This window comes from Nitrobacter sp. Nb-311A, from assembly GCF_000152905.1.
Lineage (GTDB): Bacteria > Pseudomonadota > Alphaproteobacteria > Rhizobiales > Xanthobacteraceae > Nitrobacter.
In genome coordinates this window covers 56,807-138,366 of record NZ_AAMY01000007.1, presented here as the reverse complement: position 1 = coordinate 138,366, position 81,560 = coordinate 56,807, and the positions used below count along the sequence as shown (strand labels likewise).

The 81,560-nt window shown below is 60.1% G+C and carries 84 protein-coding genes, 1 tRNA gene, 1 pseudogene and 1 riboswitch (1 of these 87 cut by a window edge); of the genes and pseudogenes, 64 read left to right on the top strand and 22 right to left on the bottom strand.

Annotation, left to right across the window (positions count from 1 at the left end; genetic code table 11):
- Positions 1 to 886 (top strand): P63C domain-containing protein (locus NB311A_RS04185; protein ID WP_040673924.1); only part of this gene is annotated, 886 nt, incomplete at its 5' end.
- Positions 887 to 1,044: 158 nt separating this feature from the next.
- Here NB311A_RS04185 and NB311A_RS04180 read toward each other — a convergent pair.
- The 3 genes from NB311A_RS04180 to NB311A_RS21215 form a co-directional block, all read right to left on the bottom strand.
- Positions 1,045 to 1,491 carry a hypothetical protein gene (locus NB311A_RS04180; protein WP_009797209.1) on the bottom strand — a complete coding sequence of 149 codons (447 nt, stop codon included), beginning with the start codon at positions 1,489 to 1,491 and terminating at the stop codon, positions 1,045 to 1,047.
- On the bottom strand, positions 1,460 to 1,933 hold the full coding sequence (locus NB311A_RS04175; protein ID WP_040673922.1) for a Panacea domain-containing protein: 474 nt from the start codon (positions 1,931 to 1,933) through the stop codon (positions 1,460 to 1,462). Before NB311A_RS04175 ends, NB311A_RS04180 begins: the two co-directional genes overlap by 32 nt.
- A 74-nt stretch (positions 1,934 to 2,007) precedes the next feature.
- Positions 2,008 to 2,919 (bottom strand): hypothetical protein, encoded by a 912-nt coding sequence (locus tag NB311A_RS21215; protein WP_009797207.1) that lies wholly within the window; start codon positions 2,917 to 2,919, stop codon positions 2,008 to 2,010.
- A gap of 700 nt (positions 2,920 to 3,619) precedes the next feature.
- On the opposite strand from NB311A_RS21215, the gene NB311A_RS04160 reads away from it, so the two are divergent.
- The 3 genes from NB311A_RS04160 (at position 3,620) to recA (ending at position 6,059) form a co-directional block, all read left to right on the top strand.
- A complete protein-coding gene (locus tag NB311A_RS04160; RefSeq protein WP_083780371.1) occupies positions 3,620 to 4,138 on the top strand; it encodes a helix-turn-helix transcriptional regulator in 519 nt (172 codons plus the stop codon).
- Positions 4,135 to 4,776 carry a hypothetical protein gene (locus NB311A_RS04155; protein WP_009797204.1) on the top strand — a complete coding sequence of 214 codons (642 nt, stop codon included), beginning with the start codon at positions 4,135 to 4,137 and terminating at the stop codon, positions 4,774 to 4,776. Before NB311A_RS04160 ends, NB311A_RS04155 begins: the two co-directional genes overlap by 4 nt.
- Positions 4,777 to 4,970: 194 nt before the next feature.
- Positions 4,971 to 6,059 carry a recombinase RecA gene (recA, locus tag NB311A_RS04150; protein WP_009797203.1) on the top strand — a complete coding sequence of 363 codons (1,089 nt, stop codon included), beginning with the start codon at positions 4,971 to 4,973 and terminating at the stop codon, positions 6,057 to 6,059.
- A 352-nt stretch (positions 6,060 to 6,411) separates the two neighbouring features.
- Here the strand turns inward: recA and gcvP are convergent, their stop codons facing one another.
- From gcvP to gcvT, 3 genes are all read right to left on the bottom strand, one after another.
- Positions 6,412 to 9,276 (bottom strand): aminomethyl-transferring glycine dehydrogenase, encoded by a 2,865-nt coding sequence (gene gcvP, locus NB311A_RS04145; RefSeq protein WP_009797202.1) that lies wholly within the window; start codon positions 9,274 to 9,276, stop codon positions 6,412 to 6,414.
- A gap of 72 nt (positions 9,277 to 9,348) precedes the next feature.
- The gene (gcvH, locus tag NB311A_RS04140; RefSeq protein ID WP_009797201.1) at positions 9,349 to 9,714 is read right to left on the bottom strand and encodes a glycine cleavage system protein GcvH; all 366 of its coding nucleotides are present in this window, start codon (positions 9,712 to 9,714) and stop codon (positions 9,349 to 9,351) included.
- Between the two features lie 9 nt (positions 9,715 to 9,723).
- Positions 9,724 to 10,887, bottom strand: coding sequence for a glycine cleavage system aminomethyltransferase GcvT (gcvT, locus tag NB311A_RS04135; protein ID WP_009797200.1), 1,164 nt, complete (start codon positions 10,885 to 10,887; stop codon positions 9,724 to 9,726).
- 138 nt (positions 10,888 to 11,025) lie between these two features.
- Positions 11,026 to 11,130: riboswitch (glycine riboswitch) on the bottom strand.
- 254 nt (positions 11,131 to 11,384) lie between these two features.
- Here gcvT and alaS point away from each other — a divergent pair.
- Entirely contained in the window at positions 11,385 to 14,063 is a 2,679-nt protein-coding gene (gene alaS, locus NB311A_RS04130) for an alanine--tRNA ligase (protein WP_009797199.1), read from the top strand.
- 70 nt (positions 14,064 to 14,133) lie between these two features.
- On the opposite strand, the gene NB311A_RS04125 is transcribed toward alaS, so the two are convergent.
- Entirely contained in the window at positions 14,134 to 15,351 is a 1,218-nt protein-coding gene (locus NB311A_RS04125) for an NADP-dependent isocitrate dehydrogenase (RefSeq protein WP_009797198.1), read from the bottom strand.
- 304 nt (positions 15,352 to 15,655) lie between these two features.
- Here NB311A_RS04125 and NB311A_RS04115 point away from each other — a divergent pair, with 304 nt between their 5' ends.
- Complete coding sequence (locus NB311A_RS04115; protein WP_009797195.1) at positions 15,656 to 16,879, top strand: TrmJ/YjtD family RNA methyltransferase; 1,224 nt, start codon at positions 15,656 to 15,658, stop codon at positions 16,877 to 16,879.
- A gap of 236 nt (positions 16,880 to 17,115) precedes the next feature.
- The gene (gene cynS / locus NB311A_RS04110) at positions 17,116 to 17,616 is read left to right on the top strand and encodes a cyanase (RefSeq protein ID WP_083780375.1); all 501 of its coding nucleotides are present in this window, start codon (positions 17,116 to 17,118) and stop codon (positions 17,614 to 17,616) included.
- A gap of 142 nt (positions 17,617 to 17,758) precedes the next feature.
- Here cynS and NB311A_RS04105 read toward each other — a convergent pair whose 3' ends face one another.
- A complete protein-coding gene (locus NB311A_RS04105; RefSeq protein ID WP_009797193.1) occupies positions 17,759 to 18,082 on the bottom strand; it encodes a DUF1476 domain-containing protein in 324 nt (107 codons plus the stop codon).
- A gap of 333 nt (positions 18,083 to 18,415) precedes the next feature.
- On the opposite strand from NB311A_RS04105, the gene purC reads away from it, so the two are divergent.
- The 6 genes from purC (at position 18,416) to NB311A_RS04075 (ending at position 23,379) form a co-directional block, all read left to right on the top strand.
- Positions 18,416 to 19,183, top strand: coding sequence for a phosphoribosylaminoimidazolesuccinocarboxamide synthase (gene purC / locus NB311A_RS04100; RefSeq protein WP_009797192.1), 768 nt, complete (start codon positions 18,416 to 18,418; stop codon positions 19,181 to 19,183).
- A gap of 40 nt (positions 19,184 to 19,223) precedes the next feature.
- Positions 19,224 to 19,463 (top strand): phosphoribosylformylglycinamidine synthase subunit PurS, encoded by a 240-nt coding sequence (gene purS / locus NB311A_RS04095; RefSeq protein ID WP_009797191.1) that lies wholly within the window; start codon positions 19,224 to 19,226, stop codon positions 19,461 to 19,463.
- A gap of 12 nt (positions 19,464 to 19,475) precedes the next feature.
- The gene (purQ, locus tag NB311A_RS04090; RefSeq protein ID WP_009797190.1) at positions 19,476 to 20,177 is read left to right on the top strand and encodes a phosphoribosylformylglycinamidine synthase subunit PurQ; all 702 of its coding nucleotides are present in this window, start codon (positions 19,476 to 19,478) and stop codon (positions 20,175 to 20,177) included.
- Positions 20,174 to 20,641 carry a hypothetical protein gene (locus NB311A_RS04085; RefSeq protein ID WP_009797189.1) on the top strand — a complete coding sequence of 156 codons (468 nt, stop codon included), beginning with the start codon at positions 20,174 to 20,176 and terminating at the stop codon, positions 20,639 to 20,641. Before purQ ends, NB311A_RS04085 begins: the two co-directional genes overlap by 4 nt.
- On the top strand, positions 20,638 to 22,848 hold the full coding sequence (gene purL, locus NB311A_RS04080) for a phosphoribosylformylglycinamidine synthase subunit PurL (RefSeq protein ID WP_009797188.1): 2,211 nt from the start codon (positions 20,638 to 20,640) through the stop codon (positions 22,846 to 22,848). Before NB311A_RS04085 ends, purL begins: the two co-directional genes overlap by 4 nt.
- 297 nt (positions 22,849 to 23,145) lie before the next feature.
- A complete protein-coding gene (locus NB311A_RS04075; protein WP_009797187.1) occupies positions 23,146 to 23,379 on the top strand; it encodes a BolA family protein in 234 nt (77 codons plus the stop codon).
- Positions 23,380 to 23,385: 6 nt separating this feature from the next.
- Here NB311A_RS04075 and egtD read toward each other — a convergent pair whose 3' ends face one another.
- Positions 23,386 to 24,351 carry an L-histidine N(alpha)-methyltransferase gene (gene egtD, locus NB311A_RS04070; RefSeq protein ID WP_009797186.1) on the bottom strand — a complete coding sequence of 322 codons (966 nt, stop codon included), beginning with the start codon at positions 24,349 to 24,351 and terminating at the stop codon, positions 23,386 to 23,388.
- Between the two features lie 43 nt (positions 24,352 to 24,394).
- Complete coding sequence (gene egtB / locus NB311A_RS04065; protein ID WP_009797185.1) at positions 24,395 to 25,642, bottom strand: ergothioneine biosynthesis protein EgtB; 1,248 nt, start codon at positions 25,640 to 25,642, stop codon at positions 24,395 to 24,397.
- A gap of 240 nt (positions 25,643 to 25,882) precedes the next feature.
- Here egtB and grxD point away from each other — a divergent pair, with 240 nt between their 5' ends.
- Both grxD and NB311A_RS04055 read left to right on the top strand, forming a co-directional pair.
- Positions 25,883 to 26,221 carry a Grx4 family monothiol glutaredoxin gene (gene grxD, locus NB311A_RS04060; RefSeq protein ID WP_009797184.1) on the top strand — a complete coding sequence of 113 codons (339 nt, stop codon included), beginning with the start codon at positions 25,883 to 25,885 and terminating at the stop codon, positions 26,219 to 26,221.
- Positions 26,222 to 26,418: 197 nt separating this feature from the next.
- Entirely contained in the window at positions 26,419 to 26,781 is a 363-nt protein-coding gene (locus NB311A_RS04055; RefSeq protein ID WP_245256920.1) for a PepSY domain-containing protein, read from the top strand.
- A gap of 70 nt (positions 26,782 to 26,851) precedes the next feature.
- Here NB311A_RS04055 and rpsD read toward each other — a convergent pair whose 3' ends face one another.
- From rpsD to NB311A_RS04030, 4 genes are all read right to left on the bottom strand, one after another.
- Positions 26,852 to 27,469 (bottom strand): 30S ribosomal protein S4, encoded by a 618-nt coding sequence (rpsD, locus tag NB311A_RS04050; RefSeq protein ID WP_009797182.1) that lies wholly within the window; start codon positions 27,467 to 27,469, stop codon positions 26,852 to 26,854.
- A 353-nt stretch (positions 27,470 to 27,822) separates the two neighbouring features.
- Entirely contained in the window at positions 27,823 to 28,665 is an 843-nt protein-coding gene (gene murI, locus NB311A_RS04040) for a glutamate racemase (protein WP_009797180.1), read from the bottom strand.
- 201 nt (positions 28,666 to 28,866) lie between these two features.
- Positions 28,867 to 29,424, bottom strand: a complete 558-nt coding sequence (locus tag NB311A_RS04035; protein WP_009797179.1) for a PAS domain-containing protein — start codon at positions 29,422 to 29,424, stop codon at positions 28,867 to 28,869.
- 391 nt (positions 29,425 to 29,815) lie between these two features.
- A complete protein-coding gene (locus NB311A_RS04030; protein ID WP_245256919.1) occupies positions 29,816 to 30,439 on the bottom strand; it encodes a GGDEF domain-containing protein in 624 nt (207 codons plus the stop codon).
- Between the two features lie 627 nt (positions 30,440 to 31,066).
- On the opposite strand from NB311A_RS04030, the gene NB311A_RS04025 reads away from it, so the two are divergent.
- The 3 genes from NB311A_RS04025 (at position 31,067) to NB311A_RS04015 (ending at position 33,200) form a co-directional block, all read left to right on the top strand.
- The gene (locus tag NB311A_RS04025) at positions 31,067 to 31,621 is read left to right on the top strand and encodes a hypothetical protein (protein ID WP_009797177.1); all 555 of its coding nucleotides are present in this window, start codon (positions 31,067 to 31,069) and stop codon (positions 31,619 to 31,621) included.
- A gap of 219 nt (positions 31,622 to 31,840) precedes the next feature.
- Entirely contained in the window at positions 31,841 to 32,635 is a 795-nt protein-coding gene (locus NB311A_RS04020; RefSeq protein ID WP_040673894.1) for a rhomboid family intramembrane serine protease, read from the top strand.
- A 136-nt stretch (positions 32,636 to 32,771) separates the two neighbouring features.
- Positions 32,772 to 33,200, top strand: coding sequence for a CBS domain-containing protein (locus NB311A_RS04015; protein ID WP_009797175.1), 429 nt, complete (start codon positions 32,772 to 32,774; stop codon positions 33,198 to 33,200).
- Positions 33,201 to 33,212: 12 nt separating this feature from the next.
- Here the strand turns inward: NB311A_RS04015 and NB311A_RS04010 are convergent, their stop codons facing one another.
- Positions 33,213 to 34,265, bottom strand: coding sequence for a patatin-like phospholipase family protein (locus tag NB311A_RS04010; protein ID WP_040673915.1), 1,053 nt, complete (start codon positions 34,263 to 34,265; stop codon positions 33,213 to 33,215).
- A 223-nt stretch (positions 34,266 to 34,488) separates the two neighbouring features.
- Between NB311A_RS04010 and NB311A_RS04005 the strand changes: the two genes are divergently transcribed.
- On the top strand, positions 34,489 to 35,535 hold the full coding sequence (locus tag NB311A_RS04005; protein ID WP_009797173.1) for a hypothetical protein: 1,047 nt from the start codon (positions 34,489 to 34,491) through the stop codon (positions 35,533 to 35,535).
- Between the two features lie 75 nt (positions 35,536 to 35,610).
- Here the strand turns inward: NB311A_RS04005 and yidD are convergent, their stop codons facing one another.
- The gene (gene yidD, locus NB311A_RS20000; RefSeq protein ID WP_083780370.1) at positions 35,611 to 35,955 is read right to left on the bottom strand and encodes a membrane protein insertion efficiency factor YidD; all 345 of its coding nucleotides are present in this window, start codon (positions 35,953 to 35,955) and stop codon (positions 35,611 to 35,613) included.
- A 245-nt stretch (positions 35,956 to 36,200) separates the two neighbouring features.
- On the opposite strand from yidD, the gene NB311A_RS04000 reads away from it, so the two are divergent.
- Positions 36,201 to 37,118, top strand: coding sequence for a hypothetical protein (locus NB311A_RS04000; RefSeq protein ID WP_040673893.1), 918 nt, complete (start codon positions 36,201 to 36,203; stop codon positions 37,116 to 37,118).
- Between the two features lie 63 nt (positions 37,119 to 37,181).
- Here the strand turns inward: NB311A_RS04000 and NB311A_RS03995 are convergent, their stop codons facing one another.
- Complete coding sequence (locus NB311A_RS03995; protein WP_040673892.1) at positions 37,182 to 37,637, bottom strand: iron-sulfur cluster assembly scaffold protein; 456 nt, start codon at positions 37,635 to 37,637, stop codon at positions 37,182 to 37,184.
- 247 nt (positions 37,638 to 37,884) lie between these two features.
- Between NB311A_RS03995 and folE the strand changes: the two genes are divergently transcribed.
- From folE to NB311A_RS03975, 4 genes and pseudogenes are all read left to right on the top strand, one after another.
- Positions 37,885 to 38,583 carry a GTP cyclohydrolase I FolE gene (folE, locus tag NB311A_RS03990; protein ID WP_009797169.1) on the top strand — a complete coding sequence of 233 codons (699 nt, stop codon included), beginning with the start codon at positions 37,885 to 37,887 and terminating at the stop codon, positions 38,581 to 38,583.
- A gap of 38 nt (positions 38,584 to 38,621) precedes the next feature.
- Positions 38,622 to 39,059, top strand: a complete 438-nt coding sequence (gene hisI, locus NB311A_RS03985; protein WP_040673891.1) for a phosphoribosyl-AMP cyclohydrolase — start codon at positions 38,622 to 38,624, stop codon at positions 39,057 to 39,059.
- A gap of 153 nt (positions 39,060 to 39,212) precedes the next feature.
- Complete coding sequence (locus tag NB311A_RS03980) at positions 39,213 to 40,145, top strand: transglycosylase SLT domain-containing protein (protein WP_009797167.1); 933 nt, start codon at positions 39,213 to 39,215, stop codon at positions 40,143 to 40,145.
- Positions 40,146 to 40,416: 271 nt separating this feature from the next.
- Positions 40,417 to 41,580 (top strand): annotated as a pseudogene (locus NB311A_RS03975) (DUF2336 domain-containing protein); the annotation flags it as partial.
- A 707-nt stretch (positions 41,581 to 42,287) separates the two neighbouring features.
- Here NB311A_RS03975 and NB311A_RS03970 read toward each other — a convergent pair.
- The 3 genes from NB311A_RS03970 to NB311A_RS03960 form a co-directional block, all read right to left on the bottom strand.
- A complete protein-coding gene (locus NB311A_RS03970; protein WP_009797165.1) occupies positions 42,288 to 42,866 on the bottom strand; it encodes an Hpt domain-containing protein in 579 nt (192 codons plus the stop codon).
- Positions 42,867 to 42,877: 11 nt separating this feature from the next.
- The gene (locus tag NB311A_RS03965) at positions 42,878 to 43,423 is read right to left on the bottom strand and encodes a response regulator (protein ID WP_009797164.1); all 546 of its coding nucleotides are present in this window, start codon (positions 43,421 to 43,423) and stop codon (positions 42,878 to 42,880) included.
- A 195-nt stretch (positions 43,424 to 43,618) separates the two neighbouring features.
- Positions 43,619 to 44,398: an NAD kinase gene (locus NB311A_RS03960; protein WP_009797162.1), complete on the bottom strand. Its 780-nt coding sequence runs from the start codon at positions 44,396 to 44,398 to the stop codon at positions 43,619 to 43,621.
- A 300-nt stretch (positions 44,399 to 44,698) separates the two neighbouring features.
- On the opposite strand from NB311A_RS03960, the gene NB311A_RS03955 reads away from it, so the two are divergent.
- The 3 genes from NB311A_RS03955 (at position 44,699) to NB311A_RS03945 (ending at position 46,478) form a co-directional block, all read left to right on the top strand.
- Complete coding sequence (locus NB311A_RS03955; RefSeq protein ID WP_009797161.1) at positions 44,699 to 44,905, top strand: His-rich protein BRANT; 207 nt, start codon at positions 44,699 to 44,701, stop codon at positions 44,903 to 44,905.
- Positions 44,906 to 45,071: 166 nt separating this feature from the next.
- Positions 45,072 to 45,512 (top strand): hypothetical protein, encoded by a 441-nt coding sequence (locus tag NB311A_RS03950; RefSeq protein ID WP_009797160.1) that lies wholly within the window; start codon positions 45,072 to 45,074, stop codon positions 45,510 to 45,512.
- A 255-nt stretch (positions 45,513 to 45,767) separates the two neighbouring features.
- Complete coding sequence (locus NB311A_RS03945) at positions 45,768 to 46,478, top strand: outer membrane protein (RefSeq protein WP_009797159.1); 711 nt, start codon at positions 45,768 to 45,770, stop codon at positions 46,476 to 46,478.
- A gap of 506 nt (positions 46,479 to 46,984) precedes the next feature.
- On the opposite strand, the gene NB311A_RS03940 is transcribed toward NB311A_RS03945, so the two are convergent.
- Positions 46,985 to 47,266, bottom strand: coding sequence for a hypothetical protein (locus NB311A_RS03940; RefSeq protein WP_131522876.1), 282 nt, complete (start codon positions 47,264 to 47,266; stop codon positions 46,985 to 46,987).
- 100 nt (positions 47,267 to 47,366) lie between these two features.
- Here NB311A_RS03940 and istA point away from each other — a divergent pair, with 100 nt between their 5' ends.
- The 12 genes from istA to NB311A_RS03875 all read left to right on the top strand — a co-directional run bounded on the left by istA (position 47,367) and on the right by NB311A_RS03875 (position 63,960).
- The gene (istA, locus tag NB311A_RS03935; RefSeq protein WP_009796680.1) at positions 47,367 to 48,866 is read left to right on the top strand and encodes an IS21 family transposase; all 1,500 of its coding nucleotides are present in this window, start codon (positions 47,367 to 47,369) and stop codon (positions 48,864 to 48,866) included.
- Positions 48,866 to 49,729 (top strand): IS21-like element helper ATPase IstB, encoded by an 864-nt coding sequence (istB, locus tag NB311A_RS03930; RefSeq protein WP_009796681.1) that lies wholly within the window; start codon positions 48,866 to 48,868, stop codon positions 49,727 to 49,729. The genes istA and istB overlap by 1 nt, the downstream gene beginning before the upstream one ends.
- A 355-nt stretch (positions 49,730 to 50,084) precedes the next feature.
- Positions 50,085 to 50,160 (top strand) — tRNA-Trp (locus tag NB311A_RS03920).
- Positions 50,161 to 50,419: 259 nt separating this feature from the next.
- Positions 50,420 to 50,611, top strand: coding sequence for a preprotein translocase subunit SecE (secE, locus tag NB311A_RS03915; protein WP_009797156.1), 192 nt, complete (start codon positions 50,420 to 50,422; stop codon positions 50,609 to 50,611).
- Between the two features lie 30 nt (positions 50,612 to 50,641).
- Positions 50,642 to 51,172: a transcription termination/antitermination protein NusG gene (gene nusG / locus NB311A_RS03910; RefSeq protein ID WP_009797155.1), complete on the top strand. Its 531-nt coding sequence runs from the start codon at positions 50,642 to 50,644 to the stop codon at positions 51,170 to 51,172.
- 176 nt (positions 51,173 to 51,348) lie between these two features.
- Positions 51,349 to 51,777, top strand: coding sequence for a 50S ribosomal protein L11 (rplK, locus tag NB311A_RS03905; RefSeq protein WP_009797154.1), 429 nt, complete (start codon positions 51,349 to 51,351; stop codon positions 51,775 to 51,777).
- A 6-nt stretch (positions 51,778 to 51,783) separates the two neighbouring features.
- Positions 51,784 to 52,476: a 50S ribosomal protein L1 gene (gene rplA / locus NB311A_RS03900; RefSeq protein ID WP_009797153.1), complete on the top strand. Its 693-nt coding sequence runs from the start codon at positions 51,784 to 51,786 to the stop codon at positions 52,474 to 52,476.
- Positions 52,477 to 53,249: 773 nt separating this feature from the next.
- Positions 53,250 to 53,768: a 50S ribosomal protein L10 gene (gene rplJ / locus NB311A_RS03895; protein ID WP_040673912.1), complete on the top strand. Its 519-nt coding sequence runs from the start codon at positions 53,250 to 53,252 to the stop codon at positions 53,766 to 53,768.
- A 54-nt stretch (positions 53,769 to 53,822) separates the two neighbouring features.
- Positions 53,823 to 54,203 carry a 50S ribosomal protein L7/L12 gene (rplL, locus tag NB311A_RS03890; RefSeq protein WP_009797151.1) on the top strand — a complete coding sequence of 127 codons (381 nt, stop codon included), beginning with the start codon at positions 53,823 to 53,825 and terminating at the stop codon, positions 54,201 to 54,203.
- Positions 54,204 to 54,873: 670 nt separating this feature from the next.
- Positions 54,874 to 59,016, top strand: coding sequence for a DNA-directed RNA polymerase subunit beta (gene rpoB, locus NB311A_RS03885; RefSeq protein ID WP_009797150.1), 4,143 nt, complete (start codon positions 54,874 to 54,876; stop codon positions 59,014 to 59,016).
- Positions 59,017 to 59,175: 159 nt separating this feature from the next.
- On the top strand, positions 59,176 to 63,375 hold the full coding sequence (gene rpoC, locus NB311A_RS03880) for a DNA-directed RNA polymerase subunit beta' (RefSeq protein WP_009797149.1): 4,200 nt from the start codon (positions 59,176 to 59,178) through the stop codon (positions 63,373 to 63,375).
- Between the two features lie 330 nt (positions 63,376 to 63,705).
- The gene (locus NB311A_RS03875) at positions 63,706 to 63,960 is read left to right on the top strand and encodes a PilZ domain-containing protein (protein WP_040673889.1); all 255 of its coding nucleotides are present in this window, start codon (positions 63,706 to 63,708) and stop codon (positions 63,958 to 63,960) included.
- A gap of 175 nt (positions 63,961 to 64,135) precedes the next feature.
- Here the strand turns inward: NB311A_RS03875 and NB311A_RS03870 are convergent, their stop codons facing one another.
- Complete coding sequence (locus tag NB311A_RS03870; RefSeq protein ID WP_009797147.1) at positions 64,136 to 65,332, bottom strand: NAD(P)/FAD-dependent oxidoreductase; 1,197 nt, start codon at positions 65,330 to 65,332, stop codon at positions 64,136 to 64,138.
- Positions 65,333 to 65,589: 257 nt separating this feature from the next.
- Between NB311A_RS03870 and NB311A_RS03865 the strand changes: the two genes are divergently transcribed.
- The 25 genes from NB311A_RS03865 to rplR all read left to right on the top strand — a co-directional run.
- Positions 65,590 to 66,621, top strand: coding sequence for a GNAT family N-acetyltransferase (locus tag NB311A_RS03865; RefSeq protein ID WP_371256455.1), 1,032 nt, complete (start codon positions 65,590 to 65,592; stop codon positions 66,619 to 66,621).
- A 154-nt stretch (positions 66,622 to 66,775) separates the two neighbouring features.
- Complete coding sequence (locus tag NB311A_RS03860; RefSeq protein ID WP_009797145.1) at positions 66,776 to 67,486, top strand: Crp/Fnr family transcriptional regulator; 711 nt, start codon at positions 66,776 to 66,778, stop codon at positions 67,484 to 67,486.
- A gap of 83 nt (positions 67,487 to 67,569) precedes the next feature.
- A complete protein-coding gene (locus tag NB311A_RS03855; RefSeq protein WP_040673911.1) occupies positions 67,570 to 67,815 on the top strand; it encodes a hypothetical protein in 246 nt (81 codons plus the stop codon).
- Between the two features lie 1,336 nt (positions 67,816 to 69,151).
- The gene (gene rpsL / locus NB311A_RS03850; protein ID WP_009797142.1) at positions 69,152 to 69,523 is read left to right on the top strand and encodes a 30S ribosomal protein S12; all 372 of its coding nucleotides are present in this window, start codon (positions 69,152 to 69,154) and stop codon (positions 69,521 to 69,523) included.
- 15 nt (positions 69,524 to 69,538) lie between these two features.
- Positions 69,539 to 70,009, top strand: coding sequence for a 30S ribosomal protein S7 (gene rpsG / locus NB311A_RS03845; protein ID WP_009797141.1), 471 nt, complete (start codon positions 69,539 to 69,541; stop codon positions 70,007 to 70,009).
- Between the two features lie 32 nt (positions 70,010 to 70,041).
- Positions 70,042 to 72,114 carry an elongation factor G gene (gene fusA, locus NB311A_RS03840; RefSeq protein ID WP_009797140.1) on the top strand — a complete coding sequence of 691 codons (2,073 nt, stop codon included), beginning with the start codon at positions 70,042 to 70,044 and terminating at the stop codon, positions 72,112 to 72,114.
- Between the two features lie 39 nt (positions 72,115 to 72,153).
- Positions 72,154 to 73,344 carry an elongation factor Tu gene (gene tuf / locus NB311A_RS03835; RefSeq protein ID WP_009797139.1) on the top strand — a complete coding sequence of 397 codons (1,191 nt, stop codon included), beginning with the start codon at positions 72,154 to 72,156 and terminating at the stop codon, positions 73,342 to 73,344.
- A gap of 101 nt (positions 73,345 to 73,445) precedes the next feature.
- A complete protein-coding gene (gene rpsJ / locus NB311A_RS03830) occupies positions 73,446 to 73,754 on the top strand; it encodes a 30S ribosomal protein S10 (RefSeq protein WP_002712302.1) in 309 nt (102 codons plus the stop codon).
- Between the two features lie 103 nt (positions 73,755 to 73,857).
- Positions 73,858 to 74,601: a 50S ribosomal protein L3 gene (rplC, locus tag NB311A_RS03825; RefSeq protein WP_009797138.1), complete on the top strand. Its 744-nt coding sequence runs from the start codon at positions 73,858 to 73,860 to the stop codon at positions 74,599 to 74,601.
- Position 74,602: 1 nt separating this feature from the next.
- The gene (rplD, locus tag NB311A_RS03820; RefSeq protein WP_009797137.1) at positions 74,603 to 75,223 is read left to right on the top strand and encodes a 50S ribosomal protein L4; all 621 of its coding nucleotides are present in this window, start codon (positions 74,603 to 74,605) and stop codon (positions 75,221 to 75,223) included.
- Positions 75,220 to 75,516, top strand: a complete 297-nt coding sequence (locus NB311A_RS03815; RefSeq protein WP_009797136.1) for a 50S ribosomal protein L23 — start codon at positions 75,220 to 75,222, stop codon at positions 75,514 to 75,516. Before rplD ends, NB311A_RS03815 begins: the two co-directional genes overlap by 4 nt.
- A gap of 28 nt (positions 75,517 to 75,544) precedes the next feature.
- Positions 75,545 to 76,378 carry a 50S ribosomal protein L2 gene (gene rplB, locus NB311A_RS03810; RefSeq protein WP_040673883.1) on the top strand — a complete coding sequence of 278 codons (834 nt, stop codon included), beginning with the start codon at positions 75,545 to 75,547 and terminating at the stop codon, positions 76,376 to 76,378.
- Positions 76,379 to 76,393: 15 nt separating this feature from the next.
- Entirely contained in the window at positions 76,394 to 76,672 is a 279-nt protein-coding gene (gene rpsS, locus NB311A_RS03805; protein ID WP_009797134.1) for a 30S ribosomal protein S19, read from the top strand.
- 10 nt (positions 76,673 to 76,682) lie between these two features.
- On the top strand, positions 76,683 to 77,069 hold the full coding sequence (gene rplV / locus NB311A_RS03800) for a 50S ribosomal protein L22 (RefSeq protein WP_009797133.1): 387 nt from the start codon (positions 76,683 to 76,685) through the stop codon (positions 77,067 to 77,069).
- A gap of 19 nt (positions 77,070 to 77,088) precedes the next feature.
- Complete coding sequence (rpsC, locus tag NB311A_RS03795) at positions 77,089 to 77,784, top strand: 30S ribosomal protein S3 (protein ID WP_009797132.1); 696 nt, start codon at positions 77,089 to 77,091, stop codon at positions 77,782 to 77,784.
- A gap of 79 nt (positions 77,785 to 77,863) precedes the next feature.
- On the top strand, positions 77,864 to 78,277 hold the full coding sequence (rplP, locus tag NB311A_RS03790; RefSeq protein ID WP_009797131.1) for a 50S ribosomal protein L16: 414 nt from the start codon (positions 77,864 to 77,866) through the stop codon (positions 78,275 to 78,277).
- Between the two features lie 5 nt (positions 78,278 to 78,282).
- A complete protein-coding gene (gene rpmC, locus NB311A_RS03785; RefSeq protein WP_009797130.1) occupies positions 78,283 to 78,489 on the top strand; it encodes a 50S ribosomal protein L29 in 207 nt (68 codons plus the stop codon).
- Positions 78,490 to 78,500: 11 nt separating this feature from the next.
- The gene (gene rpsQ / locus NB311A_RS03780; RefSeq protein ID WP_009797129.1) at positions 78,501 to 78,749 is read left to right on the top strand and encodes a 30S ribosomal protein S17; all 249 of its coding nucleotides are present in this window, start codon (positions 78,501 to 78,503) and stop codon (positions 78,747 to 78,749) included.
- Between the two features lie 39 nt (positions 78,750 to 78,788).
- Entirely contained in the window at positions 78,789 to 79,157 is a 369-nt protein-coding gene (gene rplN / locus NB311A_RS03775) for a 50S ribosomal protein L14 (RefSeq protein WP_009797128.1), read from the top strand.
- Complete coding sequence (rplX, locus tag NB311A_RS03770; RefSeq protein ID WP_009797127.1) at positions 79,157 to 79,471, top strand: 50S ribosomal protein L24; 315 nt, start codon at positions 79,157 to 79,159, stop codon at positions 79,469 to 79,471. The genes rplN and rplX overlap by 1 nt, the downstream gene beginning before the upstream one ends.
- Positions 79,464 to 80,021: a 50S ribosomal protein L5 gene (gene rplE, locus NB311A_RS03765; protein ID WP_009797126.1), complete on the top strand. Its 558-nt coding sequence runs from the start codon at positions 79,464 to 79,466 to the stop codon at positions 80,019 to 80,021. The genes rplX and rplE overlap by 8 nt, the downstream gene beginning before the upstream one ends.
- 43 nt (positions 80,022 to 80,064) lie before the next feature.
- Positions 80,065 to 80,370: a 30S ribosomal protein S14 gene (rpsN, locus tag NB311A_RS03760; protein WP_009797125.1), complete on the top strand. Its 306-nt coding sequence runs from the start codon at positions 80,065 to 80,067 to the stop codon at positions 80,368 to 80,370.
- A 13-nt stretch (positions 80,371 to 80,383) separates the two neighbouring features.
- Positions 80,384 to 80,782: a 30S ribosomal protein S8 gene (rpsH, locus tag NB311A_RS03755; RefSeq protein WP_009797124.1), complete on the top strand. Its 399-nt coding sequence runs from the start codon at positions 80,384 to 80,386 to the stop codon at positions 80,780 to 80,782.
- A gap of 70 nt (positions 80,783 to 80,852) precedes the next feature.
- Positions 80,853 to 81,386, top strand: coding sequence for a 50S ribosomal protein L6 (rplF, locus tag NB311A_RS03750; protein WP_009797123.1), 534 nt, complete (start codon positions 80,853 to 80,855; stop codon positions 81,384 to 81,386).
- Between the two features lie 11 nt (positions 81,387 to 81,397).
- Positions 81,398 to 81,560, top strand: the 5' portion of a protein-coding gene (gene rplR / locus NB311A_RS03745) for a 50S ribosomal protein L18 (RefSeq protein ID WP_009797122.1). Its footprint extends 200 nt past the window's final position; 163 of the gene's 363 nt are visible here — the first part of the coding sequence; the start codon lies at positions 81,398 to 81,400; the stop codon falls past the right edge of the window.

Genomic DNA, 81,560 nt, shown 5'->3' with positions numbered 1-81,560 from the left:
CGGGGGCACACAAATCTCCTGCGCAGTTTTGCCAAACGGAACCAGGATCATCACGCAGGCAGCATTTTTGCGGGCACTTGGACGATCACGATCGCCAAAAGCAGGAACAGGCGTCCTTTCAACGGTCGACGAACTGCCCTTCTTTTTGCAAGCCGAAGCGCTAAAACCCTTTATTTCCGAAGAGTTAGCGATGTCGACGAACCCCATATTTTACCGCACAAAATCCGGGACAAAGGGGGTCGGATATGATGCGCGACTGCTTCCGCAAGTCGCGGAAGTTTACCTGAAATTCCGCGACGACACTTTGAGACAAAAGAAGGATGTACCAGCGCGATATGAAAAAATGATCGCTGCTGCTGATTTGCTGATGCGCGCGCTCGCGAACGTGGGGATCATAGCACTTGTCGACGAAGCGACAGGCTTTCAGCATAGCCGAGCGAAAGACGCGCTAGCGCGAATCCTTGAGGAGTTCATCGCTAAGGAACTGCGCCCATGGGTGAGAACGTTCCCAGATGAATTTTATTCCGAACTATTTCGACTTCGCGGATTGAAATATCCGCGCGATACTGTGAAACGTCCGCGTTATTTCGGGCATCTTACGAACGATATCATCTACGCGCGTCTCGCGCCCGGCGTGATGGAAGAATTGAAAGCGGCAACGCCCCGCGCGCCGGATGGGCGTCACAAGCACCAACTGCATCGCAGACTGACGGATGATATCGGCCATCCAAAATTACGTGAACATTTGGCAGCAGTCGTGACCACCATGCAACTTAGCGATGACTACGACGATTTCATCCATAAGCTGGACAGGGTAAAGCCGCGATTTGGAGACACGTTGCCCCTACCGCTTGAAGGGCCTAAGGAAAAGAAAGAACCGCTGTGAAAGAGGCCGCCCCACTGAGGCGGCTTCTTTCGTTCCAACTCCTCACTCAAACTAGGACACTTCCTGATTCGAATTAGGACACAAGGGCTTAAATACGGACAGTACCCCCCAGCACGGTACTGGCCGAAATAGGCCACTCGCTGAGGCAAAGTAGGCCACTACTCTTCAAAGCATTCGTGGTTACGGTCGAGCCAAACCAGAAAGAATACGCCCTCGACGAAGAAGCCGTGCGCTCTGGCCTTATTGCTTGGATCGATTTTTATTTCGTGAAAGACAATGTCGTCGCTGATAGTCTCTGGCCGACGAAAACGAGCGTATTTTGGCTCGCCCTTGTGAATGCCGCATAACGATTGTGTTCGTTGAAGCTGGTCGGCGTCATAGCCCCTGATCTTATCAATCGCTGAGCTGAATTTTTTAAGATCGCCCTTTTGCCATTCAGAAAAACACTCGCAGGACCTCAAATAATATTTGAGGCTTATCGATACACTTTGTTTTACGAAATGCTTTGCGAGGTCGCTTTCAGAAATCAACGGCTCGGCGGGCAATGGTTCCTCAATAGAAACCGCAGCTTGATCAATCCCAGTTTTTTCCAATTCGCTCGGCATAAAAATCACGCATCAAATTCTTGCTGATAGTATCCGTGCACTTCGCCTCAGGAGGCAAATCGCCGCGAGTTTCTCTCCAAGGCGCGTGCTCGTGCGTTAGGCGCTCAAGAGCCTTTCCGCTCAATTCGCCGTACCGGGCGTAAATCTTGTCAAGGTAACCTGCTACGTTTGCGTCCACGTCGAAGTCATCAGTTATCGGTGGGATTGAACCCCATCTATACTCTTTGTACTGATGCCAAACAGAAGGCACAACTGGTCCGTGCGCCCAAGCTTCGATGTCCTCTTGGAAAAGAGGTTTATTAAAATTGGCAAGGTGCCAAGCCTGCGAGAAATAGATGAGCTTTTGGAGCTTGAGATGAGTCATATCGTCGCCGGCCTCACGGTCTGCGCGATTGATGAACCACTTAGCAATGTCTGTTGGGCGGCCTAAGTCCTTGGGCATGTTGATAAGATAATCCAAATACAGGCCAAAACAATTGCACATCTATATCAGCAAGATATTGATTCTGCAATAGTTTAGTGCTTCCCGCCCTGAATTACCGTGAACTTCCGCCGCCGATCCGGGGGTGTCTCAGTCGGCAAGGCTGGCGCTACAGCGAGTACCGCGTCCACAAGCTGACCAATGCTCCAAGCCCGATCCGCAACGCCAATGGCCTTTGCTGGCGTCGTGCGCAATGCTTCATGGACGCGGCAGAGATTGTAGTGCGCGACATACAGCGCTACCGCCGCAACGTGATTGTCCAGCTTCTTTGAAAAGCCATTGGTTAGGCGAGTGAAACGACGGCTGCTCATGCGCAGCGAAAGGTTCTGCCGTTCAACGTAGCTCGTTGAAACGTACTGCTCAGGATCGCCCGATACTACGTCACGGCTTACAGCTACTACGGCGGCGGGCGAGTACCGGCCCTGCGCTTCCTTTACGAGGTGCGTTACCGAGTAGGTCTTTACGATGACGCCATGGGAAGCGTTCGCCCCGAAGGCATCGCGGATCGCCATGCGGTAGGGGTGGAAGCCGTCCGTTGAAATCTCCGGCTGGCCAATGACACGGCTGCGCAGGTCATGCAGGAAGTCCATCGTGCTTTCGGTGTTCCGCTTACCAACGCCCCAGCTAATGATCGCCTTTTGCGTTCCAGCCATGCCGATGAAGATGTACTGATCGCCCTTCGCCGCTATCTCATGCTTTTTGACGTTCTTCTGCTTCTTGCCGACGAACGACCACGCCTCATCAAGCTCTAGACGTTCGGTACGGACACCGACCATCATGCGGTCGTGAAGCTCCATGCAGCCCATGCCGACGCGATAGGCGAGGCTGCCAACGGTGCCACGGTTGACGCCGGTCAGGCGCGCAGCGGTACGGATGCCGACGCCTTCGCAAAGGGCGGCAATGACTTCAATCTGCTTTTCGCGGGGAAGTACGTTCACGAAGCTCATCCTTCGGATTGAAGGGGATGGCTTTCAGCGAAACTCTAGCAAAAACGCCTTGCAGAGCGTATATTTGCTAGGTGGTCATTCGCTTCGGGCTCATCCCCGGTGCGGTTGATCGGGGCCGCTGCGGTTGCAGCCAAAGCGGTCCCACTTCTGGTGGAGGTAGTCGGAATTGAACCGACCGGACGTGCTTGGTAAGGGCTGACCCGGCGACCTGCTACCCCCATCGCCCTTAAAAACCCGCCTTACCAATAGGTTAGGTGGGTTTTTTAGCGACTCGTTCACTATATCGCAAATTTGCGATATGTCGTCAATAGAGTCTTGCGGGTGAATCACAAAAATGCGATATTGCTGATGCCGGTGCTTTGGACGATTAGATCGTACGTCTCGGAGCGCGGTGTCGATGAGATTCGAAGCTGGTACGACGAGCAATCGGTTCGCTGCCGCGCCAAGTTTCTTCTGCGAATTCGATTTCTCGCTCAGACGCCAAGAGCGGGCTGGAGGCGGGAACCGTTCGATCTGTTGCGCGGATACGAATTAGGCGAAGTTCGGTTCAACGTTGATGGTGTTCAACATCGACCTCTCGGGTTTTTTAGTCCGGGAATGATTTTCACGATCGTGATCTGCGCTGAAGAAAAAGACGACAAGTTTGTTCCGAGGCGTGCAGCCGAAATAGCCGAGAGCAGAAAGAGGGAAATCGAACGTGATGCTTTCAGATGCTGCCCATTCTGGCTCCCACTTCAGTGAAGAACTTGTCCGGGAATTGACGGACAAGGAATTCCGTCAAGAGTACATGATGGATCAGGTGCGCTCGTATATCGCCTTTCAAATACGCGCGCTCAGAGAACAACGAGGGTGGAATCAGGCTGATCTAGCTAGAGAGGCTGAGAAAACCCAGAGCGTGATTTCTAGGCTCGAAGACCCAGACTACGGGAAACTTAGCCTACAAACATGCTTGGAAATTGCGATCGCGTATGACCTCCCTTTGCTCGTCCAGTTTGTGGAATGGGATGACTGGTTGTCGCGGATGTCCAATATGTCCCCCAGCGCCATGAGAAAAAGAGGATTTGATGCGAACCGGCTGTTGAACAAACGTGCAGTTCGAAGCCAGACCGCAGAAGCTTTCACTCGAATGATGTTGGAAGATCAGCAGAAGGCAGGTGCGGCACGGGCTGCCAACCAGAATGCTGCTCAAGAGAAACTCTTGGCTGTAGGCGCGCGATGAAGATACAGACTATAGATTCTCAAGCATGGTGGATATCACTTGCTGACGAGTTGCGGCCTACGGAAGGATGGGACGGTCCTTCTTTTATTACGACAATAGCTAAGGCATTTGAATTCAGTGACCTTCCGAAACAGGTGGCGGATGGCGGTGGCTTCGATTTTATAAATGGATTCTATCGTGATGGAGGGCAGGTAAACTCCATCCCTAAGCTCGTCCTCTACAACGATGGAATCAACGTGAATGTTCAAGGACGAACGTCCGTCGCAGAAGCGGTCCTGCAAAGAACGCTAGAGATTGCATTCTCTTTCGGAATCCGACCGCCGACAACGACACCGTTGCATCACTACCTCAGCACGATCGTGGTGGATTTAGATAAGTCCTTGGACAACATCGTGCCTAAATCATTCTTGGACATGATTTCAGCTTCGAGCGCGAAGGGAAATGCTCAGTTTCTGAGTATCGCCTTCAACCCGGACAAGACTAAAGGTCTCGGTCCTATGCCAGGCGTAACTCCAAATTCATTTAGCATTGGCCGTCGAGTTGACGTGCCCTACGACCAGAATCGCTATTTTAGTCAGGCAAGCATGACGACTGAAAAGCACATAGAAATAATCGAACACCTTCAAGCCCTAATATGAACCGGCACTAATTTATCAAATCAGGCCACCCCCAAAATCAAACTAGGCCACTAGGGGTCGAAACAGGCCAGTACCCCCAGCACCAAAAGAACATATTGCGAACTTAGAACAAATAGGGTACATACTTCCATCGGATCAATCACGGCGCCATTCGTTGTCCCGCCCGCGAATCCCGTTCATAAGGAGCCCGGCCTATGTCTCAAGCTGCCCTGCGTATCGTCGAAGGATCCTCCATGGATAAGTCCAAGGCCCTGTCCGCCGCGCTGTCACAGATCGAACGCCAGTTCGGCAAGGGCTCGGTGATGAAGTTGGGCAAGAACGACAAGTCCATGGATGTGGAGGTGGTCTCCTCGGGCTCGCTCGGCCTCGACATTGCGCTGGGCGTCGGCGGCCTGCCCAAAGGACGCATCGTGGAAGTCTACGGGCCGGAGTCCTCGGGCAAGACCACGCTGGCGCTGCATGCCGTCGCCGAGGCGCAGAAAAAGGGCGGCATCTGCGCCTTCATCGACGCCGAGCATGCGCTTGATCCGGTCTATGCCCGCAAGCTCGGTGTGAATGTCGACGACCTCCTGATATCGCAGCCTGATCATGGCGAGCAGGCGCTGGAAATCGCCGATACGCTGGTGCGCTCGGGCGCTGTGGATGTACTGATTATCGACTCGGTCGCGGCACTGGTGCCGCGCGCCGAACTCGAGGGCGAGATGGGCGATGCGCTGCCCGGATTGCAGGCGCGGCTGATGAGCCAGGCGCTGCGTAAACTCACCGCCTCGATCAACAAGTCCAATACGATGGTAATCTTCATCAACCAGATCCGTATGAAGATCGGGGTGATGTATGGTTCGCCGGAGACCACAACCGGTGGCAATGCGCTGAAGTTTTATGCCTCCGTACGCCTCGACATCCGCCGCATCGGAGCGATCAAGGAGCGCGACGAGGTCGTCGGTAATCAGACCCGCGTCAAGGTCGTGAAGAACAAGCTGGCGCCGCCTTTCAAGCAGGTCGAGTTCGACATCATGTACGGCGAGGGCATCTCCAAGATGGGAGAAATCCTCGATCTCGGCGTCAAGGCAGGCATCGTCGAAAAATCCGGCGCCTGGTTCTCCTATGACAGTCAGCGTATGGGGCAGGGCCGCGAAAACGCGAAAGCGTTCTTGCGGGCCAATCCCGACATCACCGCCAAGGTCGAGATGGCTATCCGGCAGAATTCAGGACTGATCGCCGAGCAGATTCTGGCCGGTAGCCCTGAGCGTGAGACCGACGATGACGAGACGGCGGGGGATTGAGTCTTCGTTTCTCGGGGAAGCGCGAGCGCGCTGTATGATTTTGATTGCCCGTGTTTTCCTCCGAATCTGGACGTGACCGGAACAGGCCGAGCCCGAATAATATTTCGGTTGAGAACGCTCCGGTCGATCGGTTGAAGTGAGTTTCCAGGACTCGGGCTCGTGTGAGTCGAGGTCGGTGCGATCCGCGAAGACGGGAATCCTTCGTGGAGATCTGTCGCGCCTCTTGGAAGAGACGGGCGCTGTGGATGTTGAATTGCCGACATCCCCAGCGTCCGGCTTTGCGATCATCCATTTCGCCTTCTCCCAAAGGGAGAAGGGAGAGGGCGCGAAATTAGAAGGCAGTTGCGACCTTCTACTCCGCGGCTTGCGCGTAGTCTTCCGTGGGCGGACAGGAGCAGACGAGATTGCGGTCGCCATAGGCATTGTCGACCCGCCCGACCGGAGACCAGTATTTATCCGAACGCGAGGTCGCGGACGGGAAGCAGCCTTGGGTGCGGCTATAGGGTCGCGACCAGGTGTCGTCGGCGATGTCGTGGACCGTATGAGGCGCATGGCGCAGCGGCGATGCCTCGACTTTCCAGCGTCCGGTCTCGATCTCGGCAATCTCGTGCCGGATCGCGATCATGGCGTCGCAAAAACGGTCCAGCTCCGCTTTTGATTCGGATTCGGTAGGTTCAATCATCAGCGTACCGGGTACCGGAAAACTCATGGTCGGGGCATGGAATCCGTAGTCGATCAGCCGTTTGGCAATGTCATCCACGGTGACGCCGGTTTTGGTTTTCAGCGCACGAGGGTCGATGATGCATTCATGCGCGACCCGTCCCTTGACGTTGCGATATAGCACCGGGAAATGCGGATCGAGGCGCTGCGCGATATAATTGGCGTTGAGGATCGCGACTTCGGTCGCCCGCTTCAAACCTTCGCCGCCCATCATCAGCATGTAAATGTAGGAGATGGTGAGAATTGAGGCCGAGCCGAACGGTGCCGCCGCGACCGGTCCGACCGCGGATGGCGTTGCGCCGTCGGTCACGGGGTGACCGGGCAGGAAAGGCGCGAGATGCGCCTTCACGCCGATCGGGCCCATGCCCGGTCCGCCGCCGCCGTGAGGAATGCAGAAGGTCTTGTGCAGGTTGAGATGGCTGACATCGGCGCCGTAGTCGCCGGGCCGCGACAGGCCGACTTGCGCGTTCATGTTGGCGCCATCGAGATAGACCTGCCCGCCATGGCTATGCACGATGTCGCAAATCTCGCGGATGCGCTCTTCGAACACGCCGTGCGTCGATGGATATGTGATCATGATCGCGGCGAGACGATCGGCGTGCTGCGCCGCCCTGGCCTTCAAATCGTCGACGTCAACGTCACCGCGCGCATCGCAAGCCACCACCACGACGTCCATCCCGGCCATGTTGGCGGAGGCCGGGTTGGTGCCGTGCGCGGAAGAGGGGATCAGGCACACCGTGCGATGACCCTCGCCGCGCGCCGCGTGATAGCTGCGGATCGCCAGAAGTCCGGCATATTCACCCTGCGCGCCGGAGTTCGGCTGTAGCGAGATCGCATCGTAGCCGGTGATGTCGAGCAGCCATCGTTCGAAGTTCTCAAACAGTATGTGATAGCCTTCCGCCTGCTCGGGCGGCGCAAAGGGGTGAAGGCTCGCGAAAGTCGCCCAGGTCAGCGGAATCATTTCGGTGGTGGCGTTGAGCTTCATGGTGCAGGAGCCGAGCGGAATCATGGCGCGGTCAAGCGCGAGATCGCGGTCGCTGAGCTTTCGCATGTAGCGCAGCAGCTCCGTTTCGGAGCGGTGTTCATGAAAGACCGGATGGGTCAAATAAGCCGTCTTGCGCTCAAGGTCCGGCGGCAGCAAATCGGGCGCGCGCGCCTCGACGTCCGCATAAGAAAATGCGGCGCCAAAAGCGCGCCACACCGCTTCGACAGTCTCCGGTGTGGTGAGTTCGTCAAGAGCGATGCCGAGTGTGCCGTCTGCGTTGATCCGGAAGTTGATGCCCTGGCTGCATGCGCGGTAGGCGATCTCGCTTTGCCGATCGCCGGCGCTCACGGTCAGCGTGTCGAAAGCCGTACTGTTGAGCGGCGCGAAACCGAGCCTCGTCAACCCAGCCGCCAAAATCGCGGTATGACGATGTACGGTACGCGCGATCTGCGCCAGCCCTTCCGGCCCATGATAGACCGCGTACATTGAGGAGATCACCGCCAGCAGCACCTGCGCGGTGCAGATGTTCGAGGTGGCTTTCTCGCGGCGAATGTGTTGTTCGCGGGTCTGCAAAGCAAGGCGATAGGCCGGCGCCCCGCGTGAATCCACCGACAGTCCGACGATGCGGCCGGGCAGCAGCCGCTTCAGCGCGTCGCGCACCGCCATGTAAGCCGCGTGCGGGCCGCCATATCCCATCGGCACGCCGAAGCGTTGCGCGGTGCCGACGGCGATGTCGGCGCCGAGCTCGCCGGGCGAGGCCAGTAGCGCGAGCGCCAGCAGGTCCGCTGCGATCACCGCAAGGCCGCCTTTCGCCTTGACCGCGGCGATGGCGGGGCGCAGGTCGCGTACAACGCCGGATGTGCCGGGATATTGCAGCACCGCTCCAAACACGTCGGCTTTGTCGAGATCGCGCAACGGATCTCCGGTAACGAGTGTCCAGCCTAGCGGTTCTGCGCGGGTGCGCAGCACCGCCAGTGTTTGCGGATGCACGTCGTGATCGACGAAAAACGCTTTCGTTTTCACCGATGATGCGCGTTCAGCCAGCGCCATCGCCTCTGCCGCCGCCGTTGCTTCATCCAGCAGCGACGCATTGGCGACATCAAGGCCTGTGAGATCGCAGATCATGGTCTGGAAATTGAACAGCGCTTCCAGCCGGCCCTGGCTGATTTCCGGCTGATAGGGTGTGTAGGCCGTGTACCACGCCGGATTTTCCAGGATGTTGCGCTGAATCACCGTCGGCAGGATCGTGCCGGAATAGCCTTGCCCGATCAGCGATGTGAACAGCTGGTTCTGCGCGGCGAGGCTTTGCATATGCGCCAGCGCTTCGGCTTCGCTCAAGCCCTCACTGAGATCGAGCGGCGCCGTCTGGCGGATCGACGGGGGCAACGCCTCGTTCATCAGCGCCTCGAGGCTCTTCGCGCCAACGGTTTCCAGCATTGCGGCGATATCGCGTGACGATGGACCGATATGGCGGCGCGCGAAGGTCGTGGCGGGATCTTCACGGGCGATCATTGAATGACTCCTTGATACATAGATAGGTTATGAATGCGCCATGCCGGGCTTTGTGCCAGGCACGTAAAATGTTTACGCCGTGTGCGTCTTGTAGGCCGTCCCGTCCATTAGACCCTCGAGCTCGCTCCTGTTGGCGATCCTGAGCTTGAAAATCCAGGCCTTGCCTTCGGCATCGGAATTGATCAGCCCAGGCTCCGCGCCGAGTGCGTCGTTGACCTCCAGAACCTCGCCCGCAATCGGCGCATAGACGTCGGAGGCTGCCTTGACCGACTCCACCACCGCGGCCGCTTCGGCCTTCTTGAGCTGGCTTCCGATTTTCGGAAGTTCGACGAAGACAACGTCGCCGAGTTGCGACTGCGCGTAGCCGGTAATGCCGATCGTTGCAGTCTCGCCCTCAATGCGGAGCCATTCATGATCGGTGGTATACAAAACGGTCATGACAAATCCTCAACGCTTGTAATTGTGTGGAACGAAAGGCATCGTGCACACCCGCAGCGGCAGCCGCTGTCCGCGTACGTCTGCAAAGACGAGACCGCCCGTGGCGGCATGTGAGACCGGCAGATAGCCCATCGAGATCGGCGCGTTCAGGCTCGGCCCGAAGCCGCCCGACGTCACGGTGCCGATCGGATCGACGGAGCCTGCATCGGCGAACAGCAATGCGCCCTCGCGCACGGGCGCGCGGCCTTCCGGCTTCATCCCGACGCGGCGGCGCGCCGCGCCTTGCTCGAATTGGGACAGAATGACATCCGCACCGGGAAAGCCACCCGCGCGCGCGCCCCCGCTACGCCGGCTTTTCTGCACGGACCATTCCAGCGCGGCCTCGATCGGGGTTGTCGTCGCGTCGATGTCGTGACCGTAAAGGCAGAGACCGGCCTCGAGCCGCAGGCTGTCGCGCGCGCCAAGTCCGACCGGCATCACGTCGGGATCGTCGAGCAATGCCGACACCACGTTCTCGGCGTGAGCCCCGGGAATCGAAATTTCGTAACCGTCCTCGCCGGTGTAGCCCGAACGCGACACCAAGCAATCGACTGCGTCTCCAGCGACTCGCATAATCCGCGCCGAGGCGTCCATGAAGCGCATCGCCGGCGCTTCAGGACATATCTTCGCCAGCACGGACGCCGCCTTCGGGCCTTGCAGCGCCACCAGCGCGCGATCCGCCAGAACCTCGATGGTGCAGGCATCGGAAAGGTGCTCGCGAAGATGGGCCTCGTCAGCGGCTTTGCAGGCGCCGTTGACGACCAGAAACAGATGATCGCCGAGATTGACCACCATCAGGTCGTCGAGTATGCCGCCGGCCGCATTGGTGAACTGGGCATAGCGCTGCCGGCCCGGCGCGACCGCTACGATATCCTGCGGCACCAGCCGCTCTAGGGCCAGCGCGGCGTCCCTGACGTTGCCGGATTTCGGCCGCAGCGCGATCTGGCCCATATGCGAGACATCGAACAGGCCGGCGCTGGCGCGGGTGTGGAGATGTTCCTTCAGCACGCCGGAAGGGTACTGGACCGGCATGTCATAGCCCGCAAACGCAACCATCTTGCCACCCCGCGCCAGGAGCAGCGCGTGGAGAGGCGTTTCTTGCAGGATCGGCGCTTCTGAAACGTGCGTCGCCATCAGGGGGCCTCGCGGTTAAAGGGACGATTCCCTGCAAACCCGTTAGAGACCCCATCTGTCGCTGTGCCTGAGAGTATTATCCCGTCGGCGGACCCGGCACGGACCGCCGGTCCGCAAGGGTCTCTTTCCAGATGTAAACCAGTCGCGCGGTCCGTTTGCCTGAGAGTTTCCGGGGCGGTTGCTCCTTCGGCGCCGGCCTGCTTCCCCATTCAGAAAGCGGCCGATCTCTCCCGGCGCGACTAAACATAGCAGATATGAGGAAAATACGGTTTCAGCAAGGCTGTCAACGCACCGCAGCATCTTTCAACGGATGTTATTCGGATCGGCCAAGCCCCTGATCCTCCTGCACAGTTTCTGGACAGCCCGGCTGCCCCCGTCTAAAAGGCGGTCGCTGGACGAAATGCGGCTGCTGACTTGCGCGTATTATGATCGCAACCGGTTGCACTTTTGTGGAAGTGTTCGGGGCCGCGAGTCCCTAATTTGCGCGATGGAACACAATGAGCGGCGTTAACGACATCAGGTCGGCGTTTCTGAACTTCTTCGCGGCCAACGACCACCAGATCGTGCCGTCGTCGCCGCTGGTTCCGCGCAACGATCCGACGTTGATGTTCACCAACGCGGGCATGGTGCAGTTCAAGAACGTTTTCACGGGCGTCGAAAAGCGATCCTATCAGCGCGCCACCACCTCGCAGAAATGCGTGCGCGCCGGCGGCAAGCACAACGATCTCGACAATGTCGGCTATACCGCGCGGCATCACACTTTCTTCGAGATGCTCGGGAATTTCTCGTTCGGCGATTACTTCAAGGACCGCGCGATCGAACTGGCATGGAAACTGGTCACCCAGGAGTTCGGCCTGCCGAAGGACAGGCTCACCGCCACCGTCTACATCGACGACGACGAGGCGTTCGATCTCTGGAAGAAGATCGCGGGCCTGCCGGAATCCCGCATCATCCGCATCGCTGGCGCGGATAATTTCTGGCAGATGGGTGACACCGGACCGTGCGGACCGTGCTCGGAGATATTTTACGATCACGGTGACAGGATTCCCGGCGGACCTCCGGGGTCTCCGGACGAGGATGGCGACCGGTTCGTCGAGATCTGGAATCTCGTATTCATGCAATACGAGAAGCTGTCCGACGGCAGCCGTCCGAACCTGCCGAAGCCCTCGATCGACACCGGCGCGGGGCTCGAGCGCGTGGCCGCTGTGCTTCAGGGCAAGCACGACAACTACGACATCGACCTGTTCGTAGCGTTGATCCGGGCCGCGGCGGATCTGACCGGCGCGGACCCGCAAGGTCCGATGAAGGCGTCGCTGCGGGTGATCGCCGATCACCTTCGCGCATCCTCGTTCCTGATTGCCGACGGGGTGCTGCCGTCGAACGAAGGCCGGGGCTATGTGCTGCGCCGGATCATGCGCCGCGCCATGCGCCATGCCCAGTTGCTCGGCGCGAGGGAGCCGCTGATGTGGCGGCTGGTGGGTGTGCTGGTGCGCGAGATGGGCGAGGCCTATCCCGAATTGCAGCGCGCGCGGTCGCTGATCGAAGAAACGTTGCGGCTTGAGGAAACGCGTTTCCGCAAGACGCTGGATCGCGGGCTCTCCATTCTGGATGAGAAGAGTGCGTCGCTGAAGAAGGGCGACATGTTCGACGGCGAGACCGCGTTCACGCTGTACGATACCTACGGCTTTCCGCTCGATCTTACCCAGGACGCGCTGCGCGCGCGCGGCATCGGCGTGGATCTGGCGTCGTTCACCGACGCGATGGAGCAGCAGAAGGCCAAGGCGCGGGCGTCCTGGTCGGGTTCGGGCGAGGCTGCGGCCGAGTCGATCTGGTTTCCATTACGCGAGAAACTCGGCGCCACCGAGTTTCTCGGTTATGAGACCGAGAGTGCCGAAGGCGTCGTCGTTGCGCTCGTGCAGGATGGCAAGGAAACCGACATTCTCAAAGCCGGCGAGAGCGGGGCCATCGTTCTGAACCAGACGCCGTTCTATGGGGAATCCGGTGGCCAGGTCGGCGACACCGGCGCTCTCACTGCTGATGGCGTGTGCTTTCGTGTCACCGACACGCAGAAGAAAGCGGGCGATCTGTTCGTGCATCTCGGCATCGTTGAGCAGGGCGTTCTTGCGCCCGGTATGGCGCTGGCGCTGGAGGTCGATCACGACCGCCGCGCGGCAATCCGCGCCAACCATTCCGCGACCCATCTGCTGCACGAGGCGCTGCGGCAGGTGCTCGGCGATCACATCGCGCAGCGCGGCTCGCTGGTCGCGCCCGAGCGACTACGCTTCGATTTCGCCCACAACAAGCCGATCAGCGGCGACGAACTGCGCCGGATCGAGGACATCGCCAATGATGTCGTGCTGGAGAACGGCGAGGTGACGACGCGGCTGATGGCGGTTGACGACGCGCGCGAGGCGGGCGCGCGGGCGCTGTTCGGCGAGAAGTACGGCGACGAGGTGCGCGTGGTGTCCATGGGCGGCGCGGGACGGCAGGGCGCGCCGAGCAATGCGCTCGGCTGGTCGGTTGAACTCTGCGGCGGCACTCATGTGAAGCGCACCGGCGATATCGGCCTGATCTCGGTGATCAGCGAAAGCGCGGTGGCGTCCGGCGTGCGCCGGATCGAGGCGCTCACCGGGCATCGAGCGCGCCATCACGCCAACGACGCCATCCAGCTGGCGAAGACAGCGGCTGGCGAGCTACGTACCTCGCTCGACGACATGCCGGCGCGGATCGCGGCGCTGGTGGAGGAGCGCAAGAAGCTCGAGCGCGAATTATCAGAGGCCCGCAAGAAGCTCGCCATGGGAGGAGGGGCCGCGAGCGCATCCTCCGGTGCGGCGACGGGCGTGCGCGATGTCGGCGGCATCAAGCTGATGGCGCGTTCGGTCGAAGGCATCGAGATCAAGGATCTCAAGAGCCTCGCGGATCAGGGCAAGAAGCAACTCGGCTCGGGCGTCGTCGCGCTGGTCGCGACCAGCGGCGACGGCAAGGCCAGCGTCGTCGTCGGCGTGACCCCCGATCTGGTAACCCGCTTCTCGGCGGTCGATCTTGTGCGCAAGGCATCCGAGGTGCTTGGCGGCAAGGGCGGCGGCGGCAAGCCGGACATGGCGCAGGCCGGCGGTCCCGATGGGGCAAAGGCGAGCGCGGCGCTCGACGCTATCGCCGCGGCGATGGGCGCGTAACCGGTCTGCGAATACAAGTCAGAACAACAATCTCAAGCTCCGCTCCTGATTCAATCGGAAGCGAAATGCTTTAAGCCACCGCCATCGCCTTGGTCAGGTTGTCGGCCACCTTGTCGAGGAAGCCGGTGGTCGAGAGCCAGCGCTGGTCGGGGCCGACCAGAAGCGCGAGGTCCTTGGTCATAAAGCCGGCCTCGACGGTGTCGACGCAGACCTTCTCCAGCGTGGTCGCGAAATTCGCCAGCGCCTCATTGTCGTCGAGCTTGGCGCGATGCGACAGGCCGCGGGTCCAGGCGAAGATAGAGGCGATCGAATTCGTTGACGTTTCCTTGCCCTTCTGATGCTCGCGATAGTGCCGCGTCACGGTGCCATGGGCGGCTTCCGCCTCGACGGTCTGGCCGTCCGGCGTCAGCAGCACCGAGGTCATCAGGCCGAGCGAGCCGTAGCCTTGCGCCACCGTGTCCGACTGCACGTCGCCGTCGTAGTTCTTGCAGGCCCAGACATAGCCGCCGGACCATTTCAGCGCCGAGGCCACCATATCGTCGATCAGACGATGCTCATAGGTCAGCTTGCGGGCCTCGAACTGTGTCTTGAACTCCCGGTCGTAGATATCCTGGAAGATATCCTTGAAGCGGCCGTCATAGACCTTGAGGATAGTGTTCTTGGTGGAGAGGTAGACCGGGTAGCCGCGCAGCAGGCCGTAATTGAACGAGGCGCGCGCGAAATCGACGATGGAATCGTCGAGATTATACATTTCCATCGCGACTCCGGGGCCGGGCGTCTTGAATACCTCGCGCTCGATTACCGTCCCGTCCTCGCCGACGAACTTCATGCTCAGCGTTCCCTTGCCCGGGAACCTGATGTCGGTGGCGCGGTACTGGTCGCCGTAGGCGTGGCGGCCGATGATGATCGGCTTGGTCCAGCCCGGGACGAGGCGGGGCACGTTCTTGCAAATGATCGGCTCGCGGAAGATCACGCCGCCAAGGATATTGCGGATGGTGCCGTTCGGCGACTTCCACATATGCTTGAGGCCGAATTCCTTCACCCGGGCCTCGTCCGGGGTGATGGTGGCGCACTTCACGCCGACGCCGACCTTCTTGATGGCGTTGGCGGCCTCGACCGTGATCCGATCGTCGGTCTCGTCGCGAAACTCCATCCCCAGGTCGAAATACATCAGCTCGATATCCAGGAACGGATGAATGAGCTTGTCCTTGATGTATTTCCAGATGATCCGGGTCATCTCGTCGCCGTCGAGATCGACGACGGGATTGGTCACCTTGATTTTTGCCATGGGGGATCGGGCCTTTTCGGAAATAGCTGCGCTTCGGAAGGAGATGGCCCGGGCTATAACATCGCGACGGCGCAGGCGGAAGCCGAGCCGGCCGCATGACGGCGCTGATTTCCAGACATTCCGGCCCTTCGCCGGCAAGTCCATCTCCATATTTTGGCGAGCAATCCTCATCTTCCGCCGGAAATTCAAGCTGACTTCATAAGCTCATTATTTGACTTGAGAAAAAGTGATAAAGGCGCGATCGAAGACCTGGGCAGCAGCGCCCTTGAACCAGACTCTCAGCTTGAATTGAAAGACGAGGCAGATGTCCGGCACCGACAGGACGAAAACCGGCATCGACGTCGTCGGCCCCACCGTGATTCTGATCGAGCCGCAGCTCGGCGAGAACATCGGCATGGCGGCGCGCGCCATGGGCAATTTCGCCCTGACGCGGCTGCGCATCGTCAATCCGCGCGACGGTTGGCCCAACATCGCGGCGCAGCGCGCGGCGGCGGGCGCCGACCACATCCTCTCGCGCGTCGAACTGTTTGACACCGTGGCCGAGGCGGTCGCCGACTGTACGCTGCTGTTTGCGACCACCGCGCGCGCCCACGATCAGGCCAAGCCCGTGGTGGCCCCGGAAGCGGCGGCGGTCGAGGCGACGGCGCAGATCGCGGCCGGGGGTCATGTCGGCATCCTGTTCGGCCGCGAGCGCGCCGGCCTGTTGAACGAGGAGGTGGCGATGGCCGACCGCATCATCACCTATCCCGTCAATCCCGGTTTCGCCTCGCTCAACCTGGCGCAGGCCGTGCTGCTGATGGGTTACGAATGGTTCAAGCTGGTGACGCGGGGCGAATTGCCGTTCGCGATGCCGGAGCGCTCGGAGCGGGCCTCGCAACATCAGATGCAGGCGTTCTTCGACAATCTCGTCAGCGAACTCGACAAGGTCGAATTCCTCCGCCCGCCGGAAAAGCGCGACACCATGCTGGTCAATCTGCGCAACATCTTCACCCGCATGGAGCCGACCAAGCAGGACATGCACACGCTGCACGGCGTGGTGATGGCGATCGCGGAAGGGCGCAAGGGACCGGCCAAGGGCGGCGTCCTCGACGGCGCGCAGGCGACGCGGCTGCGGGCGCTGCTGGCCGAGCAGGGGCCGGGAGGGGCTTCCGTGGACAGCAGCAGCACGGTGCGCGGGCTGGCGCGGCTGCTCAGGCGAAATCCCACCGATGCCGAGCGTATCCTGTGGCAAGCGCTGACGCGCGATCGCCGCTTTGCCGGCCAGTTCAAGCGTCAGACCCCGGTCGGGCGGCACATCCCGGATTTCGTGTCGTTCGTGCAGCGCATCGCGATCGAACTGGTGAACGCGAACGAGAGCGATGCCATCGCAAAAGACCGCGCCGCGCGAGGGGCGTGGCTGGCCGAACGCGGCTATCGCGTGGTGGATATCGAGGCGGCGGCGGTGGAGGCCGATCTGGCGGGTACGCTGGATGGGCTGGCGGGAAGGATGGCGAAGGGGGTTCGTCCGGTTTCACGCGAAGGCGGGTGAGGGCGGGAGAGGTGCCGCGTGAGCAAGAGCATGAGGGAGTAACCTCCCGCCTCGCGGAACTGCACGCTATGACGGGTGCCTTCATAAGTGGCATTCATTGCGCAAATTCCGATCAATCGCTCGCCGTCCGCACTGGGTTCTCATGTCAAGCGGCTGTCCGGAGCGCCTTCGCGTTCGTGGCACGGGCATTGCAAAGGATTGTCCCAGGCCCCTTTCATGTCAGACGGGAGACGATGATGAAGCGATCCGACCTCACCGAAAAGATTCTCGACGTCAAGCGCGAGAAGGAATGGAGCTGGTCCTACATCGCAGCCGAGATCGGCGGTTATTCCGAGATTTTGATCGTCAGCGCGCTGCTCGGCCACATGAGGCTGACCAAGCCGCAGGCGGCGATCGCCGGAAAGCTGTTCGGCCTCTCCAAGGAGGAAATCGCGATGCTCACCGAGGTGCCCGTGCGTGGCGCGGGCGTGCCGATGCCGCCGTCCGATCCCTTGATCTACCGCCTGTACGAACTGGTGATGATCAACGGACCGGCGCTGAAAGTGCTGATCGAGGAACAGTTTGGCGATGGCATCATGTCGGCGATCGACTTCGACCTGGAGCTTTCGCGCGTGGCCAGTCCGAAGGGCGATCGTGTCAAGATCGGCATGTGCGGCAAATTCCTGCCGTTCAAGTATGCCGGTCCTTCCGGGACGACGACAGGGAGCCAGCTGGAGCATCAGCTCGAGAAGGCGTGAGAGCACGGCTCCGCGCTACCGGCTTGGTCACCACGAAGAAAAGCAGGGGCAACGCGTCGCGAATCGCCCCTGTATGATCCGCGCCCGGCGCAAAACCGGCGCGGGCAAATTTTGTTGGAAAAAATGAGGGAGGCGGGAGAGCTTACGTCCCCGCCTTCACCTGGGCTACGGCCTCCGCCAACAACATATCCATCTGCGCGCGGACCTGCTGCTCGGTGAGTGCGACATTCTTGGCGGTGAGGTCGCGCATCACTTTCTGAAGCACGTCGTCGTCACCCGGCTGTTCGAAGTCGGCGGCGACGACCTCCTGGGCATAGGCATTGGCGGCGTCGCCGGTGATTCCGAGCTTCTCCGCGACCCACAGGCCCAACAGTTTGTTCCGGCGGGCAAAGGCCTTGAATTTGTGTTCCTCGTCGAGCGCGAATTTCTTCTCAAAACCTTCTTGACGCTTTTCGAATGAGTTCATGGCCTGGGTCCGGTTTTCGGTTGTTGCGAGAAACTGCCGACCGGCCGCGTTGCCGCGACCGGTTGGAGTTCCTAAGTTACATCCTAGATAGGAAAGGACCTATCCGGGAACAACAGGCGCAAGGTCGCAGGAGCGGGTAAAACTTCGCCTCTGACGGCCGGCATTGATTGTGCGGGGTGACTCAATCGGCTACGTTGCGGACAGGCTTGGGTTCTTGTTCTGTTTCCTTTTCTTGTTCAGGGTTCCTGGTCTTCGCGGCAGCTCCGCCACGGTCACATCAAGCGCTCGGAGCACATCAACTTCATGGATTTCAACAACACACGGTACATCCCAATGAGCCGTCGGCGTCGCATTTACGAAGGCAAGGCCAAGGTGCTTTACGAAGGACCGGAGCCGGGCACCCTGATTCAACACTTCAAGGATGACGCGACTGCGTTCAATGCCAAGAAGCATCAGGTGATCGAGGGCAAGGGCGTCCTCAACAACCGGATTTCGGAGTACCTGTTCCAGCACCTCAACGACATCGGGGTGCCGACGCATTTCATCCGGCGACTCAATATGCGCGAACAGTTGATCCGCGAGGTCGAGATCGTGCCGCTGGAAGTCGTGATCCGCAACGTCGCGGCGGGTTCGCTGTCGCAGCGGCTCGGTATCGAGGAAGGCACTCAGCTACCGCGCTCCATCATCGAATTCTATTACAAGAACGACCAGCTCAACGATCCCATGGTGTCCGAAGAGCACGTCACGGCCTTCGGCTGGGCGACGCCGCAGGAGATCGACGACATCATGGCGCTGGCGATCCGCGTCAACGATTTCCTGACCGGGCTGTTTCTTGGCATCGGCATCCGGCTGGTCGATTTCAAGATGGAATGCGGCAGGCTGTTCGAGAATGAAATGATGAGAATCGTCGTCGCCGATGAAATATCTCCCGACTCGTGCCGGTTGTGGGATATGAAGTCGAACGAGAAACTCGACAAGGATCGCTTCCGTCGCGATCTCGGCGGGCTCCTGGAAGCTTATACCGAAGTTGCGAAGCGGCTCGGCATTCTGATGGAGAACGAACGGCCGATCGGCGCTGGTCCGGTGCTGGTGAAGGGTTAGTTTCGCTGTCTTGCGAAGACGGAAAAGATAGAAGCTGGATATGAAGGCACGCGTCACTGTTACGTTGAAAACCGGCGTTCTCGATCCGCAGGGCAAGGCCATCGAGGGGGCGCTGAAGTCGCTGGGTATCGAGGGCATCGCCAGCGTGCGCCAGGGCAAGGTGTTCGATATCGAACTCGACGGCGACAGGACGATGGCGGAGACCGCGCTCAAGGCCGCCGCCGATAAGCTGCTGGCGAACACCGTGATCGAGAATTATCGCGTCGAGGTTCTGGGCTAGGCGACGCACGACATGAAGTCCGCCATCCTCGTTTTTCCCGGCATCAATCGCGAGCGCGACATGGCGCGCGCATTGCGGCTCGTATGCGGGCGCGAGCCCGCCATGGTCTGGCACGCGGAAACCTCGTTGCCCGAGGGCACCGATCTCGTCGTGGCGCCGGGCGGCTTTTCCTACGGCGATTACCTGCGCTGCGGCGCCATCGCCGCGCGCGCGCCGGTGATGGACGCGGTGCGCGCCTTCGCGTCGGATGGCGGTCTTGTGCTCGGCGTCTGCAACGGGTTTCAGATTCTCTGCGAGTCCGGGTTGTTGCCCGGAATCCTGATGCGCAACGCGGGGCTGAAATTCATCTGCCATGACGTGCATCTGCGGGTCGAACGCTCGGACACGCCGTTCACGCGCGGCTATAATGCCGGGCAGGTGATCCGCGTGCCGGTCGCTCATGGCGAGGGCAACTATGCCGCCGACGCGGACACCATCCGCCGTCTGGAAGGCGAGGGCCGCGTTCTTTATCGTTATTGCTCGCCATCCGGCGAGATCGGCGACACCCACAACATTAACGGCGCGGCGCAGTCGATCGCCGGCATCGTCAATGAGCGCGGCAACGTGCTCGGCATGATGCCGCATCCGGAAAATCACGTCGAAGACATCATGGGCTGCACCGACGGGCGCGGCCTGTTCGCCGGACTCGTGGCGCATCTGGAGCGGGCGGCGTGAATGATCAGGAGCGAGTTGGCTTCCTTTTGAAAGAAGCCAAACGAATCGCTCGTGAATACTATCATTTGACGAAGAAGCCTCTCGGAGTCACCGGAGAAGTTGCTGAATACGAAGCGGCAGAGAAGCTCGGTCTGACTCTCGAAATGGCGAGAACCCCGGCGTTTGATGCCTTCCGTGACGTAGGTGGTTGTCGCGAACGCTACCAAATTAAAGGACGTACGGTTTCTTCGAATGATCGTCGACGAGGTCGTGTCCCTAAGATCGTGGATGGCCAATTCGATGCGGTCCTTCTCGTTTTGCCGGATAAAGCAACTTTGGAGACATTGGAGATCTGGCAAGCGGATCGCCCCAGAATCATTGAACGTCTGGATACGCCCGGAAGCCGGGCGCGGAATGAAAGACGATCTATGGCTATCTCGCAATTTGTCTCAATCGCTGAAAAAGTTTGGCCGAAAGCGCAATGATCCGCAACGAACCCCCGATCACTTCCGAACTCGTCGCCTCGCACGGCCTCAAGCCGGATGAGTATGAGCGCATTCTGAAGCTGCTCGGCCGGACGCCGACATTCACCGAACTCGGCATCTTCTCGGCGATGTGGAACGAGCACTGCTCGTACAAGTCCTCGCGCATCCATTTGCGCGGGCTGCCGACGAAAGCGCCATGGGTCATTCAGGGGCCGGGCGAGAACGCCGGCGTCATCGACATCGGCGACGGGCAGGCGGTGGTGTTCAAGATGGAGAGCCACAACCATCCGAGCTACATCGAGCCCTATCAGGGCGCGACCACCGGTGTCGGCGGCATCCTCCGCGATGTCTTCACCATGGGCGCCCGCCCGATCGCCTGCCTCAACGCGCTGAGCTTCGGCGATCCGTCGCATCCCAGGACGCGGCATCTGGTGTCGGGCGTCGTCGCCGGCGTCGGCGGCTATGGTAACTCGTTCGGGGTGCCGACTGTCGGCGGACAGGTGCGTTTCCACACCCGCTATGACGGCAACATCCTCGTCAACGCCATGGCGGTCGGGCTCGCCGACGCCGACAAGATCTTCTACGCGGCGGCGTCTGGCGTGAACATGCCGATCGTCTATCTGGGCTCCAAGACCGGCCGCGACGGCATCCACGGCGCGACCATGGCGTCCGCCGAATTCGACGACGACAGCGAGGAGAAGCGTCCGACCGTTCAGGTCGGCGATCCCTTCGCCGAAAAGCTGCTGCTGGAAGCCTGTCTCGAGATCATGGCGAAGGGCTGCGTCGTCGCGATCCAGGACATGGGCGCGGCGGGGCTGACCTGTTCGGCGGTCGAGATGGGCGCCAAGGGCGATCTCGGCGTCGATCTCGATCTCGACAGCGTACCGACGCGCGAACAAGGCATGAGCGCTTACGAGATGATGCTCTCCGAAAGCCAGGAGCGCATGCTCATGGTGCTCAAGCCCGAAAAGGAAAAGGAAGCGGAGGCGATCTTCAGGAAATGGGGGCTCGATTTCGCCATCGTCGGCACCACCACGCCGAGCAGGCGCTTCGTCGTCAGGCACGGCGGTGATGTGATGGCCGACCTGCCGATCAAGGAGCTTGAATCGGAAGCGCCTTTGTATGATCGGCCGCATGTGCCCTCGCCACAGCTGCCCGTCGTTCAGGCGCGCGACGTTGCGCCGCCTTTGCCGGTGGTTGATGCGCTGGAAAGGCTGATCGCAACCCCCGAACTGTGCTCGAAGCGATGGGTCTGGGAGCAGTACGACCATGTCATCGGCGGCAACACCGTGCAGCGGCCCGGCGGCGATGCGGCGGTGGTGCGGGTGGAGGAAGGGCCGAAGGGGCTCGCGCTTACGGTCGATGTGACGCCGCGCTATTGCGAGGCTGATCCGTTTGAAGGCGGCAAGCAGGCGGTCGCGGAAGCCTGGCGCAACATCACCGCCGTTGGCGGCCGTCCGCTTGCGATTACCGACAACCTGAACTTCGGCAATCCGGAACGTCCCGAGAATATGGGCCAGTTCGTCGGCTGCCTGAAGGGCATCGCGGCGGCCTGCGCCGCGCTGGACTTCCCGGTCGTGTCCGGCAACGTTTCACTTTACAACGAGACCAACGGCCGAGGCATTCTGCCGACCCCCTCGATCGGCGGCGTCGGCCTGCTCGATGACTTCACGAAGTCGGCCTCGCTTGCCTTCAAGGCCGAGGGGCATCCGATCCTGCTGATCGGCGACACACAAGGCTGGCTCGGTCAGTCAGTTTACTTGCGCGACATTTGCGGACGCGAGGAGGGGGCGCCGCCGCCGGTCGACCTCGCCGCGGAAAAGCGCAATGGCGATGTAGTGCGCGGCATGATCCATGCCGGAACGGCCACGGCGGTTCATGACGTTTCCGACGGCGGACTTCTTGTCGCGCTGGCGGAAATGGCGATGGCGAGCGGCATCGGCGCCGCACTCGACGCCGCTCCGGCAGCGATCGTGCCGCATGCGTGGTGGTTCGGCGAGGATCAGGCGCGCTATATCGTGACCGTTCACGAGCGGGATCTGTTGAGCGTTTTTACCAAGCTCAAGGCGGTTGAGGTGCCCTGCATTCAGATCGGGCTGACCGGTGGCCAGGAGGTCGCTATCGCCGGCGAGCGCGCCGTCAACGTCAAAACCTTGCAGCATGGTTTTGAAAGCTGGCTGCCGGACTATATGACGGGAAAAGGGTGATCGCGGCGCACGGTACGCAGCGCTTGCCGCAAACCGGTGCGGCCTGCCGGGTTCCTTGCTCTTGCGGATCGGAAGTTCGTGCGGGTATAGGATCGATCTACGTGACGTGACGAGGCAGCCACGTTAAGTTGAACCGTCGTTGCGTGGATTCCAGTGCATTATTCGAGGCCATAGCGTTTTCCAGCGACGTAGATATCAGTTCGCGTGAAGAAGACGCGTCAGATCAAGAACCATGGAGCCCGCCTCTGACTCCATCAGGAGCGGAGAGGCTCCGAGCCGGATTTGGGAGACACTTTGATGGCGATGGAAGCGCGCGATATTGAATCGATGATCAAGGAGGCGATTCCGGACGCCCAGGTGACAATCCAGGATCTCGCGGGCGACGGTAACCACTATTCGGCGACAGTGATTTCCGAGTCGTTTCGCGGCAAGTCCCGCGTGCAGCAGCATCAACTCGTCTATCAATCCCTGAAAGGCCAGATGGGCGGGGTGTTGCACGCATTGGCGTTGCAGACCGGCGTGCCGGAGTAGCTGCCCTCAGCACACCAGCGCGTGAACCGAGAACATCTGCTCCGGGTCGGTCCACGCCGCTATTGGCGTCCAACCAGAACCTTTTGCCAGGGCGTTGAAACGGTCGATGCTATATTTGTAGCTGCTTTCGGTATGGATGCTTTCGCCGGTGCGAAAGAAGAAGCTGCGGCCCTGCAAGCGGGCCGTCTGCGGCTTTTTGCTGACGAGATACATCTCGATCCTGTGGCGATCCCGATTGTAGATCGCGCGATGGGCGAACGCGGATAGGTCGAAATTTCCACCGAGCTCGCGGTTGACGCGAGCCAGAATGTTCAGGTTGAAGCGCGCGGTGACGCCAGCAGCATCGTTATAGGCTTCGTACATCCTCCGTTCCTTCTTCTCGAGATCGACACCGATCAGCATGTGCGCGCCTTCACCCAGTATATCGCGCGCTCCACGCAGGAAGCGGCTGGCTTCGTGCGGCTCGAAATTGCCCAGCGTCGATCCGGGGAAGAAGCCGACTTTCGGCATGGCGCGGACCTGATCGGGCAGAAGGAATGGCGCGGTAAAGTCCGTCGTCACCGGATGGATTTCGAGATGAGGAAAGTCTTTTCGCAAGCCGTCGGCCTGCGCGTTGAGAAAATCGCCCGAAATGTCCACTGGCACATAGGCGGCAAATTCACGCGCGGTCAGCAGCAACCGCGCTTTTGTAGGAGCGCCGGCTCCGAACTCCACAAGTACCGCATGTGCGGGAATGATCGAAGCAATTTGAGCGGACTGGTCGCGCAGAATGCCGAGTTCGGTGCGGGTAGGATAATATTCGGGAAGCCGCGTGATCTGCTCGAACAGTTCAGAGCCTGCTGAATCGTAAAAATACTTTGGCGGAAGTTGTTTTGGATGATGAGTCAATCCTGCGATCGCATCATGGGCGAATGACCGCACGCTTCCATCGGATCCACGAGGCGCGGACAAAGCGGTAGCATGCGGGTTCATGATAATCTCCCTGCGAGTCGCGACGCATTTGAGCTGATAGCAATCAGAGGCTGTAGTCTGCAAGCCGCAGACCGGTGAATTGCCAACGTTGATGCGGATAAAAAAAGTTCCGGTAGCTGACACGGCTATGCCGTTCCGGCGTCGCCAGCGATGAGCCGCGGAGAACGAACTGGTTGACCATGAACTTGCCGTTGTATTCCCCGAGCGCGCCTTGGCTTGCGCGATATCCCGGATAAGGCGCGTAAGCGCTTCGCGTCCACTGCCAGACCGTGCCGAACGCATCGTTGAGCTGTCCGGCCCGTGCCGCGACTTCCCATTCCATCTCGGTTGGCAAATGCTTGCCGCTCCAGCGCGCGAATGCATCGGCCTCGTAATAGCTCACGTGGCAGACCGGTGCGTTTGGATCGATCGGCCGCAATCCGCCCAACGTCATGACCTGCCAGCCATCGTCCGTCTTGCGCCAGTAGCCTGGGGCCTCCCACGCCTCGTTGGTCGCCGCCGCAAAGCCGTCCATCAGCCATAGCGCCGCGGTGCGATAGCCGCCATCGTCCATGAAAGAGAGCCAGTCGGCATTGGTGACGAGGCCGCGTCCGAGTTTTACCGGCCCGACCAGGACGCGGTGGGCAGGCTTTTCATTGTCGAAATGAAAGCTGGCGCCCTGGTATCCAACGGTGTGGATGCCCTCAATCAGGCTAGTCCATCCGCTGCCGGCGCGTGGGGCAGGGAACGACCACGACGCGTCATAAGCCGGCGCCATCGGATTTTGGGCAAAGGCGTGCAGAATGTCCGTCAGCATCAGCTCTTGATGCTGTTGTTCATGATTGAGGCCCGCTTCAATCAGCGGCATCAGCCCCGCCAGGACGTTGTCATCGGTGTCGTTGAAAAATCTGACGACCGCGGCGTCGACATGCCGGCGATAGGCGGTAATCTCTTCTGCGCCGGGGCGGGTCAGATGGCCCCGCGCCGCGCGCGCATGACGCGGGCCGGCGCTGACATAATACGAATTGAACAGGAAGGCGTAATCAGGGTGAAACCGGACATAGCCGGGACTGTGTTCGGCAAGCAGGAATTGTTCCCAGAACCAGGTTGTATGCGCGCGATGCCATTTCGTCGGGCTGGCATCCGGCATCGACTGCACCATCTGGTCTTCCGGCGTCAGCGGCTTCGCGCGCCGCTCGGTCTCATCCCGGACCGCTAGAAATGCTTCCGCGACGTGATCGGCCAGCGCTCCCGAAGTCGATAACCGTGAGAAACGGGGGGCCGCCCCGGCGACAGATAAAGGATTCGCCACAGAACTCTCCAGTTTGGAGAGGAACGTTGTCGCGGAGAATGGGTTCCGTGGAACAATCCGTTCGCGCGGGATGGAATCAGAGGCGCGACGGGGGTCCGATGCCGCGCAGCTGAAGACTTCCCGGAGGTCGGGGCGTTCCCCGCCAATTTATTTGTTACACGAAGGTTTCGGACTATATATACCGCAAGTCGCGACGGGCTGTTCGCGGCTTGTTTTAACGCGCGGCTAAAGGATGTGACGATGAGCATTAAGGAAACCATTGAGAACGAACTGAAGTCGAATGACGTCGTGCTGTTTATGAAGGGCACGCCGCAATTTCCTCAGTGCGGTTTTTCGGGGCAGGTGGTTCAGATTCTCGACCACGTCGGCGTGGGCTACAAGGGTTTGAACGTCCTTGAATCTCCTGAACTGCGCGACGGTATCAAGACCTACTCGAACTGGCCCACGATCCCGCAATTATACGTCAAGGGTGAGTTCGTCGGCGGCTGCGATATCGTCCGTGAAATGTTCCAGGCTGGCGAGTTGCAGAAACTGTTCTCCGACAAGGGCATCACCTTCAGCGCACCGGCATCGGCCTGATTGCGGCGTCATCGGTCCGGCGCGACGGGAGCGTCACGTCGCCGATATCAGGACGTTGAGCGTTGACGCCATTTATCACGTAGCAGATGAATTCCACCCGGCAGCGGCGTGATTGGCATCGATAGCCTTTCCACGCCATTCCCACCGGTCTTCCCGCTTTGCTGCCGTTGATGCGGCGCTGGACCCCGCAGCTAACCGTGATCGACGCTGATCATGCGTTGCGTGTCCCGAGGAACCTTCACAACGGGCGGCGGTTCATGGGAGAGCCAGTTCCCTTTGTTCAAGGAGATCCTGGGATGAAAATGCGATTTGCAGCAGTGGCGACAGCGTGGGTCTTGGCAGCTTCCGGCCTTGCTCATGCTGACCAACCGGGGACCGATTGGATACCCGCGGATCAGGTCATTCAGAAGCTGACCGGGAAGGGATACACAAACTTCAGCAAAGTCGAAGCGGACGATGGCTATTGGGAGCTGGAAGCCGATCTCAACGGCGTCCGTTATGATCTTCACGTTGATCCGAAGAGTGGGGAAATCACCAAAAGCGAACCGGACAGCGACTGATTCAAATGGTTCGCGTCGCATAAAAAAAGCCCCGGGCGACCGGGGCTTTTTCGAATCGGGATGGTCCGGATCAGCGCGAATAGAATTCGACGATCAGATGAGGCTCCATCTGCACCGCGAAAGGAACGTCCGCAAGCTGTGGAATGCGAATGAACTTCGCGCTCTGCTTGTTGTGGTCTGCGTCGATGAAATCGGGCACGTCGCGTTCTGCAAGTTGGTTGGCTTCCAGCACCAGCGCGAGCTGTTTCGATGCATCCTTCACCTCGACGGTATCGCCGACCTTTAGCTTGTAGCTCGGAATATTGACTCTGCGGCCGTTCACCTTGACGTGGCCGTGGTTGATGAATTGGCGCGCGGCGAACATGGTCGGCACAAACTTGGCGCGATAGACCACGGTGTCGAGACGGCGCTCGAGCAATCCGATCAGGTTCTCGCCCGAATCGCCTTTCATGCGGGTCGCTTCGACGTAAATCGCATAGAACTGGCGCTCGGAAATATTGCCGTAATAGCCTTTGAGTTTCTGCTTGGCGCGGAGCTGGGTTCCGAAATCGGAGAGCTTGCCCTTGCGGCGTTGGCCGTGCTGGCCGGGGCCGTATTCGCGTTTGTTGACCGGGCTCTTCGGGCGGCCCCAGATATTCTGGCCCATACGGCGATCGATCTTGTACTTCGCCTCATTGCGCTTAGTCATCGCGTCCTCTTGTCAAAAGTTAAGTCGGTGGATCGAGGAAACGCGCCCTCCTATGCGGATGATCTGGACATGATGAAAACCGGAAGGCCGCTTTTCGGGATCATGACAAATCCGCCGCCGACAGGTCCGGTCCGCAAGCTTGACGGGCAGGACCACGGGTCGCGAAACGCAACGCGGGCCGAAACCGGCCCGCGCGCAGGCGTTTTCTAGGGACAAACTGCGTTCCTGTCAAACCATGGCGAAGCCGGTTTTCGCCCGCAGACCAGGTCGGGACGCCAGAACGCTGACGCTGCGAGAATCTGTTACTTGGCGCCGATGGTCCGCGGCCCGATCCGATGTGAAATCATGCACATTCAACGGTTTGCCGCCGGTTCTGGCATTGCTTGATGATGCACGGATAGGGCTGGGACGGGTCCGCCGAAGAATGGCGCGAGTGCATCTGTCAGCCCGTGGGGCCGACCCGAGGTGAAGATCATTTCGGGCGGGGCTTCGCGGTCGCCGCCACCGCCTGATCCGAGCAGATCGACGACGCGCCGGGCAATCGCGGGCGCGGGGTCGATCCAGGACACCGGCCATGGCGCGAGCTTGAGCAGTCGATCGAGCAGCAGCGGATAGTGCGTGCAGGCGAGCACGACGGCGTCGGTGCGCAGATCTCCGCCGTCAACGGCCGAAACGAAGCAGGGCGCGATCTCGCTCAGGATATCGGCGTCGCTGACCGTCTTGCCGCGCAGGGCGTCCTCCGCCAGCGAAGCGAGGCTCGCCGCGCCGACCAGCGTCACGGTGCAGGCCTGCGCGTGGTCCCGGATCAATGCCTGGGTATATTCGCGCTGCACGGTCGCTCGCGTACCGAGCACAGAGACGCGCTTGGTCTTCGATGCCGCGCACGCCGGCTTGATTGCCGGAACCGTGCCGACGAACGGTATGGAATAGGCGGCGCGCAACGGTCCCAGCACGGAGACTGACATCGTGTTGCAGGCGATCACAACGATGTCCGGGGCGTGGGCGCCGATCAACTCTCCGACCAGCGGAACTACGCGGGCGATGATTTCTTCTTCGCTGAGGCGGCCATAGGGAAAGAAGGCGTCGTCGGCGACATAGACGTATCGTGCGGCGGGGAGGGCGTCGACAATCTTCCGCAGCACGGTGAGACCGCCGAGGCCGGAGTCGACGACGAGAATGGTAGGAGTATTTGACACGCGGAAATGTTAGGGGCGAACGGTTACCGCGGAGTTTTTACAGATTATGTTGATTTGTCCATCCCGGGATATAGCTCAGATCTGGCAAATGGCTCAGCTCGTTCAGAGGCGCGTGAAAGCAAAACGCCGGGCAGGCGTCGTGATGAAAGCCAACTTAATCAGATACATCATGAAATAAATTCATCTTCTACTGAAAGGGATCTAGCGCAATCCTTCGTAGACCATGAAGCCGCGGGCGATTGCGAGCTTCTTCAGCGCGCGCGGGACGAAGCGCTGTGGTGGAGGATTCAGATAGCGCCACGAAGCGAGGGTGAAGTTTGCCACTGGCTGCCGGCTGTGCTGCATCGGCGCGAGCAGTCCGGTCAGGCTGGTTGGCGAGTGCGCGCGATTGTTGAAGGGCAGGAGCAGCAGTTCGAAGTATGCGAGCGATCCGTTTCGCTCGGTGGCGGTCAAGCCAGCGACTGCGACCACTAATTCTTCGGATACGATGCCCAGTATGTCGGTGATGTCGTTGCGGCTTGCGGCCGCGAACAGTGCTGCAAAGTTCTCTCCCTTGAGATCGCGGTCGAGCAGGGCGCTGACCCGGGTTCCGGCAACACGGAACGGATAGCCGCGATTTGGCTCATAGGAGAGCACGAAGATGTCCCCGAGCAGCTGGCGAACTGCACTGGGTTCGATCACGCGCCGGTCCGGGGCGCGTTCGCCGTCGCGTTTCTTGTCCCAGTACGCAAAGAATGCCCGATTCGATGGATGTTTCATGAGGCAACCGTCCTCGCCGAGGGCTCGAACCGGACAAATTTGTCCTACTTCAAGGCAACCTCAGCCTTTTGCTGTTGTGCAGGAGCGGTGTTGCAGCGTCCATGCCGGAGGCGGCTTTTGACTCATGCGCCCCCTGCAATTGTGCCGTTAACGTTAAATTCACCATGTCCTTTAAGACATCGGTAACTTGTGTGTCTCAACCATTTCAGGCGGCCGATTGCGGTCAGGCGTCGAGCAGCGTCGCTGGCGTCTGCGCCGGCGCGTGGTGGCGAGATAACTACAATCGCGAAGACACGGAATTCGGCCGCGGGGCGTGTGGGCGAGAGCGCGGATTAATCAGCTTCGATACGCTCGATCGCACCAACACCGTTCCATACTGGGCCGGATTTGTTCAGTGCGCGGCTGCAAGCGGAGGACCGCTGCCCAGTTGACAAAGTTCAACTCGATCTCGTCCTTGCCGCTTGGCATCGTAAAGCAGTTTATCGGCGAGCTTATATAGCTCGGAGAACGAGGCCGTGCGGACGTAGGTCGCTCCACCGATACTGATCGATAGATTGCAGGGGATCCCCTGGGGACAAAAATTCACTGCCTTCACGGTTTCCCGGATACGCTCGGCAACCATGACGACCCGGTCCGGAGCAATGCCTGGAAGGAACACGCTAAACTCCTCGCCCCCCATGCGACCGACAAGGTCTACTTCGCGCAGCGTCGATTTGATGCTTTGAGCGATCAGTTTGAGGGCCTCGTCGCCCATGTCGTGACCGAAATTGTCATTGACGTTTTTGAAGTGATCGACGTCCATGACCAGCAGTGCGCCCTCGCCGCCCTTTTCCTGCCGGTCCACCCGGTCGAGATAGGCGTCGACCAGGGTCGTGAATGCGGCGCGGTTGAAACAGGACGTCAGGCCGTCGGTGGAGGCAATGACCATCAGCTGCTCGTGTGCGATGGCGAGCTGGCGCAATTTGCTGAGAAGGTAGAGGAAAAACGGCGGCGCGATCAGCAGGGGAATAATCACATCATCTTTGGGACTAGGTCCCAGCCGCCACCTGCCTTCCACGAAGGAATAGCTGTCAATCACAAAGGCCAGCGCAATGCAGCAGAGCGTTCCTGCGATTGTCAGCAGGATTACCCTGGTCCAACTCTGTGTCGAGAGTCCTAATGATTTCGAGAAAGACCAAGCCTTCATAATAGGTTAGGCGCTATGACATGAACATTTAAAAATCTGTACCGGCTAACGTCGACATTTTAACTTAACTGCTCCATCCACGGGTGCCCTTTGTGCGGATAAGCATCCCGCGCTGGACGGCCCGCCCGCAAAGCTTAACGATCAGAAGCTAAACGATTTCGATTAGCTTTGGAGGTAATATCGACGTGAGCCTATCGGGAGCTGCCGCCGGTTTTGGTGGCCAGCCAAATTAAACGAGCCCGGTCGGCCTTAACCGGGCTGACGCATCCGATCGCCGAGCGCCGCCGGAACGATTGTAGAACCGCTCGATCAAGTCGAACCCATCTGCCTTGGCCCCATTCCTCGTTCGATAGCTCCGTACTGGCCGTGCGTTCGCGAGAAGCTGGCGGCCGGGGTAGAACGCTGCCGCATCGCTGCGAGCTTCGCCGGAAGGTCCTCCTTTTGAGTTTTGCGGCTATGCGGGCCGTCGCCCACATCGACAGCGAGAGCAGGATTGAGGTATTAGTCGGTAATCATCCGGCATCGACGGCCGGTCGAAATGTGGTGGTACGGGACGGGATAGAGCCCAGTTCGGCGATCTATCCTGTACTCGAGGATGGCAGGGGCAAACGCTGGATGCAACAGAGGGGAAGAGTCTTGCGGTTCTGGATGGCCGTTTTCGGCCTTGTGGCTGGCCTTCAATCGGCCTGTATTCCTGCTCAATCCAATGATCTCTGGAGCACCGGAACGCGTGCTAAAGAAGACCAATTCCGATTGGCTCTCCTGATCAAGGATACGGCTGGTTCTCTTCGTGATGGATCCGTCGTTCGGGTGAGCGAGGTCTCGGCTGAAAAGAGCGAGGTTTCAGCCGATAAGAGCGAGGTCTCACCGGAAAGGGAAAGAGATCACGGCGCTCGAAGTCCTCAGGAGATGCTTGCCTGGTTCCTGAAGGGCGCGGCGGCGCTGACTGCAATGGTGCTTTTTTACAAAGGACTGAAATGGTGGGTGTTACGCAGGCGGCAGAGCGAGTAACGTACCCACTCTACACGCTCTTCACTCGACTGTGTTTTGATGCCTGCTCGAAAGCGTCGTGTTGTCGAGAATGTCGCGCGATATGCGGACCAGGGAAGGGTCGTCTGGGCGCCGCCATTTTGACGGTTTCTCATTAGCTGGATTGAATCTTTGTTTGCACAGTCCCCTTATGCAACTCATTGCAGCCTATCACCCGCTTGAGCCGCCAGGTCACAATCCTTGGACTCTCCCTCAGACCCTTCGTCGGAACTTCCACCGGAACCGCGGCGTGAACCGATCCTGACCCTGCCGGGGCCGTTGACCGCCTATATCGGTCTTCTCGCGATTGTTCATGTCGTGTGGTCGGCGATGCCGCCCGATCTGGAATACTGGATTCTGGAGGCGTTCGGCTTCATTCCGAAGCGTTACGATCCGAGCCTTCTGGCGACGGCGTTTCCCGGAGGAAGCGGCGCCAAGGTCTGGACCTTCGTGACCTATTCGCTGCTGCACGCCAACCTCAGCCACATTGGCTTCAATGTTTTATGGTTGCTACCTTTCGGTAGCGCGGTGGCGCGCCGTTTCGGCGCCGTCAGGTTTTTTCTTTTCATGGCGGTCGCCGCCATTGCCGGCGCGATCGCACATCTTGTGACCCACGAGCACAATATTGCGCCGATGATCGGTGCGTCGGCATCGGTATCGGGCGCAATGGCTGCGGCGATCCGTTTCGCTTTCCAGCAGGGCAGTTTCCTATCCTTCGGCCGCGGCGATGCCGACGCCGCCGCGCAGGTGCCTGCGCTGTCATTGACGCGCGCCCTGCAAAATCCCCGCGTGCTGGCGTTTCTCGCAATCTGGTTCGGTATCAACATCATTTTCGGCATGGGATCGGTCGCAATCGGCGCCGAGCCCGGCAGTGTTGCGTGGCAGGCTCACATGGGCGGCTTTATGGCCGGCCTTCTATTGTTTTCATTGTTCGATCCGGTGCCTCGCGCGCCGCGTGACGCCGAGAATGCGTCGTCCGACGCGGATCATCTCTAACAATTGCTTGCGATGCAGGCTGATTTCATTCATCATCGCCCGGTCAGGCGAAGTTGGACGTTTGACTGTCGCTTGAACGCTAAAGGCAAGGATCGCGCAAAGTGATCCCGCGCGATCCCCTCCGAGGGAAGCGACAATGACAGTACGTGCCATCCTCAGCGCCAAGGGTCCTCAAGTCGCAAGCGTCGAGCCCGACGTAAAGCTTTCGGCGGCGGTGAAGATCTTGTCGGAACGGCAGATCGGTTCTGTGCTTGTCCTGAGCGATACGCGCATCGATGGCATTCTGTCCGAACGGGACATCGTCCATGCGCTCGATAAACGCGGCGCAGCTGCACTCGATGAGCCGGTCAGCGCCGCCATGAGCCGCAAGGTGGTCAGTTGCCGTCTGTCGGATACGGTCGCTCACCTCATGGAAGTCATGACGGCGGAAAAGTTCAGGCATCTGCCGGTAGTGGAGGAGGGCAAGCTGGTGGGCCTGGTCTCGATCGGGGATGTCGTCAAGCTGCGTGTTCAGGAATATGAAGCCGAGCAGGAGGCGCTGCGCGACTACATCAAAACAGCCTGAGCGCCTGGCGCATTAAGGATCGTTTCCGCTTTCAGGGTCCGCCCCGCCGGCCATGTCCGGCGCCGATTCCGGCGGCGCGAGAACGTCGATCGCTTCCACAATTGCTTCGATCGCTCGATCCGCAGCCCGTGTGCCGTTTGCGATCAGATCGTTGGCGCGGTGGAAGTCGAACCAGCCAATCTGCCCGACTCTGGGCGAGATCAATAGGTCCGGTGGATCGCCGGCGAGCCGCGCGCGCGTGATTCGGTCCTGCATGATATTGAATGCGTCGGTCATGACCGACACAATGCCCGGGCGACTGCCGCTAGCGAAGATTTCGCGCTTGACCGTCCGCTCGAACGAAAAGAACTTGCCGAGGCCAAGTTTGCGCGGTGGGGGTTCGACGGCCTCCTCCTGCACGTCGTTGTTCTGCGTACCATGAGAGAATATCGTGGTGCTGCGACCGAATATGTCATTAGAGAGGTTGGCCGCAATCACGACCTCGGCGCCGAGCGCGCGGGCAGTGGAGACAGGCACCGGGTTGACAAGCGCGCCATCGACCAGCCAGCGGTCGCCAATCAGCATCGGCGCAAAGATACCCGGAAGTGCGTAAGACGCACGCATGGCGTCGACCAGCCGCCCGTGCGTAAGCCAGATTTCGTGGCCGGTGCGGACTTCCGTCGCGACGCTCGCGAACTTCAGCGGCAGTTCTTCAATCTGGGTCTGACCGAGCGAGGCCTCGAGCTGCGCGGTGAGCCTGGTGCCGCCGATCAGTCCGGAGCCGTTCAACCGGATGTCTAGATAACTGAAAAGACTCCGCGGCTGCAGGCTGCGCGCCCACTCCTCCAAAGTGTCAAGACGACCCGCGGCATAGGCACCCCCAACCACCGCTCCGATCGATGTACCCACCACGATATCGGGCTCGATGCCGTGCGCGATCAGGGAGCGGAGAATGCCGATATGAGCGAAGCCGCGCGCGGCCCCGCCGCCCAGAGCCAACCCGATCACAGGCCGCTTGACACTATCCAATCCTACTTTTTGGCCGTTCGACCCGTTCTGGTCGCGACCTTTCAAACCATCCAGCACAATAGGATTCTCCGAATGCCGGCATCGGTTACCGCGCTTCCGGCGGACACGGTGAGCGCGAGACAGGTTGACTTGGCGGATGTTGCTTCGCCCGGCAGAAATTATCACCGGATAGCTTCGTTTCAACCCGACGGGCCAGTTTTTAAGCCTTCCACAGCAGGATGCAAATTTGAGCAAGTCCCGAGGCTTGAATTTGCCGTGTTTTACGGAAAGAACCGGCGCCATGATCTTCGGGGGAAATCATCGATGGAGTTCAGGCGGGCACTCGTGGCCTCTGCTCGTGTCGGTCGTCACGCTCCTCGCGATGTTTCCATTGGCCGCCTCGGCGCAATTGTTTGGCGAACGTCCGCCGCCGGTCCCGCCAGCACCCGTTCCGGAAGCACCGTCGGGACCCGCAATCAGCCTCGCGCCGTCCTCCGGTCCGGCATCTGTGCCAAATCTGCCGGCGCCGCTGACTCAGGCACCGGCCGCCGCTGTGCCGCTGACGGCGTCACCCGTCGTCGCGGCTCCCCCGCAGGCAGTTCTGTCGTTGACCGCGCGCTACGGCAAGGATTTGCCGGTCATCAACAGCGGCCTGGTCTGGCGAGTGTATTCCGATCGGCCCGACCAGACCGGCGCCTTCAAGCTGGTGCGAGAAAACCATGATGCAACTCCCAGCATCGCGCTCCCTCCGGGCGGTTATGTCGTGCATGTTTCGCTGGGGCTGGTCAGCGCCGCGCGGCTTGTGACACTCAAACCTGACACTGACCGCGAGTCCTTCGTGTTACCGGCGGGCGGATTGAAGATCGAGGGTCGAGTCGGCGCATCGATGATTCCGCCCAACCAGATTTCCTTCAGCATCTACAAAGGCAGCCAGTTCGAGGGCACCGAGCGCGCGCCGCTTCTGCCTAATGTCTCTGGGGGCGACATTATGCTCTTGCCGGAGGGTACCTACTACATCGTCTCCAACTATGGCGACGCGAACTCTGTCGTACGATCGGACATTCGCGTGCAGGCTGGGAAACTGACCGACGTGACGATCTCCCATCGCGCCGCGGTCATCACCCTTAAACTCGTCAGCGACAAGGGCGGTGAGGCACTGGCCAATACTGCATGGTCAGTGTTAACGCCTGGGGGTGACGTCATCAAGGAATCGATCGGAGCATTTCCCCGCGTGATACTGGCCGAAGGTGAATATCGCGTCATCGCCAAGAACGAAGGCAAGGTTTTCGAGCGAGGCTTCGAGGTCTTCAACGGCGTCGACGGCGAAATCGAAGTCCTCGCCCGTTAGAGCTTCTTTATCCGATGGACCAGGCTGTAGTCTTTAATTGTTCGACGTAAGAGCCGCCCCTCGTTCGAAATCTTCTCACGGGGCATTTACGCCGCGCCAGCGGCCATAACGCCACGGCCGGTACCAGGTCGCGCAGGATGGCTTCGCTACGGGAACATTATCGATACCGGACGTTCCCCAGGGTTGGCAGCGTAGGAGCCGCGCCAACGTCATCCAGCCGCCACCCCAAAGCCCGAAACGCTCGATGGCTTCATCGCCATAGGCCGAGCAGGTTGGCAGGTGCCGGCAGTTGAAACCCACCAGCGGCGATAGCGTATGGCGGTAGATCCAGATCAACGCTCGCCCGAGATTTCGGGGCAGCCGTAAAACGGCACTTGAACAAGCCCGACAGAACCTGGAACTTTGCAGTATCGGCTTCATGAAGGCGGGGCCTCTTCAGATATGGATGATCCGCGATGTTCCCTCGGGGAACCAGACGACGCTGCAATCGCGCCACAAGCGGTAGAATATCGCATCCTCTCGCCGGTCGCAGCAAAGGTTCTAATGGACGCTGACAAGTCTCGCGGCTAGTTTTCCTGCTAACGGGTTCATCGTATTGTCATGCGATCGGGCCGCATTGTTTAAGCTGCGTAAGATTAGGAACATCGGCTAGGGAAGGAACCGAATTGAGGTTCGCGAGATCATCTGGCTTCTACGGACAGACGCTTCTGTGCGCTGCAGCTTTTTGTCTCGTGTTTTCAGGCTTCGCGGTTGCTTTTGAGGAACAGGGTCCAGCCAAGGCAAACCTCGAGGCACGTAAGCAGCCGATGCGATTCTCCTGGATCGCTTGTGAGCCGCACTGTGGGAGCTGGATCAGCGCCGTTGGCCTCGTCACGGGTGAAACTCCGAAAGCCTTTAACGACTTCGCAGCCGGACGCGATCTTACCGGTGTGACGGTCGTGCTGGACTCCGGTGGCGGCTCAGTCAACGACGCCATCGCGCTCGGGCGGCGCTGGCGAGAACTCGGCGTGCGCACCACGGTTGGGACCAGCGTCGCCGTCAAGACGACGACCGGCAATCGCGCAGCCGTGCTGCCCGAAGCCAATTGCGAGTCGATGTGCGTGTTCGTGCTATTGTCGGGAAAAACCCGCTATGTGCCTGAGCGTGCGCATGTGCGCGTACATCAGATCTGGATGGGCGACCGCGCGGACAACGCCAAGGCCGCGAGCTACACTGCCGAGGATTTGATGATCGTCGAACGCGACATCGGTCGGCTCGCCAAGTACACCTTCGAGATGGGCGGGTCCGGCGATCTGCTGCATTTGGCCCTTAGCATTCCTCCCTGGGAAGCTCTTCATGAATTGTCGCCAGCGGAATTGCGCTCCACCAATCTGGTGACGACAGACCGCGTCGCGGATGTGCTGCCGGGTGGAGGGGACGCCGAGACTCCAGTCGCCGATCTCGTCACAAAGCCGGTACAGGACCGCTTTCCTGGCATAGCGAATGCGCCCGCTACGGCGACGATGACCGGCCAGCCAACCAAGACAGCCGAAGCTTCCGGCCACGCTGTGGCGACCACCGCCGCTCCGGCTCTGGGTCAATAGCGGCATTCGAGTCTTTCCGCATGTTCTGCTCGAAAAACGCTCTGGCGGAAAACCGGGGCGTGATCAGCTTTGCGCGGTAGTCAGCGCGGCCGATTTGGCCTCGATCTGACCAATGGCATCGACGACCGCATCGAAGGTCAGCATGGTGGAGGCGTGACGCGCCTTGTAATCGCGCACCGGTTCGAGCAGCGCGATGTCGGCCCATTTTCCTTTGGGCGGCGCGCCGTTCTCCTTCAGCATCCTGCGAACGATCTCGCGCAACTCACGGAGTTCGCCGGCGGTCGAGCCAACCACGTGGCGCGCCATGATCGAGGACGATGCCTGGCCGAGCGCGCAGGCCTTCACGTCGTGCGCAAAGTCGGTGACAGTGGAGCCGTTCATCTTGAGGTCGATTTTGACGGTGGATCCGCACAGCTTCGAATGAGCGGTGGCGCTGGCGTCTGGCGCCGGAAGCCGGCCCAGGCGCGGAATATTGCCGGCCAGTTCGATGATACGGTTGTTGTAAACGTCGTCCAGCATAGGTTTCGACATTGAATTCGCTGAAGAGGCGGAGCGACGCCCTTGGCGGCGGGAACCTCGAAGTCTATATATGTATCTATTGCCGGGAAACGCAATCCGGCGATTTTCCGTCGCACCCGGATTGAAGTTCGATTCGGACGTTGCAATGTTAAATTTCAAGGGACTCAGGCGTCCGGTGGCGTAAAATGCTGCCCCGTCTGCCCGGTGACACTCCGGTCTCACGCGAGGCCGGTCGAACGGAGTGAAGATGGACGCTTTGATCAAGCAGCTGCGCGGCAGCAAACCTTCTGACGTCAAATCCAATAGCGCCAAACCTGCCGGGTTCTCTCCCGCCCAGCTGGATCCATCTGAGTTTCTGGCGGCGGTTCAGCCGAACCGGCAGCGCCCGTCGCGGCATGAAGCGGAAGACGCGGTCCGAACGTTGCTGTCCTATATCGGTGAAAATCCTGAACGCGAGGGGCTCCTCGATACGCCGCGCCGGGTGATCGAGTCGTATGACGAGATCTATCAGGGCTATCATCAGTGTCCGGCCGAGGTGTTGAACCGGACCTTCGGTGAAACCGCGGGCTATGACGATTTCGTACTGGTCCGGGACATCGAGTTCACGTCGCAGTGCGAGCACCACATGATGCCGTTCTATGGCAAGGCACATATCGCCTACACGCCGGTCGAACGGGTGGTCGGCCTGTCCAAACTGGCCCGCCTGACCGACATCTTCGCCCGGCGGCTCCAGACCCAGGAGCACATGACCGCGCAGATCGCCGCGGCCGTCGACGAGGTGCTTAAACCGCGGGGCGTCGCCGTGATGATCGAGGCGGAGCATACCTGTATGTCGGTGCGCGGCGTCGCCAAGCATGGTGCGATGACATTCACGAGCCGGTTCACAGGTGTATTCCGCGACAATCCCGCGGAGCAGGCGCGTTTCCTGTCTATGGTGCGACCGTAGACGCTTAATCCCTCGACGATATTCCGAAGGGATTTCCTGTGTCTGGATCAAAACCTTCATCCGAAACCGAGGAGGGGCTGGTGTTCCAGCCCCGTTTCGATGCGTCCGGTCTGGTGAGCTGCGTCGCAACGGATGCCAAGACCGGCGACGTTTTAATGGTCGCGCATATGAACGAAGAGGCGCTGCGGCGGACCATTGAAACCGGAGATGCCTGGTATTACAGCCGTTCGCGCAAGGCGTTATGGCGAAAAGGTGAGAGTTCGGGTCAGGTCCAGCGGGTGCTCGAGATGCGAACGGACTGCGATCAGGATGCGGTCTGGATCAAGGTCGAACAGCAAGGCGCCGCCTGCCATACGGGACGGCGCTCGTGTTTCTATCGGGCAGTGACAAAAGGCGAGGGCAACAAAATGCGCCTTACGCTTGTGGATGCCCACAGGCTGTTCGATCCGGCCGATGTTTATGGCGCGAAAGCCTGACGCCTTCTGGCTGTCTCCGTTAAGACCCTGTTAACCATAATCTTCCACCTTGCGATCCGGGAGAATAGCCGTCCGGAAACGTCGGAATAGACGGCGGAAATGCCGATAACGTGCCCGAAGGCGCATAGCGGGATTCTCGGAGCGGAGATCAAGATGAGCGTCGATGCCGCCAATGCCGCTTCCGGACTGAGCGGAATTTTCGGCGGAATAACCACCGCCATCAAGCGGGCAGCCGAGGCCACGGGAGCGAGCTTCGAATATCTGCTCGCGACCGCCAAGATGGAATCCAATTTCAATCCTCATGCCGCTGCCGGCACGTCGTCCGCCAAGGGCCTTTATCAGTTCATCGAGCAGACCTGGCTCGGCACGGTGAAGGAGGCGGGGCCCGCGCTCGGCTTCAACGGCTATGCCGACGCGATCGCCAAATCGCCATCCGGCGTTTATTCCGTTGCCGATCCAGCGACCCGCGCCGCCATTCTCAAGCTACGTGACGACCCGGCGATCGCGTCGGCCATGGCTGGCGTGCTGACGCAATCCAATAGCTTCAAGCTCACCGGCCTGATAGGCCGTCGTCCGACCGACAGCGAACTTTACATGGCGCACTTCATGGGTGTCAGCGGAGCCGCGAAGCTGATCGCGAATGTCGAGAACAATCCGCAAGCGCCCGGCGCGCGGCTGTTTCCGAACGCGGCCGCCGCCAACCGTCCGATCTTTTATGATCGCGACGGCCGCGCGCGCAGCGTGTCGGAAGTCTACGCGGATCTGGACCGGCGCTACGCGGTCGCCGCCAATTCGCCCGCGACCCGTATGGCCATGACGTCCGAGACGCCGTTCTCGACCTCATCTGACCATGCAGCGTACCTGTCGCGTCTGCCTGACATGCATGGTGTCGCACCTTCCTCGGTCGCGCCAAGCCGGCCGACGTTTCGTTCGCTGTTTCAGGTCGGCGAGCGTACTCAGCCGGTGTCTCCAGTCGTTCAGGAACTGTGGGGCGCGCCGTCCACCGCGGCGCAGACCTCATCCGATTCCGCCGCACCTCAGCCGTTCGATCTGTTCAGCGACCGCAGCGGCACTTATAGCGGGTAGGGCGCCACGCTTGTGGGGAATCCGGGGGACAACTGCGTCAAGATTTGTGCCGCGATGCTGTGAAGCGCGGAGCGCGATCAATTGAATGATGGGGTTTCCATCAATGCGCTGCGGATTCTCCGCTCGATGCGATTGAGACTGAAGGCCGCCCCTCCCATTAACGAAGTATCAACGAACGCAAACGGTTATGGTGAACCCTTTGTTAAGCGTCATGGTTTATTTTCCGTGACCGACATCGTCTCGCGATGTCGGTGCGTAAGCCGGAAACACCATGATCGTTCGGCAATTCTTAAGCTGGGTACGAACCGCTCCCGCAGGCGAGCGGGCCGAAGCGACGCGAGCCCTGGCTAGAGCCTGGCTCATATCTGATCTGTCCGATGACGATCGCGCCGCCGCCGAGGGTGCTCTCCTGATGCAACTCGACGACCCGTCGCCGCTGGTTCGGCAGGCGATGGCGAACGTTTTCGCGCGCAGCGTGAACGCGCCGGCGGCCATCGTCCGGGCGCTGTCGGTTGATCAGCCATCCGTTGCTGTTCCCGTTCTCGAATATTCGCCGCTTTTGATCGACGCGGACCTCGTCGACATCGTCGCGACCGGTAGCCGTGAGGTGCAGTGCGCCGTCGCACGCCGGGTTCACGTGCCGGTGTCGGTCTGCGCAGCCATCGCCGAGGTTGGCTTCGCAACGGCGGCACTCGAACTGATGAAAAATCCGGGCGCAAGTATCGCGCCGATGTCATGGGACCGAATCGTCGAGCGGCATGGCCATCTCGCGGCGATCCGGGAATCGATGCTGGCGCTCGACGATCTGCCCGCGGCCACGCGGCTCGCGCTGATCGGAAAACTGTCCGATACGCTGGCGCGGTTCGTTGTTTCCCGCAACTGGCTCAATGTCGACTGCGCCGATCGCACGATCAGCGAGGCGCGCGATCGCTCTATCGTTCACATTGCAGCCCGCGCGCGGGACGACGACATGCACAGCCTGGTCGCGCATCTGCGCGCCACCGGACAGCTCACCGCCGGGTTGATTTTGCGCGCGCTGCTGTCGGGCAATACGGAGCTGTTCGACCATGCCCTGGCGGAATTGTCCGGCCTGCCTTTAAGCCGCGTCGTTGCGCTGGTTCATGATCGCGGCGGCGCGAGCTTGCCTGCGCTGCTGACGCGGGCCGGGCTGCCAGAAGTTACGTTCCCTGCGTTCCGCGCCGCGCTGGAAGCGCGCGACGAGATCGGCTTTGTCGAAACCGTCGGCGGTGCGGCGCGGTTGCGCCGGCGCATGGTCGAACGTGTGCTGACGATGTGCGAAACGGCGCCCGATGAGGTGTCAGAGCCTCTGCTGATCTTGTTGCGGCGGTTCGCGACGGAATCGGCGCGCGAGGAAGCGCGTGTATTTTGTGACGAGCTGGTAGCGGAGGTCGCCAGGGAGCCGGCGTATGACGAAGCGGACGAAGTGCCGGTTTGCGAGCCGGAGTTTTATGAACCCGAGTTCCGCGACGAGTTCTGCGAACCTTGGCCCGCAATAGCATTTTCGAGCGAAGCGGAAACCGGATCGTGGCAACAAAGCGCGTCGAACCAAAGTGCTGGGCTCCTTCACCGTTTCCGTGAAGCGGTGAAGGACGCCAGGCCGCGGTTTCTAGACCGCCTGGCGTTCCGGACCCAACCCGACGAATGCGAGGGGGATGAAACTGAGCTTGATGACGCATGGTCTTGTGAGGCTTTGTCTTACGAAGCTGAGCCTTACGAAGCTGAGTTTTACGAAATGGAGCCTTGCGAAGTTGAACCTTGCGCCGTGGCGTCTTATGAACCGGAGCGCGTCGAACCGAGGTTTGACGAGCCGGCGTCTTACGCGTTTGCGTCTCTTGCACAGAGCTTTGAAAAACCCAAAGATTCACCGCGAGCCTATCGCGAGCCGCTGCTCAGCGATCTTCTTGCGGCGGCGTAACTCGTTCACGCGCGCGAAGACGAAAATCCTTCACCGCTTCACGGAAGCGATGAAGGACGTCTTTTGGTGTGACGGGTTTTGTTCGCGCGAACCGGCTTCCCCTGCGTTCAAAACGCTTTCTGAGAAGGGTGGTTTGCCGGCGGAAAGCCTGACGATCAAAAGCTCCGGGACGACAATCCTCAGCCGTTCGCAGGAACGATTGGGCGCTATTCTGTGGGCGCAATGCTCGGCGCGAGAACGGCTTCGAGGTGTTCGGGACGGTCACGGTTGACTGTGGCGAGATATTCGTCGGCAACGAGACGCAGTTTCCGGTTGATCTCCATTGCCATGGCCTCGGTGCCGGGGGTGGCGTGCTCGCGCACGATAGCCTGGATCGCGTTGATATGATAGGCGATCAGTTCAGCAGGCACGCGGTCGAGAGCTGGAGCATGTTCGATGATGCGGCAGAGGCTTTCGGCGCCGGCGGCGGCGAAGGGATATCCGAAGGTTGCGGCGTCGCCCTTGATATCGTGCGCGGCCCGAAACAGTTCGTCGCGCGTGGCTGGAGTGAATCCGTTCTTGAGAATGGCTGCGTGGGCCACGACAAGGCGGTCCCGCTCGATCGCCATCCATTTGGAGAATTCGTCGGAAAGGCCCGCCAGCGCCTTTTCGGCGCGCGCGATCGGATCCTCGACATTCTTTTCGTCGACGAGCCGAACCGCGTTGCGCAGCCGATTGGGCGGGGTGATGACGTGATGGTCGGCGAATGCCTGGATCGCCAGTTCGGAACAATCTTCCTTTTGCATGGCCGCGCTTTCTAGCCCGGGGCTCGAGCCTTATCCAGCAGTGACGGCTGCTGGATAACGTCGGGCTCCCTGGTGCCGCGACGCTCGGGACCGATATAGGCGTTGCTGGTATTGCGCCGCCGATCCGGACCGAAATAATTTTTGGTCTTGATGAAAGGGCGCGGCGAGACCACGACGTTCAGGATTCGTTGATAGAGACCCTTGGCTGAAATCGGTTTCGCCAGGAATTCGGTGACGCCGGCATCGCGCGCGACCGTGACGCGCCGCTTTTCCGAGTGCCCGGTCAGCATGATGATCGGGGCGAACGGGTTACCCTTCGAGTCGGGCTGGCGGATCATCTGCGTCAGCTCGATGCCATCGAAGATCGGCATCGCCCAGTCGACGATGACGATATCAGGGACATAATGAGTATACATCTCGAGGGCGGTGGCGCCATCCTCGGCCTCGTAGACCTCGCGCGCGCCGAATGAATGCAGCAGCGTGCGCAGAATGCGGCGCATGTGCGCGTTGTCATCGCACACGAGAAACCGCAGCTTGTTGAAGTCGATGCCGTACATGGAGCGGGCCCGGTATACCTGCCGTTAACTATATGCCGTCGCCGTTAACGAATGGTTGCCGCTCCTTTTGCTTTCCTTGCAGAGGATGAAAACGGCAGCAGCGAAGTTCGGGGCCAGCGAGGGCACGCAAGATCAATTCGCTTCCGGATCTCTCGCGGCGCTCAAGGCTCGCTCCGGATAGGGAGGAGGAAAGGTTCAGTATCCGAACTGCTCTCTGAGGATTCGCTCCTCAAGGCTGTGGCCCGGGTCGAACAGCATTCGCATTGAAACCATTTTGTCCGACGAGATCTCGACGCGGCGGACGTTGCGAGCCTCATCGTGATCGGCGACGGCGGCCACGGGACGTTTTTCGTCTTCAAGCACCTCGATGGTCACGACGGCCGCATCCGGCAACAGCGCGCCGCGCCAGCGGCGCGGACGGAAGGGACTGATCGGTGTCAGAGCGAGCAGCGCCGCGTTGATGGGCAGGATCGGTCCCTGCGCCGACAGGTTGTAGGCGGTCGATCCGGCGGGCGTGGCCACCATTACCCCGTCGGCAATGAGTTCAGCCATGCGTTCGCGCTCGTCGATCAGGATGCGCAGCCGCGCGGCCTGGTGAGTCTGGCGAAACACCGACACTTCATTGATGGCATGATGAATATGAATCCTGCCGTGAGTATCGGTCGCGCGCATCAACAGCGGATGGATAACGGTGTCGGTCGCGGCAGCCAGGCGCGCCTGAAGATCGTGCCGGCTGTATTCGTTCATCAGAAATCCAACCGTGCCGCGATGCATCCCGTAGATCGGCTTTCCTGACCGCATGTTCCGCTGCAGCGTTTGCAGCATCAGCCCGTCACCGCCGAGCGCAACCAGCACATCGGCATCCTCGGGATCGCGATTGCCATAGGTCGTCACCAGCTCCGTCAGCGCCTGCTGAGCTTCCGGACTTGCGCTCGCGACAAAGGCGATCCGGTCATAAGACGGGGGTGTGGTCATGATGGTTCGCAGGCTTCCGCGGCTGCCGTCGGCGTGTTGTTCCGGTCGCGCCGACTATCGAGGCGGCACTTAACCGCGCTTTGCGGTCGTGTGTCGAGGCCCCGGTTAGCCCATGGTTAGCGGAAAGGACAGGGGGCTCCGCCGGTTGGTTTTATGACCGGCTGTTCATCAAGGTGAACGCAGTTCGCTTTTGCGCTTCAGCGTACGTTCAGCGACGCGGTTTCATGATGGGGGCCTGATCGGAGAACCCGGCCACCCGGACGGCGACCTCGGCGATCCACGCTCCAAGGAGACCAGATAATGTTCAAGACGATTTCTGCCGCGCTGCTCGCTGCTTCGGTGTTTGTTGCGCCCGCGATGGCCAGCACTTCCCGCACTGCCCAGGCCCCCGTGGCCAAGACGACGACCGTCAAGTCGAAAGCGCTGAACGCCAACGCCAAGATGGGGCGTCATCACCATCGTGCTCACCGGCACGTCCGTCATCATCGTCCCCACAAGCACGGCTAATTCCATCACGAGATGCGATCATGGCTTGCGGCGATCGTCCCCGGTTGCCGTAAGCCTCGATTCGCCGCAACCTGAACTTTTGCATCGATAAGCGAAATACGAATTTGATTCCAGTTGCGGACGGTTTAGTGCTTTCTGGGGAAATACAAACTGGAAAGACGGACGGATGTCGGGGGCATCTGCAAGATTCCTGGCGATCGCGGTGCTGGCGTCATCGCTCGCGGCCTGCGTGACCGACAGCGGCGATCAGGGTGCTGGTCAGGGCGGCCTGGTCTATACCGATGATCGTGGCGTGGCCGATCAACCGTTTCCGGTCGATTATCGCGCCCAACTGCTCGCGTTTCTCAGAACCTACCTCAACAACCCCGCCGGCATTCGTGACGCTGCGATAGCGGAGCCGGCTCAGCGCACTGTCGGTGGCCGGCGGCGTTATGTGAGTTGCCTGCGCTATAACGCCCGCGAGATAGACGGCAGCTATCGGGGGGGTGTGCAGCGCGCGGTCGTGTACGTCGATGCGCGGCTCGATCGCATGATCGAGAAGGCTGATGACATCTGTGCGGGCGCGGGCTACGCGCCCTTCCCGGAGCTCGAGAAACTGACGCGCTGAGCCCGCGGGGTAGGGCTGGTGCTTCTTGACCTCCGGTCAGCTGATCACCTTTGGGGTGGAGCCTTGGGCCGGTCGAATCCGTAGGCGACCGCGGCTGAGGTGAGGAACTGTTTTTCCGCGCGGCAGTTCCTACATAGGAATAGCGTCGTATGGAACCGTCGCCGCCGCTCTGGTGCCGGGGTATCAAACTCGCGCCACGTTGTTTAGCCATGGTGAATAAGGATGGCGGTAATCCAACGAGAGGGGAATCCCATCATGAGGAAATTCTTGCTCGCGGCTGCGACCGTTGCAGCCTTCGCCGCACCCGGACTTGCGGCTGACCTTCCGCCACGGCCTTATACCAAGGCGCCGACCTATACGCCGCCGCAGCAGGCCGTCTATAACTGGACCGGCTTCTATGTCGGCGGCCATCTCGGCGGCGCGTTCGGCGGCGGCCTGGGTGGCAGCGACGGGCGCTTCCTCGGGGGCGTGCAGGGCGGCGCCGACTACCAGTTCGCGAACCAGTGGGTACTCGGCGTCGAGGCCCAATATAGCTGGCTCGCCAACTATAGAGGAGACGTGGCCTTTCCGGGCGGCAGTGTCGTCACCGGCGGCAACAGCGGTCTGGGCTCGGTGACCGGTCGGCTCGGCTATGTGTGGGGACCGACGCTTCTATATGCCAAGGGCGGCTATGCATTCAGGGACGGCGCCCTAGGGGTCACCAACGCGGCCGGTGTACCGCAGGCTTTCACAGCCACCGGAAATCGGGACAGCGGTTACACGGTCGGTGCGGGTCTCGAATATATGTTCGCACCTAACTGGTCGGCCAAGGCGGAGTACCAGTATTACAACTTCGGCAAAACCACGTTCGGCGCGGGTTCTCCAGCCGATGTGGTCGGAGCCAGCTTCCGCAACGACGAGCATACCGTCAAGGCCGGCGTGAACTATCGCTTCGGCTGGGGAGGACCACCGGTCCCTCATTATTGAGATCGCCCGTAGATCATCCGATACGGGTCGAATGAAAAGGCCGGTTTCATGTCGGCCTTTTCGTCATCTAAATATCTGAAATATCTCATACTAGAATCTGATACCCCAACAAATACCCCAACAACTAGAAGCCTCATAGGGGCCTTACGCCGCTCCCGCGATTCAGGTACCGTACTGCTATCGAATCAATCCGCGTAGGACGCGCGCGATCCGAAAGGGATTGCTATGCGTGTTCGTTTCTCCTGCGACGCCGAGATCACCAAACGCGAAATCGAAATCTTTGCTCGCGGCGTGATTTTGCTTGTATGGATCATGTTCCACTAAGCTTTAGCCGTACATGTCTGCACAATTGTGCAGACATGGCCCTTCATGATCGCGCGGGCAATCAACCATACCGCTGAAGCGACCGCACTGGCCATCGCACTAGCGCGATTACCGTCCTGCGTCGCGTTCTCCGTCGCTCCCCGAAATTTCGGGAAGGGTTAGCCGTAGGTGGCCTGTGGGAGCTATTTCAGATAGCCCCGCTTGCGCGCCCATTCTGATAAAACTTTTGCGACAAGCGACGACAGCGTTCTTTGATCGTCGGCAGCGGCTTGCTCCAATGCAGCGCGAAGCGACTCATCAATTCGAACGTTTAGTCGATCGTCTTTTTTAACCATCTTGAGGATGTACCCCGTTGTGCCCCTTGCGTCGTGCAAAGGTTGATGATGCTCTATGAGCATCATTGTCGCACAACGGGAGACGTTATGGCTACAAAAAACAACATCATCAGAACTGTCATTCGGCATGCAAAATTGACCCCGTAAGCCGGGGGATCGGCGTCCAAAATTGACCCCCTACAGGTTGGCTGTTGCGCTGCCTGCTTTGTCATGAAGCAGGTGGTCGGGGATGCTGATCGTGGAGACGATTGCGCGGATACGGCGCGAACACTTCATCAAGGGCAAGACGATCAAGGAGATCGCCCGTGACCTGAAGGTGTCGCGGAACACGGTCCGGAAGGTGCTGAGGTCGGGCAAGACCTTGTTCGAGTATGAGCGTTCGATCCAGCCGCGCCCCAAACTCGGGCGTTGGGCGGCGGAGCTTGATGAACTGCTGGCGGCGAACGCGGCCAAATCGGCTCGCGAACAGCTGACGCTGATCCGGATCTTCGAAGAGTTGCGCGGACGCGGCTATGACGGCGGCTACGATGCCGTACGGCGTTACGCCAGGCGTTGGAGCAAGGAGCGCGGGCAATCGACCGCGGCGGCCTATGTTCCGTTGAGCTTTGCGGCGGGCGAAGCCTACCAGTTCGACTGGAGCCATGAGATCGTTCTCCTCAACGGCGTGACGGCGATCGTGAAGGTCGCTCATGTCCGGCTGTGCCACAGCCGCATGCTGTTCGTGCGGGCCTATCCGCGGGAGACGCAGGAGATGGTATTCGACGCCCACGACCGGGCGTTCGCACTGTTCAAGGGTACCTGCAGCCGCGGCATCTACGACAACATGAAGACGGCGGTAGAGACGATCTTCGTCGGCAAGGATCGCCGCTACAATCGCCGCTTCCTGCAGATGTGCAGCCACTATCTGATCGATCCGGTCGCCTGCACGCCGGCGTCGGGCTGGGAGAAGGGTCAGGTCGAGAACCAGGTCGGGCTGGTCCGGGAACGGTTCTTCACGCCACGGCTGCGGTTCAAAACCCTGGACGAGTTGAACGCGTGGCTTCTGGATAAGTGCATCGCCTACGCCAAGGCGCACCGACATCCAGAACTGGCCGAACAGACGGTCTGGGAGGTGTTCGAAGCCGAGCGGCCCAAGCTCGTTCCCTATGCTGGCCGGTTCGACGGATTCCACGCGGTGCCGGCATCGGTCTCGAAGACCTGCCTGGTGCGCTTCGACAACAACAAATACTCGGTCGCTGCCAGCGCCGTCGGGCGCCCGGTCGAAGTTCAAGCCTATGCCGATCGCATCGTGATCCGTCAGGACGGGCGCATCGTTGCGGAGCATCCGCGATCGTTCGGACGCGGCGAGACGACCTACAATCCCTGGCACTACGTGCCGGTGCTCGCGCGCAAACCCGGGGCCTTACGTAACGGCGCACCCTTCAAGGACTGGGTGTTGCCGGCCGCGATCGAACGGATCCGGCGCAGGCTCGCCAGCACCGACGACGGCAATCGACAGATGGTCGACATCCTCAATGCGGTGCTGACGGACGGTTTGTCGGCGGTCGAAGCCGCCTGCGCCGAGGCGATCGCTCATGGCGTTCATTCCGCTGACGTCGTTCTCAACATCCTGGCTCGCCAACGCGAACCCGCTGCACCGGCCAACATTATGACGCCGGCGGCACTGACGCTCCGCCATGCGCCGATCGCCGATTGCGCCCGTTACGACAACCTCCGGAGGACCATCTGATGGAACGAACCCAAATCTTCGACCTCATGGGTGAGCTCAAACTCTACGGAATGAGGGCTGCCTTCGACGAGATCATGGCGACGGCCGTCAAGCGCCAGCACGAACCTCAGCACATCGTCGGCGACCTGCTCAGCGCCGAGATCAACGAGAAGCAGGCGCGGTCGATCAAGTACCAGCTCACCATCGCCAAGCTGCCATTGGCCAAGGATCTCGATGACTTCCAGTTCGAAGGCACGCCGATCAATCAGACGCTCGTCAATGATCTCGCCGGCGGCGGCTTCATCGCCCAGCAGCGCAACGTCGTGCTCGTCGGCGGCACCGGCACAGGCAAAACCCACCTGGCCATCGCAATCGCCAGAAGCTGCATCCGATCCGGCGCCCGCGGTCGCTTCTACAACGTGGTCGACCTCGTCAATCGCCTCGAGATCGAGACCCGTAACGGACGTCAGGGCCGGCTTGCCGAACATCTGACCCGGATGGACTTCATCGTGCTCGACGAACTCGGATATCTGCCCTTTGCCCAATCCGGCGGCCAGTTGCTGTTCCATCTCGTCAGCCGGCTCTACGAGCGTGCTTCCGTCATCGTCACCACCAATCTCGCCTTCGGCGAATGGCCCAGCGTGTTCGGCGACGCCAAGATGACCACCGCGCTGCTCGACCGGTTGACCCACCACTGCGACATCGTCGAAACCGGTAACGACAGCTGGCGCTTCAAAAGCCGCGACGACGATCACGCCACCCGCGCTCGTCTCGTCTCCGCAATCCCGGCCAGCTCCGACGAGTCGAGCGCTACCCTCAAACCACGCCGCGCGAAGGGGTCAAAATTGAACGCCGATACGGGGTCAAATTTGCGAGCCGATTGACAGTCGAGAATGTCGGCCGGCGCCACGCTACGATTCCTGTCCGAGTATGCACGCCTATACAGAGACAAATAACGCGTCGCGCAAGCTCCTAACTTTAGATCGCATCTAAACCGATCCGGACATTGGCAAGGAAATCGAGATTGTCGGCTTCCGCCGGATGCGGAAGACGACGGTGAGCGGCGTTGAGATGCCCCGAAAGTTCCTCGACATAAGGCGGGGGGCGAAGCGCGCGCCGTCAACCACGGCCAGAACTGGCAGCTGCTCAGGAACACGCGGTCCGGGATTGCTTGCCACTTGCAATCAGGGCGCCCGTCATGCTTGAAACGGCCAGGGCCTGCGGCGACGCAGGCCTCACAGGAGTGTAGCTCAATTGGTAGAGCACCGGTCTCCAAAACCGGGGGTCGCAGGTTCGAGCCCTGCCACTCCTGCCAGTCGGTCGTTCGACTCCCGGCCATGCAATCGCTCCGGGCCAGGCAGGTTGCCAAGCCGCACCCTTGACCTTTTCAGCCGCCGGCAGTAGATAGCGGCACCTGCTGTCGGCCCGATTTGACGGATATCCGACGCGGCCCTGAATTCCCGGACAGTCGAGCCCGTTGGGCGGCTAACCTCAGATAGAGGGTTGGGCGCGCGAGAGAGGCTGTCCGAATATCCGAAACCCAGACCGGCACAAACGAACGCGGATTATCAACGATGGCTTTCAGCCCGTTCAAATTCCTGCAGGAAGTGCGTACGGAAACCGCGAAGGTCAGTTGGCCGTCGCGTCGCGAAACCACGGTTACGACAATCATGGTGTTCGTAATGGTGGCGCTGGCGTCGATCTTCTTCTTTTTCACGGATCAGATTATTCGCGTTTTCATCACGTTCGTACTTGGTCTTCATTGACATCGCGAACGATGCGCACGGACTGAACTAATGAGCATGCGCTGGTATATCGTCCACGCCTATTCGAACTTCGAAAAGAAGGTCTCGGAATCGATCCGGGAGCAGGCCAAGCAGCGGGGCCTTGAGGATCTCTTCGAGCAGGTGCTGGTGCCGACCGAGAAGGTCACGGAAGTCCGGCGCGGCCGCAAGGTCGATACCGAGCGCAAGTTCTTCCCGGGTTACGTGCTGGTGAAGATGAACCTCACCGACGAGGCGTTCCATCTCATCAAGAACACTCCGAAAGTCACGGGCTTCCTCGGCGCCGAGAACAAGCCGATGCCGATTTCGGAAGCCGAGGCCATGCGCATCATGCATCAGGTGCAGGAAGGCGTGGAGCGGCCCAAGGCGTCGGTCTCCTTCGAGATCGGTGAGAACGTCCGCGTTGCTGATGGCCCGTTCGCGTCGTTCTCCGGGGTCGTGGAGGAAATCGACGAGGCGCGCTCACGCGTGAAGGTTGCGGTGTCGATTTTCGGCCGCGCGACGCCAGTGGAACTGGAGTTCGGCCAGGTTGAGAAGGTTTAGCCGTCCGTGCCCGACTCCGTCGGGCATCTACGCCTTCGGGCGCGGAACGGTTGTGAAGACGTGGATGGCCCGGATAAGCCCGGCCATGACGTGCGGAAGGGATTTCCGCGGAAAGCCGTGGGAGGTGAGGGCGGTCGCCAGCCGTCTCGAGCCGTGACCACCAACAGGAGTAACCAATGGCAAAGAAAGTGACCGGATATCTGAAATTGCAGGTGCCGGCCGGTGCGGCGAACCCGTCGCCACCGATCGGTCCCGCGCTTGGTCAGCGCGGTCTCAACATTATGGAATTCTGCAAGGCCTTCAACGCCCAGACCCAGAAGGAAGAAAAGAACACGCCGATTCCGGTCGTGATCACAATCTATGCCGACCGGTCCTTCACCTTCGAGATGAAGACTCCGCCGATGTCCTATTTCCTCAAGCAGGCTGCGAAGGTTCAATCCGGCTCCAAAACTCCGGGCCGCGATTCCGCCGGTAAGGTGACCAAGGCTCAGGTGCGCGAGATCGCCGAGAAGAAGATGAAGGATCTTAATTGCGACACCCTCGAATCGGCCATGAGCATGGTCGAGGGCTCTGCCCGCTCGATGGGCCTTCAGGTGGCGGAGTAACGAACCATGGCAACCGGAAAGCGTTTGAAGAAATCCCGTGAGGGCATTGATCGCAATAAACTTTATCCGATAGCGGAGGCGATCAAGCTGATCAAGGAGCGCGCCAAGTCGAAGTTCGACGAGACGATCGAGATCGCGATGAATCTCGGCGTCGACCCGCGTCACGCCGACCAGATGGTGCGTGGCGTCGTTACCCTGCCGAACGGCACCGGGCGCACGCTGCGCGTCGGCGTGTTCGCGCGCGGCGCCAAGGCCGAGGAAGCCAAGGCTGCAGGCGCCGACGTCGTCGGCGCGGAAGATCTGGTCGAGACGGTGCAGGGCGGCACGATCGCATTCGATCGTTGCATCGCCACGCCGGACATGATGCCGCTGGTCGGACGCCTCGGCAAGGTGCTCGGCCCGCGCGGCATGATGCCCAACCCGAAGATCGGCACGGTAACGATGGACGTCGCCGGCGCCGTGAAGGGCGCCAAGGGCGGATCGGTCGAATTCCGTGTCGAAAAGGCCGGCATCGTGCAGGCCGGCATCGGCAAGGCTTCGTTCTCGGAAGAGAAACTGGTCGAGAACGTCAAGGCATTGGCGGACGCGGTGGCGAAGGCCAAGCCCGCCGGAGCCAAGGGCACCTACGTCCAGCGCATCGCAGTGTCCTCGACCATGGGGCCGGGCGTCAAGGTCGAGCCTGGGACCGTGCTCGGTTAAGGCCGGAACGACTGTAATAAGATAAAGGCGGGGGTCGGAGTGCCGGACCCGCCTTTTTTATTTGGAAAGCAGGCAGGTGGACGACAGGATCGATCGCTTTACGTCAGCCTGCCCATTCATTGCGTGGTTTTCCTGAATCGCGAGGGCCGGCATCCGCAGCCGTCTCCGGGGTGCCGCCGCCTTGTCTTATTGTCCAGAGTTCATGGCACCATCTGGCCGGAAAATTGCATGATTTAGGACTTGGCAACGCAGCAAAGATTCGTTAAACACCGCGCTCCGGACGTGCTGGTTTGCGCTCGCATGTCCATGTTCGCACTCCAAAAACCCAACGAGATTGGAGACCTTTGCATCCCGCATGTCCGTTCGGATGATTCGGGAGGGCGGGATGCCAATCTGGCTGGGACGCGGAGCGAACAGGGATCTCCGATCATTCCGTCCGGGATGATGCTGTTGATCCCTTCCTGTCCGAGACTGTAGGCGCCTGCGGCAAACGCAAGTTTGTTTAAGGGCTTAATCGCAATGCCTGCATAGATGGGTGAAGACCGGATTTCGCTTTTCGCTTCAGGAAGCGGAAGGCAGCAGATTGGGTTCGAACCTCGACACCCCGTGCCCTTTGGCCGTCAGGCCGTCGGACCGGGAGGGCAGGCTACTGAATGTCGTCACGCCCGGCCTGTCTTGAGACCGATGTCTTGGGATCAGATTTCTGGCGGGACGATGGGTGCAACCCCGGCGTCCTTGCCTTCAGCAAAGGCGCCAAACGGAAAGAGCTTGCTGTGGAACGAGCGGCAAAAAAGGAAGCGGTCGAACAGCTCAACGAGACTTTCAGGACGACGAGCGTTGCGATCGTTGCTCATTATTCCGGCCTCACCGTCGCTCAAATGCAGACGCTGCGCAAGCAGATGAAGCAGGCGGGCGCCTCGGTGAAGGTCTCGAAGAACCGTCTCGCCAAGATCGCTCTTGAAGGCACGGACGTCGTTGCCATCGGCTCTCTTTTGAGGGGGCCGACCGTGATCGCAACTTCCGGCGATCCGGTAGCGGCGCCGAAGGTTGCCGTCGAATTCGCCAAGACGAATGAAAACTTCGTCGTCCTCGGCGGTTCGATGGGAAAAACCGTTCTGGATATAGACGGAGTGAAGGCCCTGGCCGCACTGCCGTCCCTTGATGAACTGCGCGGCAAGCTTGTCGGCCTCCTGGTGGCGCCGGCGACCAAGATCGCTCAGCTCTCCACGGCGCCCGCAGCCAAACTCGCGCGCGTTGTCCAGGCCTATGCCTCAAAGGGCGAGGCGGCGTAACGCCCTTCGCAAGTCGAATCTGGTTTGAACCGAATACGTTGAAGGAACATATTGATGGCTGATCTGCAGAAGATTGTTGATGACCTCTCCGCGTTGACCGTGTTGGAGGCTGCCGAACTGGCGAAGCTGCTCGAAGAGAAGTGGGGCGTGTCGGCGGCCGCTGCCGTGGCTGTGGCTGCTGCGCCCGGAGCGGGCGGCGGTGCTGCCGCTGCGGCGGAAGAGAAGACCGATTTTACCGTCGTGCTCGCGGCAGCAGGTGACAAGAAGATCGAAGTCATCAAGGAAGTCCGCGCCATCACCGGGCTTGGCCTCAAGGAGGCCAAGGATTTGGTCGAAGGCGCGCCCAAGCCGGTCAAGGAGGGCGTTGCCAAGGACGAGGCCGAGAAGATCAAGGCCCAGCTCGAGAAGGCCGGCGGCAAGGTTGAGCTCAAGTAACTGCGGTCAGCTTTGATGGGGCGCGCCGGAAGTCGCGGATCGCCTCAACGAAGCGCGGGCGGCCGGATCAGTCTCGCCGGCGCAACCCGCGCCCGCGAGGTTGGCATGACAAGGCTTAAGAGGAGCGGGACAACACCTCTGGCGTGCGTTCCCGATCCGGGGTCTCGTCACCGAGGCCGTAAGGTTAAGGGTAGGTCGCTTCGGCTGGAACGACGACGGGCAGGTGTTCACCGAGGCGGGTGTCACCGACAGGGCGATTTGAATAGGTGCTCATCGGCTACAGATTCCGGTTCGTTTCTGGCCGATTTGTACACAAGAAAGTGTGAGGATTCGGGGGAGCCTTCCCTCGAATCTCCACGAAAGCCGTCCCATATTGGGGCGGCAGCACGAAAGCGCAGCGGATGCGGGAACGGCGGCGTTTCCACATAAGCTGTTAGGAGAGCAGCGATTTCGGGCTTTTCGGTCCGCTTGGATATGATTTTGACGGGCGGGGTGTAACCAGTGCACCCCGCGCGTTGTTTTGCGTTCTGCGAGCCCTGCGTTCCAAATCAGGATTAAAATCCTGATTTGCGTTCCGCTCTTGAGAGCGTTCCGAAGATTCACCCCGGGGGCGATGCCAGTCGCGCTTCGGAAGGTTTGCCCTTAACGGGCGACGATATGAGAGGCCACGATGGTGCAGCAGACGTTCACCGGTCGCAAGCGGGTTCGCAAGTTTTTCGGGCATATCCGCGAAGTTGCCGCGATGCCGAACCTGATTGAGGTTCAAAAGGCGTCCTACGATCAGTTTTTGATGGTCGACGAACCGGAGGGCGGTCGCCTGGATGAGGGTTTGCAGGCGGTTTTCAAATCGGTTTTTCCGATCAACGACTTCTCGGGAACCTCGCAGCTCGAATTCGTACGCTATGAATTCGAGGCGCCTAAGTACGATGTCGATGAGTGCCGTCAGCGCGGCATGACCTATGCGGCGCCGCTGAAGGTAACGCTGCGCCTTATCGTGTTCGATATTGACGAAGAGACCGGTGCGAAGTCCGTGAAGGACATCAAGGAGCAGGACGTCTACATGGGCGACATTCCGCTCATGACGATGAACGGCACCTTCGTCGTCAACGGCACCGAGCGCGTCATCGTCTCGCAGATGCATCGTTCGCCGGGCGTGTTCTTCGATCACGACAAGGGCAAGACCCATTCGTCGGGCAAGCTGCTGTTCGCCGCGCGCGTAATTCCCTATCGCGGCTCGTGGCTCGACATCGAGTTCGATGCCAAGGACATCGTGTTCGCGCGCATCGACCGTCGCCGCAAGATTCCGGTGACGTCGCTGATGTTCGCCCTCGGCCTCGACAGTGAGGAAATTCTCAGCACGTTTTACAAGAAGATCGTTTACAAGCGCGCGAAATCCGGCGGCCATTCGGATGGCTGGCGTGTGCCCTATGATCCGGTCCGCTTTCGCGGCTACTCGACGCTGAACGATCTGATCGACGCCGATACCGGCAAGGTCGTGCTCGAGGCCGGCAAGAAATTGACGGTCCGCGCCGCGCGCCAGCTGCAGGAGAAGGGGCTGAAGGCGCTACGCATGAGCGACGAGGAGCTGGTCGGCATGTATCTGGCCGAAGATCTCGTCAATCCGAAGACCGGCGAAATCTATGCCGAAGCCGGCGAGGAAATAACGGAGAAGTCGCTGAAGGCGCTCAACGAGGAAGGTTACAAGGAGCTGCCGCTGCTCGACATCGACCATGTCAATGTCGGTCCCTACATCCGCAATACGCTCGCCGCCGACAAGAACATGACGCGCGAGGATGCGCTGTTCGATATCTACCGGGTGATGCGCCCGGGCGAGCCGCCGACACTGGAGTCGGCGCAAAACATGTTCCAGTCGCTGTTCTTCGACGCCGAGCGCTACGACCTGTCGGCCGTCGGCCGCGTCAAGATGAACATGCGCCTCGATCTTGATGCCCCGGACACCTATCGCACGCTGCGCAAGGAAGACATCCTTGCGGTCATCAAGACGCTGGTCGATCTGCGCGACGGCAAGGGTGAGATCGACGATATCGACCACCTTGGCAACCGTCGCGTGCGCTCGGTCGGCGAACTGATGGAAAACCAGTACCGCGTCGGTCTGCTGCGCATGGAGCGGGCCATCAAGGAGCGGATGTCGTCCGTTGATATCGACACTGTGATGCCGCAGGATCTGATCAACGCGAAGCCTGCGGCTGCCGCGGTGCGCGAGTTCTTCGGGTCGTCACAACTCTCGCAGTTCATGGATCAGACCAACCCGCTCTCGGAGATCACCCACAAGCGCCGTCTGTCGGCGCTCGGGCCGGGTGGTCTGACGCGCGAACGTGCCGGATTCGAGGTGCGCGACGTCCATCCCACGCACTATGGCCGCATCTGTCCGATCGAGACGCCGGAAGGCCCGAACATCGGTCTCATCAACTCGCTCGCGACGTTCGCGCGCGTTAACAAATACGGCTTCGTCGAGACGCCATATCGCAAGGTGAAGGATGGCCGCGTTACCGACGAGGTAGTCTATCTCTCGGCGATGGAGGAGGGCCGCTATCACGTCGCGCAGGCCAACCTGCCGCTCGACAACCGCGGCCGTTTCACCGAGGACCTTGTGGTCTGTCGTCATGCCGGCGAGGTGCTGCCGGTGACGCCGGACAAGGTCGACTTCATGGACGTGTCGCCGAAGCAGCTTGTCTCGGTTGCGGCGGCCCTGATCCCGTTCCTCGAGAATGACGACGCCAACCGCGCGCTGATGGGCTCGAACATGCAGCGTCAGGCTGTGCCGCTGGTGCGCGCCGAGGCGCCGTTCGTCGGCACCGGCATGGAGGGCGTGGTGGCCCGCGATTCGGGCGCCGCGATCGCTGCCCGCCGCTCGGGCGTGATCGATCAGATCGACGCCACCCGTGTCGTCATCCGTGCGACGGAAGATCTCGATCCGACCAAGTCGGGCGTCGATATCTACCGCCTCATGAAGTATCAACGCTCGAACCAGTCGACCTGCATTAACCAGCGTCCGCTGGTGAAGGTCGGCGACACCGTGAGGAAGGGCGACATCATCGCGGACGGCCCGTCCACCGATCTCGGCGAACTCGCGCTCGGCCGCAATGTGCTGGTCGCGTTCATGCCGTGGAACGGCTACAACTTCGAAGACTCGATCCTGCTCTCGGAGCGGATCGTCAAGGAGGATGTTTTCACCTCGATCCATATCGAGGAATTCGAAGTGATGGCCCGCGACACCAAGCTGGGGCCCGAGGAAATCACACGCGACATTCCGAACGTTTCGGAAGAGGCGCTGAAGAACCTCGACGAAGCCGGCATTGTCTACATCGGCGCCGAGGTCCGCGCGGGCGACATCCTGGTCGGCAAGATCACGCCGAAGGGCGAAAGCCCGATGACCCCGGAAGAAAAGCTGTTGCGCGCGATCTTCGGCGAGAAGGCCTCCGACGTGCGCGATACCAGTCTGCGCGTGCCTCCGGGCGTGCAGGGCACGATTGTCGAAGTCCGCGTCTTCAACCGTCACGGTGTCGACAAGGATGAGCGTGCGCTGGCGATCGAGCGGGAGGAGATCGAGCGCCTCGCCAAGGACCGCGACGACGAGCAGGCGATTCTCGACCGCAACGTGTACGGCCGCCTCGCTGATCTGCTCGAAAACCGTCAGGGTATTGCCGGTCCGAAGGGTTTCAAGAAGGATACCAAGATCACCAGGTCGGTGCTCGAGGAATATCCGAAGTCGCAGTGGTGGCTGTTCGCATCGCCGAACGACAAGCTGATGGCCGAGATCGAGGCCATGCGGAAGCAGTACGACGAGTCGAAGAAGGGCCTCGAGCAGCGCTTCCTCGACAAGGTCGAAAAGCTGCAGCGCGGCGACGAGTTGCCGCCCGGCGTGATGAAGATGGTCAAGGTCTTCGTCGCCGTGAAGCGCAAGATCCAGCCCGGCGATAAGATGGCCGGTCGCCACGGCAACAAGGGCGTGGTCTCGAAGATCGTTCCGATCGAGGACATGCCGTTCCTCGAGGACGGCACTCACGCCGACATCGTGCTTAATCCGCTCGGCGTGCCCTCGCGCATGAACGTCGGTCAGATTCTCGAAACTCACCTCGGCTGGGCGTGCGCCGGTCTTGGCAGGCGGATCGGACAGGCTGTCGATGCCTATCTCGCGAGCACGAAGCAGGAAACCAAGCCGCTGAAGGAGACCCTCAAGAAGGTCTACGGCGACAACGAGACGATCAAATCGCTCAACGATCATGAACTGGTCGAGCTTGGCCGTAATCTGAGCCGCGGCGTCCCGATCGCAACGCCGGTGTTCGACGGTGCCAAGGAAACCGATATCGAGCAGATGCTCGAGCTCGCTGGCATGGACAGGTCAGGCCAGTCGACCGTCTACGACGGGCGGACCGGTGACCCGTTCGATCGCAAGGTCACCGTGGGCTACATCTATATGCTCAAGCTGCACCACCTTGTCGATGACAAGATCCACGCGCGCTCGATCGGACCTTATTCGCTCGTCACCCAGCAGCCGCTGGGCGGCAAGGCGCAATTCGGCGGCCAGCGTTTCGGTGAAATGGAGGTGTGGGCGCTCGAGGCTTACGGCGCGGCGTACACACTCCAGGAAATGCTGACGGTGAAGTCGGACGACGTCGCGGGCCGTACCAAGGTCTATGAGGCCATCGTGCGCGGCGATGACACCTTTGAGGCAGGCATTCCGGAATCGTTCAACGTGCTGGTCAAGGAAATGCGCTCACTGGGCCTGAATGTTGATCTGCATAACTCCAAAATCGGCGACATGATGCCGACGTCCGAAGCGGCCGAATAGCATTTTGAGAACACGTGTTCCTGGCGCGGCGCATCACACAATGAGGCGTCGCCGCGCGGGAACCGCAACGAATTCCGCGGACCGTTTAGGTTCCGAATCGGCAGGGCACCGGGTCGCGGCTCGCGCAGCATCCGGAACGCGGCCGTCGAGGAGAAGACCATGAACCAAGAAATAATGAATTTATTCAATCCGACGACTCCGGCTCAGGTCTTCGACCAGATCCGGATTTCGATCGCGTCGCCGGAGAAAATTTTATCGTGGTCCTACGGCGAGATCAAAAAGCCCGAGACGATCAACTACCGCACGTTCAAGCCGGAGCGTGACGGCCTGTTCTGCGCGCGCATCTTCGGGCCGATCAAGGACTACGAGTGCCTGTGCGGCAAGTACAAACGGATGAAGTACAAGGGCATCATCTGCGAGAAGTGCTCAGTCGAGGTGACGCTGTCACGCGTGCGCCGTGAGCGCATGGGACATATCGAACTGGCCGCGCCGGTTGCTCACATATGGTTTCTGAAGTCGCTGCCCTCCCGCATCGGCCTTTTGCTCGATATGACGCTGAAGGATCTCGAGCGCATTCTCTATTTTGAATACTACGTCGTTCTTGAGCCTGGTCTCACCGCGCTCAAGGACCGTCAGTTGCTGTCGGAAGAGGAATATCTTCGCGCCCAGGACGAGTACGGCCAGGACAGCTTCACCGCCATGATTGGCGCCGAAGCGATCCGCGAGTTGCTGAAGGGGCTCGAACTCGAGCGGCTCGAGGCGGAACTGCGCGCAGAGATGCAAGCGACGGAATCCGATATCAGGCACAAGAAGCTCGCCAAGCGCCTGAAGATCGTCGAAGCCTTCCGCTTCTCCGGTAACAAGCCGGAGTGGATGATTCTCACCGTGGTGCCGGTGATTCCGCCGGACTTGCGTCCACTGGTGCCGCTCGACGGCGGCCGCTTCGCCACTTCCGATCTGAACGATCTGTATCGCCGCGTTATCAACCGCAACAACCGTCTGAAGCGGCTGATGGAGCTGCGTGCGCCCGACATCATCATCCGCAACGAGAAGCGAATGCTTCAGGAAGCGGTCGATGCGCTGTTCGACAATGGCCGTCGCGGCCGCGTCATCACTGGCGCAAACAAGCGCCCGCTGAAGTCGCTCGCCGACATGCTGAAGGGCAAGCAAGGACGCTTCCGCCAAAATCTACTCGGCAAGCGTGTCGATTATTCCGGCCGCTCGGTCATCGTCGTCGGCCCCGAACTGAAGCTGCACCAGTGCGGCTTGCCGAAGAAGATGGCGCTGGAGCTGTTCAAGCCGTTCATCTATTCGCGGCTCGACGCCAAGGGTCTGTCCACGACCGTGAAGCAGGCCAAGAAACTCGTCGAAAAAGAGCGTCCCGAGGTCTGGGATATTCTCGATGAGGTCATTCGTGAGCATCCGGTGCTGCTGAACCGGGCGCCGACGCTACATCGGCTCGGCATTCAGGCGTTCGAGCCGGTTCTGATCGAGGGCAAGGCGATTCAGCTTCATCCGCTGGTTTGCGCTGCCTTCAACGCCGACTTCGATGGCGACCAGATGGCCGTCCACGTTCCGCTTTCGCTCGAGGCGCAGTTAGAGGCGCGCGTGCTGATGATGTCGACCAACAACATCCTGCACCCGGCGAATGGTCAGCCGATCATCGTTCCCAGCCAGGACATCGTGCTCGGCCTTTACTATCTGTCGATCATGCGTGAGGGCTTGCCTGGCGAGGGCAAGGTGTTCGGCGATATGGCCGAGCTGGAGCATGCGCTGCATTCCGGCGTCATCCACCTTCACACCAGGATCAAATATCGCTGGGATCACATCGGCGAGGATGGCGAGCCGATCAAGCGTCTGATCGAAACCACCGCCGGCCGCGTCATGCTCGGCCAGGTGCTGCCGAAGTCGCCGAAGATTTCTTTCGACGTCATCAACAAGCTGATGACCAAACGCGAAATCTCCGGCGTGATCGATCAGGTCTATCGTCACTGCGGTCAGAAGGAGACGGTGATCTTCTGCGACCGGATCATGGCGCTCGGCTTCTATAATGCGTTCAAGGCCGGCATCTCCTTCGGCAAGGATGACATGGTCGTCCCGCACGGGAAGTGGAAGATCGTCGATACCACGCGCACGCTGGCGAAGGATTTCGAGCAGCAATACAATGATGGCCTGATCACGCATGGCGAGAAGTACAACAAGGTCGTTGACGCATGGTCCAAGGCGACGGAAGAAATCGCCAAGGAGATGATGAAGGAAATTTCTTCGACCAAGAAGGACGGCAAGGGCGTCGAGGCCCAGATCAACTCGATCTACATGATGGCGCATTCCGGCGCGCGCGGCTCGCCCGCCCAGATGCGTCAGCTCGCCGGCATGCGCGGCCTGATGGCGAAGCCGTCGGGCGAGATCATCGAGACGCCGATCATCTCCAACTTCAAGGAGGGTCTGTCGGTTCTCGAATATTTCAACTCCACTCATGGCGCCCGTAAGGGTCTCGCCGACACTGCGTTGAAGACCGCGAACTCGGGCTATTTGACCCGCCGTCTGGTGGACGTCGCGCAGGACTGCATCATCACCCAGGACGACTGCGGCACCAAGCTCGGCATCAAGATGCGCGCTATCGTCGATGCCGGCACGGTGGTGGCGTCGCTGGGATCGCGCATCCTGGGCCGCACGGCCTGCGATGATATCCGTGATGCAGCGAGCAACAAGGTGCTGGTCGAGCGCAACACCTTGATGGAAGAAAGCCATGTCGATCAGATCTCCCGGGCTGGTATCCAGGAAGTCAAGATCCGCTCGGCGCTGACATGCGAACTGGTCAACGGAATCTGCGGCAAGTGTTATGGCCGTGATCTGGCTCGCGGCACGCCCGTCAATCACGGCGAGGCGGTCGGCGTCATCGCGGCGCAGTCGATCGGCGAGCCCGGTACGCAGCTCACGATGCGCACGTTCCATATCGGAGGTGCCGCGCAGATCAACGAGCAGTCGGTGATCGAGTCGAATTTCGACGGCAAGATCACGATCAGGAACAGGGCGATCGCAAGAAACGGCGAAGGTCATCTGGTTGCGATGGTGCGCAACATGGTGGTCGCCGTGGTCGATGCGGACGGCACTGAACGCGCAACCCACCGCATCCAGTACGGCGCGCGCATGCACGTTGACGAAGGTGACATGGTCAAGCGCGGCCAGCGTATCGCCGAGTGGGATCCTTATACGCGGCCGGTTCTGACGGAACTCGAGGGTACGATCGGATTCGAAGATCTGATCGAAGGTCAGTCGATCTCCGAGACGCTCGACGAGTCTACCGGTATTGCCAAGCGCATCGTCATCGACTGGCGAGGCACACGCGGCGGCGCGGATCTTCGCCCGGCTATCGTGATCAAGGGCAAGGACGGAAAGGTGCTGAAGCTCCCGCGCGGCGGCGACGCCCGCTACATGCTGTCGGTCGACGCCATTCTGTCGGTCGACGTGGGCGCCAAGGTGAAGCCCGGCGACATCCTAGCTCGTATCTCGACCGAGAGCGCCAAGACCCGCGACATCACCGGCGGTCTGCCGCGAGTGGCTGAACTGTTCGAGGCTCGCAAGCCGAAGGACGCGGCGATCATCGCGGAAATCGCAGGCACCATCCGGTTCGGCCGCGATTACAAGAACAAGCGCCGCATCTCGATAGAGCCGGTCGACAAAGACGAGGAGACCCGCGAGTATCTTATTCCGAAGGGTAAGCACATCCATCTGCAGGATGGTGACGTCGTCGAGAAGGGCGACTTCATCGTCGATGGCAATCCCGCACCGCACGACATTCTGGCGATCAAGGGCATCGAGGAACTCGCTGCCTATCTGGTCAATGAGATTCAGGAAGTCTATCGCTTGCAGGGCGTGCTCATCAACGACAAGCACATCGAGGTGATTGTCCGTCAGATGCTGCAAAAGGTCGAGATTACCGATCAGGGCGAGACCGACATGATCTCGGGCGAACAGATCGACAAGATCGAGTTCGACAGGCTTAACCTCAAGGCCCAGGAAGAAGGCAAGAAGATCGCCACGGGAACGCCGGTTCTTCTCGGCATCACCAAGGCCAGCCTGCAGACCCGTTCGTTCTTCTCGGCGGCGTCATTCCAGGAGACCACGCGTGTGCTCACCGAGGCTGCCGTCAACGGCAAGGTGGACCCGCTCGAAGGTCTGAAGGAAAACGTCATCGTTGGCCGACTGATTCCGGCCGGTACCGGCGCGTCGATGGCCAAGATCCGCGAAGTTGCGGTCAAGCGTGACAAGCTGATTCTCGACGAGCGCGAGAAGCAGGCGACGATCGTGCCGTCCGCGCCGGAGGCCGAACCGCTGGCGCTTCCGCCTGCCGAGTAGGACGGCTGATCTCAGTTGAAAAGGGCCGGCGTAAGCCGGCCTTTTTTTGTGTCGCGTGAGGTAGCCCTTGGCGCAATCTCACCGTTTTCCGAGATGGAAAGAGTTCACACGGTCAACGTGAGGAAAAATTAATATCAAGTTTAGCTAATCGGCTTTTCTGCCAAGCATTTTTCGTTCCGCCGCGGCGAGATGATATAGTGCCGCGCAGATGTGCCGCAGACCGAGTTGCTTTCCTGTCGGGCTTGGCTTTGGACTCGTGTCACCGCTTCGGTCGCGAAGGCGGGTCGTTCCGGTCGCAAGAAGTGGATCGTGTGCTGGGAGTGCAGGACGATGATCGCCGCAAGAAAACGGGGAGCCCGCAAGTCGGTCCGGCAATCGGCCTGGATCACTCTGGACGGTGGTTTTGCCGCAAGGCCATGCGTTGTGCTCGACCTCTCGGCTGCGGGTGCCAAGATTAAGGTCGATGATGTCGCCGCTGCGCCAGGCGTTTTCCGGTTGGCCTTCTCGCGCGACGCGAGAGAAGGGCGCCCGTGCAAGGTGGTGTGGCGACGCGAGGGGACGCTCGGCGTCAGGTTCATTCGCTGAAATTTTGCAGGCTTGTCTCGAGGAGACGACTATTCCGTTTTCGAGCGAAGCATGTCCTCGGGCTTGACCCAGGGATGGACGCGGGTTTGCGTGAATAAAACGCGTCAAATCAAAAGCCAGAGTCTTTCATCGTTCTCGTGATGCGGTGAAGGCTTTTAACCCGGTCCAAGATTCCCTACGCCAGTTCCTTTTCATGCGATTCCGAGCGCGGCGGAGATCCGGATGGCTGCACGCCGGATCTGCTCATCGGTCTGGTCAGGCCTAGGGCCAGACGGCCGAGGAAGCGCGCCCACCGGCGTGCGCGCCAGGTCGGACCATTGTCGATAGATAGCGAACGAAGATGCCAGGCTTTCGCCGCCGACCATGCGTCACACTCCATCTTGACGGGATCGTCGTAGAAGGTCTCGATCTTGGCGCGATCCATGCCTTCGGTCGAGAGCCAGTGCGGAACGTGGACATTGCAGAGCCGTTCGACGTCGGTGAATACCTTGTCGGTGCCGGTTCCTGCGGCCGGACACGAGGTCGCGAAAGCGTCGCCGACGAGAACGACCCCGGCCTGCCGATGATTTTCCGTGACGTACAAATCCGCCGGTCTGATCTTGACCGGCCCGCTAACCTGAAAGCCTCCTGTCATACGGTCGAGGCCGGGCATGATCGCCCGCATCGCCGCTTCGGGATTGTTGCGGAATTCGCGAAACCAGATGTCATCGATCGGGCGATAAACCATCATGTTGGCGCGCATGGTGTTGCCGATTGGAAACAAGGTGAGATAGGCCATCCGCGCGCTGGAGCGTTTCGACCAATATGTAAGAGCCGGGAAGGGAAACGCCGGTCGATCGACCGGAACGACGTTGAAGCCGAGCGTCACGGAATGACATTCGCTGATGATGCGGCGCCTGAGGCCGAGCAGGTGGCGCAGGCTGACGCTGAGGCCGTTCGCAAGCACGATCAGGCGCGCGGAAATTGTTTCTCCGTCGGCCAGCACCAGACGCTGGCGTTCACCGCTCGTGGCGACCTCGACGACTTTCCCATATACGATTTCGACGTTGGGCGGGATTTGCGCGCGCATCGCATTGACAAGAGTATCGTACATCACGCCGTGCTGGTCGCTTGGCTTTTTCGCCACCACGAAACCGAACCGGGCTTCCCATATCTCGCCGTCGAGGGTCGTCGCCCGCAGTATTTCTTCCTCGAGGCCGGTCCTGCGTAGTCGAGGAAGTTGAGTGCCGCCCAGTTTCTCGCAGCGCAAGTCGGGCGGATACGTCATATGCGGATCAATCATCATCGCGGAGATGCCCGCGCGGCCGAGCATTGCGGCGGTGGTCGAGCCGGCCAGTCCGCCGCCAACGATCGCAACATCCGTATAGCGCATGGATCGGCCCTCGTTCCGGGAGAGTACATTGCGCCGCAAAGGCAAAAAAATCTTGAAAGATATCAAAAGATCCTAGGCGGACAGTCGCGATGCAAACTTAACCGAAAAGCAACGCGGGAAGACCAGTATTGCCGGCCGAGCGGATCGCCGAGGATGGTCCGAGGCGTCCGATGATTTCAGTAAACATTTGTTCACCAACACTGGACTTTGCGGCGCCGTGGGACGATCTCGTTCGGCGGGCATCTTCCAACGTGTTCATGAATCCGGCTGCCCTGAAGGTCGCAAATGACAGCGGGTTTGCGAGCATCCATGTTCTGCTGGCGTGGGACGACAGTACCGGACGCAAGAAGCTGGTCGGCGTATGGGCCTTTCAGGTTCGCAGAATTTCTCGGCTGTGGCCCGCGGTGCTTGAAGCACTGCCCTACAACTACGCTTTTCTCTCAAGCCCTGTCGTGGATCCCGCTTTCGTCCGCGAGGTCATTCCGGGCTTTTTATCGGCGATCCGGAACAGTCGCTCGCTGCCCAAGGTGATCAGCCTCAAGTCGTTCGATGCCGAGGCCCGGAGCTTCGAAACGCTTGTTGATGCGCTGACGGAACAAGGCTGCGCGTACCTCAGATTGTCCGAGAATGCGCGGCCTTTCGCGACTCGTGATGTCGGTGTGAAACGGTCAGGCTCGACCCGGAAGAAGATGCGGCAGGATTGGAACCGCCTCTCCGCCGTAGGCAGTGTCGATATCGTCAACCTCCGCGCTTCAGATACGAGAGAGGCGTTCGAGACGTTTCTGAAGCTGGAAGCCGCAAGCTGGAAAGGAGCGCGTGGCACCGCGTTGTTATGCAAGTCCGCGGATGCCGCCTTCGCCCGGCAGGTGATCGCCGCGCTTGCCGAACGTGGCAATGCTTCGGTTGCTTTGCTTCGTGTTGATCGGCGTGCCATCGCCGCACAGGTGCTGATGTATTGCGGCTCCACGGCCTATACCTGGAAAACGGCGTTCGATCATGACTACGCGAAGTATTCACCCGGTGTCCTGCTGATCGACAGGATCACGGACGATCTGTTCTCCTCAACGGAGATCGGAGCCATCGATTCCTGTTCTTACGAGCGAAGCTTCATGGCTCAGCTCTGGGCGGGCCGCCGGAAGATGGTCGATCTGCTGATCGATGTTGGGCCCGGTAGATCGCCGCCATTTTTGCTGGAAGGCATTCGCCAACGGGGCTATGGGCAACTCCGTCGGCTTCGCGACGGAGTTCGGAGTTGGTCGGCGCAGGCCAGTTCCAAAGCAAGTAAATAAGCGGCGTATCGCCTTCGGCCGCTTCGAGAGCGCAGTCGAAAGGCGATACCGTATTCGGGGCCGTCAGTCCGACGTGGCTTGCCTTTGGTTACACAAAGAACCAAACTGCGGTCACCGGTTTTGACTTGCCGCAAGAACCGGTGATCGTGAGACAATGGTGCACAGACCAAAGAACAGCCTTCTGGCGAGCATACCGGACACGGAATGGATCGAAATTCAGAAGCTGTCTGAGTTTGTCAAACTTCCGCTTGGTTGCGTGCTGTACGAACCACGCGGCCCATTCGATTATGTGTATTTTCCCGAAACTGCGATCATCTCCAACCTCGCCCCGCTCAAGACCGACAAGACAGCCGAGACGTCGACCACGGGACGGGAAGGTATGATCAACGTTGGAGCGATCATGGGCGACGATCAATCCATGCATCGCGCCGTCGTCCAGGTGTCCGGCGATAGTATCCGTATTTCGTTTCGGGAGTTTCAGGAGTTGCAAGCGCGGCTGCCGGTATTTCGGCGCAAGCTCAACGCCTATTCACGAGCGTTCCTTGCGCAGGTGATGCAGTCCGTTGCGTGCAACGCCAGTCATACGCTCCTCCAACGCTGCGCACGATGGCTGTTGAAGTCTCACGATCGCGTCGATGGTGACGAGCTTCGCCTCACGCAACAATTCCTGGCCGAGATGCTTGTGGTCAGTCGCGTGGCCGTTAACGCCGAGCTAAGAAAGTTTCAGCAACAGCAGGTTCTCACATATAGCCGCGGCATCATTACCATACTGGACCGCAAGCTGTTGGAGCGCACATCCTGCGAATGCTATCGCGCGGTCCGGCGCGAGTACGACAGATTACTGCCTGGCTCGTTCACCAAATAAAATGCTCACTATGTAAACTAGTTGGCTATACGGTCGCTGTTTCCATCGGTACACAAAGAAATTCAACAATGGAGGAGGCACCGATGCCGCGACACGTCTCTTTTTACGATGAAACCCTGGGTAAACAGATCGACGGTTCATACACGACGGATGGCAAGGTGATCCATGCCGGATCGGGATCGCTTGGCGCCAAGAGTGCTACCATTGGCCATCTGGGTAACGCCACCACGTTTCCGGTCGATCAGGTAGGTCAGGATTTGCTGGCGCAGAAGCTCCTGAGCGAGCTGGCGCACAAGGAAGCGAAGAGCGGCCACGGTCACGGCCACTAAGCTAAAGTCAAATAGATGGTGTGAGCCGCCATCGCGGTTCACATGTCATCGTCGCTTTCTGCCGCGGAGGCCGTAGCGTTGGCCCCGCTGCAGGTTGTCGCGATTCATATTATTGCATCTCAAGCTCCCACTCAGGCATCCGGCCTTCACTCGCTTCGCTCGGTATGACCAGCGGGCTTGCCGTCTCCGGAACGTTTTGATCATTTTGAAGCGGCAGACGGCGCGGTTGCCTGCCTGGGTTTGTTGATCCCTTTGATTCCTGCATCTGACTCTTGCATCGTCTGTTGAGTTCGCGGCGCCGACGTGATTGAGAAGCGGCGCTTTTAGCTGTTCAACTTGTCTTCTTCGCCTGACGTGCGGTCATCCCCCTAACGACGACTGGATTCTTTCCGCTTCTGACTGAATCAGAAGTGGGCTCTTTGTTTGATTTGACGCGTTCTCTTGATGTGAGCCGGTGTCCACTTCGCTCGAAAAACGCGCTAATTCGACTATATCCCCCCATGCGAACAACACCGGCTCCGCGAATCCGCGCCGTCAGCGACCATCTGACTCGACCAGTTCAGTTTGCGAGACTGCAGCCCCTGACTGAATTTCAGCCCTGTTCCATGTCCGGTGGCTCTCCGTCAAAAATCGACAGGAGCTTCGCAGGGGCAGGGCGCTGTTTTGATTCGATGCAAGATCGGGGGATATGGCTCGGCGAAAAATCGGGCAGGAGCCACAATCCGGAGCTTCGCTTCTGACTCAATCGGAAGCGAAAATGCTCTAACAGGGGTGAAGTCCATCGCTCTGAAAACATATTATTTATAATGGCTTACGGAAAATATGCGCCGGCGGTTGCTGCCGAAGCCGGGTGCGGTGGGAGGGTCGTGCGAAACCGTTGGAAGTGCTCCTGTTGTGGCGGTTCAGCCTTGACTTGACGAGTCGCCGTGGATAAAACCCGCGCACTTAACGGCAGGCGGTGAGCTACGCCAACGTCGGAACAGAAAACCCTATCTATCTGCTGTGATTGATAGAGACGGGCACCAACCTCGACGAATGCTGCTCAGACGCTGCCGAAATAGCTAGGCAATGCCAGGACGATAGTCGTTCTCTTGAGCGAGATCTCTCGAGATTGATTTCGGATGCATGACCTCGGTGGAAGCCGACCGGTTCATCCCGGTTGACGTTGATCGCGGTCCTCTGTGGCGTCGAAGCGCTTCCCGTTCAGCAATGAACGGTCGGCGCGGTTTTTGTTTTGCGTGAAGCGATTCATGCATCGCAAGCGGGTGGGCAGTAGCTCCGGACGAAGTGCGAAGCCGATCGGGGTTTCGCGTAAATATAAGGGTGAAGGCGAACGATGCCGACGATCAACCAACTGATCGCAAGTCCGCGCGTCATACAGAAGTCGCGCAAGAAGGTGCCCGCGTTGCAGCAGTCGCCGCAAAAGCGCGGCGTGTGCACGCGTGTTTACACCACGACTCCGAAGAAGCCCAATTCGGCGCTGCGCAAGGTCGCTAAGGTGCGTCTGACCAATGGCTTCGAGGTCATCGGTTATATTCCGGGTGAGGGGCACAACCTTCAGGAACATTCCGTAGTCATGATCCGCGGCGGCCGCGTGAAGGACTTGCCGGGCGTGCGCTACCACATCCTCCGCGGCGTCCTGGATACGCAGGGCGTCAAGAACCGCAAGCAGCGTCGTTCGAAGTACGGCGCGAAGCGTCCGAAGTAAGCGGGAACAGAAACGATGTCGCGTCGCCATTCTGCCGAAAAGCGTGAAGTGCTCCCCGACCCGAAGTTCGGAAACGTCGTTATTACGAAGTTCATGAACTCGATCATGTATGCCGGAAAGAAGTCGGCAGCCGAAAGCATCGTCTACGGCGCGCTCGATCTGATCGAGGCCAAGACCAAGCAGGGTCCGCTGACCGTTTTCGAGCAGGCGCTCGAAAACGTCATGCCGACCATCGAAGTGCGGTCACGTCGCGTTGGCGGCGCGACCTATCAGGTGCCCGTGGAGGTTCGCTCGACCCGCCGTCAGGCGCTGGGCATTCGCTGGCTGATCGCGGCTGCGCGGGGGCGCAATGAAAAAACGATGATGGAACGGCTCTCGGCCGAACTGCTCGACGCATCGAACAATCGGGGAAGCGCGGTGAAGAAGCGGGAAGACGTGCACAAGATGGCGGAAGCCAACCGTGCCTTCTCGCACTATCGCTGGTAACGGCGACATAACAGGAATTTAAGGACAGCTTCATGCCCCGCCAACATGCCATCGAGGATTACCGTAATTTCGGTATCATGGCGCATATCGACGCCGGCAAGACCACCACGACCGAGCGTATCCTTTATTACACCGGCAAGAGCCACAAGATCGGCGAAGTGCACGAGGGTGCCGCGACGATGGACTGGATGACGCAGGAGCAGGAGCGCGGCATCACCATTACCTCGGCCGCGACCACCGCGTTTTGGGACGGCAAGCGCCTGAACATCATCGACACCCCCGGCCACGTCGACTTCACCATCGAGGTGGAGCGTTCCTTGCGTGTGCTCGACGGCGCCGTATGCGTGCTCGACTCAAATCAGGGTGTTGAGCCACAGACCGAAACCGTGTGGCGTCAGGGCGATAAGTACAAGGTGCCGCGCATCGTCTTCTGCAACAAGATGGATAAAACCGGCGCCGACTTCTACAAGTGTCTCGCTGACATTGTTGACCGTCTCGGCGCGCGTCCGATCGCGCTGCAGCTTCCGATCGGCTCGGAAAGCAACTTCAAGGGCATGGTCGACCTCGTTCGCATGAAGGCGCTGGTCTGGAATAACGAATCGCTCGGTGCGATGTATGACGTCGCCGACATTCCGGCTGACCTCGTCGACAAGGCGAAGGAATATCGCGAAAAGCTGGTGGAGGCCGCTGTCGAACTCGACGACGATGCCATGGCCGCCTATCTCGACGGCGCCGAGCCCGACGAAGCCACATTGAAGAAGCTGATCCGCAAGGCTGTGCTGACCGGCGCTTTCTATCCGGTTCTGTGCGGCACGGCTTTCAAGAACAAGGGCGTGCAGCCGCTGCTCGATGCCGTGGTCGCCTATCTGCCGTCGCCGCTCGATGTACCCGCGATCAATGGTGTGGACGACAAAGGCAACGAAGTTGTCCGTCACGCCGACGACAAGGAGCCAATGTCGTTGCTGGCGTTCAAGATCATGGACGATCCGTTCGTCGGCACCATCACATTCTGCCGCATCTATTCCGGCATCCTTCAGAGCGGCACCGGCGTCGTCAACTCGACACGCGAGAAGAAAGAGCGCATCGGCCGGATGCTGCTGATGCATGCGAACAATCGCGAGGACATCAAGGAAGCCTATGCCGGCGACATCGTCGCGCTGGCCGGCCTCAAGGAAGCGCGCACCGGCGACACGCTGTGCGATCCCGCTCATCCGGTGATCCTCGAAAAGATGGAATTCCCCGATCCCGTCATCGAGATCGCGATCGAGCCGAAGTCCAAGGCCGATCAGGAAAAGCTCGGTATCGCGCTGGCGAAGCTTGCGGCGGAAGATCCGTCGTTCCGTGTCTCGACCGATCTGGAGTCCGGCCAGACCATTCTCAAGGGCATGGGCGAACTCCATCTCGACATCAAGGTCGATATCCTCAAGCGCACCTATAAGGTCGATGCCAACATAGGCGCCCCGCAGGTGGCGTTCCGCGAGCGGGTCACCAAGCGTATCGAACACAGCTACACCCACAAGAAGCAGACCGGCGGTACCGGTCAGTTCGCCGCGGTGACGCTGATCGTCGAACCGAATGAAGCCGGTAAAGGATACGAGTTCGAGTCGAAGATCGTCGGCGGCGCCGTGCCCAAGGAATACATTCCCGGCGTGGAGAAGGGCATCGAGAGCGTGCTCAGTTCCGGCGTGGTCGCGGGCTTCCCTGTTGTCGATGTCAAGGTGCAGCTGATCGACGGCAAATTCCATGACGTCGACTCGTCGGCATTGGCATTCGAAATCGCGACGCGCGCCTGCTTCCGCGAGGCGCTGCAAAAGGGCAAGTCGGTGCTGCTGGAGCCGATCATGAAGGTCGAGGTGGTGACACCGGAAGACTATACCGGCTCGGTCATCGGCGATCTCAACTCGCGGCGGGGCCAGATCCAGGGGCAGGACATGCGTGGCAACGCCAACGTCATCAATGCGATGGTGCCGCTCATGAATATGTTCGGCTACGTGAATAATCTGCGCTCGATGAGTCAGGGGCGCGCGACCTTTACGATGCAGTTCGATCATTATGCTGAAGCGCCGGCGAATGTGTCGGCGGAAGTCCAGAAAAAGTTTGCCTGATTGTCGCTGGCGACAGTCGACGACTGAACGGAGAGTCAAATGGCCAAAGCAAAGTTTGAACGTAACAAGCCGCATTGCAACATTGGTACAATCGGTCACGTCGACCATGGCAAGACGTCATTGACGGCGGCGATCACGAAGGTTCTTGCGGAAGCTGGCGGAGCGACGTTCACGGCATACGACCAGATTGACAAGGCTCCCGAAGAGAAGGCGCGCGGCATCACGATTTCGACGTCGCATGTCGAATACGAGACGCCGAACCGTCACTATGCGCATGTCGACTGTCCTGGCCATGCGGACTACGTGAAGAACATGATCACGGGCGCGGCGCAGATGGACGGTGCGATCCTGGTTGTGTCGGCGGCTGACGGCCCGATGCCTCAGACGCGGGAGCACATTCTCCTGGCGCGTCAGGTCGGCGTTCCGGCGATCGTGGTGTTCTTGAACAAGTGCGACATGGTTGACGATCCGGAGCTTCTGGAACTGGTTGAGATGGAGGTCCGGGAGCTTTTGTCGAAGTACGAGTTCCCTGGCGACGATATTCCGATCATCAAGGGTTCGGCGCTGGCGGCGCTGGAGGATTCCGACGCCAAGCTTGGCAAGGAAGCGGTGCTTGAACTTATGAAGGCGGTTGACGCCTACATTCCGCAGCCGGAGCGACCGATTGACCAGCCGTTCCTGATGCCGGTTGAGGACGTGTTCTCGATTTCGGGACGCGGCACGGTTGTGACGGGCCGGGTGGAGCGCGGTATTATCAAGGTCGGCGAGGAAATCGAGATCGTCGGCATCCGCGAGACGCAGAAAACGACGGTGACGGGCGTTGAGATGTTCCGCAAGCTTCTCGACCAGGGGCAGGCGGGCGATAACATTGGAGCGCTGTTGCGCGGCACCAAGCGCGAGGATGTGGAGCGCGGTCAGGTTCTGTGCAAGCCCGGCTCGGTGAAGCCGCACACCAAGTTCAAGGCGGAAGCCTATATCCTGACCAAGGAGGAGGGCGGTCGTCACACGCCGTTTTTCACCAACTATCGGCCGCAGTTTTACTTCCGCACCACGGACGTGACAGGGGTGGTGCATCTTCCGGCCGGCACCGAGATGGTGATGCCGGGCGATAACGTCGCGATGGAGGTGCATCTGATCGTGCCGATCGCAATGGAGGAAAAGCTGCGCTTCGCCATCCGCGAGGGGGGCCGTACAGTCGGAGCAGGCGTCGTCGCCAGCATCATCGAGTAAGAACAAGAGAATTGCGAATAGCGAGTGGCGAATAGAAGATCTTCTATTTCGCTATTCGCTACTCACTACTCACTATTCGCTTTTCAAAGAGAGACACGGCAATGAACGGCCAGAATATCCGCATCCGTCTCAAGGCGTTCGACCATCGGATTCTCGATACGTCGACCCGCGAGATCGTGAACACCGCGAAACGCACCGGCGCGCAGGTCCGTGGGCCAATCCCGCTGCCGACGCGAATCGAGAAGTTTACGGTCAACCGTTCGCCGCACGTCGACAAGAAAAGCCGTGAGCAGTTCGAAATGCGGACGCACAAGCGTCTTCTCGATATCGTCGATCCAACTCCTCAGACAGTCGATGCCTTGATGAAGCTTGATCTGGCCGCGGGCGTCGACGTCGAGATCAAGCTCTGACTCCGCGGCCCGCCGCTTTTTCGGACCGGGACACGCGGAAAGTCAGAACGAAGTTTGGGAACAGTCCGATCGTTAGCGGACAGAAAGAACAGGAAGCACGACGATGCGCTCCGGAGTGATCGCACAAAAGGTCGGGATGACGCGGGTCTTCACGGAGGCCGGCGAGCACATCCCTGTGACCGTGCTGAAGCTAAGCAATTGTCAGGTGCTGGGACACCGGACCAGTGAGAAAAACGGCTACGTCGCTTTGCAGCTTGGCTCGGGCGCGCGCAAGACGGTCTACATGCCCAAGGCGGAGCGCGGACAATTCGCGGTCGCCAAGGTTGAGCCGAAGCGCAAGGTCGCGGAATTTCGCGTGTCGCAGGATTCCCTGATTCCGGTCGGTGCGGAAATTCAGGCGGACCATTTCGTCGTCGGCCAGTTCGTCGATGTCACCGGAACCTCGGTGGGTAAGGGTTACGCCGGTGGCATGAAACGCTGGAATTTCGGCGGTCTGCGCGCCACGCACGGTGTATCGATTTCGCATCGTTCGATCGGCTCGACTGGCGGCCGTCAGGATCCAGGCAAGACTTTCAAGAACAAGAAGATGCCCGGCCACATGGGTGTTGATCGCATCACAACGCTGAACCTGCGCGTGGTGCAGACCGACGTTGAGCGCGGCCTGATCCTGGTCGAGGGAGCCGTTCCGGGCTCCAAGGGCGGCTGGATCGCGGTGCGCGACGCGGTGAAGAAGCCCTTGCCCAAGGAAGCTCCGAAGCCAGGCAAGTTCAAGGTTGCAGGCGGCGCGCAGGCTGCGGATGAGGACAAAGTCACGGCAGATGTCCCGGCCGAGAAGGAGGGGGCATAACATGGAACTGAACATTACCACCCTGGAAGGTAAGGCTGCGGGTTCGGTTCAATTATCGGACGGAATCTTTGGGCTCGAGCCGCGCAAGGACCTGATTCAGCGCTGCGTGAACTGGCAACTCGCCAAGCGTCAGGCCGGGACGCGCAAGACGAAGGGACGTGCGGAAATCTGGCGTACCGGCAAGAAGCTGTTCAAGCAGAAAGGCACCGGCAACGCCCGTCACGGCTCGGCCCGCGCGCCCCAGTTCCGTGGCGGCGGCCGTGCGTTCGGGCCAGTCGTTCGCAGCCATGCGCATGACCTGCCCAAGAAGGTGCGCGCGCTAGCGCTGCGCCATGCTCTATCGGCGAAGGCCAAGGACGGCGGTTTGATTGTCATCGACAGCGTCGAATTGAAGGAGGCCAAGACCAAGGCTCTGATGGGGCACTTCTCTGGCCTTGGTCTGACCAGTGCGCTGATCGTCGATGGTGCGCAGGTTCATGCCGGGTTTGCAACGGCTGCACGTAACATTCCGAACATCGACGTGCTGCCGATCCAGGGCATCAACGTCTACGACATTCTGCGCCGCCAGAAGCTGGTGTTGACCAAGGCGGCGGTTGATGCGTTGGAGGCGCGTTTCAAATGACAATCGGCGCGAACCATTACGACGTGATTGTTGCTCCGGTTATTACCGAAAAGGCGACGATGGCCTCCGAGCACAACAAGGTTGTGTTCAAGGTGGCTCGCAAGGCGACCAAGCCGCAGATCAAGGAAGCGATCGAAAAACTGTTCGACGTCAAGGTTAAGAGCGTGAACACGCTGGTACGTAAAGGCAAGACGAAGGTTTTCCGGGGGCGTCTGGGTTCACAGTCAGACATCAAGCGCGCGGTTGTGACCCTGGAAGAAGGCCATCGCATCGACGTCACCACTGGTCTCTGAGGCGGAAACGGCTTTAAGGCGATAGATTATGGCACTCAAGACTTACAATCCCACGACGCCGGGCCAACGCCAGTTGGTAATGGTCGATCGCTCGGCCCTCTACAAGGGCAAGCCGGTCAAGACGTTGACCGAGGGCAAGCGCGGCAAGGGCGGCCGCAATAACACCGGGCGCGTGACCGTGCGTTTTCGCGGCGGCGGCCACAAGCAGGCTTATCGCAACGTCGATTTCAAGCGCGGCAAGACGGACGTGCCGGCGATCGTCGAGCGACTCGAGTATGATCCGAACCGCACTGCGTTCATCGCGCTGATCAAGTATCAGGACGGTGAGCAGGCTTATATTCTGGCGCCGCAGCGCCTGGCTGTCGGCGATACCGTCGCGGCCGGAAATTATGTTGACGTCAAGCCGGGCAATGTCATGCCGCTCGGCAACATGCCCGTCGGCACGATCGTCCACAACGTCGAGATGAAGATCGGCAAGGGCGGTCAGCTTGCGCGTTCCGCCGGCACCTATGCTCAGATCGTCGGTCGCGACCAGGACTATGTCATCCTGCGTCTGAATTCGGGCGAGCAGCGCCTGGTGCACGGCCGCTGCCGCGGCGCCATTGGTGCGGTATCGAATCCGGATCACATGAATACCTCGATCGGCAAGGCGGGCCGCACCCGTTGGATGGGCCGCCGTCCACACAACCGTGGCGTGGTCATGAACCCGATCGACCATCCGCATGGCGGCGGCGAAGGCCGGACGTCGGGTGGCCGTCACCCGGTGACGCCGTGGGGCAAGCCGACCAAGGGCAAGAAGACCCGTTCCAACAAGTCGACCAACAAGTTCATTCTCATCAGCCGCCACAAGCGGAAGAAGTAGTAAGGAAAGCCGGACATGGTTCGTTCAGTCTGGAAAGGCCCGTTTGTTGAAGGCTCGCTGCTCAAGAAGGCAGATGCCGCGCGGGCGAGCGGCCGTCATGACGTCATCAAGATCTGGAGCCGCCGCTCGACCATTCTGCCGCAATTCGTCGGCCTGGTGTTCGGCGTCTACAACGGCCAGAAGCATGTGCCTGTGTCGGTAAACGAAGAGATGGTCGGTCACAAGTTCGGCGAGTTCTCGCCGACCCGCACGTTCCATGGCCACTCGGGCGACAAGAAAGCCAAGAGGTCTTGAGGTTCAAGTTATGAGCAAACCAAAGCGCGAACGGAGCCTCCCGGAAAACGAGGCCAAGGCAATCGCCCGGATGCTTCGGGTGAGCCCGCAGAAGCTCAACCTGGTTGCGCAACTGATCCGCGGCCGCAAGGCATCCGCGGCGCTCGCGGACCTGCAGTTTTCGCGCAAGCGAATTGCTGGCGACGTCAAGAAGTGTCTGGAATCGGCGATCGCCAACGCCGAGAACAATCACGACCTCGACGTCGACGAGTTGATCGTGTCGGAGGCTTTTGTCGGCAACGGCATGGTGATGAAGCGTTTCGCGCCGCGCGGCCGTGGCCGTTCGGGCCGTATCTATAAACCGTTCTCGCAGCTGACCATCGTGGTGCGTCAGGTCGAGGCCGAGGCGAGCGCTTAAAGAGGCGCGGGAGAAAACGATGGGTCAGAAGATCAATCCAATCGGGCTGCGTCTGGGTATCAACCGAACCTGGGATTCCCGTTGGTATGCCGGCAAGAGCGAGTACGGAAGGCTGCTGCACGAGGACGTCAAGATTCGCGAACTTCTGCACAAGGAACTCAAGCAGGCGGCCGTCGCCCGCATCGTGATCGAGCGCCCGCATAAAAAGTGCCGCGTGACGATCCATTCGGCGCGCCCCGGCGTCGTGATCGGCAAGAAGGGCGCCGATATCGACAAGCTGCGCAAGAGGGTTGCCGACATCACCTCTTCGGACGTGGTGCTCAACATCGTCGAGATTCGGAAGCCGGAGCTCGATGCCACGCTGGTCGCCGAATCGATTGCGCAGCAGCTTGAGCGCCGCGTCGCGTTCCGTCGCGCGATGAAGCGTGCCGTGCAATCGGCGATGCGTCTCGGCGCCGAGGGCATCCGCATCAACTGTTCGGGCCGGCTCGGCGGCGCCGAAATCGCCCGCATGGAATGGTATCGCGAAGGCCGTGTGCCGCTGCACACGCTGCGCGCCGATGTGGACTACGGCGTTGCCACCGCGTTCACGACGTTCGGTACCTGTGGCGTCAAGGTTTGGATATTCAAGGGCGAGATCCTCGAGCATGATCCGATGGCTCAGGACAAACGCCTGGCCGGCGACGACAGCCGTCCGCGCCGCGATGCGGCTTGAACGACAGCATGATCCCGAAAAGCGGTCACCGGTTTTCGGACCAGATCATGCGCAAAGAGAAGGTTTGAGGGCGTAAGCCATGATGCAACCGAAGAAGACCAAGTTCCGGAAGGCGCATAAGGGCCGCATCCACGGCACCGCGTCGTCGGGTGCGACACTGGCGTTCGGCCAGTTCGGCCTGAAGGCGATGGCGCCCGAGCGCATCACGGCGCGCCAGATCGAAGCCGCGCGGCGGGCGCTGACGCGTCACATGAAGCGCGCGGGACGGGTCTGGATCCGTATTTTCCCGGATGTGCCCGTGTCGAAGAAGCCGGCCGAGGTCCGCATGGGCTCAGGCAAGGGTGCGCCGGAATTGTGGGTGGTACGGGTCAAGCCGGGCCGGGTACTTTTCGAGATCGATGGCGTGGCTCCGCAAACCGCGAAAGAAGCGCTCACGCTCGCCGCCGCCAAACTGCCGATCAAGACGCGCTTCGTCGCGCGCATCGCGGAGTAATCGACATGGCCGCAATGAAGACCGCTGACATCCGCGCGATGACCCCCGACCAGATGGACGATGCTATCGTCAGTCTGAAGAAGGAACGGTTCAATCTGCGTTTCCAACGCGCGACAGGACAGCTTGAGAACACATCGCGGATGCGTGAAGCCCGCCGCGATATCGCACGGATCAAGACCATCGCCGCGCAAAAGCGCGACGCGAAGAAATAAGGGGCTTTAAGATGCCGAAACGTACGCTGCAGGGCGTGGTCGTCAGCGATAAGCAAGCCAAGACGGTTGTGGTGCGGGTCGATCGCCGTTTTACCCATCCGATCTACAAGAAGACCATTCGCCGCTCGAAGAACTATCACGCGCACGACGAGAACAACGAGTTCAAGCCGGGCGACATGGTGTGGATCGAGGAAAGCAAGCCGATCTCGAAGTTGAAGCGCTGGACCGTGGTTCGGGGCGAACAGAAGAAAACCGCTTAAGCGCGATTTTGCGCATCAGAAAGAGGACAAGGTGCATCAATGATTCAGATGCAGACCAACCTCGACGTGGCCGATAATTCAGGCGCACGCCGTGTTATGTGCATCAAGGTGCTTGGAGGTTCCAAGCGCCGCTATGCAACGGTGGGCGACATCATCGTCGTGTCGATCAAGGAAGCCATCCCGCGCGGGAAGGTGAAGAAGGGCGACGTCATGAAGGCGGTGGTGGTGCGGGTCTCCAAGGATATCCGCCGCGCGGACGGTTCGGTGATCCGTTTCGACCGCAATGCGGCCGTTCTGATCAACAATCAGTCCGAGCCTGTCGGTACCCGTATTTTCGGACCGGTGCCGCGCGAGTTACGCGCCAAGAACCACATGAAAATCATATCGCTGGCGCCGGAGGTGCTGTGATGGCTGCCAAGATCCGGAAGGGCGACAAGGTTATCGTATTGTCGGGCCGCGATAAGGGCCGCACCGGCGAGGTGTTCGAGGTGCGCCCCGCGGAAGGCAGGGCGCTGGTGCGCGGCGTCAATATGGTGAAGCGCCACCAGAAGCAAACCCAGAACCAGGAGGGCGGCATCATTTCGAAGGAGTCGCCGGTTCACCTGTCAAATATCGCGATCGTCGGCAAGGATGGAAAGCCGACCCGCGTCGGTTTCAAGATTCAGGCAGACGGCACCAAGGTGCGTGTCGCCAAGCGCTCGGGAGCGGAGATCGATGGCTGAGACGGCTTACGTGCCGCGCCTGCGCGCGGAGTATGACAAGAGCATCCGAGCCCGGCTGACCGAGCAGTTCGGTTACGTCAACGTCATGCAGGTGCCTCGCCTCGACAAGGTGGTTCTCAACATGGGAATCGGCGAGGCCGTGAATGACCGTAAAAAGGCCGAGACGGCGGCGGCCGACCTGTCGTTGATTGCGGGCCAAAAGGCGGTGGTGACTTATTCGCGCGTGGCGATTTCAACCTTCAAGCTGCGTGAGAACCAGCCGATCGGCTGCAAGGTGACGCTGCGCAAGGCGAAGATGTACGAGTTCATCGACCGCCTTGTGAATGTCGCGCTGCCACGCGTACGTGACTTTCGCGGTCTCAATCCGAAGAGTTTCGACGGTCGCGGCAATTACTCGCTCGGCATCAAGGAACACATCATTTTCCCGGAGATCGATTTCGACAAGGCCGGGGAGAGCTGGGGTATGGACATCACTGTCTGCACGACAGCGCAGACGGACGACGAAGCCCGGGCGCTGCTGACTGCATTCAATTTTCCGTTCCGGCAGTGAGACGCTGAGAAGCGCTCAGACGCGGAAAGGTAAGGAGCCTAGCATGGCAAAGAAGAGTTCGATCGAGAAGAACAACCGGCGCAGGCGGATGGCTGGAAACGCGGCTGCGAAGCGCGCTCGGCTGAAAGCCATCATCGCCGACAAAACCAAGCCGATGGAGGAGCGGTTCGCCGCCACGCTGAAACTCGCCGAAATGCCGCGCAATTCGTCGGCGACGCGTATCCGCAACCGCTGCGAGCTGACCGGACGTCCGCGCTCGAATTACCGCAAGAACAAGCTCAGTCGCATTGCGCTGCGCGAGCTCGGCTCCAGAGGTCTGGTTCCCGGCCTCGTGAAGTCGAGCTGGTAAGGAGGATCGCCAGATGTCCACGCACGATCCGATCAGCGATCTCATCACCCGCATTCGCAATGCGCAGATGCGCAACAAGCCCAAGGTTTCGGCTCCCGGCTCGAAGATGCGTGCCAACGTGCTCGAAGTGCTTAAAAGCGAGGGCTATATCCGGGGTTATGCCAGTGTCGAGCATTCCTCGGGCCGCAGCGAGCTGGAGATCGAGCTGAAATATTTCGACGGGGAGCCCGTGATCCGCGAGATCGAGCGCGTCTCCAGGCCTGGCCGGCGCGTTTACGCCTCGGTGAAAAATCTGCCGCGCGTCAACAACGGGCTGGGAATTTCAGTGCTGTCGACGCCGAAAGGAATCATGGCCGACCACGAGGCGCGCGACGCCAATGTGGGCGGTGAAGTTCTGTTCACGGTGTTCTAGATGCGTGTCGCGAAAGTGGGAACCGATTTTGCGACAGCAATGCGCGCAGACTAATATGAAGGAATGAGCCATGTCACGCATCGGCAAGAGGCCAGTCACGGTGCCGTCCGGTGTTACTGCGACGGTCCAAGGGCAGACCGTCAAGATGAAGGGGCCGAAAGGCGAGCTTCAGTTCATTGTCCATGATGACGTCGAGGTGAATCTCGAGAGCGGCGTAGTGAAGGTCGCGCCTCGATACCAGACCAAGCGTGCGCAGGCACTGTATGGTACCGCCCGCGCGCAAGTCGCAAATCTTGTCGCTGGCGTCACGAAGGGATTCGAGAAGAAGCTCGAGATTGTCGGCGTCGGCTATCGCGCCGCGTTACAAGGCAAATCGTTGCAGCTCGCGCTCGGCTATAGTCACGATGTCAGTTACCCGATCCCCGAAGGGATCACGATTGCTGTGCCAAAGCCGACTGAAATTACGATCACGGGTAATGATGCGCAGCGCGTTGGTCAGGTCGCGGCCGAAATCCGTGGCTATCGTCCGCCGGAGCCCTACAAGGGCAAGGGCGTGAAGTACGCCGACGAAACAATCTTCCGCAAGGAAGGAAAGAAGAAATAACGGAGCCGGTCATGTCGAAACTGAAGATTACGAATGCCCGGCGCAAGCAACGCGTGAGGCTGTCGTTGCGTCGGACTGCAAATGGCCGACCGCGGCTGTCGGTGTTCCGCTCGTCGAAGCATATATATGCCCAGGTCATTGACGACCTGAAGGGCGAGACGCTGGCTTCGGCGT

Excerpts from the sequence above, each read along its gene's own strand:
- NB311A_RS04180 (WP_009797209.1), bottom strand. The coding sequence starts at position 1,491 with ATGCCGAGCGAATTGGAAAAAACTGGGATTGATCAAGCTGCGGTTTCT.
- NB311A_RS04175 (WP_040673922.1), bottom strand. The coding sequence starts at position 1,933 with ATGCCCAAGGACTTAGGCCGCCCAACAGACATTGCTAAGTGGTTCATC.
- NB311A_RS21215 (WP_009797207.1), bottom strand. The coding sequence starts at position 2,919 with ATGAGCTTCGTGAACGTACTTCCCCGCGAAAAGCAGATTGAAGTCATT.
- NB311A_RS04160 (WP_083780371.1), top strand. The coding sequence starts at position 3,620 with ATGCTTTCAGATGCTGCCCATTCTGGCTCCCACTTCAGTGAAGAACTT.
- NB311A_RS04155 (WP_009797204.1), top strand. The coding sequence starts at position 4,135 with ATGAAGATACAGACTATAGATTCTCAAGCATGGTGGATATCACTTGCT.
- recA (WP_009797203.1), top strand. The coding sequence starts at position 4,971 with ATGTCTCAAGCTGCCCTGCGTATCGTCGAAGGATCCTCCATGGATAAG.
- gcvP (WP_009797202.1), bottom strand. The coding sequence starts at position 9,276 with ATGATCGCCCGTGAAGATCCCGCCACGACCTTCGCGCGCCGCCATATC.
- gcvH (WP_009797201.1), bottom strand. The coding sequence starts at position 9,714 with ATGACCGTTTTGTATACCACCGATCATGAATGGCTCCGCATTGAGGGC.
- gcvT (WP_009797200.1), bottom strand. The coding sequence starts at position 10,887 with ATGGCGACGCACGTTTCAGAAGCGCCGATCCTGCAAGAAACGCCTCTC.
- alaS (WP_009797199.1), top strand. The coding sequence starts at position 11,385 with ATGAGCGGCGTTAACGACATCAGGTCGGCGTTTCTGAACTTCTTCGCG.
- NB311A_RS04125 (WP_009797198.1), bottom strand. The coding sequence starts at position 15,351 with ATGGCAAAAATCAAGGTGACCAATCCCGTCGTCGATCTCGACGGCGAC.
- NB311A_RS04115 (WP_009797195.1), top strand. The coding sequence starts at position 15,656 with ATGTCCGGCACCGACAGGACGAAAACCGGCATCGACGTCGTCGGCCCC.
- cynS (WP_083780375.1), top strand. The coding sequence starts at position 17,116 with ATGAAGCGATCCGACCTCACCGAAAAGATTCTCGACGTCAAGCGCGAG.
- NB311A_RS04105 (WP_009797193.1), bottom strand. The coding sequence starts at position 18,082 with ATGAACTCATTCGAAAAGCGTCAAGAAGGTTTTGAGAAGAAATTCGCG.
- purC (WP_009797192.1), top strand. The coding sequence starts at position 18,416 with ATGAGCCGTCGGCGTCGCATTTACGAAGGCAAGGCCAAGGTGCTTTAC.
- purS (WP_009797191.1), top strand. The coding sequence starts at position 19,224 with ATGAAGGCACGCGTCACTGTTACGTTGAAAACCGGCGTTCTCGATCCG.
- purQ (WP_009797190.1), top strand. The coding sequence starts at position 19,476 with ATGAAGTCCGCCATCCTCGTTTTTCCCGGCATCAATCGCGAGCGCGAC.
- purL (WP_009797188.1), top strand. The coding sequence starts at position 20,638 with ATGATCCGCAACGAACCCCCGATCACTTCCGAACTCGTCGCCTCGCAC.
- NB311A_RS04075 (WP_009797187.1), top strand. The coding sequence starts at position 23,146 with ATGGCGATGGAAGCGCGCGATATTGAATCGATGATCAAGGAGGCGATT.
- egtD (WP_009797186.1), bottom strand. The coding sequence starts at position 24,351 with ATGAACCCGCATGCTACCGCTTTGTCCGCGCCTCGTGGATCCGATGGA.
- grxD (WP_009797184.1), top strand. The coding sequence starts at position 25,883 with ATGAGCATTAAGGAAACCATTGAGAACGAACTGAAGTCGAATGACGTC.
- rpsD (WP_009797182.1), bottom strand. The coding sequence starts at position 27,469 with ATGACTAAGCGCAATGAGGCGAAGTACAAGATCGATCGCCGTATGGGC.
- NB311A_RS04035 (WP_009797179.1), bottom strand. The coding sequence starts at position 29,424 with ATGAAACATCCATCGAATCGGGCATTCTTTGCGTACTGGGACAAGAAA.
- NB311A_RS04025 (WP_009797177.1), top strand. The coding sequence starts at position 31,067 with ATGCGGGCCGTCGCCCACATCGACAGCGAGAGCAGGATTGAGGTATTA.
- NB311A_RS04015 (WP_009797175.1), top strand. The coding sequence starts at position 32,772 with ATGACAGTACGTGCCATCCTCAGCGCCAAGGGTCCTCAAGTCGCAAGC.
- NB311A_RS04005 (WP_009797173.1), top strand. The coding sequence starts at position 34,489 with ATGATCTTCGGGGGAAATCATCGATGGAGTTCAGGCGGGCACTCGTGG.
- yidD (WP_083780370.1), bottom strand. The coding sequence starts at position 35,955 with ATGAAGCCGATACTGCAAAGTTCCAGGTTCTGTCGGGCTTGTTCAAGT.
- NB311A_RS03995 (WP_040673892.1), bottom strand. The coding sequence starts at position 37,637 with ATGCTGGACGACGTTTACAACAACCGTATCATCGAACTGGCCGGCAAT.
- folE (WP_009797169.1), top strand. The coding sequence starts at position 37,885 with ATGGACGCTTTGATCAAGCAGCTGCGCGGCAGCAAACCTTCTGACGTC.
- NB311A_RS03980 (WP_009797167.1), top strand. The coding sequence starts at position 39,213 with ATGAGCGTCGATGCCGCCAATGCCGCTTCCGGACTGAGCGGAATTTTC.
- NB311A_RS03970 (WP_009797165.1), bottom strand. The coding sequence starts at position 42,866 with ATGCAAAAGGAAGATTGTTCCGAACTGGCGATCCAGGCATTCGCCGAC.
- NB311A_RS03965 (WP_009797164.1), bottom strand. The coding sequence starts at position 43,423 with ATGTACGGCATCGACTTCAACAAGCTGCGGTTTCTCGTGTGCGATGAC.
- NB311A_RS03960 (WP_009797162.1), bottom strand. The coding sequence starts at position 44,398 with ATGACCACACCCCCGTCTTATGACCGGATCGCCTTTGTCGCGAGCGCA.
- NB311A_RS03955 (WP_009797161.1), top strand. The coding sequence starts at position 44,699 with ATGTTCAAGACGATTTCTGCCGCGCTGCTCGCTGCTTCGGTGTTTGTT.
- NB311A_RS03950 (WP_009797160.1), top strand. The coding sequence starts at position 45,072 with ATGTCGGGGGCATCTGCAAGATTCCTGGCGATCGCGGTGCTGGCGTCA.
- NB311A_RS03945 (WP_009797159.1), top strand. The coding sequence starts at position 45,768 with ATGAGGAAATTCTTGCTCGCGGCTGCGACCGTTGCAGCCTTCGCCGCA.
- NB311A_RS03940 (WP_131522876.1), bottom strand. The coding sequence starts at position 47,266 with ATGCCGAATGACAGTTCTGATGATGTTGTTTTTTGTAGCCATAACGTC.
- istA (WP_009796680.1), top strand. The coding sequence starts at position 47,367 with ATGCTGATCGTGGAGACGATTGCGCGGATACGGCGCGAACACTTCATC.
- istB (WP_009796681.1), top strand. The coding sequence starts at position 48,866 with ATGGAACGAACCCAAATCTTCGACCTCATGGGTGAGCTCAAACTCTAC.
- secE (WP_009797156.1), top strand. The coding sequence starts at position 50,420 with ATGGCTTTCAGCCCGTTCAAATTCCTGCAGGAAGTGCGTACGGAAACC.
- nusG (WP_009797155.1), top strand. The coding sequence starts at position 50,642 with ATGAGCATGCGCTGGTATATCGTCCACGCCTATTCGAACTTCGAAAAG.
- rplK (WP_009797154.1), top strand. The coding sequence starts at position 51,349 with ATGGCAAAGAAAGTGACCGGATATCTGAAATTGCAGGTGCCGGCCGGT.
- rplA (WP_009797153.1), top strand. The coding sequence starts at position 51,784 with ATGGCAACCGGAAAGCGTTTGAAGAAATCCCGTGAGGGCATTGATCGC.
- rplL (WP_009797151.1), top strand. The coding sequence starts at position 53,823 with ATGGCTGATCTGCAGAAGATTGTTGATGACCTCTCCGCGTTGACCGTG.
- rpoB (WP_009797150.1), top strand. The coding sequence starts at position 54,874 with ATGGTGCAGCAGACGTTCACCGGTCGCAAGCGGGTTCGCAAGTTTTTC.
- rpoC (WP_009797149.1), top strand. The coding sequence starts at position 59,176 with ATGAACCAAGAAATAATGAATTTATTCAATCCGACGACTCCGGCTCAG.
- NB311A_RS03875 (WP_040673889.1), top strand. The coding sequence starts at position 63,706 with ATGATCGCCGCAAGAAAACGGGGAGCCCGCAAGTCGGTCCGGCAATCG.
- NB311A_RS03870 (WP_009797147.1), bottom strand. The coding sequence starts at position 65,332 with ATGCGCTATACGGATGTTGCGATCGTTGGCGGCGGACTGGCCGGCTCG.
- NB311A_RS03865 (WP_371256455.1), top strand. The coding sequence starts at position 65,590 with ATGAATCCGGCTGCCCTGAAGGTCGCAAATGACAGCGGGTTTGCGAGC.
- NB311A_RS03860 (WP_009797145.1), top strand. The coding sequence starts at position 66,776 with ATGGTGCACAGACCAAAGAACAGCCTTCTGGCGAGCATACCGGACACG.
- NB311A_RS03855 (WP_040673911.1), top strand. The coding sequence starts at position 67,570 with ATGCCGCGACACGTCTCTTTTTACGATGAAACCCTGGGTAAACAGATC.
- rpsL (WP_009797142.1), top strand. The coding sequence starts at position 69,152 with ATGCCGACGATCAACCAACTGATCGCAAGTCCGCGCGTCATACAGAAG.
- rpsG (WP_009797141.1), top strand. The coding sequence starts at position 69,539 with ATGTCGCGTCGCCATTCTGCCGAAAAGCGTGAAGTGCTCCCCGACCCG.
- fusA (WP_009797140.1), top strand. The coding sequence starts at position 70,042 with ATGCCCCGCCAACATGCCATCGAGGATTACCGTAATTTCGGTATCATG.
- tuf (WP_009797139.1), top strand. The coding sequence starts at position 72,154 with ATGGCCAAAGCAAAGTTTGAACGTAACAAGCCGCATTGCAACATTGGT.
- rpsJ (WP_002712302.1), top strand. The coding sequence starts at position 73,446 with ATGAACGGCCAGAATATCCGCATCCGTCTCAAGGCGTTCGACCATCGG.
- rplC (WP_009797138.1), top strand. The coding sequence starts at position 73,858 with ATGCGCTCCGGAGTGATCGCACAAAAGGTCGGGATGACGCGGGTCTTC.
- rplD (WP_009797137.1), top strand. The coding sequence starts at position 74,603 with ATGGAACTGAACATTACCACCCTGGAAGGTAAGGCTGCGGGTTCGGTT.
- NB311A_RS03815 (WP_009797136.1), top strand. The coding sequence starts at position 75,220 with ATGACAATCGGCGCGAACCATTACGACGTGATTGTTGCTCCGGTTATT.
- rplB (WP_040673883.1), top strand. The coding sequence starts at position 75,545 with ATGGCACTCAAGACTTACAATCCCACGACGCCGGGCCAACGCCAGTTG.
- rpsS (WP_009797134.1), top strand. The coding sequence starts at position 76,394 with ATGGTTCGTTCAGTCTGGAAAGGCCCGTTTGTTGAAGGCTCGCTGCTC.
- rplV (WP_009797133.1), top strand. The coding sequence starts at position 76,683 with ATGAGCAAACCAAAGCGCGAACGGAGCCTCCCGGAAAACGAGGCCAAG.
- rpsC (WP_009797132.1), top strand. The coding sequence starts at position 77,089 with ATGGGTCAGAAGATCAATCCAATCGGGCTGCGTCTGGGTATCAACCGA.
- rplP (WP_009797131.1), top strand. The coding sequence starts at position 77,864 with ATGATGCAACCGAAGAAGACCAAGTTCCGGAAGGCGCATAAGGGCCGC.
- rpmC (WP_009797130.1), top strand. The coding sequence starts at position 78,283 with ATGGCCGCAATGAAGACCGCTGACATCCGCGCGATGACCCCCGACCAG.
- rpsQ (WP_009797129.1), top strand. The coding sequence starts at position 78,501 with ATGCCGAAACGTACGCTGCAGGGCGTGGTCGTCAGCGATAAGCAAGCC.
- rplN (WP_009797128.1), top strand. The coding sequence starts at position 78,789 with ATGATTCAGATGCAGACCAACCTCGACGTGGCCGATAATTCAGGCGCA.
- rplX (WP_009797127.1), top strand. The coding sequence starts at position 79,157 with ATGGCTGCCAAGATCCGGAAGGGCGACAAGGTTATCGTATTGTCGGGC.
- rplE (WP_009797126.1), top strand. The coding sequence starts at position 79,464 with ATGGCTGAGACGGCTTACGTGCCGCGCCTGCGCGCGGAGTATGACAAG.
- rpsN (WP_009797125.1), top strand. The coding sequence starts at position 80,065 with ATGGCAAAGAAGAGTTCGATCGAGAAGAACAACCGGCGCAGGCGGATG.
- rpsH (WP_009797124.1), top strand. The coding sequence starts at position 80,384 with ATGTCCACGCACGATCCGATCAGCGATCTCATCACCCGCATTCGCAAT.
- rplF (WP_009797123.1), top strand. The coding sequence starts at position 80,853 with ATGTCACGCATCGGCAAGAGGCCAGTCACGGTGCCGTCCGGTGTTACT.